The sequence below is a fragment of the Paenibacillus sp. BIHB 4019 genome (assembly GCF_002741035.1).
Lineage (GTDB): Bacteria > Bacillota > Bacilli > Paenibacillales > Paenibacillaceae > Pristimantibacillus.
On record NZ_CP016808.1, the window covers coordinates 2,905,343 to 3,020,685 of the forward strand.

A 115,343-nucleotide genomic window follows, 5' to 3' on the forward strand; every position below is an offset into this window, starting at 1 on the left:
TATCTCGAATTGATGAAGGATGCGGACGGACATATTTGGTCGATTCCAACCTGGTTTGACCAAAATCCTGAAGATCCATGGCCGGGCTGGGCATCGCAAGGATGGTCAGTCAGAACGGATGTGCTGGATAGCGTTGGCATGACCATAGCTGATCTGGCTACTATTGAAGGCGTAGAGGCTTTTCTGAAAAAAGCGGCTGAGCAAAAGGATGCGTCAGGCAAAACGCTGCTTCCCCTTTCATTTCTAATGGATACGAATGATACGCTCAGCTGGAGCGATGAAAATGCGATTCTCACCGCCTTTGGCGTCACGACGGGCGGCAGGGGAATCGAGAAAAAAGGCGATGATTTTGTATTCGCTTACGACGATCCGAACTTTAAGGCAGCTTACGCGTGGATGAACAAAATGTACGTCGCCAAGCTGATTGACCCGGAGGTCGTGACGAATAAAAAAGAGCAATATAATGAAAAAAATAAATCGGGTCGTGTCGCTCTAAATGCGGGAAGCTTCTGGAATATTCCAACCTCCGTATGGGAGACGCTTGACGGTCCTACGGAGCCGGGATGGTTTTATGAAGTCGTTCCTTTCCCTAAAGTCCAAGGCGTAGAGAAGGTCGGCATTAACCAGGTCGTTAATCCGAATCCGGGATATGATGTGTATGTCAGCTCCAATACAAAAAATCTGGAAGCGATTTTAAAGTTTTTTGATTACACGCTGCAGCCGAAGCCTGAGCAACAGCATGTCATTAATGAAGGGCCAGTTGGATTGTACTGGGATTGGGTTGACCAGCCGCTTGGGAAATGGCAGTTCACGGATGAAGCTTATAAAACAAGCCGGAATTCGGGTGATGCGGCCCAAAAAGCGAAGGTTACGCCGGAGCTGTACATGGCTTCTTCCTACAGCAACGAGTGGTATCCGTGGTGGAACACAGCGGATGGCGGTAAAGCGGGAGCAGCCAAAACGATCAAATTCACCGAAGCGATCGGCAAAATGGGAAGTATCCGGGTTGCTGAGCCGTATGATTTGATTGAAATGAAGGCTGGCGGCCTATGGGAGAAATATTCCCCGGAAATCGAAAATATTCGCAAGGAATATAGAGCCAAGCTGTTGATGGCGAAAGATAGCGGCCAATTTGAGACGGAATGGACGAAGTTCCAGGAAGCGCTGGAGAAGCGCGGCCATTGGAGCGAGGTAAAAGAGGAATGGCTTGCATCTTACAAGGAGCAAGTAAAGTGAGAAAGTAAAATTAGCACGTAAAATAAGCAAATAAAAGCAGGACAATAAAATAAAGAATGGGCGGAGCATCCCTTCCTATTAGGAAGGGGGCTCCCTTTGCAGTTCATGGAGGAGTGGCAGATGAGGCTGAGACAACGTTTAGAGCAATGGATCATTCGTATGACCCGCTCCATGAATATGAGAAAGAAAATTGTGCTGTTTTATGGGGTTATTGTATTTCTTCCGACCGTCCTGCTGGCTATCGGAGCAGGGTATATGACGCTGCATATTGTCCGGGGCAACTATATGCTCACGATTAAAGAGGCTGTTCGTCAGAACGCCCAAAGCATTGAGTTCCGCAAGCAGAGCTATGATCTGCTTGCTACGCGGACAGCGACTGACGGTGAGCTGGTTTCTAGATTATCGAGAGACTATCAGGACATTTCCGAACAGTACGCTACCGTTCAATATGTAGACCGGGCTTTCTTATTTACGAGCAAATACTTGCCCGGCATCGAAAATTTCCGCATCTACCATACGAATGACACGCTGGTACAGGACGGCGGGCTTCTATGGAAACCAGGAGATCGCAAGCTTTCGGGTTTAATCGAACAGGAATGGTACAAGGGAAGACTTCAATCGCCAGACAACCTCGCCTGGACGAATGCGCTCGACGATAAAACCCGGCTCGTCGTTTCGCACAAAATTTTAAATACGTACGGGGACGTCTACGGCATCGTCTATTTGCGGCTTAATTATAATGAAGTATTTGCTGAATCGTTTGACCATCCGTTTGACGGTGCGGGGGAAATGTTCATCGTAGACAGCGATGAGCAGATCATCGCCTCCTCAGAGTCCAATGAAATCGGCAGCCGTTTGTCAGAATCCTCCTTAAGCGAGTATTGGAGCCGTCCGGAAGGCTCGGCGGTAACCGTTGATGGCATGGTATTAATCAGGCAGAAAATCAATTCCGGCTGGACGGTCGCGGCGCTTGTGCATCTGGATCGGCTGGAGGAACAGTCCAAACGAATTTTCTACTATATAGTGGGCGGCATCGCTTTTTTTCTCCTTTTATCGACCTTTCTCATTATGGTTGTGCTCAAAAACGTCATCTGGCGAATACGCAAGCTCGGAACCCGCATGATGGATATTTCCGAAGGTTATTTCGAAGCGACGGTGAGAAACCGTGACAACGATGAGCTGGGAGAGCTGGAGGTTCTATTCAATTCGATGTCTGGACGCCTCAGAAAGCTGGTGGAAGAACATACAGAGGCGATTTTAAAAGAACGCGAGCAGTCTTTCAAAGCGCTGCAGGCGCAGATTAATCCGCATTTTATTTATAATTCCTTAAGCCTGATCCGCTGGCGTGCCATGGACGTAAAGGATGATATTCAAATTCGGACGATTGATGCCCTGACCACCTTTTACCGGCTGGCCCTCAATAACCGCGTTAATGTGACCCGCATTCGTGATGAGCTTGAGCATCTAAAGGCTTACGTCGAAATCCAGCAGCTGCGATATCCCGATCAGGTGCATGTAGAATGGCAGGTGGAGACGGACGTTCTTGATTTGTATACGATTAAGCTCATTTTGCAGCCCATTGTGGAAAATTGCTATTTGCATGGCGGTATTACAACAAGGAAGGGTGCCTTTTTACAGATCATGATCAACAAAACAGAGGATGCCATTGCGTTTCAGATTTTTGATAATGGGAAGGGCATTGCGCGCGAGAAGCTGGAACGAATCAAGACAGGCAGCTATATCGGTACGAAAAACGGATTCGGAATGAACAATATACGCGAACGGCTGGCGCTCTATTTTGGCCAAGAGGGACGTTTTGAAATAGAAAGCATGGAGGATGAATGGACCACTGTGACCATCCATATTCCGATTTGCAAGGAAGCTCCTGAAATTAAAAAGGGGGATGGAGCATGATGCAAGCACTGATCGTTGATGACGAGCCGATGCAGATTCAAGGACTTGTCCGCCACATCGACTGGGAAGCGCTAGGGTATGAACAGCCAATGACCGCACAATCGGGTGAGGAGGCAATTGCCATACTGGCAGAAGCTCATGTGGATGTTCTGATCACCGACGTGTCGATGCCAGGAATGACGGGGATAGAGCTGCTCGCCAAGTGCAAGTCGGATTATCCGAAGCTTGCGTCCTTGCAGACGGTGATGATAAGCGGCTATGACGAATTCGAATTTGTCCAGGAAGCGATTCATTTGGGGGCGAAGGCCTACGTTCTCAAGCCGATTAAGACGGATGAATTGGAAGCGAAGCTTGCGGCATTTCGCGATTCGCTTGAGAAGAAAATCCATATTGAGCTGGAGACAAGCAAGCTTAAAGAAAAAATGACGGAAAGCTATGAGGTGCTGCAGGAGCATTACGTCAAGGATTTAATAGAAGGTGCGATTCAAAGTGGCGAGCTGCTCGAATCCTGGTGCCGTCTGCTCGATTTGCCGTCAGAAGATTGGCAGGCTACGCTGTTCTTATTCGGCTATGACCGCCTGTTTCCGTCCAATCCGCATGACGCCAAGGAGCGGATTATGCTCAGCGAAGGGCTCATCAAATGTGTCAAAATGGGCTTGTCCGAGTTTGCAGGCACGTATATCGGCAAGACTGGCGCGGACGAAGTAGCGGTCATTTTATTGAATGCCTCTCCGATTGACCGTGTGAAGCTGGAGAAGCAGCTTTCTTTTATCCAGGATGTTCTGAAGGAGCAGTACAACGCTTCCGTTACTGTCGGAATCAGCAGGGAATGCCAGGCTTGGTCGGACATTCCCCTGTTATATAAAGAAATCAAGCATATGATGGCAAGCGCCAGAATGGCCGGCTATGGGCAAATTTTGTATTTCGACCACGTTGAAATGAATGAATATCGCGATTTTCGATTGTACGAGGAATATTTTCCCGAAATTTTAAAGCTGCTGGATAGCGGGGAAAGCGACAACGCCATCGTCTATTTCAACCATGCGTTTGAGATGCTGCTTGCGCAAAAGCCTGTGTCCTTTTCATATGTGCAGGCCTTTGGCATGGGATTAATTAGCGAACTGATCCGCAAATTGAAGCGGACAAAGGAAACGGATGCCGAGATGAATATTTTGATGTGGCAGCGGATGATTGACTGTACGGATGTGGAGGAAATAAGGACGGTCGTAATGGCCTTCCTCGCCCAGTATATCCAGCTGAAGCAGAAGGAGCAAACCGTTCAGCAGCATAACCTGATCCAGAAAGTCGCCCGTTATTTGGAGGAACATCTGCATAATAACGTAACGGTGAAGCAGCTGGCGGAGCAGTTTCATTTGAACTCCAGCTATTTGAGCGTATTATTCAAAAAAGAAATGGGCCGAACGATATCTGATTTTGTCCAGGAAGCTCGTATGAACAAGGCCAAGGAACTGCTCCGGGACCCAAGCATCAAGGTGTATGAAGTGTCGGAGCAGGTCGGATTTCAAACGGCGGCGTACTTCACCTTTTTATTCAAGAAGCTGACCGGAACGACTCCGCAGGAGTTTAGAGATTATTATTATGAGGAGTGATATTTTGCTGACCAAAATCAACCTAGAGGGCGAATGGAAGCTGCAGCTGGACAAGGACAAGAGCGGGTTGTCGCAGCCGTTTACAGATTCGATTAAGCTGCCCGGAACGACATCCTATGCCCGGAAAGGGCCGAAGAACGAAACGAAATTAGTAGGGGCTTTAACCGATGAATATGCGTTCGAAGGGTATGCATGGTATTCGAGAGAGGTAGAAATTCCTAAGGGGCTTGCTGAAAAAACGTGTTTTCTCTATCTCGAAAGAACGAGAATGACGACGGTATGGGTGGGCGACCGCGAGGTCGGCTCGCGTGATAGCCTGAATACGCCGCATCTCTACGAATTGACAGGACTGCTTCAGAGCGGCCCGCAGACGATTACTATCCGTGTCGACAATACGGATTATCCAACGAAGGGAGGCCATATGACTTCCCCTGATACACAGACCAATTGGAACGGAATTACAGGCCGCATCGAGCTTCAATTTTATAGCGAATCGTACCTGACCGATATCCAGCTCTATCCGAATTTGTCCGCGCGCTCCGTGAAGGTGGAAGCTGGCGTGCAGGGAGCATTCAACGGCAGCCTAACGGTATCCGCAGCCAGTTGGAACTCAGAAGCCGTGCATACGGTGGCGGAGAAGGAGTATAGCTTCGCTTCGCAAGCTATTTCGCTTGAATATGCATTAGGGCAGGACGCGCTGCTATGGAGCGAAGCCACTCCTCATTTGTATACTGTAAGCATCTGTTTGAAGGATGAGACAGGCGAAATCGTTGACCAGCAGCAGCGGAGCTTCGGGCTGCGGGAATTTAGAACGGATGGAAATAAATTTACAATTAACGGCAGCAAAACGTTCCTTCGGGGCAAGCATGACGGATTGATTTTTCCGCTAACGGGATATGCGCCGACGGATGTCGAGGAGTGGCTGAGAATTCTTGGCATTTCGAGGTCCTACGGCATTAACCATTATCGTTTTCATACGTGCTGCCCGCCTGAAGCCGCGTTTACCGCAGCGGACATGCTGGGGATTTACATGGAACCGGAGCTGCCTTTCTGGGGGACGATTACTGAAGCGACGGATGAGCGCCATAACCAGGCGGAGCAAGACTACTTGATTAGCGAGGGGTATGCCATTCTCAAGGCATTCGGCAACCATCCGTCCTTTGTCATGATGTCGCTGGGCAATGAACTGTGGGGCAGCAGAGCCAAAATCGATGCGATTTTGCAAGCCTATAAAGCGTTCGACAGCAGGCCGTTGTATACACAAGGCTCCAATAATCATCAATTTTCTCCTGCTGTTCTTGAACATGATGATTTCTTCTGCGGGGTGCGTTTCTCGAAGGAGCGGTTGTTCAGAGGCTCCTATGCGATGTGTGATGCTCCGCTGGGCCATGTTCAGACCGACGTTCCGGGCACATTAAAGGATTATGACGATCAAATTGTGCCGCCAGATTTTCATCATAACGAGGGTGCGTCGAGTGAAGCAGGAGGCGTCATTCAAATCCAGTACGGCACGGAAGCGAAAGCGGTCCAGCTCGGCGACGCCTCGGGGGAATGGATTCCCCGCATTCCGGTCATTTCCCATGAAATTGGGCAATACGCGACGTATCCGAACTATGGAGAAATAGAGAAGTATACAGGGTCGCTGAAAGCGGAAAATTTCATCCTTTTCCAAGAGCGCCTCAGGGAGAAAGGGCTGGACCATCTGTCCAGTTCATACTTTGAAAGCTCAGGGCAGCTGGCAGTAGCCTGTTATAAGGAAGAGCTGGAAGCTGCTTTTCGCTCCAGAAAGCTTGCCGGCTTTCAATTGCTCGATCTTCAGGATTTTAGTGGGCAAGGAACGGCGCTCGTTGGCGTATTAGATGCCTTTATGGATTCCAAGGGGCTGATTACGCCTGAGGAATGGCGGACCTTCTGCAGCGATGCCGTCCTTATGGCGAGGTTTGCTAAATACAACTATACGTCGACCGAACGCTTCGACGCTCATGTGGAATTGTGCTGGTATAGAAATCAGCCACCGGGTGCAATCAAGCTTCAGTGGGAGCTGGCGGATGGACAGAGGATACTGGCGTCTGGTACAGCTGAGGCGGAAATAGGGGGGGAGCAAAATGACATTGATATTTGCGAGCTGAGCATAGAAATGCCCGCTGTCGATGTTATGACCAAAGCTGTGCTTTCCCTGCGGATTGTGGAGACGGATATTCGCAAGTCCTATGACCTTTGGATTTATCCGCAGCAGGTTGAAGCGGAGCTGTCCAAAGTCCATCGTTTTGAGTCGCTTACGGCTGAGGCTCTTGCTTTATTAGAGCAAGGGGAGAAAGTATGGCTGATGCCGAAGCCAGAGCATATAAGCCATGGTATCGAGGGCTTCTACAGTACCGATTTCTGGTGCTATCCGATGTTTCGCTCCATCTCGGAGAGCATGAACCGTCCGGTTCCCGTCGGCACAATGGGGCTTCTCGTCGACAACAGCCACCCGGTCTTCCGGGACTTTCCGTGCGAGCCGCATTCTACTTATCCTTGGTGGAGCATCGTATCCCATTCAAAGTCGATTATTATGGACGGCACGAGCAGGGAATGGAGCCCTATCGTACAGACCATCGACAATTTCGAGCGCAATCACAAATTAGGTTTTCTGTTTGAATGCCGCGTAGGAAAAGGCAAGCTGCTTATTTGCTCGCTCGACGCGGATAAGGTGCTAGAAACACCGGAAGGAAAACAGTTTTTGTCCAGTGTAATCAAATATATGGAATCAGAGCAGTTCAAGCCGCAGTACGAAGCCGGCGTGACAGAGCTGCTGGAGCTTATTCAATAAAAGAAGTTTAGGGGAAAAAATAACCGCTTGCCTTCTCAGGAATGGCAAGCGGTTATTTTTTGCTTACCCGCGAAGACCGTCGCATAGGATCGACACGACGCGGTCTGGGAAAGTCCCGCTGTCCCCGGCTGCCTGCAAAATGCCGCTAAGCAGCAATTTGATATCCTCAAGGCGAGCATCAGCCCGAACGGAGCCGCTTTGCTTGGCACGGGCGAGCAGCTTGTCGATCCCTTGCCAAAAATCTCGCGCAACGTCCGAACGGCCAGCCTCTGCATTCAGACTGCTGACAAGGGCATCGGTGATCGCCTTGTTTGCAATCCCCTCGCGTATGATGGTGGCAAAATATTGAAAGAACGCTTCGCCCGGATCGTCGTGTTCAAGCCATTGCCGGGCTTCTTCCATAAGCCGCGCCTTGTGGCTGACAATGACGGCCCCAAACAAATCTTCCTTGGTCGGGAAATGCCGATAGACGGTTCCTACGCCCACGCCGGCGCGCCTTGCGATTTCATCCATCGAGACGGAGATGCCTTCGGTCATAAAAACCTGATGGGCGACATGGAGCAGATGATCCCGATTTTTTTGGGCATCTGCCCGCAATGCCTTCTCGGGGGGCTTGGCGACGAAGGACACAGCAGGTTCAGCGTCTCCAGCCGGAATGCTTTTTTTAGACATTTTTGAATAACACCTCTTTATAAAGATTACATCAATAGCGGTTTATTGACAAACGGAGAATGTTCTCCGTATAATATTGAAAACGGAATCCATCCTCCGTTTATGATGAGAAAGTAGGGGATTAAAGCATATGCAAAATTCACCGAGCAAAAGCGCGCTATTGGTCATGGATATGCAAAACAGCGTTGTGTCGCGGTACGCAGCTGGCGAGGGGGCACTGCTTCCGTTCCAAAAAGCGATTGAAGCTGCCCGCAGCCACGCTATTCCTGTTATTTATGTACGTGTTGCTTTTCGTGCAGGTTATCCCGAGATCAGTGCTAGAAACAAAATGTTTGGGGGCATTGCCAGCCGATCAGGAGGCGTGGCGGCTCCAGAAGCGATGATGCAGATTCATGAAGCCGTACAGCCATTCGAAGGCGAGCCGGTTGTGACGAAGGTTCGAGTGAGCGCGTTCGCCGGAAGCGACCTTGAGGTCATCCTTCGGTCCCGCCAAATCGACACGCTCATTCTTAGCGGCATCGCCACAAGCGGGGTCGTTCTTTCGACATTGCGGGAAGCAGCAGATAAGGATTTTGCGATTACGGTACTATCCGATGCCTGTATGGATGCTGACCCAGAGGTCCATCGCGTGCTAACCGAGAAGGTGTTCCCTCAACAGGCCGAGGTGATGACTGTTGAGGCGTGGGTTGCTTCTTTATTCAGCTAATGCCCAGAGTAACGGCAAGTTTTTGCCAGAGACTCCACCAAACAAACGGGGTAAGGTATTGGGGATGGAGAGAGAGTTGGCGGTGACCCCTCAGCCCCGCGCCATCGCATTCGAAAGGGTGTCCGGAAAGTATTTCCCCGCAAAGCGCAATAGTTTGGAGAAGCCCGGCACAATCCTCTTTTTGTTTCGCTCCATCCCTTGAATCCCGTGCTTAACGAGTGTGTCCAGACTCATACTGGGAATGCCGCCGTTTTGCATGTCAGGGAGCAGATTGGTTTCCGCGACGAGGGGAGGGACAAGCTCCATCACGTGTATGTTCGTTTTTGATTTCCTGAGCTGGATTCGAAGCGCATCGGTAAACATATGCACGCCCGCCTTTGTAGCCGAATAAACGGGATGAAGGGGCGAAGTGACGTAGGATAGACCGGAGCTTACGGTTACGATCATAGCATCCTTTTGTCTGGCCAATTGCGGGAGCAGTGCTGCCGTCATCCAGATGGTCCCGTTTAAGTTCGTTTCGACCTCTGCGGTAGTCTGCTCTAAATCGAGGTTATCGTCCATCAATTCGAATGCGCGCATAATACCTGCCGAGTTGAACAGAATCGAGACTTCAGGGTATCGGTCACGAAGGATGGCGGCCGTTTCGCGAACGGAGTTCGCATTGGAGACGTCGCCGCACAGCCCGACGAGCCCTTTATGTTGGTGCGTCACTTGATCGAGGGTTGCTTGATTTCGTCCAATGACGATGACTTTATTGCCGCGATTCAACAAGTTTATAGCAAATGCAAGCCCGATGCCCGAAGTGCCGCCTGTAACGACGATTGTACGATTTGAAAGTTTCATGCAGGATTCTCCTTTTCAGTTACGTTTTTTTAAATTTGTAACCTGTGAACGACCTAAGCATACATTGGGAAGTTACAAAAGTCAACAGTTGTAACCTATGGCGTCAATCGTTATAATATAATCATGAAAAATTTAAGCAGAGAACTCATTTTGGAAACCGCGCATCGAATGGTTGTCGAACAAGGGATGGAGAAAGTCAACCTGTCAAAGGTCGGCTCTGAGCTCGGGACGACCCATGCTGCGATCTACAAGTATTTTACAGGCAAGGAAGAGTTATGGACCGAGCTTGCGTTGTCGTGGCTGGACCATGAGCTGGTGCGGCTGTTCCCATTTGACACGGACAAGTACTCGTCTAAAAAGGACGTCGTGCACGAATGGTTATGGGTATTAAGTGGATCGAAATATGAGGCTTATGTGCGTGAGCCTGAAATGTTTAAGCTGTATACCGCCTATATTGATCAAAATCCGACGGTCGCCGCTCGGCACATTGGCGATTTGGTGGACAGCTTAAAGGCCGCAAGCGGCATTGAGGAAGTTGGGCGCCTGTATGCCATTTTAATGGCGTTTTCTTATTTTTCCGCGCCAGCTTATGCAGACAATTGGCTGCGTATGGATTTCAAAGCAGAGTTCGAAGCGGTCTGGAAGCTGATCGAGGCGGGAATTGAAGAAGCTGCAGACTGAACTACAAGCGGAATACGAGAAGGCTGCCAGCTTGATTGGCGGCCTTTTTACGCTAACGTTTACGAGTGAGTTGAACAAGGTGAAATCAAAAGTTTCTTGCCGTTACAGACAGCGCGATGAACCCTACCGCAATTAAGGGCAAATTTTGATATAATGGGCGGGGAGGGTGAAGAGCATGCACACAATAGAGAGCTTAATGAAGCAATTAGAGCAGTTGGGCATTGACGGCCAAGGAACGCTGCTTGTCCATTCATCGATGAAAAGCATGGGGCCAGTCGAAGGTGGCGGAGACACCGTCCTGGATGCGTTCACTTCCTATATGAAGGATGGGCTGTTGGTGCTGCCCACCCATACTTGGTCCTACATCAATGCGGATAATCCGAAATTTTACGTGGAGCAGTCGCCTTCCTGCGTCGGAATTTTGCCCGAGCTTTTTCGCAAGCGGCCTGGTGTGGTGCGCTCGTTGCATCCCACTCATTCGGTGGCAGCAATAGGGCGAGATTCAATAGAGTTCACAAACGACGACCATCGTTTCGATACGCCATGCGCTAGAGGCTCCGCTTGGGGAAAGCTGCTCGACCGAAGGGCGACTATTTTGCTGGTTGGAGTCGATTTAAGGCGCAACACCTTTATTCATGGCGTCGAGGAATGGGTGGACATACCGGGCAGGCTGACGGATGGCCATGAGATGCTTTCCACAGTATTGCCCGATGGAACCGAAATTTCTGTCCCTTCCCGCCGGCATTGCGGGCTATCGTGGTCCCAGCATTTTTGGAAGGTAGACGATGTGCTTGAAAGTAAAGGCGCCATGCATAGAGGCCGGCTAGGCGATGCCGATGTAAGGGTCTGTGATGCGGCTGCGGTAGCGGAAGTAATAACGGAAATGCTCAAGGAAAATCCGGATTTGTTCTCGGATAATCATCCTTTGGATCATGAATAGGAATGAAAGAAAGGGCTGTCCGGCAACGGCCGGCCCTAAGGCAAGACCCTCGTAAAACTTTCGGAATTTCTCCCCAAAACAACGTTTTCTCTTCCCATAGCTTAAATATGAAACGTTCAAGCTTCGGCAATACAAAGGAATGTAGGAAGAAATAGGACAGAGGTTGGCTGGACTGCCATTGTGTGGGCTAGCTCACGGTCTTGACTGTATGATAAGATGTGGTTAATTTAACCAAACCTATTCTATAATATTGTAGTTGTCGAATCAAAAAAGGAGAAAATTTGTGAGCCCATTAGCATGGTATGATCTCTTTTTATTCATCCTCTTGTTTGTCGTATATATTTATGTTTTTGCTACTGTTAGAATTACGAACTTACATAAGGTGTACTTCTTATTTCATTTTTTAATGATGCTTTGGCCGGTGTGCCAATTTGCTACAGATCTGACTGACGATCCGCAGCTACAGCTGTTTTATGTGAATCTGTCTTTTGTGGCGCTTTCCTTGTTGGGGAGCGGCTGGCTTCTGCTCACGATCTTTCTTACCGGGAATGCGGATAGGCTAGGAAATAAAAGACTATTTTTATTGTTTGCGCCAGCGGTTATTGCAGCAGTTGGTGTCATTATAAATCCGTTTAATCTTTTTGTAGCTCCGATGAGGGGCGGTTACGTCGATAGAGCATATGGCATATGGTTCTGGATTGTGATCGTTATTCTGGTAAGCTACTTTTTTGCTTCTCTCTTTGTTTTGTTTGGGGCATTACATTCTTCAAGAACGTCACCCATGATCAAAAATCAAGTGAAGATCACGCTGTGGGGCATATTCGTGCTGGCCACTTTTGCCGGTATTGACGCTATTCTTAATGTGGTGCTAAAGCAGTGGCTGCCGATCATTCCAGGATTTACTTCTCTAGGCATTTTTCTTTCAGATCTATTTTTCGTATATGTCATTAAAAAATACAATGTGTTTGATCTTGTTTCCATCGCCCATGAGGACGTCATCAATACGATTCCATATGGAATCCTTGTATTAGATGAGAATGAATCCATTATTGAAGTTAACAAAGCTTTACGATCGTCTATGGATTTAAATGTGGGTGACTATTTTGATATGGAGACGTTTCTTGGCACTGTTCATGTAGAGGGCAGCAGCAAGGAATTTCTGGAGCATTACAAGCAAAAGGAAAATACGCTGTCTCAAATTGAAATCGTCGCCCAGCGCGATATTGAGCGTCATTTTATCGTACAAGCTTCCCCGATTGTTGATTCTTATCCGATGCAAATCGGTCATATTATTACGTTCCAGGATGTCTCGCAAGAGCGCTTTTATGTTCAAGAAATGAATCGGCAAAATGAGATCCTCCAGGAGCGCAATCATTCTCTGGATCGCATTCGTAATGAGTTATCCGAAGCCAATCGAAAGCTTGAAGAATTAGTTCTTACGGACAGTTTAACCAACTGCTACAATCGCCGTTATTTGACCCAACAGTTGACTCATGAGGTTATAACCAATATTCAATATAAAACGCCATTTTCACTCATCCTGTTTGATATTGATTTCTTTAAAGCGATCAATGACCGCTTTGGGCATGTAATAGGCGATGAAGTTCTTTATCGTACGGCTCAAGCCGTCAAGCAATCGATTCGCGGCACTGATATTTTAGCCCGATATGGCGGGGAGGAATTTATGATCTACCTTCCGCATACCGAACGCCAGTTAGCCGAGCAGTTAGCGGAACGAGTGAGATTGGCGGTAGAGTCGAACTACATGTTGATAGATCATGAAGTCAAGCAGGTTTCAATAACGGTGAGTGTAGGCATTTTATCCATGGAGGACTTTGATCATGAAGATGTGCCGGACAATCCCGAAGGCTATTTAATTCAACTTTTTGCTGCAGTAGATAAAGCCCTTTACCAAGCGAAGCAAAATGGACGCAACCGGATCGAATTCGCAGATTTCCAAAAAACATCAAGCTCATAAGGTGTCCCTTGAGTAATGAAATTTAAGCTGCAAGACGGGACACTGGGACGCTATAGCTAATAAAAAGGATCGCTGCCAACACAGACGGTCCTTTTTATTTTGTCTAAGCTAGGGGCAGCCATATGTGGCGGACTTACGGATTATACGCTTAGCTTTGGCCATATTTAGCTTTCAAATGCATGATGTCTGCTTTAGGAGGAGCACCGAACATACGGGAATATTCACGGCTGAATTGGGAGGCACTTTCATAGCCTACGCGAAAAGCGACATCAGCGGCATCCCCCGACTCCGATAATAAAAGGCGGCGAGCCTCCTGCAAGCGCATTTGTTTTTGAAACTGAATAGGGCTCATGGCGGTAACCTCTTTGAAATGTCTGTGAAACGTAGAAATGCCCATATTGGCTAGCTCTGCAAGCTCTTCAATTCGCAAAGGCTGGCCGACGTTATGGGTAATATGTTCGATGGCCTCGCTGATGCGATAGGTGCTGCTGCCTTCCATTGCGAGCTGCGCCAAGGTAACCCCAAACTGCCCCTGCAAGAGCAAATATAAAATTTCTTTTGTGTAGATCGGAGCTAGAAACGAAATGTCTTTAGGATGGTTCAGCAACCGAGTTAATCTGATTAGCGAATCCAAGATGGATGAGTCCATATCACCGACAAACATCGCACGTTTTGTGTTTTCTTGCGGGGTAATTTGGAAGGGGGCATCCTTTAAAACCTCTAATATTTGATTTGGCGTAAATTCAAGACGCAGGCTTAAGTATGGAGCATCGGGGAAAGCTTTTATAACGTGACCGATTACCGGCAAATTCATGGAAGAGATCAAATAGTCGGAAGGACCGTATTCAAACAACTCCTGTGCGAGCATTACTTCCTTCAAACCTTGTGCGATGAAGCATAAGGAAGGCTTGTAAACGCGGTGAACCGGCTCGGTTATACAAGAAAGGCGAATTAGATATAACGATGGGACAGCGGTCTCGTGGACACCGTCTTGGCCCGAATGCTGCTCAATTAATTTGGCAAGTTCAATCTGCTGATTGTGTATGGCTTCAGGCATAAGATCCGTCCCTTCGTACTCGTGCTTAATGCCATTATTATAACGCAACAACAGCTGTTTCATAAATGGCGGTGAGAGAATCAGGCAAGCATTAGAGAGGAATGGGATAACGTTCGCTTTTTCAATTACAGCATAATGAGAACAAGCTAGCTTGAAATAAAAAACAGGCAAATAAGAGAGGAAGTTATCAGGATGTCAAATATTCAAGGTATCGTTGTCATAATTACGGGAGCATCTAGCGGGATTGGGGAGGCTGCAGCCAAAGAGCTTGCATCCAAAGGGGCCAAACTGGTGCTAGCTGCTCGCCGTGAGGATCGGCTGCAGAAATTGCAGGAAGAGATTCAAAATCAGGGCGGACAAGCGATTTACAAAGTGACCGATGTAACCTCGGCTGAACAAATGGAAGAGCTCGCCCAATTTGCGCTAAAGGAATTTGGGAAAATTGACGTGCTAATCAATAATGCCGGATTAATGCCAAATTCACTGCTTTACAAAAAACAAATTGAGGATTGGAACAAAATGATTGATGTTAACATTAAAGGCGTTCTTTATGGCATCGCGGCCGTGCTTCCTTTCATGAGAGAGCGTAAATCAGGGCATATCATTAATCTCTCTTCTGTAGCTGGACATTTTGTGGGCGCTGGTAGCGCCGTCTATGCTGGAACCAAGTTCGCTGTACGTGCCATTTCGGAAGGACTGCGCAAAGAAGAATACGGTAATAATATCCGTTCAACCATCATCTCGCCAGGAATGGTGAAATCCGAATTGCCGGAATCCATTACCGATACAGATTTTAAACCTGTAATCGAAAAAATGTATGAAGGCGCAATTGAAGCCGAGAGCATTGCCCGTGCCATCGCTTTTGCCATTGAGCAGCCGTCCGATGTAGCGATCAATGAAATGATCATTCGTCCTACTCATCAAGAACGCTAATCGCTAAAAGGTTTGCCTTAGCACGAATCGGGCAGACCTTTTTTAACCCCTTTTTTTAAGGAGGATAAAGGTGTACACACGATTGCAAAAACTGTTTGAAATTAAAGGCTATAAATTATTTGTCATTTGCATTTTGCTGGTCGGCATAGGAATATCGATTACACTGCCTTACTTAGCTCTTTATTGTACAGAGGTTTTGGGAATGAGTGCGGGTACCTTCGGCGTTTTCACAGCTGTAAGCTCATTAAGTGGCGTGGCGGCAAACTCAATCATTGGCAAATATTCGGATCGCGGACTGGACCGAAAATTAATGATTATTTTGGCAACGGTGTCATCTGCATGGGGCTATACGTCCTATTTAATAGTGGATAACTTCTTAATATTGCTTGTTATCGTTGGATTTTTTAGCGGGTTAGGGGCAGCCGCGATGCCGCAAATGTATGCCTATGCCCAGGAATCGGCAAATGAAAGCAACTCTGATGACAAAACCTTTGCGATGTCTACTTTGCGTTCCCTTGTATCACTCGGATTTCTGGTAGGGCCTTTAGTCGGAACCATCATTTTAAGTGCTGTTGGATATAAGGGGCTTTTTCTAGGGACTTCGGCCATTTTTCTTGCCATTGCCTCGCTTGTCGCGGTATTTCTGCCTAAAAAAAGAGCCATTCAAAAGAAGAGGCCAAGCGCAGGCGATAATGCACGGAAACGCAGGCAAGTCTGGAGTCTGTTAATCGCCTTCATCTTCCTATTTGCCGTCAATGCTATAAACGGGATCGTCACGCCATTATTTATTGTAAACGAGCTTCACGGAACGCATACGGATATCGGATGGGTTGTTAGCCTATGCGCTGGCTTGGAGATTCCCATTATGTTTGCGCTGGGCGCACTGGGAAGAAAAATATCGAACCATTCTTTGATGATCAGCGCCTGCTTTATTGCAATCATGTACAACATTATATTAAGTGTTTCTACCGATTCCTGGCAGTTGATTGCCGCACAGCTTTTGCAGGCTGCGTTTGTGGCTATTGTTATGGGTAATGGACTAAGCTACTTTACGGAGCTATTCCCCCATTCGCCGGGGCTGTCCACAACGATTTATTACAATTCCTCTATTATTGGAAGATTAGCAGGAAATTTAGGCGGTGGCATGATCGCTCAGTTTGCAGGGTTTCGTAACGTTTATTGGGTATGTCTAGCCATCGTAATGGTCTCGTTCGTTATCTTATGGAGCAGCCGCAGGACGAATTGACTTTGATTCTGCAGGTGAGGTATACTCTTCATGAATCAAAAAAAGGGTTTTTTATTAAAATTTGGATGAATTAGGTTTGGATTGATTTCAGAATGAGCGGGTTTCTCTTCGTCAATTTTCACTAGTTTTGTCCTTGGCCGAATCGTAGATTACCATACGTATTCTATATGTTGGAAGGAGATGGTGGCATTGAATTCAAGAGACACGATCGAGCAGATGATGTTTACACCGGAGTTTAAGCAGAATCCCTACCCCGTCTATGAAAAATTACGAGCCAGCAATCCTATTTTTAAGCAGTTTTTCCCGAATGGCCATTATGGCTGGATCATAACCAAATATGAAGACGCCGTGGAAGTGCTCAAGGACCAGCGTTTTATTAAAGATATAGCTAAAGTCAGCAGCATTGAGCAAAAGAGTGTACTAGGCAAAAACATGCTGTTCTCGGATTTGCCGGATCATAAACGCTTACGTGGCTTTGTGCAGAAAGGCTTCACTCCCCAAATCATTGCAGGGAAGCGGGAACATATTCAGAAAATAGCCGATGAGCTTCTCGATGCGTTGGCCGCTAGTCATACTATGAATCTGATTGATGATTATGCGTTCCACCTTCCTATTATTGTCATTTGCGAAATATTAGGTATACCTGCTGAGGATCGTGAGCAATTTCGAAGCTGGTCAAATTCCATTATCGAAGCCTCCTTTGAGGAGAGCAGCCGGGAAGCCTCTTTGCAGGCCCAAGATGAATTCGTAGCTTATCTTAAAGAGCGGTTTGACTTTGTACGGGAAAATCCTTCAGATGACTTGATCAGCCAACTGGTGGTCGCGGATGAAAGCGGGGATCAGTTAACGGAAGGAGAATTATATGGGGTGATTACCCTGCTCATTATTGCTGGTCATGAAACAACGGTCAACCTGATCGGCAATGGCGTGCTTGCCCTGCTGGAACACCCGGAGCAGCGCGAGCAGCTGATGCGGCAGCCGGAATACATTCATGGCGCTATTGAAGAGATGCTGCGCTACAACGGGCCTGTCGAATTTAGTACGGGTCGCTGGGCAAGCGAGGATCTGGAATTCAAAGGCCATATGATGAAGAAAAATGACATGGTCATCGTAGCGCTTGATTCTGCGAACCGTGATCCCGAGCATTTTAGCGAGCCCGATGTATTCGATATATCCCGGGGCAAAAGCCAGCATCTGGCGTTTGGCAAAGGCATTCATCTCTGCCTGGGCGCGCCTCTTGCAAGGCTGGAAGGAGAAATCGCCATCAATACGCTGCTCCGGCGCTTCCCGAGGCTTGAGCTTCAGGCTAATATCTCCGATTTGGAATGGAGACCAGGGATGCTTATGCGCGGAGTTAAAGAAATTCCGCTGTCCATTTAGAGCGGCTAACCGCATGTTATGATGTCACGGCTGCCTGCGGGCAGCTTTATTCTTTTTCCACATGCTATAATAAAACCAAGCTGCGAGGACAAGCTAATTGGAGAATCAAGCACATAAAGCATGCTGCTGATCGGCTCTTATGGCAACTTCGAGCTTGGCAGGCTGGCAATTACTCATACAAGGGAGTGGAGACAACGATGATTAGCAAGGTCGGGCAAATTATGCTGTATGTAAATAACCAAGATGCGGCAAGGGATTTTTGGACAGAGAAGGTTGGTTTTCATGTCGTTTCGGAAGAAGACAACGGTCAAGGCATGCGCTGGATTGAAATCGCTCCGGCCAAAGGTGCCGACACAACGATCATTCTCCACAATAAGGCATTCGTTGAAAAAATGTCGCCTGGTTTAAATTTGGGCACGCCTTCTTTAATGTTTTTCTCAGATCATCTCGATCAATTACATAGCGACCTGTCTAATAAACAGATTACAGTCGGGCCATTAGTGGAAATGCCGTCCGGACGGGTATTTAACTTTGCGGATCATGAAGAAAATTACTTCGCTGTCATGGAAAAAAAGTAAATACGGCTCATTAGAGCTGAATCGATACCACTTAAGGCGGCCGACATTTACAGTCGGTCGCCTTTTTTTACTTCCTTTTTTGGCACTCCCCAAAAAGTTATTGTTGTTTGGTTGTATAGACGGCTATGCCATTTGCCCTTAAGATAAAGCTATTCTATTCATGAACAGATGCACGCTTTGAGTTTGAGCAACAATCGGGGGTGTAGGATGAACGGAAATTTTAAGCTGAACCCTATGCGGGCTTCCACATTTTTACGAAAATTATCTATTAAGCATCGACTGTTAATTGCCTTCCTGATTACCTCGCTTCTGCCGGTCGTCTCCGTAGCGCTTTATTCAAACCTTAGATATGAGGCGTCCATTTCAGAAAAGCTAAGCACATCCACCCTTCAAGTGTTGTCCGAATCCGCGACGAATGCATCCAGAGAACTTGCGCAATACGAGACCCTTAGTGAATCTATTATTATAAACAGCCTGATACAAAGCGGGCTCCAGCATATGAACAGCATGACGGATTTTGAGAAATACGGCTTGCAGACCGATATTAAAGATGCGCTGGGGGAGCAAGTGTTTCGCCTAAGCAATATTTCGAATGTCGTGATTTTGACTAATGAGAGCGACATCTTTTTTGATCTGGGCTACGAATGGTATCCGAAAAACCAAATCGCTGATTCCCTGCAAGGCATAACGGAAACGGCTGGCAACATAAAGTGGACGTATCTGCATTCCAACCGGGGCTCGGATAAAATTGCTTTGAGCCGCATTATTTTTTCCCAGGATAATCTGAATCAAACGTTAGGCTACCTCGTTATCGTCATTGATGAGAAGGTGTTCTCGCGCAATACTTTTGAGCATGTGGACCTTGGAAAAGGAGGCAGGCTCTACATTACGGATCATAGCGGCGTCGTCGTGTCCTCCGTGTCGCCTTCGATTCCCCATGGGCAGACGTATAACCAGCAAGAAGTATTTAGCACCATGATGTCCAATGGGCCCAGCAAAACCTTTTATGCGAAAGTCGATGGGGAACGCGTACTCGTAGGCAGCGCCTATATCCGGTCAGCAGACTGGCATATGATTGGACTGATTCCGCATTCGTATATCATTTCGGAGCTTTCTGCGATTAGAGGAAGCTTGCTGTATATTTGCTTGTTCATCCTGCTGCTAGCCGGACTGCTGGCCATGTGGATTTATCGCAGTATTAATCGGCCGATGCGCGATTTGCTCCAATATGCGACCCAAATTAAGCTGGGCAGGCTGGAAACCCGGCTCGGTCCGACACATTCCGACGAAATGGGGCGGTTATCCGAAACGATCAATCAAATGGTCGCGCGGCTCAAAATGCTGATTTATCAAGTCGAGGAGGAGCAGCAGGCGAAGCGCGAGGCAGAGCTGAAGATGCTTCAAGCTCAAATCAACCCTCACTTTCTGTTCAACACGTTAAATTCCTTGAAATGGAGCGCAATGATGAGCGGGAACGAAAATGTGGAGCAAGGGATCGCGTCTTTATCCGAGCTGCTCCATAATACGATTTTGGATACTGAAGAAATGATTACGCTGGAAAAGGAAATCGACAACTTAATGCATTATGCCGTCATCCAGCGCATGAGATATGGCGACTCGTTTAAGCTCGCCTGCCGCATGAGCGATGACCAGCTGTATCAATGCCAAGTTCCACGCTTCATTCTTCAGCCGATTGTAGAAAATTCAATCTTGCATGCGGGCAGCGGGGAAGGCCGCAGAGTACATATTACCGTAGACGGATCGATTAACGAGGGCAGGCTGCTGCTTCAAATTTCCGATGATGGCAAAGGCTTCGATATGGCCGAGGTGCAGGAGCGGAAGCATTCCCATGACAAGCTGTCAGGGATAGGGATGAGCAATGTTGAGGAGAGAATACGCCTACATGTAGGAAAGCAATACGGGATTGAAATTTCAAGCGAGCCAGGCCGCGGGACGCAAACGCTAATCAGCTTGCCAATGACGATGAAGGAAGGGATACAACATGTATAAAGTCATTATCGTAGATGATGAGATGATCGTTCGTCATGCTGTCAAAACCATCATAAAATGGGAGGGCAGCCGTTTCGAATACGCAGGCTCTGCTTCGAGCGGGGTATCGGCGATGGAGCTCGTACGAAGATCCAATGCGGATATCGTCATTACCGATATTAAAATGGCGGAAATGGATGGCCTTAAGCTGATTAAATGCTTGCTGGCGGATGGATTTAAAGGCGAAGTTCTCGTCTTAAGCAACTATAATGATTTTGATCTCGTGCGCGAGGCGCTCAAGTTCGGAGCTTACGATTATATGCTCAAGCTTACGTTGAAGACCGAAACGTTTATGCAGACGCTTGAAGAAATGGCGGCTAAGCTGGATGCCAAACGGCGTTATTTTAAACCCCAAACAACGACTGCAGCAGAGCAGGCCGATGGCGAGCTGGCGCAGCTGTATGATTTGTTGAAAAAGCATGATCAAGCAGAGGAGCCTCAGCTGAATGGGAATATTTTTAATCAAAAGGAAAGGCAAGCGATCTCTCGGCTACAAGGCTTATGCTGTTATACATTTACGCTATATATGCCAGAAGGCGAGCACGCTAATTATCAAACGCTAGACTTTCATGAAACGTTAGAGAAGCTTGCCGAAGGGCTGTTCCCGAACAAGCATTTTTTATTTGTATTTCATCCCCGCCCGAACCGTTACACCTTAATCATTTCCACTCCCTTGCTCCAAAATAACGTCGATCCTGAAGAAATAGCCCAACGTTTGATTAAACTGTCGGAAATGTATTATGGACAAGTGATTAGCGTTACTTATGGGCAGCCAGCAACGTCATTTAAACATCTCATCGAGCAAATGAGCTTAAATAGGCAGGCCGAGGCGCTTCGCTTTTATGCGGCTTATCAAGCAGGGTGCCAGTCCAATGCCAGGCTTGCCGCAGATACGAATGAGCGGTTTCGTGAAGCAGAAGCCCAGCTGCGGGAGAGCTTGCGCGGCTCTGGCGACGGTGCGATTGAACGGTGGGTGGAACAAGCTTTTTTATTGATGGAATCCGCCGCCGAGCATGGCATACATTCGAAATCGCTAAAACGCATAGTAGCAGGGGGCATTTGGGGGCTTTCTAATGCAGCAGCCTTGCAAATGGACACGCCTTGGAACGAGAAGGGCTGGATTGAAAAAGTCGAAGCAGCGGACTCCGATTCCAGCTTAAAGCTCATCATTAAAGAGCTTTCGAATGAAATTCTGGACTCTTTAGGACAAGGAGTGCAGCTTTCTGCATCCACTTCTTCTTTGCGCCAGGAAATACGGCAAGCGTTGGCCTACTTGAATAAACATTTTGCGGATCGCGTGTCGATTTCGGATGTAGCGTCCTATGTGGGACTGTCTGAGCCGTATCTTTGCCAGCTGTTCAAGGCAGAAACGGGGAGCAGCATTTTGACCAGGCTCAATGAAATCCGCATGAACAGAGCCTATGACATGCTCCTGTCTGGCAAGTATCTCGTGAAGCAGGTTGCCATCGAGGTGGGCATTCCAGATCCGTTTTATTTTAATCGCCTATTTAGAAAACGCTACGGCCATCCCCCGAAAAATGTAAAAAGCATGCCGCCCGTCTAATAATGAAAATCTTAAAATTGTCCATACTCATCCGCTCTTTTGTTCATTTAGCGACGCTCCTTGCGAACTTATAATGAAGTTCATTACAAATGAAAGGGGTCACTAAATCAATGAAAAAAAACAATGGGTTTGCTTTTGCAGCTGTAGCGATCGCCCTTACTACGACGTTAGCCGGCTGCGGATCGGGCAACAGTCCGAGCAAAGAAGCGACACCGCCATCCTCTGCCGCCCCATCGGCTTCGGATACGGCTGCTGCATCCCCGTCTGAGGGTGCTTCGCCAGCAGGCGGCAAAACGTTTGAAAATCCAGAGCTGGACGTTGCGGTCTTCCAGGGCGGCTATGGCCGGGAATTTTGGGATAGCGCTGCCGAGGCGTTTATGCAGGATTACCCCGGCACCAAAATCAACATTACCGCCAGCCCGAAAATCGGCGAGCTCATTCGGCCGAAAATCGTTGCGGGCAATCCGCCCGATTTTATGTACATTTCCGGAAGCGACAATACGCCGCTTGTAAATGGGCTGATTAAAGACAAAGCGCTGCTTGATTTGACGGAAGTATTCGAAGAATTGACGCCAGACGGTACCCCGCTTAAGGATAAAATTCTCGATGGCGTTCTGAATTCCCGGGCAACGTCCCCGTATGATGATGGCAAAGTGTATTTGGCTCCTTATAACTTTGGCGTCATGGGCCTGTGGTATAACAAAGCGCTGTTTGAGTCAAAAGGAATTACGCCGCCTAAAACATGGGATGATTTCTTTGCGGCAAATGCGGCGGCTAAAGCGAACGGACGCGCTTTATTTACGTACCAAGGCATTTATCCAGGCTACCTGGAGGAAATGATCGTTCCTGCCATTTATGCAGCAGGCGGCACGGAAGCGCTGAACCAATTTTTCGACTATGATCCTGAGTTTTGGAAAAGCGACACATATAAGCAGGTATGGGGCCTCATGGAGAAAATCGCAACCGAAGACAATGCTTTGATGACGGGCACCGTTGCGCTTAATCATACGCAATCGCAGACGGCGTTCCTTCAAGGCAAAGCGATGTTTATTCCAAACGGCAGCTGGTTTGAGGATGAAATGAAGGATGCGCCGCGCGAGGAAGGGTTCAGCTTCGGTTATTTAGGCGTTCCTTCATTTGGAGCAGACAAACCGGTATCCGCCCTGACGAATGTGGAAACGGTAGTCATTCCCGCGAAAGCTAAAAACCCAGAGCTTGCCAAAGAGTTCCTCAAGTACTTGTACACGGATAAGATCGTTCAGCTCAATGGCGACAAGGCCAAAGCGGTTATGGCGGTTAAAGGCGCGCCGGATCTCGTTAAATCGTATATTACGGAGACAACCTACAACGTTTATAAGGCGGCGGATGATGGCATGCTTGCGGTCAATGGCGCCTTTAAGCCGGTCGCCAAAGGCAGCAAATTCAACCCAAGCGATGAAGTTTATAAGCCATTCTCCTCGATTATGAGCAAGCAGATGACCTTGGATGAATATGCTGCCAAGCTGTATAAAGTGTATTCGGAAATCCAGAAGGAGCTTGAGGCTGCTGGAGCATAACGGGCGGCAGGCAGCATGCGGGCGGCATGCAGGATGAGATGAGGTATGACCTCAGGCTCATCCTTTTTTATGCCTCATAATTCATAAACCTGAAGGATTTTATGATTTCCTGCATTTTTCAATGAACACCTAAAAATCCTCTATATTAATCTGCCTTTTTGTTCATTTGGTTAACGCTCTTATGAATTTATACTGAAGCTCAGCTGGCAAACCCAGCTGGCAAACAGCTTGTGCTCCAAATGATGTGGCTTCGCCGTCTCATTCAAAGATCGACAGATTTTCGATTGGAGAGGGGCTGATTAGCATGTAGCGATATTCGGGATCAAAAGGCAATCCACTGCTCAGCTTTGCGTCTGAATCAAATACATGTGGGAGGAAGCAATAGAATGAAAAAACGCATGTCAGGTATATTGGTATTGCTGATTTTATGTTCCTCTATTTTCATGATTGGGCCGGTGGCGGTAAGTGCAGCGAATACAACGTATTATATTGATTCCGCTGGTGGGAATGATGCGAATAATGGCACCTCGACCACTACTGCTTGGAAAACGTTAACGAAAGTGAACGCGACGACGTTCCAGCCTGGTGACCAAATTTTGTTTAAATCGGGCGGGATATGGAACGGCCAGCTGTGGCCTAAGGGCTCAGGAGCAGCAGGGTCTCCTATCAAAATCGATAAATATGGCGGAACCGCAAAGCCGATTATTAACGGCGGCGGAACGCAGAGAGATTATCAAGCGACAGGCGCCGTCATGCTGCGCAACCAGCAGTATTGGGAAATCAGCAATCTTGAAGTGACGAATGACGACAACTTTAACGTAGATTTGGTAACGACTACTTATGCAAACAGCAAGCCTACCAACATAAGAGACGGCATTCTGGTTGTGCTGGATACGAATCAAGTGGCGGCAGGCGGCGACACGATCATGGATCATATTTATATTCATGATAATTATGTGCATGATGTCGATAGTCCGAACGAATGGCCGAACCAATATGGCAACGCCTCGTTCAATGGCGGCATTATGTTTTATGTCATTGGCGCTTTAAAGGCCAACATGACGTTCAATGATGTCAGAATTGAAAACAACACCATCGAGAAGGTCGATCTGCTCGCCATTGCCAATTTCAATTACACGACGACAACGGCTTTCCAAGATGAAATCGAACCGTATAACTTGTGGCAAACGAATATTTATATCGGGCACAACTACATGCGCAATATAGGCCAAGGCGCGATTGATGTATGTGATGCGAAGGGTGCCATAATCGAATACAACGTCGTAGATGGCTGGTCCAAGCGCTATAATGCGGAAAGCGCAGGCATTTATCCGTGGAAATCCCAAAATGTAACATTCCAAAACAACGAGGTTTACGGCGGGCCGACGACGACGGGGGCGAATAACGGAGATGGAACCGCCTTTGATTTTGATTCGCCCAACAGCAATATCGTCTATCAATTCAACTATACCCATAACAATCCGATGGGATGGATGTCCTATCTGGGCCGAAGCAGCAATAATATTGCCAGATACAACATCAGTGACGATAACGCTGCCTATTTAATCAAGTTTGGCTGGTTCGACGTCGATAGCTCGGCTACGTATTTCCTGAACAACGTCTTTATTTATAACGGCGGCGTAACGAAATTCACGAATTCCAACGCTAACCTTGCTTCTACTTATTTCAAAAGTGTGCCGTATTATTTTTACAATAACGTTTTTTATGACAAAAACACCCCTTCCTCCAGCTTTTGGCCGAGCAGCTCCGGCAGCTATGGAACGGCTGTATTTAGAAACAATGCGTTTTATGTAACTACCGGCAGCCATGCGGCTGGCGAACCGAATGATCCGGCGAAGGTGATTGCGCCGCCTCAAATGGTTAACCCGGGGCAAGCGCCGACTTTAGGAGCCAATGGCTTTACAAGCGGCGCTACCGTATGGGATGGCTACAAGCTGCAAGCCACTTCTCCGCTCATAAATGCCGGTTATAATGTTCCGCAATTAGGAACGACCGACTTTTATGGAAATGCCTTATTTAATGGGGCGGCTCCGGATATTGGCGCTTTTGAATCGACCGTCACAGGCGGCGGAGGCGGTGGACCGACATCGGTCACGGTAGGTGGAACCGTAACAGCGAGCTCCACAAGCAGCCCGTCAGGAGAAGAGAAGGAGAAAGCCTTTGATGCGAATATTTCGACCAAATGGCTCATTACAACCGGAACAGGCTGGATTCAGTACAAATTTGTAACCGGTGTCTCTCATATCGTGACCTCATATGCGATAACGTCCGCTAACGATGTGCCGGCGAGGGACCCGAAAAACTGGACGCTGCAAGGCTCGAACGACGGAACGAGCTGGACGACATTGGATACGCGCACGAATGAAGCATTTGCCACCCGTTTCTTGACCAACACGTATACGTTCAGCAATTCAACTGCTTACTCGTATTATCGCTTGAATGTAACGGCAAATAGCGGCGGTGCAGCACAGCTGCAGCTCGCTGAGATTGGTTTGTTTACGTAAAAAGGAAGGCAGGGGCCGCCGTTTATCGTTCAAATATAGGAAAGGATATGATTTTCCCATCCATTCTCTATATTTCTCGGAATGAAACGAGCTGCGCCGCCAAAGGACGGCGACAGCCGTTTCACCTTAGCACGGCGGCTCCTGCAAATCAATAATAAGCCCATAGTAGACCATTGTGCTGCAATAGCAAAAGGACAGCAAGCATGAGCGCAGCACGTGCAGCAGGGGGAAGGAATGAAAACGATGACTATGAAAACAAAAAGAACCTTTTTCATCCTCGTATGTTTATTGCCAGGACTGTTGCTGTTCTCCTTGTTTAAGGTATATCCTACCATTCAAATTTTTCAAAAGTCGCTGTACCTGTGGACGGGGTTAAGTGATGAGCCGAAATATATCGGGCTTAAAAATTTTACGGATATGCTTCACGATGAGACGTTTCTGCTGTCCATGCGCAATACGGGCTTCTTAATGCTGGTCGTGCCGATTGTGACGATTATGATCGCTTTAATTAATGCCTCTATTTTAACGCAATCGAAGCTTAAGGAACGCGGCTTTTACCGCACCGTTTTCTTTTTTCCAAGCATTCTGTCGTTCGTTGTTATCGCTATTCTGTGGTCCTTTATTTATCATCCTACGATGGGCTTTGTGAACACTGGCCTAGAGATGATTGGGCTTGGAGAGTGGGCGAAGCCGTGGCTGGGCGATCAGCGCACCGTCCTTTGGGCATTGGCGATTACCTTGATCTGGCAGGCGGCCGGGTATTACATGGTCATGTACATGGCAGGGATCGACAGCATTTCGCCGGAGCTTTATGAAGCTGCCGACCTTGATGGGGCAACCCGCATACAGCAATTTTTCCGCATTACGATTCCGATGCTGTGGGAGATTATTCGCGTCACGATTATATTCAGCATTAATGGTGTCCTTAGCATTAGCTTTATCATTGTTTCGATTATGACGGGGGGCGGGCCTGATCGGCATTCGGAAGTCGTAATGACTTATTTATATGCCCAAGCTTTCACGAACTCGAATTTTGGCTATGCGATGGCGATCGGGGTTGTCGTATTTGTCATTTCGATGCTGCTCGCGCTTGTAAGCAATAAATTAACGGAAAGGGGATCGTATTAACATGCCCGCTTTAACAGCCATTCCGGGGAAAATCGTTCTTCGCCTCTTTCTGCTCGTACAGGCGCTTTTAGTCGTCTATCCGCTTGTATGGAATGTACTGGCATCCTTCAAAACTAACACGGAGGTCATGGAAAGCCCTTGGCGGCTGCCGTCGAGCCTAAATTGGAGCAATTACGTTCATGCTTTTACGACGGCGAAAATGGGCGACTACATGATCAACTCCGTTATGATCGTTCTATTATCAATGGCGGTGCTGCTGCTTGCGGCGGTTCCCTCTGCCTATGTGCTGGGGCGAATGAAATTCCGCTTGCGTGGATTTATAGCGCAATTTTATATGGCAGGGCTGTTTATCGGTGGGGTGTATATTATTGTGCCGCTGTTCATTTTAATGAATGAATGGCATATGCTCGATAATCGCTTTTGGTTAAGCGCCGTTTATGCGACAGGCAGCTTGCCGTTTTCTATTTATTTGCTTACCGGCTTCATGAAGTCGATTCCGCACGATTACGAGGAAGCGGCCATGATGGATGGCTGCAGCTATTTTGGCATTTTGCTGCGCATTATTGTGCCGATGGCCCGGCCGGGCATTATTACGCTGACCGTCTTCAGCTTCTTCGACTTTTGGAATGAATACGTGCTGGCGATGACCTTCATTACGAGCGACAGCAAGAAGACGATTCCGGTGGGCTTGTCTAATCTAATGCAAATCCAGCAATTTGCTACCGATTGGGGCTCCCTTTTCGCCGGCCTAGTCATTGTGCTTGCACCCACCATTATCGTGTACGCGCTGCTGCAAAAAAAATTAACGAATGGCATGTCGCTTGGCGGAGTGAAGGGCTGAGTGAAAGGCCAAGGGAAAAGCGGAGTGCAGCTTTAACTGAGTGGAGCAGGGGATATCGGATGCGAATGGAGGAGACGGATGAATCGGAGAGGGTCTAACCAAATGCTTTTCAACACGGCTAAGTCTCGAATTGTGCTATTTGCTGTCGTAATTGGAGTAGTGGCGGTTATTTCAGCTGCAGGCTTCACAGCCTTGTTGCCCTCCGAGCCTCAAGGAGCGGAGATCCTCCTAGAGGTGGGCGGCTTGCCCGTGACCGAAGCCGAGTTTTTGCTTTATATGGAGAAGGAAAAAGGGGCCGTTACCAACTATTTCAACGTTACCTATGGGGCCGAAGATAGTGAAAGCTACTGGACGGAAACGTTCGGAGAAGAGCGTCCGATTGATAAGCTCAAACAGCAGGCAATGGATGAGGCTGTCAAAGGAAAAACCTTGCAGCTGCTGGCTGTAGAGCAGGGTCTTGTGGCAGACAGCTCCTTTCGAAGCTTCGTTGAACGTTGGGAGAAGAACAATGCAGAGCGTGGCGAAAGCAAAGATCAGGGGAAGGCGATTTTTGGCCTGGCCCAATACGATCTCAGCCAATATTATTTCTATTCCTTAAGCCAATTAAGGCTGGACCTTGAGGAGAAGCTGGGAGAAGGGGCATTAATGGTAACGAAGGACGAAGTGAAGGACCGTTATCAATTCCATGCTGCAAAGTTTGAAAATCAAACCCAAATTACCTTTAATGAACTGTCCGTCTCCTACAGCAATGAAGAACGGGAAGCGGCAGGCGAGAAAATAAAGCTGGCTCTTAAGCAGCTAGATTACGGTACGCCCTTTGAAGAAGTGGGGAGGAAGTACGGCAAAGACGGCATACGCCAGAGCTCGCTCGTTTTACAGCAGCAATCCTCTCCGCTCAAGGCCGACACCTTGCTGAAGCAGGCAGCTGAAACATTAAAGGTTGGCGAGCATTCAGCCATTATTGATTTGGGAAGCAGTTTTTCCATTATTCAGCTGATCGATAAAAATGAACAGTATGCGGTTCCCCTTGCGAGCCTGGAGTCCCAGCTGCAAAGCGAAGTGCTTCATCATAAATTCGAGCGTTATTTTGAGGAAAAGGTGAAAGCAGTGGACATTACGGTAAATCAAGAGGCCTTTGATCGGTTGAAGGCAGGAGCGTGAACAGCCAGACAGGAGTAGGAACAGCCGCGAGGGGATGAATAGCTACACAGGAACATAAACAGCCACACGGGTGTTTAAAACGCCATATAGGAGCATGGACAGCCAAACTTGAGTAACTAGGGTGTGCACTGTAGCTGAGATTTCGAAGCGCGGGACGCTCACTGCCTTTTTGGAGGACTGAGGTTCCGCTATTCTGGCTTTTGACCCGATTTCTGGCCTGACAAGGGGTGACACATAACAAAGCCCGGTTTCAAGACGTTGGATTTAAAATAAGGCTGTCCGAAGGTCATTTCTGACCTTTCGAGACAGCCTCGTTTCTTTTGCATGCCCTTCTTATCCTATTAGCGACGATAGCTTAACGTCCAGATAAAGCTGTAACAAATGCGCTCAAAGGAGCAGCCGGACGTCCAAGCAACGTTTCCAGATCATTGCTCTCTACATCAAGGGAGCCTTCACGGATTGCGCCTTGCATATCGACAAACATCGCTACGACAAAATCAGGCAATCCGGCTTGGGTCAATGCTTGGCCGAATGCAGCATCGTCTACATCCACGACGTTGAGCTCTTTGCCCAACGCTTCGCCAGCGATAGCAGCCAGCTCAGCTTGCGTACGAGGCTTGCCCGACAGCTCGTAAACGGTATTGTCATGTCCTTCGCCAGCTAGAACAGCCGCCGCCGCCTCGGCATAATCACTGCGCAATGCCCAGCCTGTGCGAGCAGTTCCTGCGGCATTCAGCCAAGGAGCTCCATGAATGGCGCCCTGCACGCTGCCTGCTTCGTTTTCAGCATACCAATTGTTCCGCAGCAGCGAATAGGGAATGCCCGTCGCCCGAATCGCTTCTTCCGCAGCGCGGTGCACCTCTGCGAGCGAGAGCGTGCTCTTATCGGCTTTGGCAACACTTGTGTAAGCAATGAAGCCTACGCCTGCTTTTTTAGCTGCATCGATAGCAGCTTGATGCTGGCGAATACGCGTAGCATTATCTGCATCAGCGGAAACGATCAGCAAACGGTCTACACCGGCAAAAGCTTTGTCGAGGGTTTCGGGCTTATCGAAATCACCGTAGCGAACGTCAACGCCTAGTGCCTGCAAATGCGCGGCTTTTTCTGGTGTACGCACACTTACAGCAAGCTGTTCAGCGGGCAGCTTTTTCAACAGGGAATCGATTACGTGGGAGCCAAATTGTCCAGTTGCGCCAGTTACTAAAATTTTCATGATTCATTCCTCCAATGGGTTTGTTTGTGTGTAATAAAACGGAATTCCATTATCGAATTCCCCTTGTAGCCTAGCTTTATTTACTATTGAAACTTTCAATGTTATAACTTAAGTGGTTACAACGAGTGCGTAAAAAAAGCTGCTGCAAGAGCTTTTTTCATCCTGCTTGTCCCATCATCTTCGCGATGCTCACGCTGCTTAATTTCTGCTCCATAGCAGCTTGGGCTTCAGCCAGTTCTGCCGCAAGCGAGGCTTCAATGGTTCTGCCTACCGGGCAGCGCGGGCTAGAATTTTGATGAAAATTGAACAAGGGTCCCTCATCAATGACTTCAACCGCATGATACACTTCCAATAAGCTAATAGATGCGGGGTCTTTCAAAAGAGTAGCACCCCCAACACCGGGCCGGACGCTAATCAAGCCGGCTTTTTTCAGCTGGGCCATAATTCTTCGGATGACGACGGGATTCGTATTTACGCTGCCAGCAATAATATCCCCTGTGCAATCTCCCGGCATAACAGCAATCAACGTCAAAATATGGACTCCCATCGAGAAGCGGCTGCTGAATTGTTTCATTGTTATCACCACCGTTGTAACTATAATAGTTACTTCTAGGCAAGATGTCAATCGTGTTCTTATTATTTTTGTGTTTTGGTTCATTGCTTATGCATGACTTGGGTGAAGAGAAATCTAAGAAGAGGTTACTTGTCTATAGTCTTTGTTTCGTATGATATACTAAAAATGTGTCATTTTGTAAAATAGGAGATTGATAGGGAGGGGTTATCCATGATCCTCACAAAAGGTCAAAAAATCGATGTTACAAAAGGTCGCGGGATGACTGATATTGCAATTGGGCTTTCTTGGCAGGCAGATCCAGCAATCGATATAAATGCATCAGCTTTTCTCTTAAATCAAGCAGGTGTATGTGCCCAGGATGAAGATATGATCTTCTACAATCAACAGTACAGCCGGCAGCATGCCGTTGCACACTCGGGTCCGGCGAATGGTGATCGGGAGCTTATAAAAATTTCGGTAGGAAAGATACCGAGTGATATACATAAAATCGCAGTAACACTCACCATTCATGAGGGGGAGTTGAACGGTCAAGCCTTTTCGCAGGTTCGTAGCGCAGTAGGGCGAATCTATAATCCAATCAACGGAGAAGAGCTGGGAAGATTTAACTTCGGAGAAGGCCTTAGCAAAGAAACCGCCATCGTTGTTGGCGAATTTTATCTCTATACAGGGGAGTGGAAATTTAGCGCCGTCGGAAGCGGCTTTGAGGGAGGGCTCGCCGCCCTTGTTAAAAACTTTGGACTCAACGTATCGAGCGAATCACATGCGGAAGTGGCTGCCGCTGCCGAGCCCGTCATTTCCCCCGCCAAGCCAAACCAACTGCTTAAAGTGGAGCTCAAGAAAAAAGAAAGCATTCACATTCAAAAGTCGGCCAAGGTTACGGCGACTCTGGAATGGCAGACGGATAAGGATTTGGATCTGTATTGTTTTTATGTAACAAAGGACAGGCAGGTCGGCAAAGTCTATTATCGCAATCTTGGATCGCCACATACTGCACCGTACATTCAACTGGATGGGGATGCTTTGGGGCATGGTAAAGAAACGATTGTCATTCATCGGCCGGAAGCGTTAAGCTTCGTTTTATTTGCCGCCTATAGCGCATTAAGCAACGGAACGGGCAGCTTTAAATCGATGAAGGTTCGCGCAGTTGTTGATAATCATCAGGGCCAAACCGTAACCGCGCCACTGCTCGAGAAAAACGATTATGCCTATTGGGTAGCCATCGCCCACATCGATTTCACAGATGCCAAGCAAATGCGAGTCAGTCATGTTGAAAAATACTCCAAAGACGGGGTGGAGCGCAGTCCGCTTCTTTATGAAAAAGGCGATTTTAAAATGGATGTTGGCCCTGAAGAGTTTAAGGACGATTGGGACTGAGGTTCCGCTATTTTGGCATTTTATGCGATTTCGGGCCTAACGCGGACAGGAGATCCGTTATCTGCCTCATTATCCCTTCAAAATAGCGATTGGGTGCGCAATAGCTGCTCCTGAGTCCGCGAACTAGGCCATACCCGTGATTCGGTAGAAATAGGTTCTACTGTGTCCGCCAAGAATATCGATCGGGAATACGCTTGAAGCGGGCTGCTTGTAGCAGGATTTGGCGGGATTATGCTCCCATTCACGTCCTGCTGCAATAGTCGGCACAAACAAAAGTATCCTCTCAAAGAACCGCATGCAATCGGATTCAACCACGTTCAACCGCATTAAACCGCATTAAACCGCATTAAACCGCATTAAACCGCATTCAGACGAATGCGGTTTTTTTTGTTTTATTCCATCGCCCGACCGGACGAACCAATGAAAGTGCTATTTTACCTAATCAACGTGTCATTACAATGATTTATGTCATTGATAAAATAATGAAAACGGATACAACGCAACAGGCATCATGCGCATTAAGCTAGGAGAGGGTGTTACGGATGAACGAGACAGGCGTCAGGCGCTTGGGCAGCAGACTGTTTTTCATGGGTCCCGCGCTGTTGATTTTTTTGGCAATCGTAGTTGTGCCGATCAGTATGAGCATTTATTATAGCTTCTTCCAATGGGATGGGGTTTCGGCAAAGATTTTTAATGGAGGAGACAATTTCAATCGGCTGATTCATGATCCGATTCTATGGACCTCGCTCAAAAATTCCGTGTACTTAACTTTGGGAGCGCTTTTAATTCAGCTGCCAGTCGGTTTGTTCTTTGCCATTGTGCTTAGCTACAAGCTGAGAGGATCAAATTTTTTGAAAACGATTTATTTCACGCCGGTTATGCTGTCTACAGCCGTGCTTGGCATTTTGTGGGGGCAAATTTATGACCCGAATTTCGGGCTGCTGAACAATTTGCTTATGCAGCTTGGGCTCGACAGCTGGGCACATGCCTGGCTCGGAGAGGAAGCGACGGCGCTAGGGTCGGTAATCGCGGTTGTTGCTTGGCAGTTTATCGGCTTTTATATTATCGTCTATTTCGGAGCGCTTCAGGGCATTTCCGAAGAGGTGCTGGAGTCGGCACGAGTAGAGGGCGCAGGAGAGTGGAGAATTATTTTCAGCATCCAAATTCCGCTGATCTGGCCAACCATTACGTTCACGGTGCTGAACTGTGTGATTAATTCTTTGAAATATTTCGACCTGATTTATATTATGACGGGCGGCGGGCCGAATAATAGCAGTGAAGTGCTAGCAAGCTATATGATGAAAAATGCATTCCGCATGATGGACTTCGGATATGGCAGCACCATCTCTACATTCCTGCTGCTGTTCGGACTGTGCCTCGCATTTATTATTTCCAAGCTTCTGAGCCGTACAGGCGCCAGATTCGAATAAGAGAAAGGAGAGATGAAGGTGAGCGCGACTCAAACAATGCAGCCGGCGGGGACGCGTGGCAAAGGTTTTTCCCGATTGCTGCTGTATGTGCTGCTACTGGTGCATCTCGTATTTACAGGATATCCGTTCGTATGGATGGTCATTTCTTCATTCAAAACCAACAAAGAATATTTCGCCAACCCTTGGGGGCTGCCGGAATCGTGGCATTTCGATAATTTTGTGCAGGCATGGAACCAAGGCATCAACGGCTATTTGTTCAACAGCTTGTACATTACTTTCTTCTCGGTTGTGGGACTGCTGGTCGTATCGACACTGATTGGCTTTTACTTATCGATTCGGCCGTTTAAAGGCTCGAAGCTGCTGCTGGGGGCATTTTTTCTCGGCATGATGATTCCGATCCACAGCACCTTGATTCCATTGTTTACGATGGCGAACAAGCTGGGCATGTATGATTCGTTCTGGGCATTGTTTTTCCCTTATGTCGCCTTTAATCTTCCGGTCGCTGTCTTTATTGCCCATGGCTTCTTTCAAGGGGTGCCGAAGGAGCTTGAGGAGGCGGCTATGATTGACGGCTGCTCGATCTACCAGACGTTTTTCAAAGTGTATTTTCCGATTGCGAAGCCGGTTCTGGCGACGATTACGATTCTTTCCTTTTTCAACATTATGAATGATTTCGTCTTTCCGCTCGTTATGGTATCCAAAGAATCGCTCAAAACGCTGCCGCTCGGCCTTATGATGTTCAAAGGCAACTTCAGTGCCGATTATTCGCTCATCAGCGCGGCATTGGTCATTACGACAGCTCCGATCATTATTTTATATATGTTTCTGCAAAAGTATATTCAAAAGGGGGTTGTAGCGGGCTCGGTTAAAGGTTGATCGAAACATCTATTTAAGAGCTGCGGCATTCGACACTATTCAAGGGGGAAACAAACATGAAAAAGGGTCTTATTTTATTGTTGGCAATGATGATGGTAGTGATGGCAGGCTGCTCTAGCGCCGGAAACAAGGCGGAAGGCGGATCGACTGAGGGTGCATCTGGCGATGTAACGAAGCTGACCATGTGGAGCATGGAGACGAGAAACAAAGATATTATTGAAAAGTCGATCAAGCAATTCAACGAGGAGCATCCGAATGTGGAGCTTACGGCTGAGTTTTTTGAAGACGAGGCTTTGAAAACAAAAATGAAAGTAGCCATTACAGGCAACCAGGTGCCGGATATTATTACGTATTGGAGCGGCGAAACTTTCGACACGCTCGTATCCAACAACATGCTGGGCGATATTACCGAGCCGCTTAACAAGGATGAAGCGTTCAAAAACGATGTGCTTAACGGCGGATTGGAAACGTTCTCTTACGACGGCAAAAACTACGGCATTCCCGTTTTGTTCAGCGGAGTATCCCTGTGGTACAACAAGCAAATTTTTGAGGAAAATGGCCTGACTCCTCCGACAACCTACGCGGAGCTGCTAAGCGTTGTAGACCAACTGAACGCTAAAAATATCGTTCCGATTACAGTTGCAGGCAAAGACCGCTGGCCGGTTCTGCATTGGTTCTCCTATCTGGCACAGCGCATCGGCGGCATGGAGCCGTTCGAGAAAGCGAAAAAAGGCGAAGCCGATTTCACTCAGGACAGCTTTGTGAAAGCGGGCGAAATGCTGCGTGAGCTTGCTGTCGATCATAAAGGTTTCATCAATGGTTTCCTTGGCCTTGATTATGCAGCGGCTGAATCGCTGTTCACGAACGGCAAAGCTGCGATGTATTTGCAAGGCGAATGGGCGATGAACTCCTTCCTGGATGGCGACTTTGCCGATAAAGTAGGCTTCGTGCCATTCCCGACAGTAGATGGCGGCCAAGGCGGCATTAACATTTACCAAGGCGGCTTCGGCGCCGGCATGGCGATTTCTTCGAAGACGAACCAAGAAGCTGCTTATGAAGCGATTCGTTTCCTGACGGACTCGCTGCAACGGAAAGAAATTAATGAGGGCGCGAACATCAGCCCGATGAAAAACCCTGGACTTGACGAGGCGAAAATGAACCCGCTGGCGTTTGCCTACGACAGCTCGATCAGCAGCAGCCTGGAAGGCTTCTTCAGCTACTACGACCAAGCGCTTGATGCAAAACGTGCAGAGCAGTTTTTGAACTCGGTCGGCGCGATCGTCGGTCAAAACGCAAGCAGCGTAAAAGACGAGCTGGCGAAAATCAAGTAATAGCAGCCAGAACTTACGAGACAGGAGGCGTTTACGATTAACGTAATTAACAATCCGATATTGCGGGGATTCAACCCCGATCCTTCGATCATTCGTGTCGGAGACGATTATTATATTGCGACCTCGACCTTCGAATGGTTTCCCGGTGTCCAAATTCATCATTCTCGCGATTTGAAAAACTGGCGGGTGCTCACGCACCCGCTTACCCGGGCAAGCCAGCTCGATATGATCGGCAATCCCGACTCCGGCGGAGTATGGGCGCCGTGCCTGAGCTACCATAACGGCATCTTCTACCTGGTGTTTACCGATGTGAAGAGCCATATGGGACCTTTCAAGGACACGCATAACTATGTCGTTACAGCAACCGATATTATGGGGCCTTGGTCAGAGCCGATTTATTTGAACAGCAGCGGCTTTGACCCTTCCCTGTTCCATGATGAGGATGGCACCAAGTGGCTGGTCAATTTGAAATGGGATCACCGCAAAGGGAAAAACCCGTTTGGCGGCATCGTTATTCAGCAGTATTCCGAGGAATTAAAGGCGCTGACGGGGCCGATTCAAACGATTTTCGACGGCACGCCGCTTGGCTTGACCGAAGGTCCTCACATTTACCGCCATGATGGCTATTATTATTTGATTACCGCCGAGGGCGGCACGCGTTTTGGCCATGCGGCGACAGTTGCTCGCTCCCGGACGCTGCTTGGCACCTATGAGGCCGATCCGGCTGGGCCGCTCCTTACGTCGGCGGACCGCCCAGAGCTTGAACTGCAAAAGGCGGGTCATGTCAGTCTGGTCGAGACGCAGGATGGGCAGCTGTACATTGCCCATCTGTGCGCGCGGCCGCTCAGCCCTTCGGGAAGCTGCACGCTTGGACGGGAAACGGCCCTTCAGAGGGTCGTTTGGACGGAGGACGGCTGGCTGCGCCTTATCGGCGGAGGCCACTCGCCGGAAGTTCAGGTGAGCGCGCCTGCGCTTCCGGAGCATCGTTTTGCGGCGGAGCCGGAGATCGAGCATTTTGACGGAGATGCGATCAGCATTCATCTTCATACGCTGCGCGAGCCGCGGAGCGAGCAATGGGCAACGCTGAAGGAGCGTCCGGGCCATATGAGGCTGAAGGGAAGAGAATCGCTGTTTTCCTCCCACCGGCAGAGCCTGATCGCACGCCGCCAGCAATCGTTCACAGCAGATGCTGAAACGGTCGTTGAATTTGAGCCAGATACTTATCAGCAGCTTGCCGGGCTTGTATACTATTACAATACAAAGAATTATTATTACTTATGGATCAGCCGCGATGAGCAGCTGGGCAAATGCCTCGGCATTATGTCGAGCGACCGCGCGGTCTATGATGAGCCGCTTGAGCAGCCCGTATCGATTGATGGGGCAGAGCGCTGCTATTTGAAGGCGGAAGTCCGCCATGAGGCGCTGCAATTCTATTATTCGCTGGATGGAGCGGCTTGGCAGCCAATTGGCCCTGTTCTGGATGCCAGCAAAATATCGGATGAAAACGCCGAGCTGGTGAAGGATGGCATTGCGCTTGATCAAGGCTTCACCGGGGCATTTATCGGCATTTGCGTACAGGATTTAAGCGGACGAGGCAAGTATGCGGACTTTGATTATTTCAAGTATTCTGAAAGGTGAGCTGATGATGAGCATAAACGTAATGGATGCAGCCGTAATGAACAAACCGCTGGATATCGAGATTCAAAAAGTACCCGTTCCGACGCCGAAAGACGATGAGGCGCTCGTCAAAGTATATTGCATTGGCGTATGCGGCTCGGACGTTCATTATTATGAGCACGGAAGAATTGGCCGCTACGTCGTGGAAAAACCGATTATTCTCGGCCATGAGCTGGCTGGCGAGGTAGTAGCTGTCGGCGCACGCGTATCCAATGTCGCGATTGGCGACCGGGTAGCGGTAGAGCCGGGCGTAGCCTGCGGACGCTGTGAATATTGCAAATCGGGCCGTTACAATTTGTGCCCGGACGTTGTGTTCATGGCAACGCCGCCGGTTGACGGCGCATGGGCCGAGTATGTAGCGGTACGCAGCGATTTCCTATTCAAGCTGCCGGATGAAATCAGCTTTGAGCAGGGCGCGCTTCTGGAGCCGTTGTCCGTAGGCCTTCACGCGATGAATCGCGCAAAGGTTACTCCGGCAGACCGTCTGCTCGTAACCGGGCTTGGCCCGATTGGCCTGCTTGCCATTCAGGCAGCAAAGGTCTTTGGCGTAAGCGAAATTTATGCGACGGACGTTGTGCCCTTCCGCCAGGAGCTGGCGAAGGAAATGGGCGTTACGGCGGTTATTGATCCGATGAAAGAGGATGTGCAGGCGCGCATTGCCGAATTGACTGGCGGAAAAGGCGTTACCGTTATCGTTGAGACATCGGGGAACGGACGGGCTATCGCCGATGCGGTTCGCACCGTCAAGCGCGGCGGACGCATTGTGCTTGTCGGCATGCCGGCAGCCTCCGAAATTCCGGTTGATGTGAACGCGATCATCGATGCGGAGGTAGATGTGCTCGGATTGTTCCGTTATGCGAATACCTACCCAGGCGCCATTCAAGCACTAAGCCAGTCCAGCGTGGACATCGAGAAGGTCATTACCCATAAATATGCGCTGCGGGATACGAAGGAAGCGGTAGAAATGGCCCGCACGCAGAAGGACACGAGTATAAAAATCATGATCTATCCTAATAAATAATCGTATGCGGACAAAGCCTATCCTTTCACGAACGACGAGAGGATAGGTTTTGTGCAAGTTTTACTGGAGGAAGACGAAGTGGGCTATTTCAAAAAAATAGGGCTGGATCAGACGAGAGGCCAAATTTTTGTCAGCTTTATTTTGACCATGTCCATTGTCCTGCTCATTACGGTAAGCAGCCTCTATGTGCTGCTGTCCAAGGTGCAGCGGGAAAATGCGGCACTGTACATTGACGAGATTGCGCTGCAAGCAAGCGGGAGGCTGGAATCGCAGCTTAACGAGGTTAACGTTCTGACGCTGCAGCTCGCCATGGATGACCGGATACAAGAAGCGCTCAGCCTCGAGAAGCAGGGGCACTTGGCGGTTTATGACGAACGAATGAAACTGAGGAGGCTGCTCATCGAGAAGACGGCCTACTCAGATACGATAAAGGATATTGAGCTTTACAGCTTGTCCCGCAGCCTCTACCCCATCGTGGAGAAGAGCATCGCAGAACGGGTAGAGGAGCGCTATTTAAAGCAGGCGGATGAAATTCATCAGGCCGGAGCCATTATATGGATCGGACGCGATCCGGACAATCCGGAATATTTGCTGGCTGTCAGGCAGGTCAAGCTGGAGAAAGAGAAATATGCGAAGGGCGGCTATTTGCTCATCCGGCTTAAGCCTTCGATTATTGAGCTGGCCACTACGGACAAGGCGAAGGATAAAGGCCGGGTGATGCGTCTGCTTGACGAGAACAATAACAGCATGAACGTAGGGGAAAACAGCGGACTGCTTCTGTCTGTCGGCTCGCTTGAAGGGGAGAGCGGCGATTATGTAACGGTAGAGCGGGCGATACGGTCGACAGGCTGGAAGCTGCAAATTATGATTCCCAAGCAAACGCTGACCGCCGACATTTACTTTTTGCGTGATGTGCTGCTATGGGCGAGCGTGCTGAGCATTTTCGTATTTGCCCTGCTGTCGTATTATTTGTCCAAGTTTATTACCTCGCCGATTCGAAGCCTGACGCGCATCATTCAGGGCGGCAAGCATGGCAGTCCGCGGGAAAATCCTGACCAGTATTTCAACCGAGAGGTTAATCAGCTGAATATGACGTATAACCAGATGGTTAAGCAGATTAATTATTTGATTAAATCCGTATACGAGATTGAAATTGTGAAGAGCAAAAGTGAAATTAAAGCGCTTCATTCCCAAATCAATCCGCATTTTTTATTCAATACGCTCGATTCGCTCTACTGGGATCATATCCGCAAAGGAGAGCAGGAGCTGGCGCAAACCGTCATTCAGCTTGCCGATTTATTTCGGTATACGATTCATTCAAGCACCCAGGACGGATTTGTCACCATCGATGAGGAGCTGGAGCAGGTCAAGCGGTATGGCGATATTATGAAAATGCGCTGGCGCGACAGGCTCGCCATTGAAATCGACTGCGAGCAGCAGCTCGGCAGCGTGCGAATTCCCAAGCTCGCGATTCAGCCGCTGGTTGAAAATGCCATTGTGCATGGCATAGAGCCTATGGAGCATGGAGGCACCATCAAGCTGCGCGTAAAGGAGGAAGCGGGCGTCATTTCCTTTACGGTGCACGATAATGGCATTGGCATAGACCCGGACCAGCTGCATTTAATAAGAGAACGCTTACAGAATGATTTGAGCATTGCCTTTGTTACGGGCAAAAACGGGATTGGCCTGTTCAATGTATGCAAGCTGATCCAGCTTCATTACGGCAAGCAATACGGCTTAACCATTGACAGCGCGCCGGGCGCCGGGACGACGATCGTATTAAAAATTCCGCTAAAGCCCGAGCCGGAGAGGGGAGCTTCTGACGATGAATCACAGCATATTGGTCGTGGATGACGAGTATAACTCGCGCATGGGGGTGGCCTTCACTCTGGAGCAGTGGGGGGAGGACAAGGTGCAGGTCGATATGGCCGACAATGGAAAGCAGGCGATTCGTCTGCTTCGGGAGAAGCCGTATGATCTGCTCATTACTGATATTCGGATGCCGATCATGACGGGCATCGAGCTGCTTGAGGCGCTGCGCGGCGAGCAAAATGGCATAAATACGATTTTGCTCACTGGCTTTGCAGAATTTGAGTATGCCCAGAAAGGGCTGAAGCTTGGCGCCGTCGATTATTTGCTGAAGCCGATTCGGCAGGAGCAGCTCATTCAGGCGGTCGGAAAAGCGTTCCAATCCAAATCGGAGGAAGCGGCAAACGGGCTTTCCTATGGCGTGCCATCGACCAATGCTTATATTCTTAGTGCCGTTAAGTATATCCATGAAAGTATCGGCATGCCTTTGTCCATTAAGGAGGTCGCCCAGCATGTCCATCTGAATCCGAGCTATCTCAGCGTGCTGTTCAAGGAGGAGACAGGCGTAAGCTTCAGCGACTATGTCATCCGGCTGCGGATGAAGCGGGCCAAGGAGCTGCTCTATCATTCTCCGCTCAGCCTGGACGGCATTTCTGAGCAAATCGGCCTGCAGACAGCGAGCTATTTTATTCGGATTTTCAAAAAATATGAAGGCATTACGCCGAAGCAGTACCGAGAGCAGCTTAAGCTGATGGCAGCTCACGGGACCCAAGGGCCGCTTTCCTAGACGAGGGAGTGCCGCCCGAGCTGGGAAATAGACAGCCTCTGCCGTTCAAAATAAAAAAAATATTAACCAATCGCAAGGAGCCGCTTGAATGCTAGCGGCTCTTTTGGTTGTTCGCTCAGTTATATACAGCGTGAAGCCCTTGCCAGTCAAGGGCTGGCGCTATTTTCCCTTCTCCTAATTTCGCTGTTGATGAGCGGGGATACAACCATTTTTAATGTTCCTTTTCCCTCTGAATGAAACCGCTGCCTGTAAATGTCATGTTATCTTCCATGTTTGACGTATTGTTAACCTGTTTGTTATGGTTTTTATAGCTGGACCGGAGCGAATGAAGCTTTCTGTAGAATATCTCTTGTATTTTGCGTAAGATATTCTGACAAGACTGAATCCGAAGGAGATGGTTAGTTTTGATCAAAGGTATCATTTTCGATTTTGACGGAACGATTATCGACACTGAGACGGCTTGGTACACGGCTTTTAGCGAAGCCTATGAAGAACATGGGGTAGAGCTGACGCTCGAACAATACTCCACCTGCATTGGCACGAGTCTGCACAGCTTTAATCCTTATGAATATTTGATGACCGAGCTTAAGCTGCCCATTGATAAAGAGGACTTCCGAACAGCTGTCCATCAAAGGCACAGCAAGCTGATGGAGCTAGAAGCCATACGGCCTGGCGTTCAGCATTATCTGGATTCGGCTAAAGATGCCGGATTGCGGATGGGCGTAGCCTCAAGCTCCTCCACAGAATGGGTCGAGAAATATTTAAACCAATTGGGCATTCGCGATTATTTCGAATGTGTCCGTACGTCGGACCATGTTGAGAAGGTGAAGCCGGACCCCGAGCTGTATAACCAGGCCATGGCTTGTCTGGGCATTGCTCCAGACGAGGCGGTCGCAATTGAGGATTCGCCCAACGGCTCCAGGGCAGCGGCGGCGGCAGGCATGCATTGCGTCGTTATTCCTAATGAGATTACCAGTTTTCTGGAATTTGATGCTCCGCATCACAAAATAGAAAGCTTGAGCTTGCTCGATTTTGACCATGTGATTTCCCGTCGTTGTTTTCAAAACGTATATTGACTGATTTCGAAACGATCTTCTTGCAAGGATCAGCTTAAAAATCAAGCTCAATTAAAGGGGGAAACAATATTGAGAGCCGTACATTTTGGAGCAGGCAATATTGGCAGAGGGTTTATAGGCCCGGTGCTGTCGCGCTCCGGCTACAAGGTCTGTTTTGTCGGCAGGAATATAAAGAAGGTGAACCAGCTTCAGGAGCGGGGGCAATATCCCGTAACGCTTGCGAATGAAGACCGGGACCGTTTTATTGTGCATAATGTCACCGCCATTGCTCTGGAAAATACGGAGGAAGTGGCGAAGGCCATAGCAGAGGCGGAAATCGTCACAACGGCAGTGGGCATCTCCGCCTTAAAGGATATCGCCAGTACGATTGCCAGAGGGATCGAGCTTAGGCTGGCAAGCAACTTTAACGTTAAACCACTGCATATCATTGCTTGTGAAAATGGCATCAAGAGCAGCCATAAATTGAAAGCCTCCGTTTATTCCCATATCCAGCCATCCCTCCAAGCGCTAGCTGATCGCAGCATCGCCTTTCCAAATGTCATGGTAGACCGCATCGTGCCTGTGCAAAAAAATAAAGATCCGCTTGCAATCCTCGTTGAGCCCTTCAGTGAATGGGTTATTCCTCGCAGTGACATGATCGGCGATTATGATGACATCAAAGGCGTCCACTATGTAGATAAGCTTGGCCCGCATCTCGAACGAAAGCTGTATACCGTCAACACCGGGCATTGCAGCGCCGCCTATTTCGGTTATTTGGAAGGATATACGACCATTCAAGAGGCGATGGCAGACCCCGGAATTCGCTCCCGCGTACAAGGCGTTTTGAAGGAAACGGGCGCATTGCTCGTTCAGCAATATGGCTTCGATTCTGCCGTTCATGACAAGTATATTCATAGAATGATGGAGCGGTTCAGCAACCCGAACTTTAAAGATGCCATTACGCGAGTCGCCCGTTCTCCCATTCGCAAACTTTCTCCTACAGACCGGCTTGTGCAGCCTGCGAGACTAGCACTTGAGCTCGGGCTTGATACGAAGCATTTAGTTGCTGCCATAGCCTCGGCCTTGCTGTTTGACGATAAGCAGGATCAAGAGGCAATTCATCTTCAAGAAGCGATCCGCACTTATGGAATAAGCGAAGTTATTGCGTCCAAGCTGGGCATTTCCCCTGCACATCCGCTGCATAGCCGCATTGCAAGCGAATACCACAAGCTTTGCTTGAAATATCCCCACATGGCCAGCTGCGGCTATGAATCCATGATTCAAAGCATGCGCGGCTAAAGGCCGCATAAACTATCGTATATAATAGAAAAAGGGTGTCCATGGCTATTAAAGCCGGCTGGACACCCTTTTCTTTGAAAGCTAAATAGGTTTGCATTTCATAGCTGAGCTGACTAAGGGAGCCAAATCAGTCCCCATCATTCTCCGCCTTTAGCGCGCTTCTACAAACAACGGCTCAATAAAAGTCACTCTATATTGCTCAGAAATAAATTCCTTACTGTAGCCCTGTTCTGCGAAATGGGCCATCAGCTCTGGTGAAAACGAGGAAATGAGCAGGGATGCGGCGATGGTTGGCAAAATTTGCGGTCGCAGCTGCCCTGCTGCTGCAGCTTCCTCCAACAGTCCGCTGACCGTCGCATGCATGAAGGTATATGGCTCAGCTAGGAACCAGTCCTGATTGTGCTTCTCGTCGGCGCAAATAGCGGAAAGAATAGGACGTATATATTCCCGCAGCTCAAGAGCAAAGAAAAGCAGGCTTTGTATAAAGGCCGAAAGGCGTATGACGACGGGCTGCGCGGCTTTTTCCGTTAGGTCCCGCATCGTATTCGACTTGAACTGCTCGAATTGGCTATCCAAAACGGACATGCACAGCGCGCCCTTGTTTGGAAAACGCCGATAAAGCGTGCCCTGCCCAATGCCTGCTTTTTTCGCAATTTGGTGCATATTGACCGCTTCAACGCCATGCTCGTTAAAAAGCTGGCGGGCCTTCTCGATAATATCCCGGCCCACCTCATCCGTTTCAAAACTCAACTAGCTTTCACTTCCTTTATGCTCACTGCGAGGCCGCTCCGAAGGAGCAACACAAAACCGACTTTCTAGGGAAAAGGCTTCGGAGAGGAATAACAAAAAAACGAAAAGGCCCGTTTTTTTGTTATTCCTTGGTCGTAAAGTGAAATCGAAAAGACCGATTTCACTTTACTCCCTAAGCCGCTCTTTTCTCCTCCACATCAGGCGCTTTGGTGCGCCGGATGAACAAGCCAAGCCCGAAGGCGATGAAGGCAATAATAAGTCCAACCAGAAACGCGCTGTGCATGCCGGATACGAAGCCTTTGACCTGCTCAAGCGGAGAGCCCGGATCAGTGGAGCTTTCCAAATATTTTTTTGTGCCGGATGACATAATGCTGATGAATAAAGCAGTACCGATGGCGCCGGCAACCTGCTGCAAAGTATTCAAAATTGCTGTGCCATGCGGGTACAGCTTGCGCGGCAACTGATTGAGCGCGGTCGTCTGCGCAGGCATCATCACCATGGAAACGCCGATTAGCAGCACAATATGGATAAAGATAATATAACCTATACTTGTCAGCTCGTCGATGCCGTTAAACATCCATACCGCTGCCGCTGTAATAGCGAGCCCCGGAATGACGAGCACCCGCGGTCCAAACTTGTCGAACAGCACGCCGGAAACCGGAGCCATCAGGCCGTTGATAATACCGCCCGGAAGCAGTATAAGTCCGGCAGCCAGAGCGGTTTTGCCAAGCGCGTTTTGCAGGAAAAGCGGCAGCAAAATCATCGTGGAGAACAGCGTCATCATCATCACCAGCATGAGCAAGGCGACAAGGCTGAACATCGGATATTTAAAAGCGCGCAAATCCAGCAGCGGCTGGCTCGACATGAGCTGCTTCACAATGAACAGCAGCAAGGCGATTGCGCCGACGACGATAGACCAAATGACGATGGAACTGCCCCAGCCATCCTCGCCTGCTTTACTAAAGCCGTAAATCAGACCGCCAAAGCCGATGGATGACAATAAAATCGATACCAGGTCAACCTTTGGACGGGTGATATCCGATACATTTTTCAAATAAACCGCCGCAAACAAAATGGAAAAAACGGCGAGCGGAATAACTAAGAAAAACAACCAGCGCCAATTGAAGGATTCAATAATAAGCCCGGACAGAGTCGGGCCGATAGCGGGCGCGCTCATAATAACGAGGCCGATCATGCCCATGGCGCCGCCGCGCTTTTCTGGAGGGAAGATAACCAAAATCGTATTCATCATGACCGGAAGCATTAAGCCGGTGCCAAGCGCCTGAATGACGCGGCCGACAAGCAGCATCGGGAAGATGGTTGCCGTACCGCAGACGACGGTTCCGACAAGAAATAAAATCATCGCCGACAAAAACATTTGCCGGGTTGTGAACCATTGCTGCAGCAATGCAGTAATCGGAACCAAAATGCCGACTACGAGCAAATAAGCCGTCGACAACCACTGAATGGTCGCGTAGCTAATATCAAACTCCTTCATTAAATCGGGGAAAGCAATATTAAGCAGGGTTTCGTTCAGTATCGCGACAAATGCGCCTATAATAAGTGCCGCTACAATAGGTCCTCTTTTTATTCCACTCAAATCCTTGGGTGCTGTCTCTAGACTTCCTGTGTTCAAAATCGTTCCTCCTCCATGCCTTTCGTTTGTGTGCCAGTACTGCTAACGCTCTAAAATAAGTATGTCCCCGCTCCCGCTGGTTCACTCAGCCTCCATTCAGGCGGCCTATGCCGCTCCGTACTTGCGGACAATTGTCCGCACTGCTGAAAACCATTTTAGCGGACAATTGTCCGCAAGTCAACAACGACAATAGTCGTTTCGTCCCCCCAGCATCATTGATTGCCCCATCCCGTATGAAAGGCGGCATCCTATACAATGAAGCTACAAAAGAAGGGGAGATGAAGGCATGCATAAAAATCGAATCGGGGCGTATTTGTTCAGCTTTCCAAGCTTTTTTCTAACCATGGCGCTCGGCATTTATCCGGTTGTATGGGCGCTTCGATATATGTTTTTTGATTATCAAGGGTTTGGGACGCCGAAGTTTATCGGACTTGAGAACTTTGCGCGAGTAGGAAGGGATGCTGAATTTTGGCACTCCGTTCTGAATACTTTCATCTATGCGGGTGGAAAATTAATTATTACGCTGCCGCTATCGCTCATATTGGCGGTTATATTGAATCGGAAGCTGCGGGGACGGCATGCGTTTCGGGCGATTTTTTTCCTGCCAACGATTTTCAGCGCCTCTGTCATGTCCATCGTTTTCTATATTGTGTTCAACTCCTATAACGGCATTATTAATCAATATTTAATGAAGCTGAACATCGTATCCGCTCCAGTGGACTGGCTGGGCGCTGTACATGCGATGACGACGATCGTCATTATTGCGGTGTGGGGAGCAGTCGGCAACTATATGCTGCTATTTATCGCCGGTCTTCAGAACATTCCAGAGGATGTGTATGAAGCGGCATCGCTCGATGGCGTAAACCCGGTGCAGCGGATGTGGTACATTACGATTCCAATGCTCGGTCCTGTTTTGCAAATGATTATTATGCTTGCGATTACAACGTCGCTTAAAGGGTATGAGAGCATTATGGTATTGACGGAGGGCGGTCCTTTCGGCAAAACCGAGGTTATGTATTTGTACCTGTACAAACTGTTCTTCCCGCTGACGACGTCTGGCACATCCGTGCAAAATATTGGCTACGGCAGCGCGGTCGGCTTTACAACGGCTGTTATTGTCGGTATCGTCACATGGCTGTATTTCTGGATGTCGAAAAAGCTTAATAACGTTTATTAAAAAGGGGGAACGATCATGACCATTCGCAAAATAGTACTTCGTACACCAGTTTGGCTGCTGCTCCTTGTTACGGCAGCACTGATGCTTTTTCCAATCGTAATCGCGCTATTGGGCTCCTTCAAGACGAACCTGGAGCTGACAACGGGAGCGACGTTTCTCCCTTCTTCCTGGCAGTTGAAAAACTATGTGCAGGCGTGGAATCAAGCTGATTTCTCCGCTTATACCTTCAATAGCTTATACGTAGCTGTATTCGCTACGGTCGGCACTTTGCTCGTATCCTCCATGGCTGCTTATGCGGTCGATCGCGTAGCTTTTAGAGGAAAGAAACTGTTTATTCTGCTTCAATCCTTCACTTTGTTTATTTCGATCGGTGCGGTTGTGCTGCGTCCGCAATTTGATTTAATGGTATCCATTGGTTTGCAGAAATCGCTGTGGGGCGTCATAATTATTCTAATTAGCGCGCATGCAACTGCCTTTTTTATGGTCATCGGCTTTTTCCGCGGCATTCCGCGGGAGCTGGATGAAGCGGCGCTCATTGATGGCTGTAATTTCTACTCTACCTTTTGGCTCATTATTTTGCCGCTCCTGCGCCCAGCGCTGGCTGTCGTATCGCTATTCACATTCCGTAATGCATGGAATGAATATATATTGCCGCTCGTATTTTCACTATCGCGTCCTGATCTGCAAACCTTGCCCGTTGGACTCGCTAATTTGCGCTACGGGGCAGGAGCCGCAGTTGAAAATCAACTGATGCTCGCCGGCGCATGTATTTCGATTCTCCCTATGCTCATCGTATATATTTTCGCTAATCGTTCATTTATGCAAGTTACGGCTGGCTCGGTTAAAGGCTAACAAACTCCATATGCATTGAGGCGATGAACAGCATGAAACGTATATTTCGAAAAATGTCGCTTAAAAGACGTCTGTGGGTTTCGTTCGTTTTATTGACCGTCGTTTGTATATCCGTCACGGGAACTTATGTTTCCGTGTTTTTTTCTCGTGAAATGGAATCACAGGCAACGAAGACGAGCCAGGATACGCTCAATAAGTCGGCAAGGGTGCTGGATGAGCGATTGAAAAATATCGTTGTGCTCGTATCTACCCTCATGATGGGCGAGCCCTTCCAGCGCACGCTGAAGGATGTGCAGTCGAGCAGCAAAAAGGAATATTATAATCGGCTGTCTGAGCTGCAAACGCCTTTTGCCCAGCTGATGCTGGCAGAGCAGTCGATTGACTCGGTGCTGGTGCATACGCCAATTGGGGATTTTTATCCGACGGGAAACCGGCGCAGCCCGAACAGCGATTTTGAGAGCACGATTATTAATCAGAAAATAACGGAAACGCAGGAAAAATGGAGCAAGCTATGGGTGGCGGGACATGCCGATGAGCTGTTCAGCCGGAAAAGCTCCGTTATTACCTTAATTATTAAACCGTTTTTTGATATCCAGCTGCCGGGTGTATATGTCATTGTCAACATTCGTGAGGATCACCTGCTGGATTTGATTCAGGCGGATATGCAGAGCGCCAGCCTCAGCCAGCTTGTGGTTGACCGTACGGGGAAAAATGTTCTTGCTTCCACTGAGGGCATGCCGCAAAGCAATCAGCAGATTTATGAGCGTGTCGGTTCCAGCGCGAGAGGGAACTTCGAATATACAAGCCAGAGCGGAGACGCTTATCTGCTCAATTACGCGGCTCTAGGGATGAACCCCGACTGGATATTGCTTGGCTATCAGTCCAAGTCGGAGCTGCTGAAGCCTGTTCAGCGCATGAACTGGACGATTCTGACGATTATGGGCGGCTGCGTCTTGCTTGCGCTGGTTATGTCCAGCATGCTGTCGGAGCTGCTGCTTAAGCCGCTGTTCAAATTGCGCAATCTCATGGTGAAGGTCGAGCAGAATAAGCTGGACGTCAGGTTCGAGAGCGTATTTGAGGATGAAATCAGCCAGGTTGGCCACAAGTTCAACCGGATGCTGGAGCAAATCGGCGAATTAATCGAAGAGGTGAAAGCATCCGAGCAGGACAAGCGCAAATCAGAAATCAAAGCGCTGCAGGCGCAAATTGATCCCCATTTTTTGTACAACACGTTGAATACGATTTATTGGAAAAGCGAGATGGAGGAGCAGCAGGCGGTCAGCGGCATGATCGTTTCGCTATCGCTGCTGTTCCGGCTGGGCCTGAACAATGGCCGGGAAATTACGACGCTGCGGCAGGAGCTGGAGCATGTGGCGCAATATTTGAGTTTGCAGCAAATGTGCTATCCGGATTTGTTTAAGTACAGCATACAGACGGTCGATGAGAAGCTGCTGGATACGCCCGTGCTCAAAATTTTGCTGCAGCCGCTGGTGGAAAACTCGATATTGCACGGTTTTCAGGAGCTTCCTCATGAAGGGGTTATCCGAATCGAGGTGGAAGCCGATGCTGCCAAGAGCTTGCTGATGCTAAATGTTACAGACAATGGTACTGGAATGGACGCCGAGCGTGTGGAGAAAATGCTGAACGGCCCGGAAGTGGAACGGACGAGCTACGCACTGGCGAACGTAAGAACGAGACTGTCCTTGTATTACGGATATAAGGCTTCCATGAAGCTTGAAAGCGAGCCGGGCGTGCAGACTTCCGTTAAGCTAACTATTCCCATTCAAGAGGTGATAAGCGAATGAGCGAAATTACGATGTGCATTATAGACGATGTAAAGACGGTCATCGATGGCATAGTGACCAAAATCCCTTGGGGGGAGCATGGCATCAAAATTGTAGGAACGGCCGCCAATGGCCATGATGGCTTGCAGCTTATTAAAGAGAAGCATCCGCATATTGTGCTGACCGACATTCGGATGCCGATGCGCAGCGGCATTGATATGGTCCGTGAGATGAAGGAAAGCGGAGAACCGGAGGCAAAGGTTATTTTTTTCAGCGGCTTCACCGATTTCACCTATGCCCAGGAATCCGTTCGGCTTGGGGCATTCGATTATTTGGTTAAGCCGTTTACGACGCAGCAAATTGTCGAGGTCGTGCTGCGCGCTAAAGCAAAAATTGAAACGCAGCGCCTGGAGCAGCTGGACCGGATGACGCTGGAGCGCAAAGTAAGGGAAAGCCTGCCTTATTTGCGCCAGGAGTATTTTCGGCTGCTGATCCGGCATGATGAGCTGCCCGAGCGAGCCTATGACAAATGGGAGTTTCTCAGCATCGATATGGATACCCGCCGTTTCGTTGCAATGTCTGTGCAGATCGAGGGGCTAATGGACGAGCATTCCCCGCTGTCCGTGCGGGAGGTGGAGCTAACCCGCTTCGCTGTGCAAAACATTATGGAGGAAACGATTAAAAAACAGGCGAAAGGTGTCGTTTTTCGGGAGCATCTGGGCCAATTTGTCATCTTGCTGAATCCGAATGAGGAAGAGGAAATGCTGGCGCTGGCAGAAGCGTGCCGGGACAATGTAAATCGCTATGCCAAGCGGGACATTTCCATTGGCGTCGGAAGCTGCGTGGACGGAATCAGCGAAATCGCCCTTTCCTATAATCAGGCGAAAACAGCGCTCAGCTATCAGTTTTATTCCGGCAGCGGCTGTGTCATCTCGTATAGCGATATTGAAAGGCAAAATCATATTTCGCCGCATTATTCCGCAGACAAGGAAGTCGAGCTGCTGTATTGCTTGCGCTCAGGCAACCGGGAAGGGACGGAGAAGCTGCTGGTGAGCATTGCCGAGGAATGCTTGCGTTATCCGACGCCGCCTGATCCCGATGTGATGACGAATTTGTTTTATGGGCTGGCCTTCTCCATTTACCGTGTCATAGCGGAGAAGGCGGATAGCAAGCAGCGCATGTGGCTTGACGAACGGCTGAGCGTCATTAAGAAAGGCCGGTATTCATCCACCTCCGAGTTGATTAAAGATGTGAAGGAATTAGGACTGACTGGCTGCGACTGGCTCCAGAAGCGCCAGAAAAACAATGTCGGCCAGCTCATCCATCAAGCTATGAATTATGTGGGAGGACGGCTCGGCACCGATTTGACGGTACAGGAATGCGCGAATGTCGTGCATTTGAGCCCAAGCTATTTTTCCAATTTGTTTAAAAAAGAGACAGGGATGACGTTTATGCAATACGTCACGTCTGCACGGATGGACAAGGCCAAGGAGCTGCTGCTGGAAGGCATGCAGGTGCAGGATATTACGTATGAGCTTGGTTATCGGGACCGACCATATTTCACCGAGCTGTTCAAAAAACATACGGGGCTGACGCCAACGGAATTCCGCGGCAAATATGAAAGCTCGGAGCCGGAAGCGTAATCATAGTGATTTTGCCCTCCCAGAATCGTGTTTTTGTCCTTCATGGGCAAGCGGGCAACGGTGCTACAATGAGGTCAGCAGGAGGGGCTGGGTGGTAGACACCGCTTGAACGCCGCTTGCCATACAAAGGGGAGGTACGACAGATGAAAAAAAGATTCGCAACGAAACGCTCGTTTTTGCTTTGCAGCTTGCTTGTAATGGCTTTAATGCTGGGGGCATGCTCGACGGGTAACGGAACGAACGCCGCACCAGAAGCAAGCGCGGGCACAAACGGTGCAAGCAGCGCAGCAAAGACGAAAATTTCCTATTGGACAATAGATCGTCATGACATGGATTATATGCAGGAGCAGGTAGACAAATATAACGCAACGAATACAGATAACGTTGAAGTAGAAATGAAGGTTATGGCGGATAATTACAATCAGGCGGTTGAGGTTGCGTTTGCGAGCAACCAGGCTCCGGACATTTTCCGCAGCGGCGACTTCCAAACTTATGTGAATAAAGGCTATTTTGCTCCACTTGATACGCTGCTCAGCAAAGAGTTTCTGGCGAAATTCGATGGTTTGCTGGTAGAGGATGTATATACAAAAGACGGACATGTGTATACGCTTCCAAACACGGGCCAATTTTGGCGCCTGCTGTACAATGTAGACCTGCTGAAGAAAGCTGGTTACACAGAGCCTCCTAAGACGCTCGACGAAATGGTAGAAATCGCGAAAAAAGTGACTGAGCAAGGCAAGGCTGAAGGCGTATACGGCTTCGCTAGCAATTTCAAAAATGGCTCCGGCTTTACGCGTCCGGCTTTTGCATCGGGCTCGCTAAGCTCAGAGACAAGCCATGAGGGCTTTAACTACCAAACCGGTGAATTTGACTTCGGCATGTACGCCGACATTGCAAAAGCGCTGCACCAAATGAAAACAGATGGCAGCATGATCCCAGGCGCTGAATCGCTGGATATTGATCCGCTTCGCGCACAGTTTGCCCAAGGTAAAATCGCGATGTATGTGAACCACTCCAGCGAGCCAGCTGTTTACACTTCGCAATTCCCGACGGAAATCAATTGGTCATCGACGCTTGTACCGACTAAAGATGGTCAAATCAACGGCGTAACTTGGGTTAACGCAGGCGGTTATATCGGAATTAATGCACAATCGGATAAGCAAGCAGCAGCTGTGAAATTTTTAGAGTACCTGTACAACACAGACCTTCGCACAGAATATCAAGAGAAAGGTCTTGGACTATCCGTTCTGCCTTACGTCAATGAAGCGGCAGGCAAGCCAGAGCTGAAAGGCATTGAAGGCTTCCTTCCAACGAAATATGATGGCATCTATCCAGCAACTCCAATTTCGGTTACCGAAACGAAGCTGGAAGGCAAAAAAGCAAGCGACGTATTTATTGAATATATTTTGACCAGCAATCAGGACTTGGATGCTGCGATTAAAGATTTGAATACGAGATACAACAAAGCGCTAGCAGCGGCTCGTACGGAAGGGCTGACTAATATTCAGGCTAATCCGTCGTTCAGCGCCAAGAGCCTGCAAGGCTCGCTCGGCCAGTAGCCGTATAGCTGAAGGAAAAGAGAGGCTGCCTGCGGGCAGCCTCTGCTTTTATAGATAGGGAGAAGCAGGAGAGGAGCGAGTGCTTAAATGGATCATTTGTATTTTAGGCCGAAGCAGAGAAGCGAGTGGGGAGCAAGCTTCCAGCAGCATTTTCCCAAGCAGGCGGCCGCTGCCATTGCGCAGGCAGACCGCTGGTGCGAGAATAAGCCTATAATTTGGAAAGGTTTTGAAATCGATCTGGGCCAGCCTGTCAATTGGCTTTACAACCCGACTGGAGACAAGGAATTTACTTGGGGCATTAATCGCTTTAAGCATCTTCGCTCCTTAGGCACCGCCTTTGCGTGCACCGGAGACGAGAAATATGCGGCTAAAGCGCTGGAGCATATTTTAGGCTGGATCGATACGCAGCCATGCCCGCGGAATTTGCCGGCAGAGGAGCTGACCTATTTTCAAAGGCCCGGCCCGTGGCGGCTGTTGGAAACTGGACTTAGGCTGCGCCAATGGATATATGCCTATCATTTTTTCGATCAATCGGAAAGCTGGAATGCTGAAGCGAAGGAACGGTTTCTCCAATCGGTAAAAGAGCATGCTTGGTTTCTCTCCACCTACAAAGCGAGCATTGAAATCAATCATTCGATTATGCATATGATTGGGCTGCTGGGCGCGGGGCTGACCTTTGTGACGTGGGAGGAAAGCGCGGAATGGCGCAGCACCGCGATGAAGCGGCTGGAGGAATGCATATGCGTGCAGGTGCTGCCAGATGGCGTCCATTCGGAGCTTACGCCGCACTACCATATGGTATCGCTGGAGTTGTTCGTCGATTGTGCCGTTATGGCGAAAAAGCGCGGGCTTGCGTTCTCAGGCGAATACGAGCGCATTGTAGCCGGCATGACGCGATTCGCAAGCTTGATGATCAGGCAGGACGGCAGCATGGCGCCGTTTGCCGATTCCTTCGCGAACCAGCCGCCCGATTTGAATGCGGCGGCGCTGTATTATGATCGTCCAGAACTGCTGCTGGAAGATCAGCTGTATGAGCAGTTTTGGACGGTCGGCCCTGAGGCTATCGACCGCCTGCTGGCAGCGGCAGCTAAGGTGCCGGAAGCGGCAGCTAAGGTGCCGGAAGCGACAGCTAAGGCGCCAGAAGCGGCAGTATCGCAGGCGGCTTCAACGGCAGGCGAAGCAGAAGCGTCAAGCTCCTTTGCGGGGGAGCGGCTGCCGTTTGCATTCCCGGCGGCAGGCTATTATGGGCTTGGCGATACGGAGCAGCAGCTCATCTTCGATGCGGCAGCGCTTGGAGGCCCTCATGGCCATGCCGATGCATTGTCCTTCGAATGGTGCGCCTATGGCGAAGCGCTGTTCGTCGATCCGGGCACATACACGTATATGGAAAATCCATGGCGCCGTTATTTCAAAAGCACATCTGCCCATAATACCGTTCTTGTGGACGGGCAGGATCAGACGCCTTATTTGCGCACCCAAAGATGGGGCGTGCCAGAGGCTGCCGTTTCCTTGATTGCTTGGGAACCGGATCAGCAAATGATTTGCGCGGAGCATGACGGATATGCTTCCCGCGGCGTTACGCACAGGCGCGCCGTATGGTTTCTGGACAGCGGAGAATGGGTCATCTATGACCGCCTGACGGGTACAGGCGAGCATACGTATCAGCACCGGCTGCATACTAGGCTGCTGGAATGGGAGACGCACAAACGGGCAGCAGGCAGCGCTGCTGCGGCAAATGTTACGGTCTCCAATGATGAGCCTGCCTGCTACTATGCGAAAGGCAGCGGCTTGTTCAACGGAGTAGAAGCGGCAGCCGCTTCGCCGCTCGCCTGCGAGCTGCTCGTATTTGGACCGCCGGAGCTGGAGCTTGACGTGGAGGATAGCTGGGAATCCGTGCACCAAATGAAGATGCAGCCGCTGAAGGTGCTTCAAGGTTTGCTGACAACGGAAAATGAAGGTGCATGGTTTATTACCGTGATGAAGCCATCACTTGGCACGCAGCAGCTGGCGATCTCTGAATGGAGCGTCGCAATGGACGAGCAGGGCCGCCCTGTTCTGGGCTTAAACCGTGACGGGCGCCTTACCGTGTTCGCAATGCCTGAATGAATCGATTGGAGTGAAGCATGTGGATAAGCAAAACGGATTTATTACTCATTATCTAACTTCAGGACTGCGCTTGAGCGATTTTATATCGGACAAAACCGATAAAAACCAAATACGTTACGAGCAATATTTGCGCTCGATTGTCGCGGACAGGGATCTTCCAGCGCCAGCGGGATCAGAAGCCATCCAAATCGGCGCTGAGAGCGAGCTGGGGCTGCCTTGGGAGTATCTTTACCCGTGCAGCGGCTTCGTTAATTTCAGCCAGTTTTCGTTTACGCCCCAAAAAGTAGAGCTGCTCGCCGCTACCGTGCTTGTGGCGGAAGAAGACCTTGTCGTCTTGGCAAATCTATGGACTTACACGGCGATTGAAGTATGGCTTAATGGAGAGATGGTAAGCTCCGTTGACGTGCCGGTGTATAAGCCGATTAATAAGCAGGAAATGCAGCTGCCTTTGCGCAAAGGCAGCAACACGATGGTTATCCGCATGCAAAATTTGGCGGTGCGCGATACAAGGAATATTTTCGGCATTCAATTATTGGAGCATTTAGACCAAATTAAGGTTACGCTGCCGGATGCGGAGCAGGCCGAGTCATTTCTTGCGCTTGACCGCTTTCTGTCGGGCATTACGCTGAAGGGCAATGAGCTTTGCTTTACGGCGGAAGCGCCTTGCAGCATCTACCTGGCATACGGGGAAGAAGTAACTGACAGCCTGATCGCCGAGGACATTAGCGGCAAGCGCAGCGTGAAGCTTGACGAGGGTGCGCCAATGGCAATCGTCTATGGTGAAATCGGACAAAGAAAGCTGGTTCGCAAAATCGAGCTGCTGCAAAACAAAAAGCCGGTTTATCGCAAAGGAGCGGCAGCAGCCGAGGTTAAAGGCGCCATGTTCGAGGAGATTGCCGCCATAGGCACGGAGAAGGCGTTTCAACCGCTGCGCTTTGGTTTATTTTACGTGCTGGCGCGCTGGAACTTGGGACAACCCGGTGTTAATGATGAACAGCATATTTTGCATGCGCTTGGACAAATTGAGCGGCGCGAGGATTGCTCGGACTTTATCCTCGCGGGCTTGCTTCGCTTCATGCAGCAGCAAGAGCTTCCGGCCCATTTAACGGAACGAACCAAGCAGGCGATTTTAGATTACCGCTTCTGGATGACGGAGGACGGCTCAGACGGCATGTGCTTCTGGAGCGAAAATCACGCCCTGATGTTCTATATTTGCGCTTATATGGCGGGCCGCGAGTACCCGGACCAGCTATTCGCAAGATCGGGCCGCACGGGCGTTCAGGCAAGCAAGGTGGCGCTCGGCAAAATCCGCGAGTGGCTGGATGATGTCGAGGAATATGGCTTTGAGGAGTTTCTCAGCGCGGATTATATGTGCGTGACGCTGGGTGCGCTGCTAAATGTCGTCGACTATATGGAGGAAGAGGAGTCCGCTCGCGCAAGCCGGTTAATTGACGAGATGCTGAAATCCTTCGCATATCATACGTTCCGCGGTTCAATTGTCGCGCCGCAAGCGCGCATTTACCGCTCTGTCATTTTGCCGTTTACCCAGTCGGCCCAGTCTTTAATTCATCTGCTGAATCCGGATACGCCTATGGGCAACAGCGAATGGATCGTTTTTCTGATGAACAGCAAATACGTGATGCCGCAGCATTTCACAAGCCTGATGGATGAATCTTTGGAGCTGGAGTACCAGACTGGGAACGCATGGGTGAAGCTCAACAAGCAGCCTGATTATATGCTGACCTCGGTTCAATCTCCGAGATATGATGCCAACCCGTCCTTCTGGCAAAATATTAGCTTTGACGAGTCCGTTGACATTGAATCGGGCCATTATGTTAAATCGTTTAATGAGCGTTTTCACGGCACATCGCGTTTCGAGCCGGGCGTGTACGGGTATCAGCAGCATATGTGGTATGCGGCGCTGGACAACGATACGGTGCTGTATACGAACCATCCGGGAGAGCTGGCTGACGATGGCGGCATGCGGCCGGGCTATTGGTATGGCAATGGCATCATGCCAGCGGTCAAGCAGCAGGGCAGCGCGCTGGGCGCGATTTATGAAATCGGGGAGGAGCATCCGGTCGCGTTTACGCATCTCTTTTTCCCGGAGGCGAAGTTTGATGATTTCGTCCAGGACGGGCATTGGCTGTTTGGGCAAAAAGGCAGCGGCTACGCCGCGATCTGGTGCAGCGAGCCGATGGTTCCCCATCACGACCGCCTGTTCCATTGCGAATACCGGGCATACAGCCGCAAAAATGCGTATTTCTGCAAGCTGGGCTCGGAGCAGGAGTTCGGCAGCTGGGATCAGTTTAAAGCGGAATGCTACCGGCTTGCTCCGGCCTTCGATTGTTCAGCTCTCAAGCTGACCGCAGCGGATGATTATGAGCTGAGCTTCGTCCGCAGCAGCAATATGTCGCAATATGTGTAACCGCAAGTATATGTAATCTAATCCGATAATAGTTGAGAGGAATGACGAATGATGAGCAGATTGAACAATTGGGAAAATGCCGAGCCGGGCGTAAAACGGAAAATTTTCACACCGGGCGAGACGATTATGATGATGGAGGTGCATTTTGAGGAAGGAGCGGAAGGTTATTTGCACAGCCATGTGCATGAGCAGTTTTCCTACTGCCTGGAAGGGCAGCTGGAGTTCTCGATAAACGGGGAGAAGACGGTCATTTCCGCAGGCGAGACGATCTTTATCCCTAGCAATGCCGAGCATGGCTGCCGCGCCTTGAAAGCAAGCAAGCTGCTCGACACCTTTACGCCGCTTCGGCAGGATTTGATCAATTAATGAAATAAGGTCGGCAGCTAAGCTAAGCACGCGATGCTGCTAGGGTTGTCCCAAAGCCATAATTAATGGCTGGGGCAGCCCTTTTTTTATGGAGAAAAGGATGACGCGGCCATTCCCGGTTTTCTGAAACATTGTGATTCGCGGGAGCGTCTATGAAAGGGAGGTGATTGGCGATGAATGGTATAAAACGGACGGGCCAGGCTTTAATCGTGCTGCTCCTTATGCTGACAGCTGCCGGCTGTGGCGGAGGGAGCAGTGCGCTGGAACGTGAAGCGCCCGAGGCAACCGACATGCAGGTTAAGGCTGCGGGTCCAGAAACCGAGGAACCGGCTGAAACTTGTAATGCGATTATCGAGTGGGTCGATTTTCTGATGATTAATGGCATCAAATACCAATACAACTATGAGGGAAGCGGGAAGGTATCTGACGACCAGCTTGGCGAAAAAGTAGGCGAGGTAACTTATATGCTGAACGATCATGCTTGCACCGATTATGTGGAGAAGGATGGGAATGCCGCCTTTTTGCCTATTGGCACAGAGATTTATGCGATAAAGGGCTACAAGTCGGAGTTCCGTGTTGCAGCATTCAACAAGGTTTATGAAGTGATGGATAATCCAAAGGCGGCTACGCTGGGACAATTGCTTGATATCGAGGGCAAAGTCGATAAAGTAGGCTTGGAAAGTGCCGAGGATGGCAGTCCGATCGGCGACTTTAGTGCAGAAGCGTCTGCACAGTTCATTCAGGAGCTGCTTCCTCTGCAGCATGTGGGATTCAAACAGGTTTATGAAAAAACGAAGCATGAATCCGGTATTTTTCTAAGGATATACTTGCTGGATGGCAGCTCTTTCCGGCTCGTGTATTATCCAGAGGGGAACGCTTTTACAGCTGGGGCCTTCGGAACAGACAGCCTGAAAAAATTGATTATGGAGCAGCGGGCCCAAATCAAAGCAGCAGCAGGCTTATAAAAAATATACCGTGCAACCTCCTCCATCGGAAGAGGTTTTTTTGTATTTGATGAAAGCATGGCTTTACCTTAAACTAGCTTATATATTGAGGATGAAAAAAGGAAGAAGAGGTGGCATAACATGCGTATTCGATGTTTCCAGCACGTCGCTTTTGAAAATCCGGGCGGTATCGCTTATTGGGCCGATAAACACGGGCATGAGCTTGAGATTACCCGGTTGTTTGCTGGAGATGAGCTGCCTGCTCATGAAAGCTGGGATTGGCTCGTCCTATTGGGCGGCCCGATGAGCGTTCATGATGAAGCGGAATATCCATGGATGCAGGCGGAGAAGCGGTACATCGCAGAGGCTATTCCTAGCGGGAAACCGGTCATTGGCATTTGCCTGGGCTCGCAGTTCATTGCAGAGGCGCTGGGGGCGAAGGTATATGTGAATGAACAGAAGGAAATTGGCTGGTTCCCGCTTAAATGGCTGCATAGTCATGGTGCATATCCGCAGGACGATTTATTTAAAGCTTTTCCGGAAGCGCCGACTGTCTTTCATTGGCACGGTGAAACGTACGATTTGCCGGAAGGGGCAAGGCGGCTTGCCTCAAGCGCTGCCTGTCTGAATCAAGCATTCGTATATGGGGAGGCCGTGTTCGGCTTTCAATTCCACCTCGAAATGATGGAAAACAATATTAAGCTGATTGCCGAAAATTGCGGGCATGAGCTGGTTGATGCACCTTATATTCAGATGGCGGACAGGCTGTTGAACGCTTCTGCCGAGAGGGAGCAGGCATTAGTGCTGCTGGAAAGCTTCTTGAATGGATTGGAAACCGAAAAATCCCGATGAATCGTCAGCAGCAAAAGCATGAGGCTTTTGCTGTTATTGACGATGCACCGGGACGGTTCGTGCAACTCAAGGCTACAGCTTGAATTTATTAATTTGAATACGCAGCTTCTCTGCCATATTAGCAAGCTCTGCGGAAGACGACGCTACTTCCTCCATTGAAGCCATTTGCTCCTCTGCCGCAGCGGAAACATTTTGGGATTCGGCCGCCGTTTCACTGGCCGAGTCGGAGATGAGGCGAATGGATTCCACCAACGTAGTTGTACCGGACACCATCTCGCCGGATGCTGTTGATACGCCTTGAATGCTCGCGGCTACCTCCTGAATGGAAGAGCGAATGCGGGCGAACAGCTCACGGGCTTCTTCACCCGTATGTCTGCCTTCAGCCGCTTGGGTGACGGTCTGTTCAGAGGCTTGCAGCGTCCGATCAATTTCGAGGCGGATACTTCCGATAAAGCCAGCAATTTGCTCAGCTGATTCCATTGACTGGCCGGCAAGCTTGCGAATTTCATCCGCTACAACGGCAAAGCCGCGTCCTGCTTCTCCCGAGCGTGAAGCCTCAATGGCTGCATTCAACGACAAAATATTCGTTTGGCGGGCGATTTGGCTGATGCTGCTTACGACATCGCCGATTTTGCCGGACAAGCCGCTGAGCGCATGAATCGTTTGGGCAAGCTCGCCGATGCCCTGCTCCATCGCGACCATTTTTCCATTAAGCTGATCCATGGAAGCTGCTCCGTCATCAGAGAGGTTGGAGGCTTCAGAAGCGATGTCAGCCGCATTTGTACTATAAGAAGCGATACCATCAATTTGCACAGCGATGCTGTCGGCTGCTTGGCTTCCATCCTGCAGACTGGACGTTTGGCGCTCCGAGCTTTCGGCTACGACGAGAATCGCTTCGGAAATGCTTTGCGCCGCACGTGCGCCTTGATCCGCCCCTTCAGCAAGCTGCTTCGCAGAATCCGTCAACTGCTCGGATAAGCCATTAACGTCCTTCATCAACAGCTGCATTTGATCGCCAGCGGTATTAAAGGAATGCAGCGCCTTGCTAATATCGGTTTTGCCTTTCACCGGAATGCGATACGTTAAATCGCCTTGGGCCAAAACATCAATGCCATGTGTCAACTGGCGAATCGGATACACAATCCGCAGAGCAATAAGAACCGTCATAATCAGGGCAAGAATGATAATGCCTGAACCGACCAACATAATCAAGCTTAATAAAGTATCGACAGGCTTTAAAATTTCACTTTCGTCCGCGAACATCGTAATGACCCAGCCCAGGCCGGTCACACTCATAAAACCAATTTTATTAACGCCATTTTCCTTATAATGAATCGGGTCGGTAAGGCCTTGGGTCGCATTAGCGAGCGCTTGATCAAGTGCAGCGATACCGAGATCGGATAGTTTTTTATTTAACACAAACGATTCATCCGTATACGAAAGGAATGTTCCGTCAGCTAACGTCATATAAGCTTTTCCAGTCTCGCCGAATTGGGCTTTGCTGACGCTTTCCACCGCTTGGCTAATTGAGTAGGACGCTCCGTAAAAGCCATAAGCTTTGCCGTCTTTGATTAGTGGAGCGCCGACAATAACAACCATCGTGCCCATCGTTTTGGAAATAACCGGCTCAGAAATGAACGGTTTTCCTTCTTTGGCAAGCTTGATGTAAGGCCGATCGGATAGATCGACGTCCGTATTTTTAATATTAACGGCGTTGGCGCCGATTAAATCAAGCGAGAAAAAAATCGATTCAAATTCGGGATGCTGATTATGGGCTTGGACGAGAAAATCAAGCTGCTGCTGCCGTTCGGCTTCCACATTGGAGCCCTGCTCGGCAATGACCTGCATAATCGCTTGCTTTTCAACTAAATTGGCATCAATTTCTTTAGCTAGAAGGCTTGAGTAGAGCTCCATTTGTTTTTCGGCTTGGGTTTGGACTTCTCTGGAGGTTGGAACGTAGAAGGTGTAGGAGAGCACAGAGACACAAACGACGATAATAAGCAGGGTGGACAATACAATTCTGCCTGCTGTCTGACGAATCGAACCAAGAATGAGCAAATTACGAATAAAACGCGAGTTCTTTAATGGCATTACTATTCTCCTTTTGATAAAATGTGTGTACTTCTAATATCGGTTGCAGCTTGCAAACTTATTACTATTATTTTCATTTTATTTTGAAAATTTTTCATTTTTAATGAATCGGGAATGAAATCGCTTGCAAAATAGTTGGCGATAGTCAATTAAAATATTATTTTTTACGTAGGAATTATTATTTAATAAAATTTAGTTGAAATGCAGCTAAAGTGGAGGCCAAGGATGCAATTTGTATTTGATTTGGATGGAACCATTTGTTTTAAAGGAAAACCGATATCGGAACGTTTGCTTTGCGCGTTGGAGGGTTTAATCGAGGCAGGACATGAGGTTGTGTTTGCTTCAGCCCGCCCCATAAGGGACATGCTTCCCGTGGTGGACCAGAGATTTCATCAACTTTTATTCATTGGCGGCAATGGCTCGCTAATTTCTCAAGCGGGAAAGCGGCTGCCTGGAGAAGCATTTACCGCTGAACAAATAAGTAAAATATTGGAATTAATTACAGCATATCAGGGTACATACTTAATCGATAGCGAGTGGGATTATGCTTATACAGGAGCAAGCGACCATCCTATTTTGAACAACGTAGATCCTTTAAAGCTGGCTAAAAAGGTGCCCGTCGAGTCGCTTAACACAATCGTAAAAATCCTCATCCTGTCTTCGGTGAATATGGAGCGCTTGTTTGCAGAATTAGCCGCACTTGAACTAGTGGTCCACCAGTATAGCCGGGAAAATGTGCTTGATCTGAGCCCGCAAAACATCCATAAATGGAGCGCCCTGCAAAAAGCGGGACTGCAAGCGAAACAGTTCATCGCCTTTGGCAACGATGCCAATGACATCAGCATGTTTCAGGCGGCGCTTTATTCGGTAAGAATCGGCGATCATGCGGAGCTGGGACCATATGCGACGGCAAGCATCGCAGTGGAAGGGGATTACGAAGGCGCGATTATTGAAAAAATAGAGCAGCTGTCCAAGGCGTACGCCTTGTGACAAGGAGAAGTTCCCGTTCAAAAGCAGAAGCAAAAGCAAAGGCAGCCCTAATTGCGGGCTGCCTTTATTAGATGGATTCGTTTTATTTCCAATACTTCTCGATAATCGCTTCGCGGCCGGAATAAATACGCGATTCCTTATAAAATTCCGGGTTTTTGCGATGATAATTTTGATGGTATTCCTCCGCCGGATAGAAGACGGAAGCTTCTTCGATCGCTGTTACGACAGGCTTGTCAAAGCGGCCGCTGCCCGCGAGAGCTTCTCTGGACTGCAAGGCAAGCTCGCGCTGCTCCTCCGTATGATAGAGGATTGCCGCCCGGTATTGGCTTTTCTGGTCATTGCCTTGTCCGACTGCATCGGTTGGATCAATTTGCGGCCAATAAAGCTCCAGCAGTTTTTCATATGGGAAAATGTCATCGTCATACGTTATTTGTACAACCTCCAAATGCCCGGTCTCTCCTGTCAATACTTGCTCATACGTAGGGTTCTCCAGCTCTCCGCCCATATAACCGGACAAAATGCCGTGAATGCCGGGCTGCTCTTCAAACGGACTGACCATGCACCAGAAACAGCCTCCGGCAAACGTTGCTTTTTGTATCATATGATTTCCCCATTTCCTATTGTGGCTAAATATATTTATTTATATCTAATTATATTTAATTTTATTATAAACACTTGCTTCTCACAAGTATAATCAGATTTTAAATCAAGCTTCGCTGCTTTTCCCATAGCGGGCTAAAGCGGCAGCAGACGAACAAAATCAAGTTGATGAGCATTGCCACAAGAAAGACGATGGATGGCGCGGTGAACGCGGAAATCCAGCCAGCCGCCGCGACGGCGAAGGGCATGCCAAGCTTGAACAGCGAGCCGGTAATGCCGCTAATTCTCCCGATCAAATGCTGCGGCGTCGTTTCCTGGCGGAACGTCCAAATGCAGACGACGCTGATCGTTTCGAACCAGCCATTCAGAAATAGCGACACGCCTAGCATAGCAGCAGAATGGGAAAGATACATCATGAAATAAGTGAGGGCTAGACAAAGTGTCGTTAACGTAATTAACGTTCCCACCTTAAGTCTGCGGCGCAGCCAGCTGATGATGAAGCTGCCTAGCAGGCCGCCAATCCCAGCTGCCGACCATACGAGCCCCAGCTCGAAATTGCTCAGCAGCAATGCGTCCTTGGCATAAAAAATAACCGTTGTATCGACCATGCCGGAGGCGCAATTGAGGAAAATGACCGTTAACGAAATCAGCCACAATAAGCGGTTGCGGCGCAGCTCGCGCCAGCCCTCCAGCAGCTCCTTCCAAAAGCTTGATTGCCGCTGCGCCCGCGGCTGCTCATTCGATTGCAGAAATAATAGCAAAATGAATGCAAAGCCGAACGCCACCGCCGTCACGAACAAGCCGTCATGAAGCCGCGGCAGCATGAGCATAAGCCCTGTCAATACGGGCCCAATAATGCCGATCAGCGTCGTAACGAAATTGAGCGATACGTTGGCCGAGGTGAGCAGCTCGGTAGGAATCGCCTGCTTGACGATCGCTACCCGCGCATTGGAGAAGGCATAACCGAAGGTCATCAGCAGAAATCCGCCTATGTAGAGGACATACAGCGAAGGGGCGCCATAGGCAAGTGTGGCGTACAGGCCGAGCAGAACGAGCATTTGCAGCAAAATCGAAGCGAGCGACCAGTTCTTTTTATGCACCCGATCTACTAATACGCCAATGAACACGGCCAGCAATAAATTCGGCAAAAACTCGATGCCCTTCATCGTCGACATGGCGACAGCCGACTGCGTCAAATCATATAAGATGAGCGGCAGCGCCAGTTCATAGATTTTATTGCCGAAGGCTATGATGCCGCTAGTAAAGAAAAGAATAAGAAAGTTCCGATGGCCCCATATTGTCATGTGTGACTGCTGCCGTGATAGGGAAAGACGATTCGTTTTTATGAACATGCGGGGCTGCTCCTCTTGACCGTATTTATGGATCAAAGTATACTTTCGAAAAAGACGAAGGAAAAGCGAAAGGTGAGGATTTTGTTTTTCGCCTTTTAGCGTTTGCCTATTGGAAAAGGAGTCTAAATGGACGTACACGACTATTACGGCCAGTTAAGAAAGCATTATATAGACATGCCGAAGCGGCAGCGATTTGCTGTATCGATGGAGGAGCTGAGCGAGCTGCTTGCCTGCACACGCCGCAACACTCAAATGCTTCTACACAAAATGACGGAGCTTGGGCTTGTGGAATGGACGCCAGGGCGCGGACGGGGAAATTTATCGCAGCTGGCATTTCTGAAATCCTATAGAGAGCTGGCGTTCGCCAAAGCGCAGGAGCTGGTTGAAAAGGAGAAAATCAATGAGGCATGGAAGCTCATGGAGCCCTTTGAGGATCAAGCGATAAAAGCCGAGTTCATGGCATGGCTGACCCGGCAGTTTGGCTTGCAGCAGGATACGGAGGAGAAGGATGTGCTGCGCTTCCCGTTCTATCGTCCTGTCTTAAGGCTGGACCCTGCCTATGTGTTCCGGCGTACGGAGTCGCATTGGGTTGAACAGATTTTTAATACGCTGGTCAAGTTTTCGCGGGGGACGTTTCAACCGCAGCTGGCCCACTATTGGGAAAGCAACGAGGAGCACACGCAGTGGTCTTTTTTTCTGCGCAAGGGCGTGCGTTTCCATCATGGAAAGCGGCTGACCGCGCGTGATGTTGCTTTTACCTTTCAGCGGCTGATGGCAAGCTCTCCTTCGGAGTGGCTGACCTCAATGATTGAAGCCATCACAATAACCGGAACGTACAGCCTTGCCATCACGCTGAAGGAGCCGAATGCTTTGTTTATGCACAGCTTGTGCACGGAGCGCTTCAGCATTGTGCCGGAGCATACGGGCGAGCTGGGAGGGGCGGACGGTTTTGCCAAAATGCCGATCGGGACAGGGCCCTTCCGCATGCTCCGAAATGATGAATCGATGCTCATTGTGGAGGCGAATGAGCTGTATTTCGAAGGCTGCCCCCATCTGGATCGCATTGAAATGTGGGTATGGCCAAACTATGAGTCGAGCGAAGGGTGGTCTGTTCCAGATCAGCAGTCGCAGCTGGCCTATTTTGAAGCACAGCTAAAGCAGCAGGCGGATGGGAAGAAGGAGCAGTTGGAGCAAGTGGAGCAGCTGGAGCAGGGCAGCACCTATTTGGCCTTTAATCTAGCTAGACAAGGAGTGCTGCAGTCGCTGAAGCTGCGCCAAGCGATTCATTACGGCTTGAACCGCCAGCAGATGATTACCGATCTGGGCGGCATTCGCGAGCAGGCGTCAACGGGCTTCTTGGAAGAGGGGATAGCTGCTGACGATGGCTCCAGCTATGATTTCTCCTATGCGGTGCAGCTGGTAAGCGAATCGGGTTACGCAGGCGAAACGCTCAAACTGTACACGTATGAGATGCCCAGCAATGAGCAAAGTGCGGAATGGACCCGAAAGGCATGCGAGAAGCTGGGTATTCGAATCGAAATTGGGGTGTTCCCAATTGAGGAGCTGGTGGCATGCGCTGAGCATCGGAAGGAAGCCGATATTATTTTAGGCGGAGAGGTGCTGGGGGAGCAGCCGGATATGACGCTAATCGAGCTGTATAAATCGGATACGAGCTTCGTGGCTAGCGGTCTTTGCCTTGAAGACCGCGCTTTTGTCGATGAGCATATTTCATTATGTTTGCGGGAGCAGCAGCAGGAGGCCCGATTGGACATTTTAATGCGTATTCAAGAGCGGCTCAAGCAGCAGTTCAGCCTGTTGTTTCTGCATCATAGCCGGCAGCTGGTTGGGCATCACCAGTCTTTGCAGGGCATTGCCTTGAATGCCTGGGGCAACATCAATTATAAGGATGTCTGGGTTCGGAGAACGACATGACAGGTGCAAGGGGCATGCGGTAGTGCAAATGCTCCTGCAGTTAGGTCGAATATTTGGAATGGGCGAGCGTATTATTAAGACAGCTATTAGGGCTGCTTTCCTGGACGCGCCATATTTGCATCATGGGGATTCATATTAACGATCTTAACGAGCTGTTCCTGCATATATTCAGGCGGATGCTTAAAGCCGGTTTCAATCCAGTGCCATACGAGGCCAAGCACAGAACTCATGCTATAGGTGGCTAGCAGCTCCGGATCAATATCATCCGTAGGATTCAAAAGCTCCGCCATCGAAATTTGCTTAAGGACATGAAGCATTTTTTCCTTCATATTGGGCAGCACATCATTTTTCATTAGAATCGTGTAGACGCCCGAATGCTCGTAAATATGTCTGAAAATCGTGACGGCATGGGCAGGAAGCTCGCTAACGTTAAAGACCTCGACATGCTCGTAGGGTGCCCGAAACGATTGCAGCAGCTTATCGAGCAGCTCATTCGTAATCTCATCCAGCAGCGCTTCTTTGCTATCATAATTGGCATAAAAGGTTCCCCGGTTGTAGCCAGCGCATTCTACAATCTCCGTAATGGAGATCGCTTGGAATGGCTTATTCGCCATTAGAGTGAGCAGCGCTTCCCGCATGGCACGTCTGCTGCGCAAAGTTCGGCGGTCGGTTTTTGGATTGTTTTCAGACATTATGCTCCACCTTCTTGACATGTTTATATACAAAAAACCGCATTGTGTCTGTTACCGGGCAAATGTGGTTTTTTTGCTGATTGTCTCTAAACCTTACGTTTTATTATACTCGAAGTAACAGATGTTCTGTAATGAGCATGTGTTTATTGTATCCTTGATTTCAAATGGAGGAATGAACCGTGAGACTAACAGGAAAAGTAGCTGTCGTAACTGGCGCAGCTTCAGGCATGGGGAAAGCGATAGCCGAGCTGTTCGCAGCAGAGGGGGCTAAAGTCGTCGTTTCCGATCTTCGCGCAGATGCTGCTCAAACGGTTGTTTCCGCTATTGAAGCAAGCGGCGGACAGGCGATTGCAATCGCTGCCAATGTAGCGAAGGAAGAGGATGTTCAGCAATTAATCGATACGACTGTAGCGACTTACGGCACAGTGGATATTTTAGTTAATAATGCGGGAATTATGGACAACTTTGTTCCAGCAGGGGACTTAACGGATGAGCTATGGGAGCGGGTATTCGCTATTAATACAACGGGACCGATGCGTACGATCCGGAAAGTGCTTCCTCTTTTTACCGAGAAAAAGAGCGGGGTTATCGTCAACGTCGCTTCTGCTGGAGGTTTGCAAGGCTCTAGAGCGGGCGCAGCTTACACAGCTTCCAAGCATGCAGTCGTGGGCCTCACGAAAAATATTGGTTTCCAATATGCCGACCTCGGCATTCGCTGCAATGCGATTGCACCTGGCGGTGTGAAAACGAACATTGCGGCGTCGATGACTGAGCCTAACGCTTTCGGAGCTTCGCGTGCGATGGCAGGCATGGGCCTCAACCCGCGTACGGGCGAGCCGGAGGAAATTGCGAAGGTTGCTCTGTTCCTGGCCTCCGATGATGCAAGCTTCGTCAACGGCACGGTTGTAACCGCAGATGCGGGCTGGCTGGCTTACTAACACTTTACAATTACAAGCAGAAGCAGGAATCCCCTCTGGTTAACCCGTTTCCCATACAAATCGTGGGGAAGGGGGATAAACCAGAGGGGATTTTTATGCTGCAAACATAATGGTTAATTGTAGTCGTGCCCCATTATATACGGCAGCCAATTAACCATTATAAAATCGACTTTTGAAGTTTCTTCATTGAAGCTGAAGGAGATGCTGTAGGTCTTCTTTTCGTTTTTAATTTGTGTGAGATTGAATAAGGGGTCCAACTGCCTATAACTGCCATCTTCCGCTTCTTCATAAAAATAATAGGCGCTACCCGTTTTTAAATAGCCGGCTGTTCCGTATTGCTGTAGAACATCCGTTATCGTGCTTTTCTCCAATACAATGCCTTTATAAGTTGAGAAGAGCTTGCTCGCTTCTAAATGGTCTTCATCGCTAGCTATATCCCATGAGTCCACTTGGCCTGCTTTATTATAATGAACCGTGAAAGTGGAATATTGGTTGCGTTTAATCATACCGGCTTGATATGATTCACCGAAGCGGGAGTCAATGGCCTGTTTACTTTCCCAAAGCTTTACTCCCATAGCTGGATTATTTCCAATTATATCAAAGTCTTCTCTTGTAACAGGTTGTGTACTGAATAAAGGTAATGGTTTGGGAGCAGTTGCAAGATTCGGCAGCTTGCCGATATCAGAAAGTGCTTTTGGCCGTTTTTTAATGTCAAGCATACCTGCAACGGTCAACTGTCTAATCCATTGGATGGCTTCTGCGCGTGTTAAATTAGCATCGGATTTAAAGGTCGATAATGTAGCATCGGGGCTGCTTCCCATGCCATTTCCGAGTAAATAAATAATATTATCGTTGCCTTCGTAGTGAACTCCTCTGGCCGCTGCTATAATGGCTGCTGTTTGACCTTGAGTTATAGGCACTGACCTCAGGGCTGGTTTGGTGTAACCTTGTATGGGATGGTTCCAGCTTTTCGCAAGCTGATATACTGTGCTTATCCGATTATTTATTTTTCCATCGGTGTCTCTTTTGTCTAACTGGACATCAAATGCTCGATACAAAACGACTAAAAACTCTGCCTCGCTTATAAGCCTGTCCGGCTGAAAACTTCCGTCTGAATAGCCTCCTATTATATTTTCTTGGCTCGCCCATTGAAATAACGTATCTGCCCAATGACCTGTTGGCTCATACGATTCAGCATAAGCCGTCATTCCTCCAGTCATAGTCGAAACCAGCAAAAGACAAATAAACGTACGCCGAATGATAGACATTTTCCCCAGCCCTTCACTTTTATTAAAATATTGCTGCTATAAACCGTGTTTAAAAATATCCATGTTTATTTAATCGGTTGAAATATAGCTTAATGTAAGAGATAGCCTTTAGTTAGCCAAAACCTCGCATTTATAATAGGAATTTATACACAATCGGGAAGTTATCTCTTTGTTAATCGGAAGTAGCAATGCCTGTGAAATCTTGTTACGATTGCTCTATAAGTAAAGAGCGGGAGGTACGCACAATGCCGAAAACGCAGGATGCAAAGGGAATAAAGGAAACATACACGATTAAAGAGGCAGCTGGATTAGGAGGATTATCAGAGGATACGATCCGTTATTATGAGAAAATCGGCGTTTTGCCGCAGGCGGAGCGTAAAAACAACACCCATCGTTTTTACCGGATGAAGGATATTGAAACGATGAAGATGCTGGTCTGCCTGAAGAAAACGGGCATGTCGCTTGACGAGATAAGACCGTTTATAGGTGTGTCCTTCATCAACAAACCGTCGGATTACCCCGAGCTTGTGCAATTAATGCTGAACCATAAGCAGCAAATTCAGCAGCAAATAGCGGATTTGCAGCAGGTGCTGGACTTCATTGATGACAAGCTGAAAATCACCTCTTTTGAGCAAGGGGGCTGCCCTCAGTAGCTACAACAACTAGGACAACGACAACCCCTTGTTTACAAATCAAAAGGAAGAAGATGAGCAAGGGGATTTAATTTTGGACAGCGCGGGAAGGGCACCTTATATTTTTGAAGGACTGAGGAGCAGCTATTTTAGCATTTTATGCGATTTCAGCGTGTGAGCGGACAGGAAATCCGTTATTGTTCCGATAATCGCGTCAAAATGAGTATGAGGCGCCCATTAGTTGCTCCTGAGTCCGCGAGTACCGCCGAAAACCTTAATCTGGTTAATATAGCGTCGTCTGTGTCCGCCAAATTTCCGCTGCCGACCATGCCCGGTTATTAAGCCGCTTCATATCCTCTCCGCATACATATCCGAATGAGTAAGCCTACAGCTTTGATGCATCTAAACCTTTCTGCGTTTATCTAAGCCTATCTAAGTCTATCGGCATTTATATGTGGCTATAGATGTCTATCTAAACCTATCTAAGCCTGTCTAAACATGTCTAAACCTGCCTATCCCCAAACGTCTACTCCGTCACAAGAATACGTGGCATTGCTTATTCGATTACTTTCGACGATGCCCATGAGCCAAGCACCCCCCCCGAAAAATGCTAAGGCAAGAGACCACAAGCACGCCGCCTGTCGAATAGGTTTTGCATAGGTTTCTAGCTCGAATAATCGCTTGCTTGGTTATGCGTATTTCTCCCAAAAGTTTGTCTTAACCCCATTCTAAATAAGCAATATTTAAAAAGGCTTATCAAGTTATTAATACATCCTTACAGTTCTCTAAGTCGAAGATATGCTGAAATCGACATCATCACAGTAGAATAATATAAACGAAAAGGCCTAGCGTCCATGGGCAATGCAACCTAAACATCAGAGTTTAAGTGTTTGTTAAGTGCTTGCTGTTACAATGTTCGACAAATCCCATCATAACTGATGAATCAAGGAGGAGGACAGTTTCAGATGCTATCGAAAGGAACAAAAAGGGTGAAGGAATTGACCAGATGCGTTGCTGCGGTAATCGTCTTTGTATTATTGGCCGCATTAGCGCTACCGTCCCAAGAGGCGAATGCCGCGGTTGGTCCCCTGTACCTCAACTCACCGCAAGATATCAAATTCTACACTTACAACGGCATAACGGAGATGTACATCGCCGACACGGGTAATAACCGGGTCATTCGGGCGGATCAGGACGGGCTGGCGAATTTGATTGTTCCCGTTAATAATCCGACGGCAGTCGCTGTCGACCAAGGCGGCAATATTTACGTTGCCGAATCGGGCTTGACCGCGGGCCTGCATGCGTTTAACCGGGACGGAGGACTGCTTTCGCTAGTGAAGCATAACGGGCAGGCGATGGACAATCCCATCGATTTAATCACCCAGATGATGGTCCCCGTCGTCCAAAACTATCCGAAGCTTATGAACATCAAAAGTCTTATCGTTAGACAGAAAATTAACCCGAACAACCAGCAAGTGTACACAGATGCCAATTTCTATTATGAAAGCTACGGAACAATCAGTTATTTTCCTGCGACATATGGCATGGTTAATACAAAAGCTAGTCTTCGACTGGATCTGAGCGGCTCGAGCCGCGGCAGCTCCGGTCAAGGAGAGCCGGGCTTCGCGCTTCACTTTGACGGTAAACTCTGGGATTCTGGCGGCCACTACGTCGACTTGGATTCTGTCTTTAACACGTTTCCAGGGGATGGCTACTCGACGGGGGAAATCGCGGTCGATTTCATCGGAGAGATGTTTTACGTGGTTATGAACAAGACGAAAATCTATCGTACTTCCTATAACGGCGCTTCCTACTCAAATCGCCCAACACTTCAGCCCTGGCTCAACCTGACCGACGATTACAGCATTAGCGAGCCGCATGCCCTTGCCATCGGTCCCGACAATAAGCTGTATGTGACGGATGCGCCGCAAAATCGCATTGTCGTTCTTAATTTGGATGATACCGGCACCTTTAATCGGGTGCTTAGCTTGACCTCCGAGCTGAACGATCCTCCGATCGCCGGCTCTTTCATTAAACGAGGCAAGAAAGGCCATGCGATTGCCTTGAACGGCTCGGATTTCCTGAACTATTATTCCGATCCGAACGGACATGCGATGAAGGGAATTCGCGTCGTTACGCTGCCGGCTCACGGCACGCTCAGCCTCGCAGGAGTTCCTGTTCAGGCCGAACAAGCGATTGCTGAGGCCTCGTTGAACGGCTTGATATTCACGCCCGATGCAGCTTGGGGAGGTACGACCTTCTTCGAATGGCTGGCTCTGGATTCCGGCGGGACGTATTCCGAAACGGCCGGCAAGGTGGAGCTTATCATAGGGCTGAAGGGAGATGCCAACGGGGACGGAGCCGTAACGCCTGCGGACGCGCTGCTCATCACCAAATATCTAAAAGGGAAAATTACGCTGACGGCAGATCAGCTCGAAGCACTCGACATGGATGAAGACGGCGAAGTGACCGAAGCGGATGCTACCTTGATTATGAATATCTATATGGGCAATGCAACCTAAGAAACCTTGAGGTGAATACATTGAACTACTCTTATGCTAACCGATCTGGATTGCGCGGCAGGTTCAGCGCTTTCCTTGCTTTGTTGCTGGTGTTGGCGCTGCTGGTGCCGGCGCTCCCGATAGCATCCGCTGCCCCGTCGGGTACGCCATCCGTGCGTGTCGGCACGGTGGCAGGAGCGCCGGGTGATTATATCGATGTGCCGGTTTTCTTCGACTCAAATAGCTCCGATCTGTATGTCTACCGGTCGGACATTGCGATTAATTACGATCCGAACGTGCTCGAACCGGTGGCAGGAGAGGAAGCAGCTATTAGCGGGCTGGTCAAAGCAATCGACTCCAACGCGTTTTTGCTCGTAGACAATGCAACAACTGGAAGTCTGAAGCTTAAGTTGACGCTTACCGGTTTTATCGAAGACTCCAGCGAGCTGTTCACGCTGCGGTTTAAAATCAAGGAAGGCGCGCCAGCAGGCGACTCTGGCCTGACGCTCGTTCAGGGTCAGCTTTACGAGGACATCGCTCCGGTATCCGCCGATCTCGTAAGCGGGAAGGTGACCGTGTCTCTATCTGGAAATGTGTCTATTGAAATCGGCTCGGCGTCGATCATGGAAGGAGAAGCAGGCATCGTCTCCGTGCCGGTGAAGGCGATGACGCTTGATAAGGCGGTAGCCTCCTACGGCATTCGAATTAAGTTCGATCCAGACGTTTTAAGCTTTGATGGAATTGTGGAACAAGGCTTGATGTCGAACTATAACAATACCGACGGCTGGTTGATTGTTTCTTGGCTGGATCTGACGGGCGGAGATAGCCCGATTCCAGCTTCTCAGGATGCTCAGAACCTGTTCACGATCAAGTTCGCAGTTGAAGATGACGCGCCGATCGGCGATCACGCCCTGACTATCGAGTCGCCGACTGACGTGCGGGAGCTGACGTTTACAGACGTGCATGCCGTGGAGATGAACAAGACTGTTGCAAACGGCAAAGTTTCCGTTGTGGTTCCCCCCGCAGCGCCGGCATCGGTCACCGCGACTCCGGGTGATGGCAAGATCGGGCTGGCCTGGCCGGCCGTTCCGATGGCGGAAACGTATAAAGTATACCTTTACGAGGGAGTGGCTGGGCCAGAAAACGTCACTGACTGGGTGGAAATTGCTGGTGGGGTCAGCACCAATGCGTATACTGCAGAGGGACTGACTAACGGTACATCCTACGTATTTGCAGTCAAGTCGGTCAACCTTGCCGGGGCATCCGGTCTGAGCCCGGCTTCGGAGGCTGTTGCTCCTGTGCCAGCTCCTGGAGCGCCGAAGGATTTTAATGCCACGCCAGGCAATGGGACGGCACTCATCTCCTTCGCGAAGCCGGTCGGTACGGTCGGCGAGCCGATATTGAAGTACCGCGTCGAAGTGCTGCTAGACAGCGACATCGTTTCGGTGAAGGAAGTGCCTGAAAGCGGCGAGAGTTTGTACAGCGCGAGCTTTGATAGCTTGTCTAACGGAAAAACGTACACGATTCGCATCTACGCGGTGAACGTTGCCGGAGATTCTGCGCCGCTGGTCGGCACGGTTCGTCCGGTGGCGAAGCCGATGGCTCCATCTATCCTGTCGGTTGTGCCGGGCAATGGACAAGTACAGGTTACCTTGGGCGCGCCGGCCAATGTGAACGAGGCGCCGGTAGACCGTTTTATTGTGACGTCTAATCCAGGCGACATCTCTGTCACAGTTGGTGGGGACCAATTATCGGCCGTTATCACCGGGCTCACAAACGGCACGTCCTATACCTTCAAGGCCGTGGCCCAAAATGCTGCGGGGATCTCCGATCCGTCCGCAGCATCACAAGCTGTCATACCGACGGCGCCGATAACGGGCAGCGGTGGCGGCGGAGCTTCGACGTCGACACAGCAAATTAAACTCGAAGTCAGCGATGGCAGCGGCAAGGGTGGCGTCGTAGCCAGCACGACCATCGCAAGAACGACCCTTGCGGACGGCCGCAAGAAAGACGAAGTGACACTGACGTCGGCACAAGCGGAGCAGGCGGTTAAGCAATTGAAGGAAGCCGGCTCGTCTACAGCCAGAATCGTCATTCCCGATGAGAAGGACGAGGTAGCCGATTTGAATGTCAAGCTGCCGGCAGAGGCTGCGAAGCAGTTTGCTGCGCAAGGCGTTGATTTGCAAATCTGGACCAACAATGGTGGCATTCTCATCCCAAGCCGCTCCTTGCAAGGCTTGCAGGAGGAAGTGTATTTCCATATCGTACCGATCAAGGCAGCCGCCGAACGCAAGCAGGTGGAAGAGCGCCTCAAAGGCGAACCAACGCTTCTTCGACTAGCGACGGCGGACGGCTTGCAGTTGATTGGTCGGCCAATGAAGATCGAGACGAATATGAGCAGTCGCGAGGTGACTCTTGAGCTTCCGGTAGGCGAGGATTTGCCGAGAGCGGAGCTGGAGAAGCTGGGCGTTTTCATCGAGCACAGCGACGGTACGAAGGAATGGGTGAAGGGCGAACAAGTCGGCTATAACGGAACGGACAAACCGGGCATCCGGTTTACGATTACTAAGTTCAGCACCTTCTCCATCGTGAAGTTGAATGTGGATAGCCTGTCTCATACGGCTTACATTCAAGGATACAGCGATGGTACGTTCCGTCCGAATCAAGCGGTTCGGCGGGTGGAAATGGCGGCGCTGCTATCCAGAGCGATGCCGGAGACTGCTACAGGAGTAGCGGATGCGGCTTACTCCGATCTGCCGTCCGCTGCATGGGCGAAGCAGGCGATCTCACAAGCGACGGCGCAGGGCTACATGCAGGGCTCTGGCGGTCGATTCATGCCGGACAAGCTGATTACCCGCGCGGAAATGGCAGTGATCGTCGATCGCTTGCTGAAGAGTGAAATGTCAGAGGGCGATGCTCCCTCGTCATTCAAGGATACTGACAGCCATTGGGCGGCCGGAGCAATCAGGCGAGTAAGCGCAGCTGGCATCATGTCCGGCTCTGGAGGCGGTCTGTTCCGTCCGAACGACTCGCTGACGCGTGCAGAAGCGGTCGTCATTCTGAACCGCGTGCTGGAGCGCGGTCCGCTAACGGGCGAGAGAGCTGCTTGGAAGGACGTTCCGGAAAGTCATTGGGCGTTCGGACACATTCAGGAGGCGTCCACGGATCACCGCTTCACCCGGAACTCGGGTGGCGGAGAGCAGTCTCTAGGCAATTAATAGAGCAACCGGCTTAATATTTATGAAGCTAATGTTTTTAGAATGCTTTTAAAAAAGAACAAAATAAAACAAGACAAGACGCAATTGTTTAGCGTCTTGTCTTGTTTTATTTTAAGTACATAAAAAGCAAAAGCGATAGGTTTATTGTCAACAGTACATTAGACAGCTTTTTTAAGGGCTGTAAGGCGATATTGAGCAGGTGTCAGGTATCCCAGCGTTCCGTGAATTCAACGTACGTCGTTGTTTTGGCATTGTAGAGCCAACGTTTTGAAGGACTGAGGAGCCGCAATTTTAGCATTTTATGCGATCTCAGCCTGTGAGCGGACAGGAAATCCGTTATTGTCCCCATAATCGCGTGAAAATGAGTATGAGGGGCTCATTAGCGGCTCCTGAGTCCGCGAGTACCGCGAAAAACCCTAATCTGGCTAAAATAGCGTCGTCTGTGTCCGTCAAATTTCCGCTGCCGACTTAGCCCGGTTATTAAGCCACTTCATATCGTCTCCGCATACATATCCGAACGAGCAAGCCTCCAGTTTTGATGCATCTATGCTTATTTAAACCTATCTAAACCTATCTAAACCTAACGTCTACTCCGTCACGAGAATACGCGGCGTAGCTTGTTTAATCACTTTCGATGAGGCCCATGAGCCAAGCACCGCCGAGAAAATGCTCAGGCACGAGACGACGGGCACGTCACATAATCCAGGCCGCTTAGCAAGTACAGCAGCGTCGACTTGCCGGAACCGAAGTTGCCCATAATGACAGTGAATTCGCCCTCATAAATGTCTAAATCCACGGTTGGCATGATATTGCTCGCCGCCTGTCGAATAGGTTTTACATAGGTTTCTAGCTCAAATAATCGCTTGCTTGGTCATTTATATCTCTCCCAAAGGCTTGTCTTAACCCTATTATAATTACGCACTAAATAAAGGCTTATCGAGTTATTAATAATTCATTACAGTGAAGTGCTCTTCACAAGGAGGGGGATTCTATGCAGGAGCTAACAGCAGCAGAGTTTAATATGGTTAATCCAATGCTTGAAAAGTTAGGAAATAAAGCGGTCTATGCTTTATCGGTAATCCAGCAGCTTCAACCAGGAAAGGTGTTAGTAAACAATAAGAAAAATCCTACAGCCGCATTCATAACGAGTGTTGGTGGATTCTATTGTTTATTGGGAGCTGCAAACGATGTTCTATTTAATGAGGGGGTTATACGGTTCCTAAACGATAGAGACAGCCATTCTATTCGCTTTTATGCTCTAGCTTTATTTTCAACGGATTGGGAACTGCTGCTAGATGGAGAAAAACTAATAAATGCGGCCAAGATTAAAAGGGCTTATTTCCAATTTAACAAGGAAAAATTTCTTCAAACTTATTGCGATTATCCGTTTGTGCTCAATGCTGAATTCAACGATGAAGGATTAAATCTAGAAATAGCTAACCAATATCGAGAGGACTTTTATCCGTATTATAAAATAGTTTGGGATTCGGCCCAACAATTTATCGATAATGGTGTCGGTCATTTTGTGACAAAAGACGATAAGATTGTCAGTGTTTGTTCCTCTCCCTATGTTGGAGGCGGTTACGCTGAAATCGACATCATGACAGTAGAAAAATATAAACGAAAAGGGCTCGCTGCGTGGGCTGGTGTCCATTTTATTAAGGAGTGTCTTAATAAAGGACTGACACCAAACTGGTGCTGTCATTCCGATAACTCGGAGTCCTTAAGTGTCGCCCAAAAGCTTTGTTTTGAGCAAATAGACGAGCATCCTATGTATTGGTACAACGGTTAACCATTATGCGATTAGCAGAGGGGAATAGTGAAATAAAAAACGGTGCCACTGCCGTTATTGCTTCTGAATTCAATGGAGCCGCCATAAGCTGCTCCTTGTTCGCATCCAACTGGGCCTCTATACGAATCGTATCGCCTGGGGAGGATGCTTTAAGCGCATTCGCCACGAAGTGAGCAAGCATTTGCTCAATACGCGCGTGGTCGATAGCGATCAGTACGGTCTCATGCAGCTGCAATCGCCAAATAGCTTGCGCCGCAGCTGCGCCAATGGAGACTGGCTCTGCCAGCCGTTACTCCCGAATGGTCACACGGGTATTAATCGGAACCAAATGGGCGAGAGCGACAACGTCGTCATTGTACATGCGGATGCAGCCATGCGATACCATGCGTCCGATAGAGGAAGGATCATTGTTGCCATGAATGCCGTAATGCGGCTTGGACAATCCCATCCAGAAAGCGCCGAATGGCCCGCCGGGATTAGGTTGTTTATTAATAATCGTAAATTCGCCGAGCGGCGATTGCGTCAGCATTTTGCCGATGCCAACAGGATAGGCGTTTACAACCATATTGCCATCGAGCAAATACAGCCTGCGGTCAGATAGATCAACGATAATGCGGTATGAAGGCATGAAAGGTTTCCCTCCTTTGCTTCTATCCTATGTAAGAGGGGGAGGGAGGGCATTAGGCATTGTCCTATAGGCATGAAATCGCGGTGATTCGGATGTATTCTTCCTATAGCAATGAGGGCTGCCATATAGTTGGCAGCCCTCATTTTTAAGAAAAGCGTGTATTGCGTCAGCGGCTAATGCCCCGATGCCTCATGATCGTTGGACAGCTTCAGCACATCAAACAGCTTGAACAGCAGGCTTAGCAAAATCGCTACGACTGTCGCAAGCGCCATGCCGGAGATGGAGAAATCGCCGAGCTTAATGGTGACGCCGCTGAGTCCGGTTACCATAACAACCGTCGTCAGAAACAGATTAGTCGGCTTGCTGTAATCGACCTTTGATTCCACGAGCATCCGGAAGCCGGATGCGGCGATAACGCCGAACAGAAGCAGGGAAACACCGCCCATAACAGGAGTCGGAATGCCCGAAATGAGCGCCGAGAATTTTCCTGAAAAAGAGAGCACAATGGCGATGACAGCAGCGCCGCCAATGACAAAGGTCGAATAAACCTTCGTGATCGCGAGTACGCCGATATTTTCGCCGTAGGTCGTATTAGGCGTGGAGCCGACGAAGCCGGAGATCATCGTTGAAATGCCGTTGCCCAGCATGGAGCGGCTGAGTCCTGGGTCCTTCGACAAATCCTTTTCGACGATATTGCTCGTTACGACCAGATGGCCGATATGCTCGGCTATGACGACGAGCGCAGCGGGAGCGATGGCAAGAATGGCTGCCCACTGGAAGACTGGCATCGTAAACTGAGGAGACTGCAGCCAGCCGCTTTCACTAACGCCGGAAAAGTCAGTCATGCCCATAAATTGTGCAAGGACATAGCCGGACACGATTCCAATAAGAATCGGAATAATCTTCATAAACCCGCGGAACAGCACCGAGCCAAACACGGTTATAGCCAGCGTAATGGTAGACAATGCGACCGTTGAACCGTCCATCGTCCAGTTTGCCGGGTCTTTATAGTTGTCTGGCATAATCCAGCCAGCCATTTTCGCAGCGACCGGAATGAGCTCCAGCCCGATAATCGCTACAATCGCGCCCATCGCCGCAGGAGGGAAAACGACGTTAATCCAGCCCGTTCCCGCATAATGAATAATCAAGGCGACAAGTGTGAAAATAACGCCTGCGGCAATAAAACCGCCCAACGCTGCGGCATAATTGCCCGGCTCACCAGCTGCATGTTGGCCGATTACCGCTCCGGCAGGAGTGATAAAGGCAAAGCTGGAGCCAAGATAAGCGGGGATTTTGCCTTTGCAAATCCATAAATAAAGCAAGGTGCCGATTCCGTTCATAAGCAGGCACACAGCCGGATCGACGCCGAGCAAATTCGGCACAAGCACGGTGGAGCCGAACATGGCGAATAGATGCTGCAAGCTCAGCATCAGGCTCTGCCCTAGCGGAGGGCGATCCATAATTCCAATTGCATTACGGTTTTTCATAAACCATTGATCCTCCCGAGTGTTCTATGTCTATAATCCTTGTCGATTCTACCTAGTTCGGCGAAGGTTGGCAAGCTTTTTTTCAAAATAGAGAGAAAGTATGATCTTTCCGCCCTACCTCTCTATTTCTCGGAATGAAACGCGCCGCGCCGCCAAAGGACGGCCACAGCCGTTTCACCTTGAAATATAGGGAAGGAGCTGATCTTTCCATCCTTCCTCTCTATTTCTCGGAATGAAACGCGCCGTGCCGCCAAAGTATGGCCACAGCCGTTTCACCTTGAAATATAGGGAAGGAGCTGATCTTTTCATCCTTCCTCTCTATTTCTCGGAATGAAACGCGCGGTGCCGCCAAAGGACGGCCACAGCCGTTTCACCTTGAAATATAGGGAAGGAGCTGATCTTTCCATCCTTCCTCTCTATTTCTCGGAATGAAACGCGCCGCGCCGCCAAAGGGCGGCCACAGCCGTTTCACCTTGGACGGAGCAAAAAAAAGAGACTGGAGCCGTCCTCAGAGCGGACTCCAGCCTGATGCCGTTAGCTATACGAGCCTTGCACCGTGTTGGTTTTCAAGGCAGTGCAAGCCATCCTTGCCGTGTTATCGTTATTTACGACGTGTGATACCCAATATACTGGTACGTCCCTTTAGGATAATAGGACCACTGGCTGGTATCGTACAAGCTCTTGCCGATTTGACCTGACTTGCGGACCATTGTACCGCCGCTTGGGAACAGGCTGCTGGTTAAAGCTCCGTTTGAGCTGATATCGCCAACTACATCAACGACCACGCCGTTTTTCTTAAGGGCTAGGCCACTAACCGTAATGTTCCATTCCGGAGAAAACTTATCTTCATAATTGAAATAATATGCCGAGGTTATATCCATATAATCGTAAAATGCAGTGTCTATAATAATGGTAAGTCCGTTTTGAGTGAGCATAGGAAGAGCGATCTCATGCTCGTAATATTGCCCATTTGTAGTTTGACGTCCGTAAACAAACAAGCTATAGCCTGTAAGGTCGCTGCTGTTGCTATAAATTTCGACGGCTGACCGGTTTCCATTCTCAAGTAGAAACTCGGCAATGTAAACAGGCGAGGTTGTAAAGCTCGGAGCGTCGGCAGCGGTTGTAAACGTCCACTGCGTCTTCGAGCTCATTCCCGTCGATGCAAGACCATTGCTGTCTTTAAAGCTTCCGGCAGCAAACTTTACATAATAGGCGGTCGCGCCTGAGAGCCCGGCAACTTGGACATTTGCCGTATTGGCGCTGAACGTCACCTTGGATGGGTCATTGAGAGCGATGCTAGCGGCAACGGTATCGTCTGATGCTTTATACACGGTAAGCGTTTGGCCTGCTGCGGCTGTAACGGGCCGATTAAACGTAAGCGAAAGCGTCAAATTTTTATTCGTATTTATCGCTTGGTTGGCAGGAGACAGGCTGGTAATTTCCAGTTCATCCGTTGCTGCAATAAGCATGTCAGCAGTCTTAAGCGTGCGTCCGCTAGTCAAAGCGCTTGCCTTGGCTGTAATGCTGAAGTTTGTAATATCCGTATCAAAGTCGGTGCCATCGTAATCTACCGATAGCCAAATTTCATTGGGGGATAAAGGCAACACATCGAGTATGGTCATGCCTTGTGGAGCATGGTTCAACTCAAAGTCGCCCGTGCCTGCCGCCGAATTGAACGTATCCTCCTCTAATGCAACAGCGAAAATAGCCCCGCCGGAAGCTCGCAGTTGATCCTCCGTCAAATCCTCAAGATCAACAGCAGTTAATTTCCGCGTATCTGCGGTCATGAACGTCCAAGCTGCATCATCGCTGATGCCTGCAAAGGCATTGCCATGCACATCTGTAAATGCGCCTTCCTCAACCTCTACGTAATAAGCAGTTATGCTCGTGAATTGAAAAAGTTGTGAAGAGGGATGGAGAATCGCTTTACCGCCTTGAATTGTAACCTGATCTGGTTCAGATACGATGTAGGTTTGCACGATCGTATCGTCTGTGGCCCGCCGAATCGTAATTTTTTTGCCTGTGACCGGAACGATATCCTCGTTAAAGGATAGTGAAGGCTCGGCTAACAAAGCATAATTCGCCTCCTGATTTGCAGGAGAGGTCTCCACGAGCAGAGGAGCGGCGACATCGGCAGTTGCAAAGCTCCAAGCTGAAGAACTGCTGATGCCTTCAAAGGCATTGCCCGCCTGATCGATGAATGCGCCAGCGTCAATCGTGACGGAATAGCTTGTCTCGCTGTCTAGATCGGCATGCTTAATCGATATATTTTTGCCATCTATGATGATATGACTAGCATCGTCTGCATCGTAGGCCAAAACATCAAGCGGATTCGCCGTATTTGTAATATAGATTTTTTTACCGGAAACAGCTGTAACGGGTTTATTCATTGTCAGCTCCAAATCGGCAGCTACGCTAATGTCAACCGCGGAATGAGCCGGAACCCGGTTCTGTATATAGGGTGCGGACGTATCTGGCACTACCGTGCTGGTGGCCAGCAAGTGGGATAGCCCATCGGTTATGCCTGCCGCCGCAACTGGTGTAGCTTCTACAAATAAGTAGAAGCCGACGTCTTCTGACGCTATGGGATAGGCTGGCGAAGTTGCGCCGGCAATGGCCGTGCGGTCCGAGCCATCTGCCTGCGTGCCGCGATACCATTGGAAGCGGGAAGCGGCTTCGGCGTCATTTTCAGCATCAAAATAATCGTATTGCACCGTCATCATTTCGCCTGCTTTCAGCAAGCCAGCGAGCGAAGCGCCGTGCAGCACAGGAGCATCGTTGATAGAGCTGAGCGTGATGATGTAATTGGAGCTGGTTGCCGAGGAGCCTTTGCCCGCATAGCTGCTTAGCAGCTTGGTTGCGTCCGCAGCGGTGACAACGCCGTCACGGTTAATATCGAGCAGATTAATCTCTTCCGGCGTCAGTACAACGCCGCTGTTCACGACCTTCATAATGTACAGGGCGTCCGCAGCAGTGACAACACCGTCGCCAGTCGTATCCCCGATGCGGGTTACGGTCAACTGGAACTGCTCCGTCAGTTTTTCAAGCGTTGGGGTTTGCGCTTCAAGCGTAATCGTAGTTGTCCCCGCCGATATAATCTCTAATTCTGTATAAAGCTGATAAGCATTTGCCGTAGCAACGGCGGAATCGCTGGACGAGGCTGTCAGCTGGGAAAGGCCCGCAACACCGGAGAACAGCACACTTGCATCCAAGGAAATACGGGAGCTGTGATGCTCGATAGCCGCACCAAATGGGGCGGTAGAATCCGAGGAAGGCTTAATCCAGGGAATATCTTTGTTGACGATCGGGGTGAAAAAGTTGGAGGTTGCCGGAGTGGCATTCGCTCCATTTGGCAGCGGCAGAGCGGTCCCCAGCATGGTCGCGCACAAAATAATCGCAGGTCCTTTGCTGCGGGAGAAATGAGTCATTTTACGCCAATAATTATTCATTCGTCCAGTTCTCCTTATAAGAGGATTGATAAGATATTGTCTTTATTGTAAAACAAGCGGTTGAACGGATTCTGAATCTTTTTGTCGAATATAGCCGAAGTAAAAGGCTGCAAAATTCTAGCGATAGAATTTTGCAGCCGGCTTGAAATCATGCAGATCAAGCTTAACCGTTAATTAGACCAGCTTTGACAAGCAGGCGTTTCACGATAGCAGCAGTCTCTGCCCGTGTTACATTGGAATCCGGGTTCAGAGCGCCATCGGCGCCTTGGACAATGCCGTTTTTCAAAGCGCTGGCAACAGCGGCTTTCGCATATTCGGACACAGATGCGCTGTCCTCGTAAACGGCCAGCAGGCTGTTAATTTCAGCGGCATCGCTGACTTGTGCTAATGAAGTGAGCGCAAGGGCACGGTTCAAAATAATCATCGCTTCTTCGCGAGTAATCAAGCCGTTTGGACGGAAGGTGCCGTCCGAATAGCCGCTGATCAGCTTGCTCGAAACCGCGAGCTTCACTTCATTTTCGTACCAGCTGCCTGCCTTCACATCGGAGAAGGAAACCGCTGTGCTGCCGGAAGCGGCATGGATGCCGAGTGCGCGCAGCAAGGTTGCCGTGAACTCAGCGCGAGTAATGGAAGCGTTCGGTGCAAATTCAGTTCCCGATACGCCCTTCATGATCAGGCGGGAGCCGAGATCGTTGACGTCATTTTTGCTCCAGTGATTTTCAACATCCTTGAACGAAGCCGGGGTATAAACGACTGCATAGCTGCTGTTCGTCAAGCTGTTGATGCTCGCCCAATACGTGCTGCCTGTAACGGAAATATGTGTAGGAACATGGTGCAAGGTGCCATCAGAACCAAGTACGACGCCCGTTGTAATCGCTGTGCCGTCAGAGCCGGCAGGAAGAGCGATTGCACGTTCTACATAATGATTAAACTGGTTAACGACAATGCTTTTGCCGTTGTAATGCGCGATGACTTCAAAGTCTACTGGCGTGCCAACAACGCTCAGCCCTTGCTTGGAGGCTTGGGATTTTACTGCGTTTGCCGCTGAGCTATCCGCTGTTGTAATCGAAATCGTGATTTTAATATCCGACAGGGCAACCGAAGCGCCGACCTGTGCGGAAATGCTGTCAATGTTGATATCGCTAGCAGGCAGCGTATAAGTAGCCGTAGGCGTTTGAACTTTAACGGAAGCACCGCGACCTTCCAATTCTTTCACCAGTTGGCCGTTCAGCTCGCCAGTTACGATAGCGGCAGTTGTATCTTGAACGGGAAGCACCAGCTCTTTAATGCCGGAGGTGCTAATTTGTTTGATTACTTTATCGTTGTCTACTTCAAGCAGCACTGATTTGCGTCCATTTTGTACAGAAGACTTCGATGTCGCAAATTGTGGCTGCTCCTTGCCGTCGATGTAGACGATGACCGGTGTCGATGTTGTTGTCGGCGCCGGTGTGCTTGTAGCAGGTGTCGGTGTTGTCGAACCGCCGCCAGAGCCAGAGCCTGGGTCTGGATTGTTCGGAGAGTCCTTGTAAACGACAATTTCTCCGCCTGCCAGTGTAGACGGCACCTTATAAGAGGAACTGCGGTAAATGGCCCAATTTTCATCTTTGGACGTATCAACAGTCAAATTATAAGTTCCTGTCGTTTCGCTGCTAAGCGCTTTAATTTCAATAGTAAACAGCTGCTGCGGGTCATGAATACGCGAGTTTCCGCCAGTGGAATCGATCCAGATCGCCCGGACCCAGCCAGCCGTATTATTGAAGTTGGACTGGAAATAGCCCGTATCAGAGGGGCTGCCGTCTTCTGGAGCAACTTCACCATAGGTAGGCGTGATGCTGACGATGCTGAAAATAGCAGGATCGAAATCGATTTGCATGTTATAAGCACCAACGCCATCGCCAGCACTCGTCAGCATGACAGGCACGCTTCCTGATTGTCCAACTGCAACTCGGGTATTCGTAATCGTAACCTGCGCAGGGGCGCTAGATTCAGCGTGTGCGGCAGCTGGAAGAAGAACGGCTGGCAACACGAGCAGGCAGCTCAGTATGAGCAGCAGAAGGCGTCTTGCAGGAGCTTGCTTCAATAATGTTTGCATAATAACCTCCATGATAGTAAGGGTAGATGTGTGGAGCCTGGGTATTTTGACCTTTGATAGTCTTGACACTGTTAACCTACAAATTGGGTTGTGAACATCCATTCAGAAAGTGAGACGCCTGCAAAATCATTTCCGTCCATATCTTCAAAGGCGCCATCATCAATGATAATGCTGAATTGTGTATCGGATGGCAGGAACATGGTTAAACCGACAATGGTAACCGTATTTCCGCTAATGAGAACGTGCGCTGGATAATCGGATGGAAAGCTCAGCACTTCAGTGTTAGTTGAGGTATCAATAAATCTGATCTCTTTACCAACAACAGCGGAAATGTCTCTATTAAATGTAAAAACAATATTGTCATTTTGATTAACATTGACGCTTCCGTTTACAGGGGTGCGGCTTACAATGAAAGGAGCAGCGCTTGCTACGGCAGCATTTGACTTCAAGAGGACAGCCTGGCCCGTCAGCAGATCACCAGATGCGGCAACCGGCGTAACCTCAGCGAACACATAATGATTGACATCGTCTTGCTGAAGGCTGTAAGTAGTCGCCGTTTCACCGAGGATTTCCACCCGGTCAGAGCCGTCAGCTTGATTACCGCGGAACCATTTCGTGCGGGTATTGCCCTCGGCATCATTTTCGGCGTCAAAATAGCTGTAATGCGCAGTAACGGTCTGGCCAGACACCCATGAGTCAACACTTAAGGAAGTGTTGTACACAGCAGGAGCATCGTCAATGGAGCTTAACGTGACAATATATTTTTCAGTTGAGTCCAGGGAGGTTTTGCCGGTATAGAGATTCATCAGCGCCGTGACATCTGCCATGGAGACGCTGCCGTCGCGGTCGATATCGTACAGATTGGCGTCGCCCGGGGTCAGGACGGTATTCCGCTCTATCCCTCTAGCGATCAGAAGCGCATCTGCTGCTGTAACCATGCCGTCCTTGTTCGTATCCGCAAAGCGGTCTACCGTCACTTGGAAATGCTCCGTCAGCTTTTCATTTCCGGCTGTAACGCCTTCAATTCTGATTTGAGTTGTACCAGCAGCTAAAATTTCAACGTCTATGTAAGGCAGCTGCACATTAACCGATGCGACATTTGTATCGCTGGACCAAGCGGTTAACGTAGTGATGTTGGCTGCCTGAGGGAATAGCTTCGTCGTATCCAGCATAATGGAGGAGTCATACGTAATAATCTGCGATCCCGTGCTAGGGACAGGACTGTAATTAGAAGTAGGCTTGACCCATTGTATATCGTTGTTTACAACAGGCAGGAAGTAGTTCGATGGTCCAGATGCTGCATGCGCCAGAGTTGACAATGACAAGCTTGTTCCTAGTACAGCGGTGCACAACAATAGCGAGGGACCTTTGCTGCGTGAAAAACCAGCCATTTTACGCAAAGAATGCTTCATTTGTCTTAAGTCTCCTTTGTTCCGAGAATCTTGTCTAATTCAAGCAGCTGAGTTTGAAAAGCTGTAAGATTCCAAGCTCAGAATCTTACAGCTATATAACAAGCTTGCTAGCGGCTTAGCCGTTAATCAGGCCAGCCTTGACGAGCAGGCGCTTCACAATAGCAGCCGTTTCGGCACGGGTTACGTTGGAATCCGGGTTCAGAGAACCGTCAGCTCCCTGCACAATGCCGTTTTTCAAAGCGCTGGCAACAGCGGCTTTCGCATATCCCGACACCGAGGAGCTGTCCCCGTAAGCATCCAGCAGGCTGTCGATTTCAGCAGCATCGCTGACGGTTGGCAAAGTTGTAAGCGCAAGAGCGCGGTTCAAAATAATCATCGCTTCTTCACGGGTAATCAAGCCGTTTGGACGGAAGGTGCCGTCCGAATAGCCGCTGATCAGCTTGTTTGATACAGCAAGCTTCACTTCATTTTCATACCAGCTGCCTGCCTTTACATCAGAGAAGGAAACCGAAGTGCTGACGGAAGCCTTATGAATGCCAAGTGCGCGCAGCAGGGTTGCTGTAAACTCAGCGCGTGTAATGGAAGCATTCGGTGCGAACTCCGTGCTCGATACGCCCTTCATGATCAGGCGGGAGCCGAGATCGTTGACGTCATTTTTGCTCCAGTGATTTTCAACATCCTTGAACGAAGCAGGCGCATACACGATCGCATAGCTGCTGTTCGTCAAGCTGTTGATGTTTGCAAAATACGTGCTGCCCGTTACGGATATATAGGTTGGCACATGACGCAGCGTGCCATCTTCGCCAAGCACGACGCCCGTTGTCATCTTCGAGCCGTCTGCGCCGGCAGGCAGAGTGATTGAGCGTTCTACATAATGATTAAATTGGCCGATGCTGATGTTTTGTCCATTGTACTGCGCAATGACTTCAAAGTTTACCGGAGCGCCAACGACGCTTACGCCTTGTTTGGATGCTTGGCTTTGTACAGTATTGATGGTTGCATTGTCTGCTGCAGTAATAGAAATGATGATTTTAATATCGGACAGCTTCACCGTTGTACCGACTTGTGCGGAAATCGCATCAATGTTGATGTCGCTCGCAGGCAAGGTGTAGCTAGCTGCAGGCGTCTCGATTTTAACAGTTGCGCCGCGTTTCTCCAGTTCCTTCACCAGTTGGCCGTTCAATCCTCCGTTGACGACAGCGACTGTGCTGTCTTGAATCGGAAGCACGAGCTCTTTAATGCCTGTTGTGTCGATTTGCTTAAGAACCTTTTCATTGTCTACGTCCAGCTGTACCGTTTTGCGGCCGTTCTGCACAGAGGTTTGAGCCGTTGCATATTGCTGCTCCTTGCCGTCGATGTATACAATAACCGGAGTTGTTGTAGTTGTCGGAGCTGGTGTGTTTGTAGCAGGAGTCGTAGTGGAACCTCCGCCTGACGAGCCTGAACCTGAACCAGATCCTGAGTTTGCCTTAGAAATGACGATTTCTCCGCCATCAACGGTAGAAGGCGTTGTATACGATGGGCTGCGGTAGAACGCCCATTTCTCAGCGTTCGTCGTATCTACAGTCAGGTGATACGTTCCTGTCGTTTCGCTGCTGAGCGATTTAACCTCAATAGCGAATAGCTGGATAGGATCGTTAATGCGCGAGTTTCCGCCCGTAGAGTCTATCCAGATGGCGCGTGCCCAGCCTGCCGTATTGTCAAAGTTGGACTGAAAATAGCCTGTAGCTGATGGAGCGCCGTTTTCTGGCGCCACTTCACCATGTGTAGGCGTAATGCTGACGATGCTTAGCACGGAAGGATCGAAGTCGATTTGCATATTGTAAGCGCCGACGCCGTCCCCTGGATCTGTGAGCATGACGGGCACGGTTGCTGATTGTCCAGCTGTCACATTGGTATTCGTAATCGTAACCTTCGCAGGGGCATCTGATGCAGCATGTGCGGCAGAAGGGACAAAAAAAGCTGGCAAAATGAGCAGGCAGCTCAGCATGAGCAGCAGAAAGCGTTTAGCAGGAGCTTGTCTCAATAATGGTTGCATAATAACCTCCATGAAAGTAAGAATAGATGGATGAAGCTTGATTATTTGTTAAGTTCGCAAGCTGTTGGAGTATTAGCTCGGGTAGTCGGTAGTAAATTCCCATTCTCCTTGATCGAAGCCTGCATAATAATTACCGTTTGCATCTTTAAAGGAACCATGATCAATTAAAAGAACAAAGTGCGTACCGTATGACAGTTTTCCAGCCAGGTGTTTAATAGTAACGGTTTTTCCAACAACCTCAATATTGTAATCATCATCGGCAAGATAGTCTAATACAATGCTGTCTATTCCAGAATGATAAAAACGAATGTGCTTACCAGGAACAGCCGTAACCTCTCTATCGAAAGTGAAGACAATATCAGCATTTCTATCGACATTTACACTGTAATTTTCGGGTGTAAGGCTAACAATGGTAGGAGTAGCACTCAATACGATAGAATCGGGCTTCAATAGGACCGTTTCGCCCGTCAGCAGATCGCCGGATTCGGCAACTGGCGTCACTTCTGCGAACACATAATAATTTAGATCGGTTTGCTGAAGAGTATAGCTGTTCGACGTTGCGCCTATGATTTCCGTACGGTCCGAGCCATCTGCTTGCAGGCCGCGGAACCATTTAAAGCGGCTATTGCCTTCGAAGTCATTTTCAGGATCAAAATAACTGTATTGCGTAGTCACCGTTTGGCCTGGTGCCCATGCATCAGCGCTTAAATAGCCGTTATATATAGCTGGAGCATCGTCAATGGCGCTTAAGGTGACGATATATTTTTTAGATGAGTCTAGAACGGTTTTGCCAGTGTAGAGGTCCATTAAGGCGGAAGCGTCCGCTGCCGTTACGGATCTGTCGCGGTCGATATCATATAAATTGAAGTCTCCGTCAGTAAGGGGAGAATTTCTGCTTAGCTCCCGAACGATGTGAAAGGCATCCGCTGACGTAATCATGCCGTCTTTATTCGTATCGGCGAAGAGGTCTACCGTCACGCGAAAGTGTTCGGTCAGCTTTTCATTTTCAGAGGTAACGCCTTCAACCCTGATTTCAGTCGTTCCCGGGCCGAATATTTCCATCTCAAGGTTGGGTGAATAAGCGTTCGCAGACGCGACGCTCGTATCGCTGGAAGCAGCAGTTAACATCGTTATGACGGTTGATGGAGGGAAGAGCTTCAGTGAATCCAATGAGAAGTAGCTGCCATAAACGTCAATGGTTGAGCCCATTCCCGCATTCGCATTGGAATCATTTTTAACCCAGTGCAAATCATTGTTTACTACAGGAAGAAAGTAGTTAGAAGGTTCTGAAATTGCATATGCCGGAGCAGATAGTGACAAAGTGGTCCCCAATACTGCAGCACAAACAAAAAGCGATGGGCCCTTTTTCAGGGATAATGCGGTCAATTTGCGCCAATAATCGTTCATTTGTCCGAGTCTCCTTGTTGCGAATAGTAGGATGCTTAGCTTCATTTTACTTTTTAGGGCTGAACCGATTCTGAACGGATGTGTCTAATTGGAAAGAATGAAGTAGAAAAACGTCGAATAATGTTGAAATGAAAAAAGAAAAACACAAAAAAACCGTCAATATCTGCAAGCAGAATTTAACGGTTCAAATGATTATTTCTTCATTAAATGTCCATGCTCAGCAGCACTGGACAATGATCGCTTCCCATAATAGCGGAATCAATGGCCGCATCCTTCAGCAGCGGAGCTAGTCGCTCTGAAATCAGAAAATAGTCAATCCGCCAGCCGACATTCCGCTCGCGAACCTTGGGCATGTAGGACCACCATGTGTAGGCATCGGTGCGGTCTGGGTAGAGGTGGCGAAAGCTGTCGATAAAACCGGCCGCCAGCAGCTCGGACATTTTGCCGCGTTCTTCCGGAGTAAAGCCGGAATTGCCGTGGTTGGCTTTGGCGTTTTTGAGATCGATTTCCTGATGGGCGACGTTGAGATCGCCGCAGACAATGACGGGCTTCACCGCATCAAGCTGCTGCAAATACATGCGGAAGCGATCTTCCCATTCCAGTCGATAGTCCAGCCGCAGCAAATCGCGCTTGGCATTAGGCGTATATACATTAACTAAATAGAAGCCTTCAAATTCCAGCGTCAAAATGCGGCCTTCCGGCTCTTCGTTTTCTTCAATGCCATAGCGGACGGAAAGCGGCGGTTTTTTCGTAAACACAGCCGTGCCGGAATAGCCCTTCTTCACGGCATAGTTCCAGTAGTCCGAATACGCCTCGCCAAGCTCCAGCGAAATTTGCCCCTCTTGCAGCTTCGTCTCCTGCAGGCAGAAAATATCCGCGTCCATCTCGGCAAAATAATTATTAAACCCTTTATTCACACAGGCTCTCAGCCCGTTAACATTCCATGAGACCAGCTTCAATGCGGAACCTCTCCTCTGTTGGCAATTATATAAGTATAGCTAAAAGCAGTGCTTCAACTAAGCGGGCAGCAGGATGAAAACTTTGCCGTCGGCATTCAAAATCTGGCTTCCATTGCTAAGCGTGGCATAGGGAAGCTCCCAGTGCGAATGCCCGCAAAATACGAGCGTCTCTGGTAATTGTTCAAGCGCAGCGCGAATGGCGCTGCTCCCCTCAAGTCCAAGTGCCGGCTCATCCGGTCCCTGGTGCAAAAGCAAAGCGTGGGGCTGCTTCATAATAAGCCTGCGAAGCCACTTCACATAATCGTGCTGGGACATGCGATTAGGCTTGTCCGCTCGTCCGATAATGCCGCCAAGACCAGCAAGGCGGAGTCCTAAAATTTCGGTCAAGGCTGGCAGGTCCATGTGATGCATGCAATCGCTAGCGGCGAGCATATTCATATGCGCAGACTCCATTATATCATGGTTGCCGGGTACACCTGCGACCCAGCCGAATGTATCACCGAAAGCGAGCCAGACGGGAAGGGGGTTGCCGCTGCTGCCCCTTTTGCCAGCATCTCCATATAAATCGCCGCACAACAGAGCAATCATACGCCGTGGAGAAAGATGGGGAAATTCAATCGCCATTAATAGCGCTAAATATTCGGGCAGCAGCTCGCCAAGCTGCACCTCGCATCCATCATCGCTGGCAACGCCCTGCAAATCGGAAGTGACAATCAGGGCATCTATATGCTCTGGCAGACCAGACACAAAGCCTTGATAGACCGGCAGCAGGGCAGTATAGACTCCGCCGCCAGCCGCCGCTGTTTGATAGGGAAAGCTTTCAATAGGTTCGGGAAGTATTCGCTCGATTTTCATAGTCGGTGAGGCTGCCCCCTTCTGCAACTAAAAATGACTCATGCCGTTTCATTGGAATTTAGGGTCAATATACCATGATTGCGAGTAGCGGGCAACTTAGGAGATTTGATCATTTTTACTAGGGTGCGTTATGATAGGGGAGGTAAATACAAGCGAAAAAGGAGACGGTATGGACAATTTCGTATTATGGTTGAAGTATTTGATTCTCGGTATTATTCAGGGCTTTACAGAGCCGATCCCTGTATCATCAAGCGGACATTTAATTATCGCCCAGCAGCTGCTCGGGGTTGAACAGCGAGGGCTGGCATTTGAAATTTTAACGAACACGGCATCGCTGATTGCGATTGGCTACATTTTCCGCCAGGACATTAATCGGCTAGTTGTTAACACTATCAAGTATATGAGAACACGGGACAAAGCTTATAAAAGCGACTTCCTGTTCGCTATGTATGTCGTCATTGGAACCGTGCCGGCCGTCATTATCGGGCTGCTGTTCAAGGATCAAATCGAATCCTATTTCTCCTCCGTGCGTACGGTGGCGATATCGCTGCTCATAACCGGTGTGGCGCTCTGGCTCATCCGCAATTTGCGAGGGCGCAAGCGGGATGGCGACCTGAAGGTCAAGGACGCTTTAATTGTAGGCTTAGCGCAGGCGGTCGCGCTCATTCCCGGCATTAGCCGCTCCGGCTCAACCGTCATTACATCCATTGCGGTCGGCATGAAGCAGGAGACGGCGCTGCGGTTCTCATTTATGCTGTACATACCGATTAGCTTGGGCGGCTTGGTGCTAGGCATCTCGGATATCGCGAATGATCCTAACCGTACTACGCTGATGATTCCTTATCTCATTGCCTTTATCGCGACCTTAATTGTGACCTATTTCTCAATGCGCTGGTTCATGAACATTATGGCGCGCGGCAATTTAAAATATTTCTCCTATTATTGCTTTGTCGCAGGCATCCTGCTGCTCATTTTCCTCTAGAACGACTGCTGGAGGAGAAGGCGCATAAGTCCGGACAAAAAGGTTTGAGAGGCTGGTATCCGAATAGGGATGCCAGCTTTTTTTTGTAAATATAAGCATGGCGGGGGTTTATGCAGGCCTTCGAATAAAAAAAGAGAAAAGCGAGGCGCGATTTTGTTGCTTTCAACAGAATTTACAACTTTTTCCTGTTTAGGCTGAGTAGAAAATCGTAATTTCTTTATGAAAAACGCACAATATCTAAATTCAGGAAGAAATATAATTAAAAAATATATTGAATTAATTATATAATTAAATGACAGGTGTGAATATTTATTTAAGGATTTAAATAAATGTTATCCCCTCTTATATGTTAATACTTGACTAACATTATCTCTTAAATCGAACTAGATGTTAAAAAAAGAGAGAAAGATCAATAAAAAGTATTGTAACTCTTTTCTTAATGATATAAAATGTGACATAGATTGAGTCTCATGATGTCACATTCGAACAGCTAGATTCGCCTGATAATGCCGAGCTAAGCCTATCATTATTTTCAGAATTATCAATTTAATTAACGCTCGAAATTATAATTCGTTAGGGTGATTAAATGTGAGTGAGGAATTGCTGAGAATGGAGCATTTAACGACGTCCTTTCGGATCGCTGATCGCTATTATGCAGCAGTGGATGACGTTACGTTATCGGTCAGAAAAAATGAAATTTTAGCGATTGTTGGCGAATCCGGCTCGGGGAAAAGCGCATTGGCCTTTTCGATTATGGGACTCCATACGCGAGCGAAAATCGAAGGGCATATTTATTATAAGGGGCAGGATTTGGCTCATCTGCCTCCAAGCAAATTAAACAAGCTGCGTGGCAAGGAGATGGGCATGATTTTTCAGGACCCGCTGTCTGCTCTCAATCCGCTCATGATTGTTGGCAGCCAGATTGAGGAGGCTTTGCTGCTCCATAACGACAAGCTGACGGCGGAGCAGCGCAAGGCGAAGGTGCTGGAATTGCTCGATAAGGTAGGCATCCCCCGCCCTGAGCATACGTATCAGCAATATCCGCATGAGCTGTCCGGCGGAATGAGGCAGCGCGTCGTCATTGCGATTGCGATTGCCAATGAGCCGGAGCTGCTCATTGCCGATGAGCCGACGACGGCGCTTGATGTGACGATCCAGCTGCAAATTTTGGAGCTGATCCGCAAGTTGAAGAGTGATATTGGCGCGGGCATTATCCTCATCACCCATGATCTTGGCGTTGTGGCGGAAATGGCGGATCGGGTAGCCGTTATGTATGCAGGACAGATTGTGGAAATCGCTGATATTTATACGCTCATCTCAAATGCGCAGCATCCATATACGAAGTCGCTGCTCAGCTCGATTCCGGCGGTCAGCGCCGAGAAGTCCCGGCTGCATGTCATTCAAGGCATTGTGCCCTCCTTGCAGAAGCTGCCCCGCGAGGGCTGCCGCTTCCGCTCCCGCATTCCATGGATGGAGGAGGCGGCACATGAGGCGGAGCCTGCGATGCACGAAGTAAGTCCCGGTCATTTCGTCCGCTGCACCTGCTATCGGACTTTTTATTTTCCTAAAGTGGACGGGAAGGGGGCTGACTATGGCGCTTCTTGATATTAAAGATTTAAAGGTGCATTTTCCGATTCGCGGCGGCTTGTTCGGCAGAACGGTTGGCGAGGTCAAAGCGGTAGACGGCGTAAGCTTGTCCATTGAGCAGGGAAGCACCTACGGACTCGTTGGCGAGTCCGGCTCGGGCAAGACGACGACGGGGCGGGCGGTTATCGGCCTGAATGCGATTACGTCCGGCAGCGTCATATTCGAAGGCAAGGATTTGAACGAAGGCGGCAAGCGGGGCTTGCTGAATGCCCGCCGCGATATTCAAATGATTTTTCAAGATCCCTATTCCTCGCTTAATCCAAAGAAGCGCGTCATCGACATTGTGGCGGAGCCGCTGCGCAACTTCGAGCGGCTGTCTGAGCAGGAGGAGAAACGGCGCGTGCGCGAGCTGCTGGAGCAAGTAGGCTTAAGCGCAGAGACGATCTATAAATATCCGCATGAGTTTTCCGGCGGCCAGCGGCAGCGGATCGGCATCGCCAGGGCGATTGCCTTAAAGCCGAAGCTGATCATTGCCGATGAGCCCGTATCGGCGCTGGACGTATCCGTACAGGCGCAGGTGCTTAATTTTATGCAGGACATCCAGAAGGAATTAAACCTCACGTACTTGTTTATCAGCCATGACCTTGGCATTATCCGGCATATGTGCGATCACATCGGCATTATGTACAAGGGAAGACATGTTGAGCAAGGCACAACCTCAGATATTTTTCATAACCCTCAGCATATTTACACCAAGAGGCTTCTTGCAGCCATTCCAGATATCGACCCTACACAAAGAGAGAAACAGCGACAGTTTAGAGCAGAGGTAAAAGCCGAATATGATCAAGCCTACAGAGACTATTTCGACGAAGAGGGCCTGGCCTATTCATTAAGGCCGATCTCAAGCACGCATCTAGTAGCTCTGCCTGGGAAAGGTGGATAGCGATGTGGAAAACGATTGTTCGCCGTATATTCATTATGATTCCGCAGTTATTTTTACTCAGCATTCTCGTCTTTTTGCTCGCTAAAGCGATGCCCGGCGATGCGCTCACAGGCCTTGTTGATCCAAGCCTTGATCCTGCGGCGCTGGAAGCGCAGCGAGAGCGGCTTGGTCTGAACGATCCGTGGCATGTGCAGTACTGGAACTGGATGGTCCATGCGCTCCAGGGCGACTTTGGACAATCGTTCCGCTTCAAAATGCCCGTGTCCGAGCTCATTAGCCAGCGCATTTTCAATACGATCTGGCTGTCGGCCGCGACGCTGATTTTGACTTATTTAATTGCGATTCCGCTCGGTATCACGAGCGGCCGCTACAACGATACTTGGGCGGACCGCCTAATTACGGGCTATACGTATTTGGGCTTTGCTGCGCCGCTGTTTATTTTTGGCTTGGTTATGCTGTGGCTGTTCGGCTTCCACTTTGACTGGTTCCCGACAGGCGGCAGCGTTAAGCCGGGGGTAGAGCCCGGCACGACTGCTTATGTATTTAGCAAAATCTATCATTTGCTGCTCCCGGCTCTATCGATGGCGCTGATTACGACCGTAACGACGGTGCAACTGCTGCGCAGCGAAATTATTGATACGAAGCAGCGCGATTTTATTTTGACCGCAAGGGCTAAGGGGGCCTCGGAGTCCCGAGTCTATAACCGCCATATTTTGCGCAACTCGCTGCTGCCGATTGCCGCCTTTTTCGGCTATGAGATTACGGGCTTGATCGGCGGCACTGTATTTATCGAGAGCATCTTCAGCTATCCCGGCATGGGCCAGCTGTTTCTCAGCTCCATCTCCTTGCGGGATTTCAGCGTCGTGACGGCGCTGGTGCTGCTGTATGGGCTCGCATCAATTTTGGGAGCGTTAATATCGGATTTGATTTTGAGCATCGTCGATCCCCGGATTCGGATCAAATAAGCGCGTTGGGAGGCTTAAACTATGAGCAAGCTTGCAACCGCCGAGGCGGACCGAAGCCCCTCCGGCTGGAAAATCATCTGGCGGGAAATTGTCCGCGACAAGGTGGCGTTTGCTTCCTTTCTTTTTCTAGGACTCATTATCGTCTTTGTGTACGGTATTTCGCTTGTGCTGGATCAGAAGCAGATCGTGACCGTCGATTTGTTCTCGCTGTACAAGCCGCCTTCCGCCGATTTTTGGCTGGGGACGGATTATGGCGGGCGCGACGTGTTCGGGCAGCTGATTATCGGCACGCGCAACTCCTTGTCCATCGGCATTATTGTGACGCTGATGACGGGGATTATCGGCATTCTGATCGGGCTGCTGTCGGGTTATTTTGGCGGCAGCGTAGACAATGTATTTATGCGCTTCGTCGATTTCTTTATGATTTTGCCGACGCTCATGATCGTTATTGCGTTCGTGACCGCCGTGCCCAAATACAGCATTGTTTCGTTCTCGCTCATAATGACGGCCTTTCTGTGGATGGGCATTGCCCGGCTGATTCGCTCAAAGGCGCTGCAGGAACGGGAGCTGGATTACATTCAAGCGTCCAGAACGCTCGGTTCCTCCCATTTGAAAATCATGTTTACGCAGCTGCTGCCGAATCTCAGCTCCATCATTATTGTAACGATGACGCTGAATCTGGCAGCGAACATCGGTCTTGAATCCGGCCTTTCCTTTCTTGGCTTTGGCTTTCCTGAAAGTACGCCGAGCCTCGGTACCTTAGTCAGCTATGCGAGAAACCCGCAAACCCTGGAGAGCAGATGGTGGATCTGGTTACCCGCGTCAGTGCTGATTTTGGTATTGATGTTGAGTATAAATAATGTTGGTCAAGCGCTGAAGCGTGCGACGGACGCAAGACAAAGAAAAGGTTAATAAAAGGAGGAGATGGTGTAATGGGAAAGGGTAAGGGGACAAAGTATGTATTCGTTTCGCTGATGCTTGTGCTTGCGCTAATGCTGGGGGCATGTACATCAAATGGCGGAAGTGGGGCAGCCGAGAGCGCAAGTCCTGGAGCGAGCGCCGAACCTGCGGCTAGTGCAAGTGCAGCACCAACTGAAGAGGATGGCCTTTTTTCCATTGAGGATTTTAACAAGGTGAAGATTAATGAAGGAACGGCGCTGAAGGGCGGCTCCGTCACTTACGGCTTGGTGTCCGATACGCCATTTGAAGGTACGCTGAACTACAATTTCTATTCGGGCAACCCGGATGCGATGGTCCTCCAATGGTTTGACGAGGGACTATTAACTTGGGATGCGAACTACGTCTATACGAATGATGGCGCAGCTACCTATGAGGTTGCTGAGGATGGCCGCACGTTTACCTTTACGATTCACGACAATGTGAACTGGCAGGACGGCAAGCCGGTAACAGCTGAAGATTGGCTGTTCGCGCATGAGATAATCGGTCACAAGGACTATGATGGTCCGCGCTACGATTCCAATTTTACGAACATTGAAGGCATGCAGGAATACCATGACGGCAAAGCCAAAACGATTTCCGGCATTAAGGTGCTTGGAGACAAGCAGCTGCAAATTACGTATATTCAGTCTACTCCGTCTCTACTGACGGGCGGCGTTTGGATATATCCGTTGGCGAAGCATATTTTTGGCGATATGGACGTAGCGAAAATTTCCGCTTCCAAGGAAGTGCGCGAGAAGCCGATCGGCTTCGGACCTTTTAAAGTGAAATCAATTGTACCAGGCGAGTCGGTCGTGTTCGAGAAAAATGCCGAATACTGGCGCGGCGAACCTGCTTTGGATGAGGTTGTGCTGAAGGTCATCAACCCGACGACGGTTGTGCAGCAGCTTGAGAGCGGCGGCGTTGATCTCGTCGATTCGTTCCCGGTTGACCAATATCCGGACAATGCGGGCATGTCGAACGTCGAGTTCCTAGGCATGATTGATCGCGCATATACGTATATCGGCTTTAAGCTTGGCACTTGGGATAAAGAAGCAAAAGTCGTTAAGCCGAATGACAAGGCGAAAATGGGCGATGTGAATTTGCGCAAGGCGATGTGGCAGGCAGTGGACAATGATGCAGTCGGCAAAAAGTTCTATCACGGCCTGCGCTGGAATGCGACGACGCTTATTCCGCCGTCCCACCCAGAGTTCCATGACTCCACCAATAAAGGCGTAACCTACGATCCGGAGGCGGCGAAAAAGCTGCTGGACGACGCGGGCTACAAATTAAACGGCGAATTCCGCACGAATCCAGATGGCAGCGAGCTGGTCATCAATTTTATTTCAATGACAGGCGGAGATATTGCTGAGCCGCTGGCCCGTTATTATGTGCAGTCATGGGCGGCAATCGGCCTTAATGTCAATCTGGAAATGGTCGAGTTCAACTCCTTCTATGACCGTGTAGGCAACAATGGGGACGACGATCCTGCGGTTGATGTTTATCAGGCGGCGTGGTCGGTTGGCATCGATGTAGACCCTGCTGGTCTATATGGCAGAGATGCGATTTATAACTTCCCGCGTTTTGAGACGGAGGAGAATAGCAGGCTGCTCGCCGAGGGCGTATCGGAGAAAGCCTTTGATGTAGAGGTGCGCAAAGGCATTTATAAAGAATGGCAGCAGTATATGGTCGATCAGGTTCCGGTATTCCCGACCCTATACCGCTCCGAGCTTGTTCCGGTGAATAAGCGTATTATGAACTATGCAATCGGCGATGGCACCGGCATTTATTTGCATCAGCTGGCTGTCTCGCAAGATAAACCGTTTGTAGCGGCGAAATAGCGTATAATAGAGCTTAGAGTAGCAAACAAGATAATCGGAGGGCCTCAGTTGCCCACCCGTTAGACAAGGGCTGTTCACTAGGGCGGAGGATTCCGCCTTGGGGAGCAGCCCGCTTTGCGGTTGCAGGGGGAGGACGCGGCTGCGCTCTTTTCAAACGGAGGCGGGAATGCTACAATCTCTGAAACTATAGCTTTGAAAATGGGGAAAGGCAGGTAACGAATATGAGCAATCGGCCTTCTAGAAATGACTTTAATCCTTATTATGAAACGTATATTGAAAAAGTGCCGGAAGGCAGCATCAATGATGTGCTGCTTGAGGCGCAGCAGGCGACAAGCGAGCTGCTGGCAAGCATTCCGGAGGAGCGCGGCAGTTTTAAATACGCAGAAGGCAAATGGAGCATGAAGGAAGTCATTGGCCATATTAATGATACCGAGCGCGTGATGAGCTATCGCCTGCTGCGGATTTCACGGGGCGATTCGACGCCGCTGCCTGGTTTTGATCAGGATGTGTTTGTAGCGGGTGCGCGGTTTAATGAGTATACGATCGAGGAGCTTGCTGAAGAGTATCGGGCGATCAGGCAATCGACGCTTAAGCTGCTCGACAAGCTTACCGATGAGGAGCTGTCACGGCGCGGCAGCGCAAGCGATTCCGAGGTAACGGCATTAGCGCTCGCCTACATTATCGCCGGTCACGAGCTGCACCATTTGAACGTATTGAAGGAACGATATTTAATTGACTAGAAATATATGCATTTATAAGTTGTGCACTTATAAATGGGCTTATATTTCATCGCGAAACGGAAGCCTTGCCGCCAAAGGAAGGCTTCAGCCGTTTACACTTGCCTAAATAACAGTCACCAAAGGAGCTCTATGATGAGTGAAGCAAGCTTTAAGGATTATCAATTAAGTGAAGACATTACCCGGGCGCTGGACAGCTTAGGCTACAAGCAGCCGACGATTGTGCAACGCGAAGTCATTCCGATTGCGCTGAGCAAGCGCGATCTTACGGTCAAGTCGCATACCGGCAGCGGCAAGACGGCAGCCTATGGCATTCCCATTTGCGAAATGGTGGATTGGGACGAAAATCGCCCGCAGGCGCTCGTTCTTACACCGACACGCGAGCTTGCTGATCAAGTAACCGAGGACATCACGAATATAGGCCGATACAAAAGAATTAAAGCGACGGCGATTTATGGCAAGCAGCCCTTTGCCCCGCAGCGCATGCAGCTGACGCAAAAAAATCATGTGGTCGTCGGTACGCCTGGGCGCATTATGGACCATATCGAAAAAGACACGATCGATCTGGAGAAGCTGCGCTTCCTCGTCATTGACGAGGCGGACGAAATGCTGAGCATGGGCTTCATCGAGCAGCTGGAAATGATTATTCAGGAGTTGCCGAAGGATCGAGTGACGCTGCTATTCTCCGCTACGCTGCCGAAGGATGTAGAGCGGCTGTGCCATCGCTATATGAATGATCCGGTGGATATTGCGATTAAAGCTGAGGGCGCCGCGAAAGCCGAAATCGATCATTCGTTGTATATCGTGCGGGATAACCGCAAGCTGCAATTGCTGCAGGATGTGACGGTAATGGAAAACCCGGACAGCTGCATCATTTTTTGCCGGACGCAGTTGAATGTCGATGAGGTGCATCATGAACTGACCCAGCTCGGTTATCCGATTGGCAAAATTCATGGCGGCATGGAGCAGGATGATCGAAATCGCGTAATGGGAGAATACCGCAGAGGCGAGTTCCGTTATTTGGTGGCGACTGATGTAGCAGCGCGGGGCATTGATATTGATCGAATTACCCATGTGATTAACTACGATTTTCCGATGGAGAAGGAAAGCTTTGTCCACCGTGCAGGCCGAACTGGACGAGCAGGCAACAAGGGCAAGGCGATCTCGTTCGTGACGCCAAATGAGGATTCTTTTCTCGCTAATGTTGAGGCGTACATCGGGTTTAAAATCCGGCAGGCGGAAGCTCCGCCTGAAGATGTGGTGGACAGCCGCAGGGAAAGCTTTGAGCTGAAGCTGAAAACAAGTCCGGAATTGAAGCAGGACAAGAAGTCACAGCTCAGCGCAGACATCCTCAAGCTTCATTTCAACGGAGGCAAGAAAAATAAGCTCAGAGCGGTTGATTTCGTCGGCACCATTGCGAAAATCGAGGGCATGACGGCCGTAGATATCGGCATCATTACGATTGAGGACAATAAGACGTATGTGGAAATTTTGAATGGCAAAGGCAGCCTCGTGCTGCAAGCGATGAAAAACACGACGGTCAAAGGCAAGCTGCTTAAAGTACAGCCTGCTCGGAAATAACAGGTAAAACCGATGGCGATCAGCAGCAAAGGCAGCGGGAAGGGCGTACTAAGCAAGGCGCTCCTCCCAGCCATTATGCTTCATCGTTATCGGTTTTTTTATTGAGAAAGCAAAAAGCCCCGACTGACAAAGTTGAGCTTTTGACATTTGTATTGGGCTGGTCCATATGATATGGTTGAAGCAGCAAAACGAACAAAGAGGGGATTACAATGGCAAATGAAACGCCGCTAACGAAGGAAGCCATATTGGACGCAGCGGAACAGGTGCTTCGGAGATACGGCCCCGATAAAACGTCGGTTACGGACATCGCGAAGTTTCTTCAGGTCAGCCATGGCACCTTATATCGGCATTTTGCGAACAAGGCTGCGCTTCGAGAGACAGTTACCGAGAGATGGCTGGATAAGAGCGTATCCGAGCCTCTGGAAGGGATTGCATCTGCAACAGGCGGCAGCGCTGCTGTACAATTGCGCTCATGGCTTGAAGCGCTTATGGAGAAGAAGCGGATGTATGCGCTTGAGGATGCAGAGATGTTTGCGATGTATTCAGCGGTAACGCTGGAAGCCGTTGATTTAATTGCGGCGCATGTCGATCACTTGGTCAATCAGATTGCCATCATTGTAGAACGCGGCATGCACAGCGGCGAGTTTAATCAAGGCGATGCGCATGCGACGGCAAGGGCTATTTTTCTGGCGACGACGAAATTTCATCATCCGGCTTTTGTGCGCGAATGGTCGAGCAAGAAAATAGCTCAGGACTTTGATGCGGTATGGAGCTTGCTGCTTGCCGGATTACAATAAATACGCCTTTAGAAACAGATCGGATTATTCCGGCAGCCGTTTCTAACAGGCGTATTTTTTTGCGCTTAAATCGTATAAATGACAAAAAATAATATTTGTTATTTGACATTTGATAGGTGTCAGCATATACTCGAATCAACAACAACGAGGAACGATTCCTCGACAAAGGATGGGACCATAGATGGAGAAAAGTTTAACGGGCAAAGTGGCATTAGTTACGGGCGCATCGAGAGGCATTGGGCAGAAAATCGCTGAGCATTTGGCACGGCATGGAGCCAAGGTAGTTGTCAATTATGCAAGCAGCTCGGCAAAGGCGGACGAGGTAGTCGCTGGAATTAAACGCAATGGCGGGGAAGCGACAGCAATTGGAGCGGATATTAGCAAGGTGGCGGAGATTGAAGAGCTGTTCCGCAAAGCATTGGAAGCCTATGCTCAGATAGACATTTTGGTTAACAATGCAGGCATTATGATTAACAAGCCGCTCGCAAGCATAACGGAAGAGGATTTTGACAAGCAGTTTGAGATTAATGTCAAAGGCACCTTTTTTGCCATTCAGCAGGCAGCGCTGCATATGAAGGAAAACGGGCGCATCATTAATTTCTCAACGTCGGTGGCGGGCCATATGTTCCCGGCTTACAGCACCTACGCAGGAACGAAAGGCGCGGTGGAGCAGTTTACCCGCCAGCTTGCGAAGGAGCTTGGTCCGAAGGGCATTACGATCAATGCCATTGCTCCAGGACCTGTAAACACGGAACTGTTCAAGGCAGGGAAGACGGAGGAGCAGATAACGGCGATCAGCAATGCCAATGCCTTTGGACGGCTGGGCGAGCCGGAGGACATTTCACAGGTAGTGCTGTTTCTGGCAAGCAAGGAGTCGCAGTGGGTAACCGGTCAAACGCTGCGCGTGAATGGCGGATTTATTTAAAAGGATAGTTTGAAGCCCTCTCGCAGCTATGTTATGGTTCGTATAAAAGGAGAGGACGATGATGCAGCATCTGAATCAAATCGTGCGGCTTTTGGAAGAGGATACGCTTACCAACATAACACTTCTGAAAATGATTGAGGCTTATGAGGCATCCATCATTATCCAATTCATTGAAGGCTCTGAACCGTCGCAATGGGGGCTGCTCCTGCTGCTTCCAGTCGAAGCATATCCCTATGATCAGCAAACATATCCTGAAGCTGACTATATCGCTTTTGTCGCGTATACGGAGCAGTCGCTGCTGCCCGAACTGCTCACAGCTGTTCCCGCAGGTACCCGCCTCGTATTCAAGCTCCAGAAGGATGAGTATCGGGAACAGCTTGCCAACTATTACGAGTTGGAACAGGCGAGAGCTTATATTTCCTATACGAGCCAAGACGAGCTTACAAGCAGCAGCGTGCAGCATCATAAGCTGCATAAGCCGATTCATAAGGCGATTAGAAATGAAGATGTTGTGAAGCATGAGGCGCTGGCAGAGGAGCTGCTGCCGCTGCTTTGCAGCAACGGCTATACGCCAGAGGAGCTTCGCGGCTATTTTGCTGCAGGCGCCTATTCCTTCGTTATATACCGGGACGGCGAGGCTGCTGCCGGATGCTTTATTTTTCGCAACTATAATGAAATTTGGGAAATTGCAGGTGTCCATACGCGGGAGCACTGGCGCGGGCAAGGCTTGGCGAGGCAGCTTGTGGCTGCCGCCCTGGAGCAATTGCGGCAGTTAGGGCTGAGGCCGAGATATCATGTGCTGGAGACGAACGCCGCCTCGATTCGGCTAGCGGAGTCGCTGGGACTCCTGCCCTTCATGAAGCTGACGCATCATACGATGCGAAGCCCCGCCGCGGTACCGCAGCAAATTTAGGCGAATCAACAAAAGCCCGCCCTTCAACGCTAGCTGAAGGGCGGGCTTTGCTGCCGCGTTATTTTTCAATATCGTGTTTGCGCTTCGTCAAATCTTATAACTCCAGCAGCACGTAGCTGCCCATATAAAACAATTCAGCGTCGTCATATTGATCCGGTACCTCTTCCCATACGATATCCCAGGTGTCATCCAGCATTTCCGAATAATCGACCTCAGGGGAAAGGCGCAAAATAATTTGATCCTGCCCGCTTTGCACGAGCTTTGTCAGCTCCATGCGATATTGCTTATTGGAGGTGACCTCGAGACCATTTTTCACATAGTAGTCGTATTTATTGCTATCGCCGGTATATTGGTCGAGCTCATCGTCCAGCCAATAAGACACATCCTCTACGTATTCCTCGTTAATGGCGGTCGCATCGTTCGCGTTATAGAGCATATAAGGAACATCTGAATTGGTCGCATTGTTGGTCGGATCGACGTTCAGCCATTCCTCGCCAATTTTGACCTTGTTCCATGCATGGGGAACGCCATCCAAATAGCCGGTTACGACAATCGTCTCCACGCCAGCGAGCTCGTTCAGCAGCTTGTAGGTGTAGGCATAGCTCATACAGACGCCGAGTTTATTGACCATTATGCCGTAGGTGCTGTAAGCATCATAAAACTCCGGGTCCACCTTGCGAAAATCATATTTATACGCATTATCCAGCGCGTCATCATCGTACACCGTCGTATCGTTCAAATAATCATAGATCGCCAGCCGTTTTTCCTCGTCGTTCATTTCTGGCGTAATCGTGGCTGCAATAATGCGCTCGGCCTCCTGCATAATTTCCCGCTGCTTTGCGCGCATCTCCTTGACTGGATTCTCGTAGGACACATAAAGCGAAAGTGTGCGGTAATCGTAGCCGTAGCTTGCCAGCCCGATAATATATGGGTTTTGGTACATGACCTTCTCGACGACGTCAATGAGAACCTCGGTGTTTTGCGCTTCGGGAAAGGACATGAGCGAAATGTCTTCCTCTCCGGTCATCAAGTTGCGGGCCAAATATTCCTCTAGCGCCGAGTCGGCAGAAATATGCAGCTTCTCCAGCAGCTTGTCGGTTGGAACCTTTGCTTTATCGCCCTTGGCGACGACGAGGCGCGTATTCTCGATTTGCCGATCAATCAGGTTGTCGGTAGTCGAAGCCGCTTTGGTGTAGCGGGAAATAATAGTCGGCACATTGGCATCCGGTATAAAATAGGTCGTATTTTCCGGCTGGACGTAGCCGGTATTAGCTGTATTATCGGCTTGCTCATCCTCGTCCTCATACCAGGAGGCTACATAATCAATATCCTCAGGGGTGACGTCTTCCACCCAGACGACGCCTGTCAGCGCTGTGCCTTTAATGGAATAAGGAATGCGCAAGGGGCTGGACGGCTCAAGGACAAGCGCATCCGTTTCATACACGATGTCCTTAAAGCTGATAGAGCCATCCGTATGCTTGACCTCGACGCTGTATGGCAGATCATCTACGTATTCATAGGTATTGCCGAACAATTCTCCTTCATATTCGTCGGTAACCTCCGTCGGAAGCTGGCTCGACAAATCGGCCGTCACGACGGGGGCGCTGAAGTTGGATTCCTTGCCGTTGGAGACGGCTGTGACATAAAAGTTTCCCTTTACACCAGTATTTTGAGCGAGTGTAAAGCTCTCGCCCGTATCCATCTCTAATTGGTCGTAAGTGGTATCGCCAAAATCTTCGAGCTCCGTTCCTTTGACCCGCTCAATCAGGACAGGGGTCTCCAAATAAAAGGCGGATTTTTTGCCCGGAGCGCTTGTGGTGCCATCCGTTTTCCGAGCTTTGGGGAAGGTCTGGTACACCTTGTATTCGCTGACCCCGGTTATTTTATCCCATAAGAGCTTTAGCCTGCCATCCTCGCTTATTTCATAGGTGAGATTCGGAACGGGCAGCTTGGACTTCACCGTGAATGGGATAATGAGCGGCTTCTCCAGCTTTTGGGGCGTAGTGGAAGCCATGTCATAATCAATGCGGAGATAATAAATCGGCGCATTTCCCCAGCCTAATGGATCAGAGGAGGAAGCGGAAGGAAGCGGCAGCACACCTGAATCCAGCGGCTCGACCGTAATGATGCTTTGGTTGCCCTCCACAGGAGTGACCCGGTTGAAGGAAGCCATTTGGCTGGAGGGCAGCGCCTGCCGGTCTGTGTGAACCGTAATCGTTTCTTCCCGCTTTAAATTATCGAGCTGCGTCAAATCGGATTGAAAATGAAAATCGAATTTCATATCTTTGGCAACATTGTAGAGCGGCATAATCGGCTTATTGCTCGTTTCGCCGTATTTTTGCTTTAATTGCTGCACGGAAAACTTCTCCGGCGTCTGCCAAGCATATTTAAGCAGCTTAATGCTGGAATTGAAGCCATTTGCGGCATCTGACATGCAGCCCGTCAGCAGCAGGCTCATGAGCAGCAGGCTGAGCAGCATTTTTTTCATTGCGCAGGTCTCCTCCGGGAAGTGATGAAATCATATAGTTAGCAATATGAAAATTTTACCTTGTTAAATTAAATTATTCAATTCATTTCATAGCCATGACAAAAAGGGCGGATTCCATTTGTGCCAAATGCTGCATATTGATGGGCGCTATACACAGCATTAGCCGTGAGAAAAGGTGAAAAACGTACTTTTCAGCCTGCTTATTCTATTTTTAATATCAATCATTATGAATTGAACAAAAAATTAAACGACTGGCATAAATAATCCCATTGTGTAGCGGGGCGCTATGCTATTTAATTATTACGAACCAATGAAAACGCATACATTTAGGAGGGGGAACATGAAGCGAAGAAAAATAGCAGCGGTGCTGCTGGTAGCGGCCATGCTGCTCAGCACGCTGACGGGGCTTGCGCCCCGCGCGGTTTGGGCAACGGAGGAGGAGCCTGCTTATTTGGAGGAAGGGGTGTCGGCAGCGGAGTCGGTGTACCAGCCCGGCTTGATTTTACACTATGACATGAAGACGACGGCAACCGATGCAGGGCAGACCATTGTGAAAAATGTAGCTGGCGGAACAGCCGCATATGACGGCATTTTCCGCAATCCATCGAATGGCCAGCTTGTGGCGAATGGCACTGCTGGTTTTGCTGGCTTTAACGGAGGCGCAGCTTCCGCGAACAGCGGCTATATTGAAATACCGAAAGGCGCAGGCGGCGAGGATCTGCTGAGCGGCTTAACCGATGTCACGATTTCCTCGCTCGTCAACTGGGAGAACGACGGCACGAATCGCTGGATATTCGGATTCGGTGCTACGACAAGCGATCCCGAGAACGGCAACAAATATTTGTTTGCTACGCCGCGTCATGGCAGCACGGGCAATTATGCGGCTGCCGGCATATCGAAAAGCGGCTGGCGCAATGAAGCGCTTTGGAAAGGGGCTACTACCCTTGCAGCGGGAGCCTGGAAGCAGGTGACGGTCGTTTTTTCCGGTGCAGCGGATACGATAACGCTGTATATTGACGGCGTGAAGGCATCCTCCGGCTCGGCGAAGGGCATTAAGCTTGCCGATATTATCAATACGGGGACGAACTATTCCGGCTATATCGGCAAATCTATTTTCGCGGGCGATGCGTTCTATCGCGGCTTGGTAGGCGACTTCCGCGTCTACAATTATGCGCTGAACGATCAGCAGGCGGCTGACCTGTATACGCAGGCTTCCAGCACGATTACGGACCTCAAGCAGCTTGTGCTGACAGCGGCAGCGGATGCGCTCGCTCCAGCGGCTATGCTTGCCTCAGGCGATGTGAGCGCTGATGCGGTTACGAAAAATTTGACGCTGCCGGCAGCTGGCCGCAATGGCGTAGCGATTGCATGGAGCTCCAGCGATGCGGCAGTTATTGCCGCAGATGGAAAGGTGACGCGTCCAGCGTCGTCAGAAGCGGATAAGTCGGTGCAGCTAACCGCGAGCCTGACGTATCAGGGGCTTTCCATGCAGCGGGTGCTGAGCTTTAAAGTATTAAAGGAATTTTCTGAAAGCGCTATCGCAGAGGCGGATGCGGCGGCGTTAATCATCCGTAATCTGGATCAGGTTAAGGGCCATTTGACGCTGCCGCAGCTTGGAGGGAACGGCTCCAGCATCGAGTGGGAATCGAGTGATCCGGCGGTTGTGAAAGGCTCGGCGCAGGCGGCAGGCGATGCGTCGCAGCTGGGCAGAGTGCTGCGTCCCGCAGATAAGGATGCCGTCGTTACGCTCAAGGCCACGGTGAAAAAAGGCAGCGCAAGCACACAGCGGCTGTTCCAGCTAACCGTGAAGCAGGCTCCGCCGAGCCTCGATTATGACGCGTATTTCTTTGCTTATTTTACCGGCGAGTATGAGGGCGGAGAGGAAATTTCCTTTGCGACAGCCGAAGACCCGCTCAAATGGCGGGCGCTGAATAACGGCCAGTCGATTATTCAATCGACGCTGGGCGAGAAGGGGCTGCGCGATCCGTTCATTATGCGCTCGCATGAGGGCGATAAGTTTTATTTGCTGGCGACGGATTTGCGCATGGGCGAAAGCACGAATTTTGACCAGGCGCAAATAACGGGCAGCCATTCGATTATGATTTGGGAATCTGACGATCTCGTCAACTGGAGCGAGCAGCGGATGGTCGAGGTCGCGCCGAAAAACGGCGGCAACACGTGGGCGCCGGAGGCGATCTATGACGAGAAGACCGGACAATACGTCGTATTCTGGGCTTCTTCGATGAAGGTTGCCGATACGTATGGCAAATACGCCAGCGGCCGCCCATCGGGTCAGTACAACGTTATGTATTACGCGACGACGCGGGATTTTTATACGTTTTCCGAGCCAAAGGTGTATATGGATGAAGCATTCCCGACGATCGATACGACGATGCTTCAGGAGGGCAAAGACCTGTATCGTTTTACGAAATCGGAAATCGGCTACAAAGTGTTTTATGAGAAGGCAGCTAACGTCTTTGAAGATGTTGACGGCATTGCGGCCAATGGCTACCAGTTTACAGCGATTGCCGGTACGAAAAATGGCAACCAGGGACGCATCGGCCATGGCAGCAACAATGAAGGGCCAACCGTATTCAAGGATATTCGGGAGGACAAATGGTATATGTTCCTCGATTCTTGGCCGTATCATGTACGTGTATCAACCAATCTGGAGGACGGGGCGCAGTTTAGGGATAATTTGCTCGCTGCTGATCAATATGCACTTCCGCCAGGGCCGCGCCATGGCACGGTCATTCCGGTAACGCGGACGGAATACGATGCGCTGCAGGCGAAATACGGCTTGCCTGGTCCAGCGGAAAAGGAGCAGCCAGTCGTGCATTATACGTTCGACAGCAGCAGCGTAACCGGTACGCTTGTGAAGGATATGTCCGGGCAGGGGCACAATGCGACGCTCGTTGGCGGAGCTACCATTAACGAGACGGATAAAATAGGCAGCTCTGGCAGCTCGGTAGAGCTGGACGGCACAACAGGCTATGTAAAGCTGCCGGACAATCTGGTGCGCGATTTGAATTTGGAGAAGACGACAATCGCCACTTGGGTAAAGGCGGATCAGAACAAGCTGAACCAGCGGATTTTCGACTTTGCTTCGGATACGGGCAGAGCGGCTAACCGCAATACGATGTATTTGAGCACTACAGGCGATACTGGCGGTCTTGAATTTGCTATCGTGACGCCATTTACAGAGAAGTTCTCAAGTGAATCGACGCTGCTTGGCGCGAGCTATAAATATGCGCTTCGAGCAGCGACGCCAGCGGCAAGTGCTTGGCATCATGTAGCCGTATCCATTGACGGCTTCGAGGCGGTCATGTATGTGGACGGAAAAGAAGTGTCGCGCAGCAGCACCTTTAACGTAGAGCCACGCATGCTGCTGCAAACTTCGATGAACAATATTGGAAAATCCCGAAATGCGAGCCACGGCTTGTTTGATGGCAAGCTGGACGACTTCCGCATTTATAATCGGGCGCTGACGAAGGAGCAGGTTGCTGCGCTTGCAGCGGACTTGCCGGAAACGCCGGGAGGCGGCGAGCAGCCGGAAACGCCGAAGGCGATCGTCCATTATGATATGGGCCAAGTCGACGGCACGACGGTGAAGGATTTGGCTGGAAGCTTTAATGGCACTTGGGTCAATTCGCAAAATGCAGAGCGGATATATGCCGGGCAGACGGGCGTTATCAGCTTCACAGGCGGCACGACCAGCTCCTATATTGAGCTGCCAAAAGGGGTGACCGATGGCCTGACCGATACGACGGTATCGATGCTGATGAACTGGAGCGGCAAGGCTGGGGCCGAATGGGCTTTCGCATTAGGGCAGAACAGCACCAAATATATGTATTTTACACCGCGCTATAATACATCGGCGGCGAATGCGCGGGCGGGCATTGCGACAAATTCATGGAATAACGAGGTAGCCGCGCAGCACACGGCTGGTCTGACAACCAATCAGTGGAAGCTGGTAACAGCGGTTTTATCTGAAAAAGAGCAGACGCTAACGCTTTATATTGACGGCGTAATGGTAGGAGCAACTGCAACGGGCGGCAAAACTATGGCCCAGATTCAAAATGCAGGCGGCATCAGCGGTTATATTGGCAAATCCTTTTATGCATCCGATCCCTATTTCGGCGGCATGATCGCTGATTTCAAACTGTTCAACGGCGCTTTGAGCGGGGCAGAGATTGGGGCTCTACAGCGGGAGGCTGCGGCGAAGATCGCTGCGCTTGACGGGCTAACGCTGGAATATGCAGCGAACCAGCTGGATTACAGCGCTTTTCTGAATGGAAATGCGAGCAAGGACAGCATTCGCACGAATTTGAAGCTTCCGGCAAGCGGCGGACATGGCACAACGATTACTTGGGTGTCTGGCACGCCGAGCGTCATATCGAATACCGGTGCTGTCACGCGTCCTGCGAGCGAAGCAGGCAACCAGAGCGTCACGCTGACAGCTACGATTACAGATGGGTCCAAATCGGTGACGCGCAGCTTCACGGTTACCGTGGAGAAGGATACGAGCCTCATGGAGAAAGCGCTGCTGGATGCGCAAAGCCTAATCGTCCATAACTTGGCCGATGTTCGCGGACATTTGACGCTGCAAGTGAAGGGCGCGAATGGATCGGCCATTGTGTGGGCCAGCGAGCAGCCTCATGTTATAACGGCGACAGGCGAGGTTACACGTCCCGCGCATGGCAAGCAGGCTGTAACCGTTAAGCTGACCGCCATGATAACGAATGGCGCAACCTCGATTTCGAAAGCGTTCATAGCGACAGTGAAGCCGCTTCCTGCGCCAGCCGACTATAAAGGCTATGCGTTCACCTATTTTACGGGGGAAGGCTCGGCGAGCGGCGAGCAAATTTATTTTGCACTCAGCAAAGGTAATGATGCGTTGCACTGGCAGGAGCTGAATGGCGGGCAACCAGCGATTACGTCGAATTTGGGTGAAAAGGGCCTGCGTGATCCGTTCATCATCCGTTCCCCAGAGGGCGACAAGTTTTATTTAATCGCGACCGATTTGAAAATTTACGGCAATGGCGATTGGGGCGCTGCCCAGACGAGCGGAAGCCGCTCGATTATGGTATGGGAATCGACGGATCTAGTGAATTGGTCGAACCAGCGAATGGTAGAGGTATCTCCGCCAGAGGCCGGGAATACTTGGGCTCCGGAAGCGTTCTATGACGAGGAGACCGGTGAATATGCCGTCTTTTGGGCATCGAAAATGTATGCTGACGAAAGCCACAGCACAGGTACGCATCAGCGCATGATGGTGGCGAAAACCCGCGACTTCTACACATTCTCAGAGCCGGTCGAGTATATGAACGATGGCTACTCGATTATTGATACGACGATGATTGGACATGATGGCAAAGTTTATCGTTTTACGAAGGATGAGCGCAGCAATAACAGTTCGACGCCGAATGGAAAGTTTATTTTTCAGGAGTCGGGCAGCAGTGTCTTTGACAGCAGCTTTAAGGTAATCAAGGAGGGCATCGGACGCGGACAAATTTCACAAGGCGAAGGGCCGACCGTATTCAAGTCCAACACCGAGGAAAAATGGTATATGTTCATTGATGAATTTGGCGGCCGAGGTTATGTGCCGTTCGAGACAACGGACCTCGATTCGGGCGAGTGGAAAATATCGACGAATTATGAGCTGCCGTCACGCCCGCGCCACGGCACGGTCATTCCAGTGACACAAGCGGAATATGACCGCCTGCTTGTAAGCGTACCGAAGGCTGGGCAGTCCGAGTCTGGCACGAAAGTAACCGGTGTGCAGCTTGCGCCTTCAGCACTTGCACTGAAAACAGGGGAAGGAGCGCAATTGACAGCAAATGTCGCGCCTCTGGCTGCGGCGAATAAGTCTGTCGTCTGGTCGAGCAGCAATCCGGCTGTAGCAATGGTGGATGCAGCAGGTTATGTGCGTGGGGTAGGAGAAGGTACCGCCTATATTAGCGTGGCAACCGTAGATGGCGGATTTATTGCCATATCGGAAGTGACGGTAAGCGCAGGTGAAGATAACGGTGGAGTGACGCCAACGCCGACGCCAACACCGACACCGACACCGACACCAGGAACGACGCCAACACCGACACCAGGAACGACGCCAACACCGACACCAGGAACGACGCCAACACCGACACCAGGAACGACGCCGACACCGACCGTACCAAGCCCAAGTCCAACACCGACCATACCGGGCTCGACGACTGGTCCGACACCGACGCCGGTCATATCGATTCCGTCGACGGCACCGGGTACAACGCCAACGATACCGAGTCCCAAACCGAGTACGGGGCCTAGCCCAACACCGTCTGGCGCTTTTAGCGATACAGCGAACCATTGGGCGAGCGCTTCGATTGAAAAGCTGGCGGAGAAAGGACTGATGAAGGGTTATCCGGACGGCAGCTTCAAGCCGAATGCCGCGATGAGCCGCGCTGAATTTGTGACGGTCATCTATCGCATGCTTGGCATGGATACAGTTGGAGGAGCTGGCAAAACCTTCAGCGATGTTTCGGCAGATGCTTGGTACAGCGGGGCGGTTCATGCCTTGCGTGAAGCGGGAGTCGTTAGCGGCGATGCCGCAGGCACATTCAGGCCTAACGATTCCATTACGCGGGAGGAAGCTTTTGTGCTCGTATACCGCATCGTGAAGGAAAAGCTTGCGCTCAGTGGTAATAGCGATGAACCTTTATTCACTGACGATGCAGCGATTTCAGACTGGGCGAAGGAGGCGATAGCTGCTTTGTCCGCAGCAAATGTACTGAGCGGCTACGATGATGGCACGCTCAAACCGAAGGGCAGCATTACTCGAGCGGAAGTCGCGACGATTTTGGCGGCATTCGTAGAATGAACAATGGATGCTAGCTGAATAACCAGCGAAATAAAAATACGGCGGAAGCTCCCGAATGTTTGTCCGGGAGCCTCCGCCGTTTTATTTTCATAAGTGCTGCTGAAAATTTCTCGAATGATTGTCGAGTTCAGTATGTTACGACTAAGGCGAAACTGCTGCTGCTAGACATCGCTTTTCACAAAGAGGTACAATTTAATACAGATCCTTTATGCTCGCAGCATAAAGGTCTACAAGAGAGGATGACGACACATGCCAAATTCAAATCATTTATTTGGACAAGCCCTTGTCAAATCGCTGGTGGGGGAACGCGGCCATATTCGCATCGCCCGTGCTTTGCCTGACATGGATGCCGAGTTGGCGGGACGTGTTCATCAAGCTATGCCTTACAGCATTTATCAGCTGTTGAAACATATGCATTACTGGCAGCAATTCATGCTGGAGCATTTGGAAGGACGGAAGCCGCAGCTTCCTGCAAACGTCATGGAAAGCTGGCCAGAAGAGACGGCCCCGCAAGATGAGCTGTCTTGGCAGGCGGATATTCAGGCCTTTCTGGCTGGAGTCGACCAAGCGGTAGCTATTGCCGAAACCGCGCAGCTGGATGAGCCGCTTCTGTATTTTCCCGGCGAGACCAAGGCGGGGCTGCTGCGCAATATTGCATCCCACAATTCGTACCATCTGGGCGAAATTGTGCTGCTGCGCCGCTTCTATGGTGCTTGGCCGCCCCCAGGAGGCGGATTTCCGGCGTAACGGATAGAGGCACCCATTTGCAGTTGCTTAGGGCCATAGGGGCAAACGCCATTTTTATTAGCAGCCCTAGCCCGTTATTTAACGACCTCAGTAAATAAGGCAGCGACAGTAGCGGCGAGCTGTTCAGGGGGAAGCTCCAGCTGCAGGCCAATTTTCCCGGCGCTGACGACGATCGTCTCCTGCAGCTCAGCGCTGCTGTCGATAAAGGTAGGATACCGCTTTTTCATGCCAATTGGAGAACAGCCGCCGCGTATGTAGCCCGTCCACTTTTGCAAATCCTTCACTGGAAGCATTTCAAGCTTCTTCTCCCCGGCCGCTTTGGCCGCTTTCTTCATATCCAGCTCAGCCCCAACCGGAATGACAAAAATGTAAAGGCTGTTTCCGCTATGTGTGACCAGCGTTTTGAACACGCGATCCGGCGCTTTTCCAATTTTGCCCGCTACAGCACTGCCGTGGATTTTCCCATCCTCGTTATCATAGGTATGCACCTCATAAGAAATATGGTCGGCATCCAGCATTCGCATAGCATTCGTTTTGGTTACTTGCATGTACGGTCCTCCTCTGTGTAGAAATCGACGTATTTCATAAGCTGGGCAGCTCCTTTAAATTGTGTGACCAGCTTTTCGTTTAAGTTTTGCAGGGCAAGCTGAAACGCCTGATCGATTTTCGAATAGCTTTGCAGCTCGAAGGCTTTTAAGAGCTCCTTCATATTTTCGATATAATAGATCGTTTTTCTTAAGCTGCTAATGACTAAAA

At 49.6% G+C, this 115,343-nt stretch carries 85 protein-coding genes and 1 pseudogene (2 of these 86 running past the window's edge); 59 read left to right on the forward strand and 27 right to left on the reverse strand.

Features of this window, described 5'->3' with window-relative positions; translation table 11 throughout:
- The 4 genes from BBD42_RS12395 to BBD42_RS12410 all read left to right on the forward strand — a co-directional run.
- A protein-coding gene (locus tag BBD42_RS12395; RefSeq protein WP_099518370.1) for a type 2 periplasmic-binding domain-containing protein crosses the window boundary here: on the forward strand, positions 1-1,236 show its 3' portion. Its footprint begins 435 nt before the window's first position; only the last 1,236 of its 1,671 coding nucleotides appear in the window; its start codon lies beyond the left edge, outside the window; it ends in the stop codon at positions 1,234-1,236.
- A 120-nt stretch (positions 1,237-1,356) separates the two neighbouring features.
- Positions 1,357-3,150 (forward strand): cache domain-containing sensor histidine kinase, encoded by a 1,794-nt coding sequence (locus tag BBD42_RS12400; RefSeq protein WP_099518371.1) that lies wholly within the window; start codon positions 1,357-1,359, stop codon positions 3,148-3,150.
- Positions 3,147-4,760: a response regulator gene (locus BBD42_RS12405; RefSeq protein WP_237163458.1), complete on the forward strand. Its 1,614-nt coding sequence runs from the start codon at positions 3,147-3,149 to the stop codon at positions 4,758-4,760. Before BBD42_RS12400 ends, BBD42_RS12405 begins: the two co-directional genes overlap by 4 nt.
- The gene (locus tag BBD42_RS12410; RefSeq protein WP_237163459.1) at positions 4,750-7,572 is read left to right on the forward strand and encodes a DUF8487 domain-containing protein; all 2,823 of its coding nucleotides are present in this window, start codon (positions 4,750-4,752) and stop codon (positions 7,570-7,572) included. Before BBD42_RS12405 ends, BBD42_RS12410 begins: the two co-directional genes overlap by 11 nt.
- Positions 7,573-7,635: 63 nt before the next feature.
- On the opposite strand, the gene BBD42_RS12415 is transcribed toward BBD42_RS12410, so the two are convergent.
- Complete coding sequence (locus tag BBD42_RS12415; RefSeq protein WP_216364929.1) at positions 7,636-8,244, reverse strand: TetR/AcrR family transcriptional regulator; 609 nt, start codon at positions 8,242-8,244, stop codon at positions 7,636-7,638.
- 130 nt (positions 8,245-8,374) lie between these two features.
- Between BBD42_RS12415 and BBD42_RS12420 the strand changes: the two genes are divergently transcribed.
- Entirely contained in the window at positions 8,375-8,950 is a 576-nt protein-coding gene (locus tag BBD42_RS12420; RefSeq protein WP_099518372.1) for a cysteine hydrolase family protein, read from the forward strand.
- A gap of 90 nt (positions 8,951-9,040) precedes the next feature.
- Here the strand turns inward: BBD42_RS12420 and BBD42_RS12425 are convergent, their stop codons facing one another.
- Positions 9,041-9,793, reverse strand: a complete 753-nt coding sequence (locus BBD42_RS12425; protein ID WP_099518373.1) for an SDR family oxidoreductase — start codon at positions 9,791-9,793, stop codon at positions 9,041-9,043.
- A 150-nt stretch (positions 9,794-9,943) separates the two neighbouring features.
- On the opposite strand from BBD42_RS12425, the gene BBD42_RS12430 reads away from it, so the two are divergent.
- The 3 genes from BBD42_RS12430 (at position 9,944) to BBD42_RS12440 (ending at position 13,392) form a co-directional block, all read left to right on the forward strand.
- Positions 9,944-10,474 carry a TetR/AcrR family transcriptional regulator gene (locus BBD42_RS12430; protein WP_099518374.1) on the forward strand — a complete coding sequence of 177 codons (531 nt, stop codon included), beginning with the start codon at positions 9,944-9,946 and terminating at the stop codon, positions 10,472-10,474.
- Between the two features lie 175 nt (positions 10,475-10,649).
- Positions 10,650-11,414 (forward strand): AAC(3) family N-acetyltransferase, encoded by a 765-nt coding sequence (locus BBD42_RS12435; RefSeq protein WP_099518375.1) that lies wholly within the window; start codon positions 10,650-10,652, stop codon positions 11,412-11,414.
- 283 nt (positions 11,415-11,697) lie between these two features.
- Positions 11,698-13,392 (forward strand): GGDEF domain-containing protein, encoded by a 1,695-nt coding sequence (locus BBD42_RS12440; RefSeq protein ID WP_099518376.1) that lies wholly within the window; start codon positions 11,698-11,700, stop codon positions 13,390-13,392.
- Between the two features lie 148 nt (positions 13,393-13,540).
- Here the strand turns inward: BBD42_RS12440 and BBD42_RS12445 are convergent, their stop codons facing one another.
- Positions 13,541-14,449 carry an AraC family transcriptional regulator gene (locus BBD42_RS12445; protein WP_099518377.1) on the reverse strand — a complete coding sequence of 303 codons (909 nt, stop codon included), beginning with the start codon at positions 14,447-14,449 and terminating at the stop codon, positions 13,541-13,543.
- A 192-nt stretch (positions 14,450-14,641) separates the two neighbouring features.
- Between BBD42_RS12445 and BBD42_RS12450 the strand changes: the two genes are divergently transcribed.
- From BBD42_RS12450 to BBD42_RS12500, 11 genes are all read left to right on the forward strand, one after another.
- Positions 14,642-15,382 (forward strand): SDR family oxidoreductase, encoded by a 741-nt coding sequence (locus BBD42_RS12450; RefSeq protein WP_099518378.1) that lies wholly within the window; start codon positions 14,642-14,644, stop codon positions 15,380-15,382.
- A gap of 70 nt (positions 15,383-15,452) precedes the next feature.
- Complete coding sequence (locus tag BBD42_RS12455; RefSeq protein WP_099518379.1) at positions 15,453-16,628, forward strand: sugar efflux transporter; 1,176 nt, start codon at positions 15,453-15,455, stop codon at positions 16,626-16,628.
- Between the two features lie 189 nt (positions 16,629-16,817).
- Entirely contained in the window at positions 16,818-18,008 is a 1,191-nt protein-coding gene (locus tag BBD42_RS12460) for a cytochrome P450 family protein (RefSeq protein WP_099518380.1), read from the forward strand.
- Positions 18,009-18,205: 197 nt separating this feature from the next.
- Positions 18,206-18,586, forward strand: coding sequence for a VOC family protein (locus BBD42_RS12465; RefSeq protein ID WP_099518381.1), 381 nt, complete (start codon positions 18,206-18,208; stop codon positions 18,584-18,586).
- A 207-nt stretch (positions 18,587-18,793) separates the two neighbouring features.
- Positions 18,794-20,596: a cache domain-containing sensor histidine kinase gene (locus BBD42_RS12470; protein WP_237163460.1), complete on the forward strand. Its 1,803-nt coding sequence runs from the start codon at positions 18,794-18,796 to the stop codon at positions 20,594-20,596.
- On the forward strand, positions 20,589-22,199 hold the full coding sequence (locus tag BBD42_RS12475) for a response regulator transcription factor (protein ID WP_099518382.1): 1,611 nt from the start codon (positions 20,589-20,591) through the stop codon (positions 22,197-22,199). The genes BBD42_RS12470 and BBD42_RS12475 overlap by 8 nt, the downstream gene beginning before the upstream one ends.
- 110 nt (positions 22,200-22,309) lie before the next feature.
- Entirely contained in the window at positions 22,310-23,755 is a 1,446-nt protein-coding gene (locus BBD42_RS12480; RefSeq protein WP_099518383.1) for a carbohydrate ABC transporter substrate-binding protein, read from the forward strand.
- A 386-nt stretch (positions 23,756-24,141) separates the two neighbouring features.
- Positions 24,142-26,280: a discoidin domain-containing protein gene (locus tag BBD42_RS12485; RefSeq protein ID WP_099518384.1), complete on the forward strand. Its 2,139-nt coding sequence runs from the start codon at positions 24,142-24,144 to the stop codon at positions 26,278-26,280.
- A 234-nt stretch (positions 26,281-26,514) separates the two neighbouring features.
- Complete coding sequence (locus tag BBD42_RS12490; protein WP_099518385.1) at positions 26,515-27,408, forward strand: carbohydrate ABC transporter permease; 894 nt, start codon at positions 26,515-26,517, stop codon at positions 27,406-27,408.
- A gap of 1 nt (position 27,409) precedes the next feature.
- A complete protein-coding gene (locus tag BBD42_RS12495; RefSeq protein WP_099518386.1) occupies positions 27,410-28,249 on the forward strand; it encodes a carbohydrate ABC transporter permease in 840 nt (279 codons plus the stop codon).
- Positions 28,250-28,327: 78 nt separating this feature from the next.
- On the forward strand, positions 28,328-29,410 hold the full coding sequence (locus BBD42_RS12500) for a peptidylprolyl isomerase (protein WP_099518387.1): 1,083 nt from the start codon (positions 28,328-28,330) through the stop codon (positions 29,408-29,410).
- Between the two features lie 355 nt (positions 29,411-29,765).
- Here BBD42_RS12500 and BBD42_RS12505 read toward each other — a convergent pair whose 3' ends face one another.
- Entirely contained in the window at positions 29,766-30,623 is an 858-nt protein-coding gene (locus BBD42_RS12505; RefSeq protein ID WP_099518388.1) for an SDR family oxidoreductase, read from the reverse strand.
- 157 nt (positions 30,624-30,780) lie between these two features.
- Complete coding sequence (locus BBD42_RS12510; protein ID WP_099518389.1) at positions 30,781-31,197, reverse strand: Rrf2 family transcriptional regulator; 417 nt, start codon at positions 31,195-31,197, stop codon at positions 30,781-30,783.
- A gap of 210 nt (positions 31,198-31,407) precedes the next feature.
- On the opposite strand from BBD42_RS12510, the gene BBD42_RS12515 reads away from it, so the two are divergent.
- A complete protein-coding gene (locus BBD42_RS12515; RefSeq protein WP_099518390.1) occupies positions 31,408-32,571 on the forward strand; it encodes a TerD family protein in 1,164 nt (387 codons plus the stop codon).
- Positions 32,572-32,694: 123 nt separating this feature from the next.
- Here the strand turns inward: BBD42_RS12515 and BBD42_RS31740 are convergent, their stop codons facing one another.
- Positions 32,695-32,838, reverse strand: coding sequence for a hypothetical protein (locus BBD42_RS31740; RefSeq protein ID WP_172455473.1), 144 nt, complete (start codon positions 32,836-32,838; stop codon positions 32,695-32,697).
- A gap of 275 nt (positions 32,839-33,113) precedes the next feature.
- On the opposite strand from BBD42_RS31740, the gene BBD42_RS12520 reads away from it, so the two are divergent.
- The 9 genes from BBD42_RS12520 (at position 33,114) to BBD42_RS12560 (ending at position 43,856) form a co-directional block, all read left to right on the forward strand.
- On the forward strand, positions 33,114-34,001 hold the full coding sequence (locus BBD42_RS12520; protein ID WP_099518391.1) for a carbohydrate ABC transporter permease: 888 nt from the start codon (positions 33,114-33,116) through the stop codon (positions 33,999-34,001).
- Positions 34,002-34,019: 18 nt separating this feature from the next.
- Entirely contained in the window at positions 34,020-34,877 is an 858-nt protein-coding gene (locus BBD42_RS12525; protein WP_162241889.1) for a carbohydrate ABC transporter permease, read from the forward strand.
- Between the two features lie 56 nt (positions 34,878-34,933).
- On the forward strand, positions 34,934-36,208 hold the full coding sequence (locus tag BBD42_RS12530; RefSeq protein ID WP_099518392.1) for an ABC transporter substrate-binding protein: 1,275 nt from the start codon (positions 34,934-34,936) through the stop codon (positions 36,206-36,208).
- 36 nt (positions 36,209-36,244) lie between these two features.
- Entirely contained in the window at positions 36,245-37,846 is a 1,602-nt protein-coding gene (locus BBD42_RS12535; protein WP_099518393.1) for a glycoside hydrolase family 43 protein, read from the forward strand.
- 37 nt (positions 37,847-37,883) lie between these two features.
- On the forward strand, positions 37,884-38,906 hold the full coding sequence (locus BBD42_RS12540; protein WP_269467264.1) for an NAD(P)-dependent alcohol dehydrogenase: 1,023 nt from the start codon (positions 37,884-37,886) through the stop codon (positions 38,904-38,906).
- A 51-nt stretch (positions 38,907-38,957) separates the two neighbouring features.
- Positions 38,958-40,760 carry a sensor histidine kinase gene (locus BBD42_RS12545; protein WP_150131542.1) on the forward strand — a complete coding sequence of 601 codons (1,803 nt, stop codon included), beginning with the start codon at positions 38,958-38,960 and terminating at the stop codon, positions 40,758-40,760.
- Complete coding sequence (locus tag BBD42_RS12550) at positions 40,732-41,502, forward strand: response regulator transcription factor (RefSeq protein ID WP_099518395.1); 771 nt, start codon at positions 40,732-40,734, stop codon at positions 41,500-41,502. Before BBD42_RS12545 ends, BBD42_RS12550 begins: the two co-directional genes overlap by 29 nt.
- Positions 41,503-41,906: 404 nt before the next feature.
- Positions 41,907-42,578 (forward strand): HAD family hydrolase, encoded by a 672-nt coding sequence (locus BBD42_RS12555; RefSeq protein ID WP_099518396.1) that lies wholly within the window; start codon positions 41,907-41,909, stop codon positions 42,576-42,578.
- A gap of 69 nt (positions 42,579-42,647) precedes the next feature.
- Positions 42,648-43,856 carry a mannitol-1-phosphate 5-dehydrogenase gene (locus BBD42_RS12560; RefSeq protein ID WP_099518397.1) on the forward strand — a complete coding sequence of 403 codons (1,209 nt, stop codon included), beginning with the start codon at positions 42,648-42,650 and terminating at the stop codon, positions 43,854-43,856.
- A gap of 150 nt (positions 43,857-44,006) precedes the next feature.
- Here BBD42_RS12560 and BBD42_RS12565 read toward each other — a convergent pair whose 3' ends face one another.
- Together BBD42_RS12565 and BBD42_RS12570 are read right to left on the reverse strand one after the other, a co-directional pair.
- Positions 44,007-44,606, reverse strand: a complete 600-nt coding sequence (locus BBD42_RS12565; RefSeq protein WP_099518398.1) for a TetR/AcrR family transcriptional regulator — start codon at positions 44,604-44,606, stop codon at positions 44,007-44,009.
- 172 nt (positions 44,607-44,778) lie between these two features.
- Positions 44,779-46,242 carry a DHA2 family efflux MFS transporter permease subunit gene (locus BBD42_RS12570; protein WP_099518399.1) on the reverse strand — a complete coding sequence of 488 codons (1,464 nt, stop codon included), beginning with the start codon at positions 46,240-46,242 and terminating at the stop codon, positions 44,779-44,781.
- Positions 46,243-46,528: 286 nt separating this feature from the next.
- On the opposite strand from BBD42_RS12570, the gene BBD42_RS12575 reads away from it, so the two are divergent.
- From BBD42_RS12575 to BBD42_RS12620, 10 genes are all read left to right on the forward strand, one after another.
- A complete protein-coding gene (locus BBD42_RS12575; RefSeq protein ID WP_099518400.1) occupies positions 46,529-47,419 on the forward strand; it encodes a carbohydrate ABC transporter permease in 891 nt (296 codons plus the stop codon).
- Positions 47,420-47,434: 15 nt separating this feature from the next.
- Positions 47,435-48,271 carry a carbohydrate ABC transporter permease gene (locus tag BBD42_RS12580; protein ID WP_099518401.1) on the forward strand — a complete coding sequence of 279 codons (837 nt, stop codon included), beginning with the start codon at positions 47,435-47,437 and terminating at the stop codon, positions 48,269-48,271.
- Positions 48,272-48,303: 32 nt separating this feature from the next.
- Entirely contained in the window at positions 48,304-50,076 is a 1,773-nt protein-coding gene (locus BBD42_RS12585; RefSeq protein WP_099518402.1) for a sensor histidine kinase, read from the forward strand.
- Positions 50,073-51,698, forward strand: coding sequence for a helix-turn-helix domain-containing protein (locus BBD42_RS12590; RefSeq protein WP_099518403.1), 1,626 nt, complete (start codon positions 50,073-50,075; stop codon positions 51,696-51,698). The genes BBD42_RS12585 and BBD42_RS12590 overlap by 4 nt, the downstream gene beginning before the upstream one ends.
- Before the next feature lie 143 nt (positions 51,699-51,841).
- Positions 51,842-53,257 (forward strand): ABC transporter substrate-binding protein, encoded by a 1,416-nt coding sequence (locus tag BBD42_RS12595; RefSeq protein ID WP_099518404.1) that lies wholly within the window; start codon positions 51,842-51,844, stop codon positions 53,255-53,257.
- 87 nt (positions 53,258-53,344) lie between these two features.
- Positions 53,345-55,363 (forward strand): alginate lyase family protein, encoded by a 2,019-nt coding sequence (locus BBD42_RS12600; RefSeq protein ID WP_099518405.1) that lies wholly within the window; start codon positions 53,345-53,347, stop codon positions 55,361-55,363.
- A gap of 19 nt (positions 55,364-55,382) precedes the next feature.
- Positions 55,383-57,791: a hypothetical protein gene (locus tag BBD42_RS12605; RefSeq protein ID WP_099518406.1), complete on the forward strand. Its 2,409-nt coding sequence runs from the start codon at positions 55,383-55,385 to the stop codon at positions 57,789-57,791.
- Positions 57,792-57,842: 51 nt separating this feature from the next.
- Positions 57,843-58,157: a cupin domain-containing protein gene (locus tag BBD42_RS12610; RefSeq protein ID WP_056033534.1), complete on the forward strand. Its 315-nt coding sequence runs from the start codon at positions 57,843-57,845 to the stop codon at positions 58,155-58,157.
- A gap of 173 nt (positions 58,158-58,330) precedes the next feature.
- Positions 58,331-59,122, forward strand: a complete 792-nt coding sequence (locus tag BBD42_RS12615) for a hypothetical protein (RefSeq protein ID WP_099518407.1) — start codon at positions 58,331-58,333, stop codon at positions 59,120-59,122.
- Between the two features lie 120 nt (positions 59,123-59,242).
- Positions 59,243-59,953: a type 1 glutamine amidotransferase gene (locus BBD42_RS12620; protein WP_099518408.1), complete on the forward strand. Its 711-nt coding sequence runs from the start codon at positions 59,243-59,245 to the stop codon at positions 59,951-59,953.
- A 72-nt stretch (positions 59,954-60,025) separates the two neighbouring features.
- Here BBD42_RS12620 and BBD42_RS12625 read toward each other — a convergent pair whose 3' ends face one another.
- On the reverse strand, positions 60,026-62,044 hold the full coding sequence (locus tag BBD42_RS12625; RefSeq protein ID WP_099518409.1) for a methyl-accepting chemotaxis protein: 2,019 nt from the start codon (positions 62,042-62,044) through the stop codon (positions 60,026-60,028).
- Between the two features lie 225 nt (positions 62,045-62,269).
- On the opposite strand from BBD42_RS12625, the gene BBD42_RS12630 reads away from it, so the two are divergent.
- On the forward strand, positions 62,270-63,034 hold the full coding sequence (locus BBD42_RS12630) for an HAD-IIB family hydrolase (RefSeq protein WP_099518410.1): 765 nt from the start codon (positions 62,270-62,272) through the stop codon (positions 63,032-63,034).
- A gap of 82 nt (positions 63,035-63,116) precedes the next feature.
- Here the strand turns inward: BBD42_RS12630 and msrA are convergent, their stop codons facing one another.
- Both msrA and BBD42_RS12640 read right to left on the reverse strand, forming a co-directional pair.
- Entirely contained in the window at positions 63,117-63,632 is a 516-nt protein-coding gene (gene msrA / locus BBD42_RS12635) for a peptide-methionine (S)-S-oxide reductase MsrA (protein ID WP_056033535.1), read from the reverse strand.
- Positions 63,633-63,735: 103 nt separating this feature from the next.
- Positions 63,736-64,938 (reverse strand): MFS transporter, encoded by a 1,203-nt coding sequence (locus BBD42_RS12640; protein ID WP_237163461.1) that lies wholly within the window; start codon positions 64,936-64,938, stop codon positions 63,736-63,738.
- Between the two features lie 174 nt (positions 64,939-65,112).
- Between BBD42_RS12640 and BBD42_RS12645 the strand changes: the two genes are divergently transcribed.
- Positions 65,113-66,918 (forward strand): ABC transporter substrate-binding protein, encoded by a 1,806-nt coding sequence (locus tag BBD42_RS12645; protein ID WP_099518412.1) that lies wholly within the window; start codon positions 65,113-65,115, stop codon positions 66,916-66,918.
- 86 nt (positions 66,919-67,004) lie between these two features.
- Here BBD42_RS12645 and BBD42_RS12650 read toward each other — a convergent pair whose 3' ends face one another.
- Positions 67,005-67,610 (reverse strand): TetR/AcrR family transcriptional regulator, encoded by a 606-nt coding sequence (locus BBD42_RS12650; protein WP_099518413.1) that lies wholly within the window; start codon positions 67,608-67,610, stop codon positions 67,005-67,007.
- A 179-nt stretch (positions 67,611-67,789) separates the two neighbouring features.
- Here BBD42_RS12650 and BBD42_RS12655 point away from each other — a divergent pair, with 179 nt between their 5' ends.
- Entirely contained in the window at positions 67,790-68,548 is a 759-nt protein-coding gene (locus BBD42_RS12655) for an SDR family oxidoreductase (protein ID WP_099518414.1), read from the forward strand.
- A 113-nt stretch (positions 68,549-68,661) separates the two neighbouring features.
- On the opposite strand, the gene BBD42_RS12660 is transcribed toward BBD42_RS12655, so the two are convergent.
- Positions 68,662-69,816: an S-layer homology domain-containing protein gene (locus BBD42_RS12660; RefSeq protein ID WP_099518415.1), complete on the reverse strand. Its 1,155-nt coding sequence runs from the start codon at positions 69,814-69,816 to the stop codon at positions 68,662-68,664.
- Between the two features lie 245 nt (positions 69,817-70,061).
- Between BBD42_RS12660 and BBD42_RS12665 the strand changes: the two genes are divergently transcribed.
- The 3 genes from BBD42_RS12665 (at position 70,062) to BBD42_RS12675 (ending at position 76,167) form a co-directional block, all read left to right on the forward strand.
- Entirely contained in the window at positions 70,062-70,469 is a 408-nt protein-coding gene (locus BBD42_RS12665; protein WP_099518416.1) for a MerR family transcriptional regulator, read from the forward strand.
- A gap of 944 nt (positions 70,470-71,413) precedes the next feature.
- Positions 71,414-72,970 carry a dockerin type I domain-containing protein gene (locus BBD42_RS12670; RefSeq protein ID WP_099518417.1) on the forward strand — a complete coding sequence of 519 codons (1,557 nt, stop codon included), beginning with the start codon at positions 71,414-71,416 and terminating at the stop codon, positions 72,968-72,970.
- 20 nt (positions 72,971-72,990) lie between these two features.
- Positions 72,991-76,167 carry an S-layer homology domain-containing protein gene (locus BBD42_RS12675; protein ID WP_172455474.1) on the forward strand — a complete coding sequence of 1,059 codons (3,177 nt, stop codon included), beginning with the start codon at positions 72,991-72,993 and terminating at the stop codon, positions 76,165-76,167.
- Positions 76,168-76,858: 691 nt separating this feature from the next.
- Here the strand turns inward: BBD42_RS12675 and BBD42_RS32735 are convergent.
- Positions 76,859-77,018: pseudogene (locus tag BBD42_RS32735) on the reverse strand (ATP-binding cassette domain-containing protein); the annotation flags it as partial.
- Positions 77,019-77,158: 140 nt separating this feature from the next.
- On the opposite strand from BBD42_RS32735, the gene BBD42_RS12685 reads away from it, so the two are divergent.
- On the forward strand, positions 77,159-77,959 hold the full coding sequence (locus BBD42_RS12685) for a GNAT family N-acetyltransferase (protein WP_099518419.1): 801 nt from the start codon (positions 77,159-77,161) through the stop codon (positions 77,957-77,959).
- On the opposite strand, the gene BBD42_RS31535 is transcribed toward BBD42_RS12685, so the two are convergent.
- The 10 genes from BBD42_RS31535 to BBD42_RS12730 all read right to left on the reverse strand — a co-directional run bounded on the left by BBD42_RS31535 (position 77,937) and on the right by BBD42_RS12730 (position 92,286).
- On the reverse strand, positions 77,937-78,194 hold the full coding sequence (locus BBD42_RS31535; RefSeq protein WP_150131543.1) for an ATP-binding protein: 258 nt from the start codon (positions 78,192-78,194) through the stop codon (positions 77,937-77,939). The two genes, BBD42_RS12685 and BBD42_RS31535, sit on opposite strands and share 23 nt — an antisense overlap.
- Positions 78,195-78,248: 54 nt before the next feature.
- Positions 78,249-78,587, reverse strand: a complete 339-nt coding sequence (locus BBD42_RS12690; protein ID WP_099518420.1) for a L,D-transpeptidase — start codon at positions 78,585-78,587, stop codon at positions 78,249-78,251.
- A gap of 173 nt (positions 78,588-78,760) precedes the next feature.
- Positions 78,761-80,074: a uracil permease gene (uraA, locus tag BBD42_RS12695; RefSeq protein ID WP_056033557.1), complete on the reverse strand. Its 1,314-nt coding sequence runs from the start codon at positions 80,072-80,074 to the stop codon at positions 78,761-78,763.
- A gap of 605 nt (positions 80,075-80,679) precedes the next feature.
- Positions 80,680-83,523, reverse strand: coding sequence for an Ig-like domain-containing protein (locus tag BBD42_RS12700; RefSeq protein ID WP_099518421.1), 2,844 nt, complete (start codon positions 83,521-83,523; stop codon positions 80,680-80,682).
- 163 nt (positions 83,524-83,686) lie between these two features.
- Positions 83,687-85,615 (reverse strand): S-layer homology domain-containing protein, encoded by a 1,929-nt coding sequence (locus tag BBD42_RS12705; RefSeq protein WP_172455475.1) that lies wholly within the window; start codon positions 85,613-85,615, stop codon positions 83,687-83,689.
- Between the two features lie 71 nt (positions 85,616-85,686).
- A complete protein-coding gene (locus BBD42_RS12710; RefSeq protein WP_099518423.1) occupies positions 85,687-87,027 on the reverse strand; it encodes an Ig-like domain-containing protein in 1,341 nt (446 codons plus the stop codon).
- 115 nt (positions 87,028-87,142) lie between these two features.
- On the reverse strand, positions 87,143-89,065 hold the full coding sequence (locus BBD42_RS12715; RefSeq protein ID WP_172455476.1) for an S-layer homology domain-containing protein: 1,923 nt from the start codon (positions 89,063-89,065) through the stop codon (positions 87,143-87,145).
- A gap of 72 nt (positions 89,066-89,137) precedes the next feature.
- A complete protein-coding gene (locus tag BBD42_RS12720; protein WP_172455477.1) occupies positions 89,138-90,472 on the reverse strand; it encodes an Ig-like domain-containing protein in 1,335 nt (444 codons plus the stop codon).
- A 203-nt stretch (positions 90,473-90,675) separates the two neighbouring features.
- A complete protein-coding gene (locus BBD42_RS12725; protein ID WP_099518426.1) occupies positions 90,676-91,431 on the reverse strand; it encodes an exodeoxyribonuclease III in 756 nt (251 codons plus the stop codon).
- Between the two features lie 57 nt (positions 91,432-91,488).
- Positions 91,489-92,286: a metallophosphoesterase gene (locus tag BBD42_RS12730; RefSeq protein WP_099518427.1), complete on the reverse strand. Its 798-nt coding sequence runs from the start codon at positions 92,284-92,286 to the stop codon at positions 91,489-91,491.
- 169 nt (positions 92,287-92,455) lie between these two features.
- Between BBD42_RS12730 and BBD42_RS12735 the strand changes: the two genes are divergently transcribed.
- The 11 genes from BBD42_RS12735 to BBD42_RS12785 all read left to right on the forward strand — a co-directional run bounded on the left by BBD42_RS12735 (position 92,456) and on the right by BBD42_RS12785 (position 104,493).
- Positions 92,456-93,268, forward strand: coding sequence for an undecaprenyl-diphosphate phosphatase (locus BBD42_RS12735; protein WP_099521589.1), 813 nt, complete (start codon positions 92,456-92,458; stop codon positions 93,266-93,268).
- Between the two features lie 588 nt (positions 93,269-93,856).
- Positions 93,857-94,873 (forward strand): ABC transporter ATP-binding protein, encoded by a 1,017-nt coding sequence (locus tag BBD42_RS12740; RefSeq protein WP_099518428.1) that lies wholly within the window; start codon positions 93,857-93,859, stop codon positions 94,871-94,873.
- Complete coding sequence (locus BBD42_RS12745; protein WP_099518429.1) at positions 94,860-95,798, forward strand: ABC transporter ATP-binding protein; 939 nt, start codon at positions 94,860-94,862, stop codon at positions 95,796-95,798. Before BBD42_RS12740 ends, BBD42_RS12745 begins: the two co-directional genes overlap by 14 nt.
- 2 nt (positions 95,799-95,800) lie before the next feature.
- Positions 95,801-96,763: an oligopeptide ABC transporter permease gene (gene opp4B / locus BBD42_RS12750; RefSeq protein ID WP_099518430.1), complete on the forward strand. Its 963-nt coding sequence runs from the start codon at positions 95,801-95,803 to the stop codon at positions 96,761-96,763.
- Positions 96,764-96,784: 21 nt separating this feature from the next.
- The gene (locus BBD42_RS12755) at positions 96,785-97,675 is read left to right on the forward strand and encodes an ABC transporter permease (RefSeq protein ID WP_099518431.1); all 891 of its coding nucleotides are present in this window, start codon (positions 96,785-96,787) and stop codon (positions 97,673-97,675) included.
- A 20-nt stretch (positions 97,676-97,695) separates the two neighbouring features.
- Positions 97,696-99,540, forward strand: a complete 1,845-nt coding sequence (locus tag BBD42_RS12760) for an oligopeptide ABC transporter substrate-binding protein (RefSeq protein ID WP_099518432.1) — start codon at positions 97,696-97,698, stop codon at positions 99,538-99,540.
- 221 nt (positions 99,541-99,761) lie between these two features.
- On the forward strand, positions 99,762-100,280 hold the full coding sequence (locus tag BBD42_RS12765) for a DinB family protein (RefSeq protein ID WP_099518433.1): 519 nt from the start codon (positions 99,762-99,764) through the stop codon (positions 100,278-100,280).
- 132 nt (positions 100,281-100,412) lie between these two features.
- Positions 100,413-101,858, forward strand: a complete 1,446-nt coding sequence (locus BBD42_RS12770) for a DEAD/DEAH box helicase (protein ID WP_099518434.1) — start codon at positions 100,413-100,415, stop codon at positions 101,856-101,858.
- Between the two features lie 209 nt (positions 101,859-102,067).
- Positions 102,068-102,655, forward strand: a complete 588-nt coding sequence (locus BBD42_RS12775) for a TetR/AcrR family transcriptional regulator (protein ID WP_099518435.1) — start codon at positions 102,068-102,070, stop codon at positions 102,653-102,655.
- A 181-nt stretch (positions 102,656-102,836) separates the two neighbouring features.
- The gene (locus BBD42_RS12780; RefSeq protein ID WP_099518436.1) at positions 102,837-103,580 is read left to right on the forward strand and encodes an SDR family oxidoreductase; all 744 of its coding nucleotides are present in this window, start codon (positions 102,837-102,839) and stop codon (positions 103,578-103,580) included.
- A gap of 58 nt (positions 103,581-103,638) precedes the next feature.
- Positions 103,639-104,493 carry a GNAT family N-acetyltransferase gene (locus BBD42_RS12785; RefSeq protein ID WP_099518437.1) on the forward strand — a complete coding sequence of 285 codons (855 nt, stop codon included), beginning with the start codon at positions 103,639-103,641 and terminating at the stop codon, positions 104,491-104,493.
- Positions 104,494-104,587: 94 nt separating this feature from the next.
- On the opposite strand, the gene BBD42_RS12790 is transcribed toward BBD42_RS12785, so the two are convergent.
- Entirely contained in the window at positions 104,588-106,981 is a 2,394-nt protein-coding gene (locus BBD42_RS12790) for a transglutaminase domain-containing protein (protein ID WP_099518438.1), read from the reverse strand.
- 340 nt (positions 106,982-107,321) lie between these two features.
- On the opposite strand from BBD42_RS12790, the gene BBD42_RS12795 reads away from it, so the two are divergent.
- Positions 107,322-113,840: an immunoglobulin-like domain-containing protein gene (locus BBD42_RS12795; protein WP_172455478.1), complete on the forward strand. Its 6,519-nt coding sequence runs from the start codon at positions 107,322-107,324 to the stop codon at positions 113,838-113,840.
- Between the two features lie 249 nt (positions 113,841-114,089).
- Entirely contained in the window at positions 114,090-114,587 is a 498-nt protein-coding gene (locus tag BBD42_RS12800; protein WP_099518440.1) for a DinB family protein, read from the forward strand.
- 74 nt (positions 114,588-114,661) lie between these two features.
- Here the strand turns inward: BBD42_RS12800 and ybaK are convergent, their stop codons facing one another.
- Together ybaK and BBD42_RS12810 are read right to left on the reverse strand one after the other, a co-directional pair.
- Positions 114,662-115,135 carry a Cys-tRNA(Pro) deacylase gene (gene ybaK / locus BBD42_RS12805; RefSeq protein ID WP_099518441.1) on the reverse strand — a complete coding sequence of 158 codons (474 nt, stop codon included), beginning with the start codon at positions 115,133-115,135 and terminating at the stop codon, positions 114,662-114,664.
- Positions 115,126-115,343: the 3' portion of a MerR family DNA-binding transcriptional regulator gene (locus BBD42_RS12810; protein ID WP_099518442.1), read on the reverse strand. 505 nt of this gene lie beyond the right edge of the window; 218 of the gene's 723 nt are visible here — the last part of the coding sequence; the start codon falls outside the window, past its right edge — the gene reads right to left on this strand; the stop codon is at positions 115,126-115,128. The genes ybaK and BBD42_RS12810 overlap by 10 nt, the downstream gene beginning before the upstream one ends.

Coding starts and splice junctions, on each gene's coding strand:
- BBD42_RS12665 (WP_099518416.1), top strand. CDS start 70,062: ATGCCGAAAACGCAGGATGCAAAGGGAATAAAGGAAACATACACGATT.
- BBD42_RS12745 (WP_099518429.1), top strand. CDS start 94,860: ATGGCGCTTCTTGATATTAAAGATTTAAAGGTGCATTTTCCGATTCGC.
- BBD42_RS12730 (WP_099518427.1), bottom strand. CDS start 92,286: ATGAAAATCGAGCGAATACTTCCCGAACCTATTGAAAGCTTTCCCTAT.
- BBD42_RS12540 (WP_269467264.1), top strand. CDS start 37,884: ATGAACAAACCGCTGGATATCGAGATTCAAAAAGTACCCGTTCCGACG.
- BBD42_RS12640 (WP_237163461.1), bottom strand. CDS start 64,938: ATGACAATATGGGGCCATCGGAACTTTCTTATTCTTTTCTTTACTAGC.
- BBD42_RS12670 (WP_099518417.1), top strand. CDS start 71,414: ATGCTATCGAAAGGAACAAAAAGGGTGAAGGAATTGACCAGATGCGTT.
- BBD42_RS12650 (WP_099518413.1), bottom strand. CDS start 67,610: ATGTCTGAAAACAATCCAAAAACCGACCGCCGAACTTTGCGCAGCAGA.
- BBD42_RS12425 (WP_099518373.1), bottom strand. CDS start 9,793: ATGAAACTTTCAAATCGTACAATCGTCGTTACAGGCGGCACTTCGGGC.
- BBD42_RS12445 (WP_099518377.1), bottom strand. CDS start 14,449: ATGCCTGAAGCCATACACAATCAGCAGATTGAACTTGCCAAATTAATT.
- BBD42_RS12420 (WP_099518372.1), top strand. CDS start 8,375: ATGCAAAATTCACCGAGCAAAAGCGCGCTATTGGTCATGGATATGCAA.
- BBD42_RS12710 (WP_099518423.1), bottom strand. CDS start 87,027: ATGAAGCATTCTTTGCGTAAAATGGCTGGTTTTTCACGCAGCAAAGGT.
- BBD42_RS12615 (WP_099518407.1), top strand. CDS start 58,331: ATGAATGGTATAAAACGGACGGGCCAGGCTTTAATCGTGCTGCTCCTT.
- BBD42_RS12475 (WP_099518382.1), top strand. CDS start 20,589: ATGTATAAAGTCATTATCGTAGATGATGAGATGATCGTTCGTCATGCT.
- BBD42_RS12610 (WP_056033534.1), top strand. CDS start 57,843: ATGAGCAGATTGAACAATTGGGAAAATGCCGAGCCGGGCGTAAAACGG.
- BBD42_RS12400 (WP_099518371.1), top strand. CDS start 1,357: ATGAGGCTGAGACAACGTTTAGAGCAATGGATCATTCGTATGACCCGC.
- BBD42_RS12470 (WP_237163460.1), top strand. CDS start 18,794: ATGAACGGAAATTTTAAGCTGAACCCTATGCGGGCTTCCACATTTTTA.
- BBD42_RS12590 (WP_099518403.1), top strand. CDS start 50,073: ATGAGCGAAATTACGATGTGCATTATAGACGATGTAAAGACGGTCATC.
- BBD42_RS12550 (WP_099518395.1), top strand. CDS start 40,732: ATGAATCACAGCATATTGGTCGTGGATGACGAGTATAACTCGCGCATG.
- BBD42_RS12495 (WP_099518386.1), top strand. CDS start 27,410: ATGCCCGCTTTAACAGCCATTCCGGGGAAAATCGTTCTTCGCCTCTTT.
- BBD42_RS12530 (WP_099518392.1), top strand. CDS start 34,934: ATGAAAAAGGGTCTTATTTTATTGTTGGCAATGATGATGGTAGTGATG.
- BBD42_RS12595 (WP_099518404.1), top strand. CDS start 51,842: ATGAAAAAAAGATTCGCAACGAAACGCTCGTTTTTGCTTTGCAGCTTG.
- BBD42_RS12720 (WP_172455477.1), bottom strand. CDS start 90,472: ATGAACGATTATTGGCGCAAATTGACCGCATTATCCCTGAAAAAGGGC.
- BBD42_RS12585 (WP_099518402.1), top strand. CDS start 48,304: ATGAAACGTATATTTCGAAAAATGTCGCTTAAAAGACGTCTGTGGGTT.
- BBD42_RS12620 (WP_099518408.1), top strand. CDS start 59,243: ATGCGTATTCGATGTTTCCAGCACGTCGCTTTTGAAAATCCGGGCGGT.
- BBD42_RS12490 (WP_099518385.1), top strand. CDS start 26,515: ATGAAAACGATGACTATGAAAACAAAAAGAACCTTTTTCATCCTCGTA.
- BBD42_RS12785 (WP_099518437.1), top strand. CDS start 103,639: ATGATGCAGCATCTGAATCAAATCGTGCGGCTTTTGGAAGAGGATACG.
- BBD42_RS12755 (WP_099518431.1), top strand. CDS start 96,785: ATGAGCAAGCTTGCAACCGCCGAGGCGGACCGAAGCCCCTCCGGCTGG.
- BBD42_RS12505 (WP_099518388.1), bottom strand. CDS start 30,623: ATGAAAATTTTAGTAACTGGCGCAACTGGACAATTTGGCTCCCACGTA.
- BBD42_RS12685 (WP_099518419.1), top strand. CDS start 77,159: ATGCAGGAGCTAACAGCAGCAGAGTTTAATATGGTTAATCCAATGCTT.
- BBD42_RS12705 (WP_172455475.1), bottom strand. CDS start 85,615: ATGCAAACATTATTGAAGCAAGCTCCTGCAAGACGCCTTCTGCTGCTC.
- BBD42_RS12630 (WP_099518410.1), top strand. CDS start 62,270: ATGCAATTTGTATTTGATTTGGATGGAACCATTTGTTTTAAAGGAAAA.
- BBD42_RS12800 (WP_099518440.1), top strand. CDS start 114,090: ATGCCAAATTCAAATCATTTATTTGGACAAGCCCTTGTCAAATCGCTG.
- BBD42_RS12480 (WP_099518383.1), top strand. CDS start 22,310: ATGAAAAAAAACAATGGGTTTGCTTTTGCAGCTGTAGCGATCGCCCTT.
- BBD42_RS12760 (WP_099518432.1), top strand. CDS start 97,696: ATGGGAAAGGGTAAGGGGACAAAGTATGTATTCGTTTCGCTGATGCTT.
- BBD42_RS12500 (WP_099518387.1), top strand. CDS start 28,328: ATGAATCGGAGAGGGTCTAACCAAATGCTTTTCAACACGGCTAAGTCT.
- BBD42_RS12450 (WP_099518378.1), top strand. CDS start 14,642: ATGTCAAATATTCAAGGTATCGTTGTCATAATTACGGGAGCATCTAGC.
- BBD42_RS12735 (WP_099521589.1), top strand. CDS start 92,456: ATGGACAATTTCGTATTATGGTTGAAGTATTTGATTCTCGGTATTATT.
- BBD42_RS12465 (WP_099518381.1), top strand. CDS start 18,206: ATGATTAGCAAGGTCGGGCAAATTATGCTGTATGTAAATAACCAAGAT.
- BBD42_RS12410 (WP_237163459.1), top strand. CDS start 4,750: ATGAGGAGTGATATTTTGCTGACCAAAATCAACCTAGAGGGCGAATGG.
- BBD42_RS12690 (WP_099518420.1), bottom strand. CDS start 78,587: ATGCCTTCATACCGCATTATCGTTGATCTATCTGACCGCAGGCTGTAT.
- BBD42_RS12775 (WP_099518435.1), top strand. CDS start 102,068: ATGGCAAATGAAACGCCGCTAACGAAGGAAGCCATATTGGACGCAGCG.
- BBD42_RS12405 (WP_237163458.1), top strand. CDS start 3,147: ATGATGCAAGCACTGATCGTTGATGACGAGCCGATGCAGATTCAAGGA.
- BBD42_RS12580 (WP_099518401.1), top strand. CDS start 47,435: ATGACCATTCGCAAAATAGTACTTCGTACACCAGTTTGGCTGCTGCTC.
- uraA (WP_056033557.1), bottom strand. CDS start 80,074: ATGAAAAACCGTAATGCAATTGGAATTATGGATCGCCCTCCGCTAGGG.
- BBD42_RS12780 (WP_099518436.1), top strand. CDS start 102,837: ATGGAGAAAAGTTTAACGGGCAAAGTGGCATTAGTTACGGGCGCATCG.
- ybaK (WP_099518441.1), bottom strand. CDS start 115,135: ATGCAAGTAACCAAAACGAATGCTATGCGAATGCTGGATGCCGACCAT.
- BBD42_RS12575 (WP_099518400.1), top strand. CDS start 46,529: ATGCATAAAAATCGAATCGGGGCGTATTTGTTCAGCTTTCCAAGCTTT.
- BBD42_RS12510 (WP_099518389.1), bottom strand. CDS start 31,197: ATGAAACAATTCAGCAGCCGCTTCTCGATGGGAGTCCATATTTTGACG.
- BBD42_RS12700 (WP_099518421.1), bottom strand. CDS start 83,523: ATGAATAATTATTGGCGTAAAATGACTCATTTCTCCCGCAGCAAAGGA.
- opp4B (WP_099518430.1), top strand. CDS start 95,801: ATGTGGAAAACGATTGTTCGCCGTATATTCATTATGATTCCGCAGTTA.
- BBD42_RS12515 (WP_099518390.1), top strand. CDS start 31,408: ATGATCCTCACAAAAGGTCAAAAAATCGATGTTACAAAAGGTCGCGGG.
- BBD42_RS12645 (WP_099518412.1), top strand. CDS start 65,113: ATGGACGTACACGACTATTACGGCCAGTTAAGAAAGCATTATATAGAC.
- BBD42_RS12660 (WP_099518415.1), bottom strand. CDS start 69,816: ATGTCTATCATTCGGCGTACGTTTATTTGTCTTTTGCTGGTTTCGACT.
- BBD42_RS12415 (WP_216364929.1), bottom strand. CDS start 8,244: ATGTCTAAAAAAAGCATTCCGGCTGGAGACGCTGAACCTGCTGTGTCC.
- BBD42_RS12790 (WP_099518438.1), bottom strand. CDS start 106,981: ATGAAAAAAATGCTGCTCAGCCTGCTGCTCATGAGCCTGCTGCTGACG.
- BBD42_RS12765 (WP_099518433.1), top strand. CDS start 99,762: ATGAGCAATCGGCCTTCTAGAAATGACTTTAATCCTTATTATGAAACG.
- BBD42_RS12795 (WP_172455478.1), top strand. CDS start 107,322: ATGAAGCGAAGAAAAATAGCAGCGGTGCTGCTGGTAGCGGCCATGCTG.
- BBD42_RS12485 (WP_099518384.1), top strand. CDS start 24,142: ATGAAAAAACGCATGTCAGGTATATTGGTATTGCTGATTTTATGTTCC.
- BBD42_RS12435 (WP_099518375.1), top strand. CDS start 10,650: ATGCACACAATAGAGAGCTTAATGAAGCAATTAGAGCAGTTGGGCATT.
- BBD42_RS12600 (WP_099518405.1), top strand. CDS start 53,345: ATGGATCATTTGTATTTTAGGCCGAAGCAGAGAAGCGAGTGGGGAGCA.
- BBD42_RS12715 (WP_172455476.1), bottom strand. CDS start 89,065: ATGCAACCATTATTGAGACAAGCTCCTGCTAAACGCTTTCTGCTGCTC.
- BBD42_RS12520 (WP_099518391.1), top strand. CDS start 33,114: ATGAACGAGACAGGCGTCAGGCGCTTGGGCAGCAGACTGTTTTTCATG.
- BBD42_RS12625 (WP_099518409.1), bottom strand. CDS start 62,044: ATGCCATTAAAGAACTCGCGTTTTATTCGTAATTTGCTCATTCTTGGT.
- BBD42_RS12770 (WP_099518434.1), top strand. CDS start 100,413: ATGAGTGAAGCAAGCTTTAAGGATTATCAATTAAGTGAAGACATTACC.